General features: G+C 70.9%; 103 protein-coding genes and 1 tRNA gene (1 of these 104 cut by a window edge). 65 read left to right on the top strand and 39 right to left on the bottom strand.

Annotation, left to right across the window (positions count from 1 at the left end):
- Positions 1–552, top strand: partial view of an Lrp/AsnC family transcriptional regulator gene (locus tag AB0M83_RS05010; RefSeq protein ID WP_364512622.1) — the 3' portion only. Its footprint begins 414 nt before the window's first position; only the last 552 of its 966 coding nucleotides appear in the window; its start codon lies beyond the left edge, outside the window; it ends in the stop codon at positions 550–552.
- A 31-nt stretch (positions 553–583) separates the two neighbouring features.
- Complete coding sequence (locus AB0M83_RS05005; RefSeq protein WP_364512620.1) at positions 584–1,507, top strand: hypothetical protein; 924 nt, start codon at positions 584–586, stop codon at positions 1,505–1,507.
- On the opposite strand, the gene AB0M83_RS05000 is transcribed toward AB0M83_RS05005, so the two are convergent.
- The 4 genes from AB0M83_RS05000 to AB0M83_RS04985 form a co-directional block, all read right to left on the bottom strand.
- A complete protein-coding gene (locus tag AB0M83_RS05000) occupies positions 1,497–2,558 on the bottom strand; it encodes a DNA polymerase III subunit beta (protein ID WP_364512617.1) in 1,062 nt (353 codons plus the stop codon). The genes AB0M83_RS05005 and AB0M83_RS05000 overlap by 11 nt on opposite strands.
- Before the next feature lie 57 nt (positions 2,559–2,615).
- Positions 2,616–3,878 carry an MFS transporter gene (locus tag AB0M83_RS04995; protein WP_364512971.1) on the bottom strand — a complete coding sequence of 421 codons (1,263 nt, stop codon included), beginning with the start codon at positions 3,876–3,878 and terminating at the stop codon, positions 2,616–2,618.
- 397 nt (positions 3,879–4,275) lie between these two features.
- Entirely contained in the window at positions 4,276–4,950 is a 675-nt protein-coding gene (locus AB0M83_RS04990; protein WP_003081747.1) for a Crp/Fnr family transcriptional regulator, read from the bottom strand.
- Between the two features lie 148 nt (positions 4,951–5,098).
- Complete coding sequence (locus AB0M83_RS04985) at positions 5,099–5,350, bottom strand: hypothetical protein (RefSeq protein WP_013230551.1); 252 nt, start codon at positions 5,348–5,350, stop codon at positions 5,099–5,101.
- Between the two features lie 227 nt (positions 5,351–5,577).
- Here AB0M83_RS04985 and nth point away from each other — a divergent pair, with 227 nt between their 5' ends.
- The 4 genes from nth to AB0M83_RS04965 are packed head-to-tail and all read left to right on the top strand — an operon-like array spanning position 5,578 to position 8,750.
- Entirely contained in the window at positions 5,578–6,261 is a 684-nt protein-coding gene (gene nth, locus AB0M83_RS04980) for an endonuclease III (RefSeq protein ID WP_364512968.1), read from the top strand.
- Positions 6,258–6,866 (top strand): TlpA disulfide reductase family protein, encoded by a 609-nt coding sequence (locus tag AB0M83_RS04975; protein WP_364512614.1) that lies wholly within the window; start codon positions 6,258–6,260, stop codon positions 6,864–6,866. Before nth ends, AB0M83_RS04975 begins: the two co-directional genes overlap by 4 nt.
- Positions 6,863–7,561 (top strand): CoA pyrophosphatase, encoded by a 699-nt coding sequence (locus tag AB0M83_RS04970; protein WP_364512611.1) that lies wholly within the window; start codon positions 6,863–6,865, stop codon positions 7,559–7,561. The genes AB0M83_RS04975 and AB0M83_RS04970 overlap by 4 nt, the downstream gene beginning before the upstream one ends.
- Before the next feature lie 4 nt (positions 7,562–7,565).
- Entirely contained in the window at positions 7,566–8,750 is a 1,185-nt protein-coding gene (locus AB0M83_RS04965) for a MarP family serine protease (RefSeq protein ID WP_364512608.1), read from the top strand.
- Here AB0M83_RS04965 and AB0M83_RS04960 read toward each other — a convergent pair.
- Positions 8,747–9,628: a GntR family transcriptional regulator gene (locus tag AB0M83_RS04960; protein WP_364512605.1), complete on the bottom strand. Its 882-nt coding sequence runs from the start codon at positions 9,626–9,628 to the stop codon at positions 8,747–8,749. The two genes, AB0M83_RS04965 and AB0M83_RS04960, sit on opposite strands and share 4 nt — an antisense overlap.
- 110 nt (positions 9,629–9,738) lie before the next feature.
- Here AB0M83_RS04960 and AB0M83_RS04955 point away from each other — a divergent pair, with 110 nt between their 5' ends.
- Positions 9,739–10,827 carry an FAD-dependent monooxygenase gene (locus AB0M83_RS04955; protein WP_364512602.1) on the top strand — a complete coding sequence of 363 codons (1,089 nt, stop codon included), beginning with the start codon at positions 9,739–9,741 and terminating at the stop codon, positions 10,825–10,827.
- On the opposite strand, the gene AB0M83_RS04950 is transcribed toward AB0M83_RS04955, so the two are convergent.
- The 3 genes from AB0M83_RS04950 to nhaA are packed head-to-tail and all read right to left on the bottom strand — an operon-like array spanning position 10,820 to position 13,484.
- Positions 10,820–11,740, bottom strand: coding sequence for an alpha/beta hydrolase (locus tag AB0M83_RS04950; RefSeq protein WP_364512599.1), 921 nt, complete (start codon positions 11,738–11,740; stop codon positions 10,820–10,822). The genes AB0M83_RS04955 and AB0M83_RS04950 overlap by 8 nt on opposite strands.
- 4 nt (positions 11,741–11,744) lie before the next feature.
- A complete protein-coding gene (locus tag AB0M83_RS04945) occupies positions 11,745–12,245 on the bottom strand; it encodes a phage holin family protein (RefSeq protein WP_364512596.1) in 501 nt (166 codons plus the stop codon).
- Positions 12,246–12,305: 60 nt separating this feature from the next.
- Positions 12,306–13,484, bottom strand: coding sequence for a Na+/H+ antiporter NhaA (gene nhaA / locus AB0M83_RS04940; protein ID WP_364512593.1), 1,179 nt, complete (start codon positions 13,482–13,484; stop codon positions 12,306–12,308).
- A 188-nt stretch (positions 13,485–13,672) separates the two neighbouring features.
- Between nhaA and AB0M83_RS04935 the strand changes: the two genes are divergently transcribed.
- Positions 13,673–15,130, top strand: a complete 1,458-nt coding sequence (locus tag AB0M83_RS04935; RefSeq protein WP_364512590.1) for a peptide MFS transporter — start codon at positions 13,673–13,675, stop codon at positions 15,128–15,130.
- A 39-nt stretch (positions 15,131–15,169) separates the two neighbouring features.
- Here AB0M83_RS04935 and AB0M83_RS04930 read toward each other — a convergent pair whose 3' ends face one another.
- Positions 15,170–15,886 (bottom strand): VIT family protein, encoded by a 717-nt coding sequence (locus AB0M83_RS04930; protein WP_364512587.1) that lies wholly within the window; start codon positions 15,884–15,886, stop codon positions 15,170–15,172.
- Positions 15,887–16,017: 131 nt separating this feature from the next.
- Here AB0M83_RS04930 and AB0M83_RS04925 point away from each other — a divergent pair, with 131 nt between their 5' ends.
- Together AB0M83_RS04925 and AB0M83_RS04920 are read left to right on the top strand one after the other, a co-directional pair.
- Entirely contained in the window at positions 16,018–16,359 is a 342-nt protein-coding gene (locus AB0M83_RS04925; RefSeq protein WP_364512584.1) for a cupin domain-containing protein, read from the top strand.
- 21 nt (positions 16,360–16,380) lie between these two features.
- Positions 16,381–16,644 (top strand): hypothetical protein, encoded by a 264-nt coding sequence (locus tag AB0M83_RS04920; protein WP_364512581.1) that lies wholly within the window; start codon positions 16,381–16,383, stop codon positions 16,642–16,644.
- 147 nt (positions 16,645–16,791) lie between these two features.
- Here AB0M83_RS04920 and AB0M83_RS04915 read toward each other — a convergent pair whose 3' ends face one another.
- The 3 genes from AB0M83_RS04915 to AB0M83_RS04905 form a co-directional block, all read right to left on the bottom strand.
- Entirely contained in the window at positions 16,792–17,295 is a 504-nt protein-coding gene (locus AB0M83_RS04915; RefSeq protein ID WP_364512578.1) for a DUF6319 family protein, read from the bottom strand.
- A 143-nt stretch (positions 17,296–17,438) separates the two neighbouring features.
- Positions 17,439–19,421, bottom strand: a complete 1,983-nt coding sequence (gene acs, locus AB0M83_RS04910) for an acetate--CoA ligase (RefSeq protein ID WP_364512575.1) — start codon at positions 19,419–19,421, stop codon at positions 17,439–17,441.
- A gap of 100 nt (positions 19,422–19,521) precedes the next feature.
- A complete protein-coding gene (locus AB0M83_RS04905; RefSeq protein ID WP_364512573.1) occupies positions 19,522–20,124 on the bottom strand; it encodes a GNAT family protein in 603 nt (200 codons plus the stop codon).
- A 112-nt stretch (positions 20,125–20,236) separates the two neighbouring features.
- Here AB0M83_RS04905 and AB0M83_RS04900 point away from each other — a divergent pair, with 112 nt between their 5' ends.
- Both AB0M83_RS04900 and AB0M83_RS04895 read left to right on the top strand, forming a co-directional pair.
- A complete protein-coding gene (locus AB0M83_RS04900; RefSeq protein ID WP_364512570.1) occupies positions 20,237–20,734 on the top strand; it encodes a phosphoribosyltransferase in 498 nt (165 codons plus the stop codon).
- Positions 20,727–21,449 carry an oxidoreductase gene (locus AB0M83_RS04895; protein WP_364512567.1) on the top strand — a complete coding sequence of 241 codons (723 nt, stop codon included), beginning with the start codon at positions 20,727–20,729 and terminating at the stop codon, positions 21,447–21,449. Before AB0M83_RS04900 ends, AB0M83_RS04895 begins: the two co-directional genes overlap by 8 nt.
- On the opposite strand, the gene AB0M83_RS04890 is transcribed toward AB0M83_RS04895, so the two are convergent.
- From AB0M83_RS04890 to AB0M83_RS04860, 7 genes are all read right to left on the bottom strand, one after another.
- Positions 21,446–22,534: a HoxN/HupN/NixA family nickel/cobalt transporter gene (locus AB0M83_RS04890; RefSeq protein WP_364512564.1), complete on the bottom strand. Its 1,089-nt coding sequence runs from the start codon at positions 22,532–22,534 to the stop codon at positions 21,446–21,448. The genes AB0M83_RS04895 and AB0M83_RS04890 overlap by 4 nt on opposite strands.
- 53 nt (positions 22,535–22,587) lie before the next feature.
- Positions 22,588–23,517 carry an N-acetylmuramic acid 6-phosphate etherase gene (locus AB0M83_RS04885; protein WP_364512561.1) on the bottom strand — a complete coding sequence of 310 codons (930 nt, stop codon included), beginning with the start codon at positions 23,515–23,517 and terminating at the stop codon, positions 22,588–22,590.
- A gap of 20 nt (positions 23,518–23,537) precedes the next feature.
- Positions 23,538–24,539, bottom strand: coding sequence for a MurR/RpiR family transcriptional regulator (locus AB0M83_RS04880; protein WP_364512559.1), 1,002 nt, complete (start codon positions 24,537–24,539; stop codon positions 23,538–23,540).
- Positions 24,540–24,750: 211 nt separating this feature from the next.
- Entirely contained in the window at positions 24,751–26,481 is a 1,731-nt protein-coding gene (locus AB0M83_RS04875) for a serine hydrolase (protein WP_364512965.1), read from the bottom strand.
- A gap of 46 nt (positions 26,482–26,527) precedes the next feature.
- Positions 26,528–27,811: a DUF1343 domain-containing protein gene (locus tag AB0M83_RS04870; protein ID WP_364512556.1), complete on the bottom strand. Its 1,284-nt coding sequence runs from the start codon at positions 27,809–27,811 to the stop codon at positions 26,528–26,530.
- Positions 27,808–29,547: a glycoside hydrolase family 3 protein gene (locus AB0M83_RS04865; protein ID WP_364512963.1), complete on the bottom strand. Its 1,740-nt coding sequence runs from the start codon at positions 29,545–29,547 to the stop codon at positions 27,808–27,810. The genes AB0M83_RS04870 and AB0M83_RS04865 overlap by 4 nt, the downstream gene beginning before the upstream one ends.
- An 825-nt stretch (positions 29,548–30,372) precedes the next feature.
- A complete protein-coding gene (locus AB0M83_RS04860; RefSeq protein ID WP_364512553.1) occupies positions 30,373–31,203 on the bottom strand; it encodes an HAD family hydrolase in 831 nt (276 codons plus the stop codon).
- A 612-nt stretch (positions 31,204–31,815) separates the two neighbouring features.
- Between AB0M83_RS04860 and ssd the strand changes: the two genes are divergently transcribed.
- From ssd to AB0M83_RS04815, 9 genes are all read left to right on the top strand, one after another.
- Positions 31,816–32,889, top strand: a complete 1,074-nt coding sequence (gene ssd, locus AB0M83_RS04855) for a septum site-determining protein Ssd (RefSeq protein ID WP_364512550.1) — start codon at positions 31,816–31,818, stop codon at positions 32,887–32,889.
- Positions 32,886–33,059, top strand: a complete 174-nt coding sequence (locus tag AB0M83_RS04850) for a hypothetical protein (protein ID WP_364512547.1) — start codon at positions 32,886–32,888, stop codon at positions 33,057–33,059. Before ssd ends, AB0M83_RS04850 begins: the two co-directional genes overlap by 4 nt.
- Positions 33,056–34,207 (top strand): TadA family conjugal transfer-associated ATPase, encoded by a 1,152-nt coding sequence (locus AB0M83_RS04845; protein WP_364512544.1) that lies wholly within the window; start codon positions 33,056–33,058, stop codon positions 34,205–34,207. The genes AB0M83_RS04850 and AB0M83_RS04845 overlap by 4 nt, the downstream gene beginning before the upstream one ends.
- A gap of 64 nt (positions 34,208–34,271) precedes the next feature.
- Entirely contained in the window at positions 34,272–35,030 is a 759-nt protein-coding gene (locus AB0M83_RS04840) for a type II secretion system protein (RefSeq protein ID WP_364512541.1), read from the top strand.
- Between the two features lie 261 nt (positions 35,031–35,291).
- On the top strand, positions 35,292–36,014 hold the full coding sequence (locus tag AB0M83_RS04835; protein WP_364512538.1) for a type II secretion system F family protein: 723 nt from the start codon (positions 35,292–35,294) through the stop codon (positions 36,012–36,014).
- Between the two features lie 27 nt (positions 36,015–36,041).
- Positions 36,042–36,218 (top strand): DUF4244 domain-containing protein, encoded by a 177-nt coding sequence (locus AB0M83_RS04830; protein ID WP_364512535.1) that lies wholly within the window; start codon positions 36,042–36,044, stop codon positions 36,216–36,218.
- Between the two features lie 20 nt (positions 36,219–36,238).
- Complete coding sequence (locus AB0M83_RS04825; protein ID WP_364512960.1) at positions 36,239–36,574, top strand: TadE family type IV pilus minor pilin; 336 nt, start codon at positions 36,239–36,241, stop codon at positions 36,572–36,574.
- Positions 36,561–36,938 (top strand): Rv3654c family TadE-like protein, encoded by a 378-nt coding sequence (locus tag AB0M83_RS04820; RefSeq protein ID WP_364512532.1) that lies wholly within the window; start codon positions 36,561–36,563, stop codon positions 36,936–36,938. Before AB0M83_RS04825 ends, AB0M83_RS04820 begins: the two co-directional genes overlap by 14 nt.
- A 679-nt stretch (positions 36,939–37,617) precedes the next feature.
- On the top strand, positions 37,618–38,235 hold the full coding sequence (locus AB0M83_RS04815; RefSeq protein WP_364512529.1) for a bifunctional DNA primase/polymerase: 618 nt from the start codon (positions 37,618–37,620) through the stop codon (positions 38,233–38,235).
- Positions 38,236–38,316: 81 nt separating this feature from the next.
- Here the strand turns inward: AB0M83_RS04815 and AB0M83_RS04810 are convergent, their stop codons facing one another.
- Complete coding sequence (locus AB0M83_RS04810; RefSeq protein ID WP_364512957.1) at positions 38,317–40,770, bottom strand: DEAD/DEAH box helicase; 2,454 nt, start codon at positions 40,768–40,770, stop codon at positions 38,317–38,319.
- Positions 40,771–41,119: 349 nt separating this feature from the next.
- On the opposite strand from AB0M83_RS04810, the gene AB0M83_RS04805 reads away from it, so the two are divergent.
- The 3 genes from AB0M83_RS04805 to AB0M83_RS04795 all read left to right on the top strand — a co-directional run bounded on the left by AB0M83_RS04805 (position 41,120) and on the right by AB0M83_RS04795 (position 44,850).
- Positions 41,120–43,414 carry a sodium-translocating pyrophosphatase gene (locus AB0M83_RS04805; RefSeq protein ID WP_364512526.1) on the top strand — a complete coding sequence of 765 codons (2,295 nt, stop codon included), beginning with the start codon at positions 41,120–41,122 and terminating at the stop codon, positions 43,412–43,414.
- Positions 43,415–43,563: 149 nt separating this feature from the next.
- Positions 43,564–44,148: a hypothetical protein gene (locus AB0M83_RS04800; protein ID WP_364512523.1), complete on the top strand. Its 585-nt coding sequence runs from the start codon at positions 43,564–43,566 to the stop codon at positions 44,146–44,148.
- Between the two features lie 51 nt (positions 44,149–44,199).
- Positions 44,200–44,850 (top strand): hypothetical protein, encoded by a 651-nt coding sequence (locus tag AB0M83_RS04795; protein ID WP_364512521.1) that lies wholly within the window; start codon positions 44,200–44,202, stop codon positions 44,848–44,850.
- Between the two features lie 18 nt (positions 44,851–44,868).
- On the opposite strand, the gene AB0M83_RS04790 is transcribed toward AB0M83_RS04795, so the two are convergent.
- Positions 44,869–45,675: a serine protease gene (locus tag AB0M83_RS04790; protein WP_364512519.1), complete on the bottom strand. Its 807-nt coding sequence runs from the start codon at positions 45,673–45,675 to the stop codon at positions 44,869–44,871.
- A gap of 308 nt (positions 45,676–45,983) precedes the next feature.
- Here AB0M83_RS04790 and topA point away from each other — a divergent pair, with 308 nt between their 5' ends.
- From topA to AB0M83_RS04750, 8 genes are all read left to right on the top strand, one after another.
- On the top strand, positions 45,984–48,863 hold the full coding sequence (gene topA / locus AB0M83_RS04785; protein ID WP_364512516.1) for a type I DNA topoisomerase: 2,880 nt from the start codon (positions 45,984–45,986) through the stop codon (positions 48,861–48,863).
- 140 nt (positions 48,864–49,003) lie between these two features.
- Positions 49,004–49,612: a hypothetical protein gene (locus AB0M83_RS04780; protein ID WP_364512513.1), complete on the top strand. Its 609-nt coding sequence runs from the start codon at positions 49,004–49,006 to the stop codon at positions 49,610–49,612.
- 86 nt (positions 49,613–49,698) lie between these two features.
- Entirely contained in the window at positions 49,699–50,490 is a 792-nt protein-coding gene (locus AB0M83_RS04775; RefSeq protein WP_364512511.1) for an ESX secretion-associated protein EspG, read from the top strand.
- Positions 50,483–50,674, top strand: a complete 192-nt coding sequence (locus AB0M83_RS04770) for a hypothetical protein (protein WP_364512508.1) — start codon at positions 50,483–50,485, stop codon at positions 50,672–50,674. Before AB0M83_RS04775 ends, AB0M83_RS04770 begins: the two co-directional genes overlap by 8 nt.
- A complete protein-coding gene (locus tag AB0M83_RS04765) occupies positions 50,667–51,458 on the top strand; it encodes a hypothetical protein (protein ID WP_364512505.1) in 792 nt (263 codons plus the stop codon). Before AB0M83_RS04770 ends, AB0M83_RS04765 begins: the two co-directional genes overlap by 8 nt.
- 711 nt (positions 51,459–52,169) lie before the next feature.
- Entirely contained in the window at positions 52,170–52,778 is a 609-nt protein-coding gene (locus tag AB0M83_RS04760; RefSeq protein WP_364512503.1) for a hypothetical protein, read from the top strand.
- A gap of 148 nt (positions 52,779–52,926) precedes the next feature.
- Positions 52,927–55,095 carry a dTMP kinase gene (locus AB0M83_RS04755; protein WP_364512500.1) on the top strand — a complete coding sequence of 723 codons (2,169 nt, stop codon included), beginning with the start codon at positions 52,927–52,929 and terminating at the stop codon, positions 55,093–55,095.
- Positions 55,092–56,297, top strand: coding sequence for a DNA polymerase III subunit delta' (locus AB0M83_RS04750; protein WP_364512497.1), 1,206 nt, complete (start codon positions 55,092–55,094; stop codon positions 56,295–56,297). Before AB0M83_RS04755 ends, AB0M83_RS04750 begins: the two co-directional genes overlap by 4 nt.
- 69 nt (positions 56,298–56,366) lie before the next feature.
- On the opposite strand, the gene AB0M83_RS04745 is transcribed toward AB0M83_RS04750, so the two are convergent.
- Positions 56,367–58,025, bottom strand: coding sequence for a hypothetical protein (locus AB0M83_RS04745; RefSeq protein WP_364512495.1), 1,659 nt, complete (start codon positions 58,023–58,025; stop codon positions 56,367–56,369).
- Positions 58,026–58,158: 133 nt separating this feature from the next.
- Between AB0M83_RS04745 and AB0M83_RS04740 the strand changes: the two genes are divergently transcribed.
- Positions 58,159–58,232 (top strand) — tRNA-Thr (locus AB0M83_RS04740).
- A 423-nt stretch (positions 58,233–58,655) separates the two neighbouring features.
- Positions 58,656–58,865 carry a hypothetical protein gene (locus AB0M83_RS04735; RefSeq protein WP_360777549.1) on the top strand — a complete coding sequence of 70 codons (210 nt, stop codon included), beginning with the start codon at positions 58,656–58,658 and terminating at the stop codon, positions 58,863–58,865.
- Positions 58,866–58,954: 89 nt separating this feature from the next.
- On the opposite strand, the gene AB0M83_RS04730 is transcribed toward AB0M83_RS04735, so the two are convergent.
- The 5 genes from AB0M83_RS04730 to AB0M83_RS04710 form a co-directional block, all read right to left on the bottom strand.
- Positions 58,955–59,362: a tyrosine-type recombinase/integrase gene (locus tag AB0M83_RS04730; RefSeq protein ID WP_364512492.1), complete on the bottom strand. Its 408-nt coding sequence runs from the start codon at positions 59,360–59,362 to the stop codon at positions 58,955–58,957.
- A gap of 177 nt (positions 59,363–59,539) precedes the next feature.
- On the bottom strand, positions 59,540–60,160 hold the full coding sequence (locus AB0M83_RS04725) for a hypothetical protein (protein WP_364512490.1): 621 nt from the start codon (positions 60,158–60,160) through the stop codon (positions 59,540–59,542).
- The gene (locus tag AB0M83_RS04720) at positions 60,144–60,377 is read right to left on the bottom strand and encodes a helix-turn-helix domain-containing protein (protein ID WP_364512487.1); all 234 of its coding nucleotides are present in this window, start codon (positions 60,375–60,377) and stop codon (positions 60,144–60,146) included. The genes AB0M83_RS04725 and AB0M83_RS04720 overlap by 17 nt, the downstream gene beginning before the upstream one ends.
- 85 nt (positions 60,378–60,462) lie before the next feature.
- Positions 60,463–61,455: an AAA family ATPase gene (locus AB0M83_RS04715; protein WP_364512484.1), complete on the bottom strand. Its 993-nt coding sequence runs from the start codon at positions 61,453–61,455 to the stop codon at positions 60,463–60,465.
- A 33-nt stretch (positions 61,456–61,488) separates the two neighbouring features.
- Positions 61,489–61,632 carry a hypothetical protein gene (locus tag AB0M83_RS04710; RefSeq protein WP_364512481.1) on the bottom strand — a complete coding sequence of 48 codons (144 nt, stop codon included), beginning with the start codon at positions 61,630–61,632 and terminating at the stop codon, positions 61,489–61,491.
- A gap of 1,358 nt (positions 61,633–62,990) precedes the next feature.
- Here AB0M83_RS04710 and AB0M83_RS04705 point away from each other — a divergent pair.
- The gene (locus AB0M83_RS04705; protein ID WP_364512479.1) at positions 62,991–63,539 is read left to right on the top strand and encodes a hypothetical protein; all 549 of its coding nucleotides are present in this window, start codon (positions 62,991–62,993) and stop codon (positions 63,537–63,539) included.
- A gap of 729 nt (positions 63,540–64,268) precedes the next feature.
- On the opposite strand, the gene AB0M83_RS04700 is transcribed toward AB0M83_RS04705, so the two are convergent.
- The gene (locus AB0M83_RS04700) at positions 64,269–64,724 is read right to left on the bottom strand and encodes a GreA/GreB family elongation factor (protein ID WP_364512476.1); all 456 of its coding nucleotides are present in this window, start codon (positions 64,722–64,724) and stop codon (positions 64,269–64,271) included.
- Positions 64,725–64,846: 122 nt separating this feature from the next.
- On the opposite strand from AB0M83_RS04700, the gene AB0M83_RS04695 reads away from it, so the two are divergent.
- The 6 genes from AB0M83_RS04695 to AB0M83_RS04670 all read left to right on the top strand — a co-directional run bounded on the left by AB0M83_RS04695 (position 64,847) and on the right by AB0M83_RS04670 (position 71,070).
- Positions 64,847–65,434, top strand: a complete 588-nt coding sequence (locus AB0M83_RS04695) for a TetR family transcriptional regulator (protein ID WP_364512473.1) — start codon at positions 64,847–64,849, stop codon at positions 65,432–65,434.
- A gap of 106 nt (positions 65,435–65,540) precedes the next feature.
- Entirely contained in the window at positions 65,541–66,743 is a 1,203-nt protein-coding gene (locus AB0M83_RS04690; RefSeq protein ID WP_364512954.1) for a M14 family metallopeptidase, read from the top strand.
- 88 nt (positions 66,744–66,831) lie between these two features.
- Complete coding sequence (locus tag AB0M83_RS04685) at positions 66,832–67,356, top strand: gamma carbonic anhydrase family protein (RefSeq protein ID WP_364512471.1); 525 nt, start codon at positions 66,832–66,834, stop codon at positions 67,354–67,356.
- A gap of 39 nt (positions 67,357–67,395) precedes the next feature.
- Positions 67,396–67,818 (top strand): 50S ribosomal protein L11, encoded by a 423-nt coding sequence (gene rplK / locus AB0M83_RS04680; protein WP_364512468.1) that lies wholly within the window; start codon positions 67,396–67,398, stop codon positions 67,816–67,818.
- Positions 67,819–67,953: 135 nt separating this feature from the next.
- A complete protein-coding gene (glyA, locus tag AB0M83_RS04675) occupies positions 67,954–69,222 on the top strand; it encodes a serine hydroxymethyltransferase (protein ID WP_364512466.1) in 1,269 nt (422 codons plus the stop codon).
- 192 nt (positions 69,223–69,414) lie between these two features.
- Positions 69,415–71,070, top strand: a complete 1,656-nt coding sequence (locus AB0M83_RS04670) for an MDR family MFS transporter (RefSeq protein WP_364512464.1) — start codon at positions 69,415–69,417, stop codon at positions 71,068–71,070.
- A 54-nt stretch (positions 71,071–71,124) separates the two neighbouring features.
- Here the strand turns inward: AB0M83_RS04670 and AB0M83_RS04665 are convergent, their stop codons facing one another.
- Positions 71,125–71,643: an inorganic diphosphatase gene (locus AB0M83_RS04665; RefSeq protein WP_364512462.1), complete on the bottom strand. Its 519-nt coding sequence runs from the start codon at positions 71,641–71,643 to the stop codon at positions 71,125–71,127.
- 178 nt (positions 71,644–71,821) lie between these two features.
- Between AB0M83_RS04665 and dacB the strand changes: the two genes are divergently transcribed.
- The 13 genes from dacB (at position 71,822) to folK (ending at position 85,437) form a co-directional block, all read left to right on the top strand.
- On the top strand, positions 71,822–74,152 hold the full coding sequence (gene dacB, locus AB0M83_RS04660) for a D-alanyl-D-alanine carboxypeptidase/D-alanyl-D-alanine-endopeptidase (protein ID WP_364512459.1): 2,331 nt from the start codon (positions 71,822–71,824) through the stop codon (positions 74,150–74,152).
- Positions 74,153–74,246: 94 nt separating this feature from the next.
- Complete coding sequence (locus tag AB0M83_RS04655) at positions 74,247–75,257, top strand: zinc-dependent metalloprotease (RefSeq protein ID WP_364512951.1); 1,011 nt, start codon at positions 74,247–74,249, stop codon at positions 75,255–75,257.
- Positions 75,254–76,213, top strand: coding sequence for a tRNA lysidine(34) synthetase TilS (tilS, locus tag AB0M83_RS04650; RefSeq protein ID WP_364512456.1), 960 nt, complete (start codon positions 75,254–75,256; stop codon positions 76,211–76,213). The genes AB0M83_RS04655 and tilS overlap by 4 nt, the downstream gene beginning before the upstream one ends.
- Before the next feature lie 3 nt (positions 76,214–76,216).
- Positions 76,217–76,768 (top strand): hypoxanthine phosphoribosyltransferase, encoded by a 552-nt coding sequence (gene hpt, locus AB0M83_RS04645; RefSeq protein WP_155547788.1) that lies wholly within the window; start codon positions 76,217–76,219, stop codon positions 76,766–76,768.
- Positions 76,769–76,925: 157 nt separating this feature from the next.
- Positions 76,926–77,291, top strand: a complete 366-nt coding sequence (locus AB0M83_RS04640; protein WP_086671412.1) for a hypothetical protein — start codon at positions 76,926–76,928, stop codon at positions 77,289–77,291.
- A 22-nt stretch (positions 77,292–77,313) separates the two neighbouring features.
- Positions 77,314–78,717, top strand: a complete 1,404-nt coding sequence (locus AB0M83_RS04635) for a hypothetical protein (protein ID WP_364512452.1) — start codon at positions 77,314–77,316, stop codon at positions 78,715–78,717.
- Positions 78,718–78,775: 58 nt separating this feature from the next.
- A complete protein-coding gene (locus AB0M83_RS04630; protein ID WP_364512450.1) occupies positions 78,776–79,561 on the top strand; it encodes an ESX secretion-associated protein EspG in 786 nt (261 codons plus the stop codon).
- Positions 79,562–79,733: 172 nt separating this feature from the next.
- Positions 79,734–80,549 carry an ESX secretion-associated protein EspG gene (locus AB0M83_RS04625; protein ID WP_364512448.1) on the top strand — a complete coding sequence of 272 codons (816 nt, stop codon included), beginning with the start codon at positions 79,734–79,736 and terminating at the stop codon, positions 80,547–80,549.
- Between the two features lie 202 nt (positions 80,550–80,751).
- Positions 80,752–83,172 (top strand): ATP-dependent zinc metalloprotease FtsH, encoded by a 2,421-nt coding sequence (gene ftsH / locus AB0M83_RS04620; RefSeq protein WP_364512445.1) that lies wholly within the window; start codon positions 80,752–80,754, stop codon positions 83,170–83,172.
- Positions 83,150–83,755, top strand: a complete 606-nt coding sequence (gene folE, locus AB0M83_RS04615; protein ID WP_364512442.1) for a GTP cyclohydrolase I FolE — start codon at positions 83,150–83,152, stop codon at positions 83,753–83,755. The genes ftsH and folE overlap by 23 nt, the downstream gene beginning before the upstream one ends.
- Positions 83,756–83,790: 35 nt before the next feature.
- Entirely contained in the window at positions 83,791–84,597 is an 807-nt protein-coding gene (folP, locus tag AB0M83_RS04610; RefSeq protein WP_364512949.1) for a dihydropteroate synthase, read from the top strand.
- Positions 84,590–84,949, top strand: coding sequence for a dihydroneopterin aldolase (gene folB / locus AB0M83_RS04605; RefSeq protein ID WP_364512440.1), 360 nt, complete (start codon positions 84,590–84,592; stop codon positions 84,947–84,949). The genes folP and folB overlap by 8 nt, the downstream gene beginning before the upstream one ends.
- On the top strand, positions 84,946–85,437 hold the full coding sequence (folK, locus tag AB0M83_RS04600) for a 2-amino-4-hydroxy-6-hydroxymethyldihydropteridine diphosphokinase (protein WP_364512437.1): 492 nt from the start codon (positions 84,946–84,948) through the stop codon (positions 85,435–85,437). Before folB ends, folK begins: the two co-directional genes overlap by 4 nt.
- Positions 85,438–85,616: 179 nt before the next feature.
- On the opposite strand, the gene AB0M83_RS04595 is transcribed toward folK, so the two are convergent.
- Positions 85,617–86,552 carry a MerR family transcriptional regulator gene (locus tag AB0M83_RS04595; protein WP_364512435.1) on the bottom strand — a complete coding sequence of 312 codons (936 nt, stop codon included), beginning with the start codon at positions 86,550–86,552 and terminating at the stop codon, positions 85,617–85,619.
- 95 nt (positions 86,553–86,647) lie between these two features.
- On the opposite strand from AB0M83_RS04595, the gene AB0M83_RS04590 reads away from it, so the two are divergent.
- The 5 genes from AB0M83_RS04590 (at position 86,648) to AB0M83_RS04570 (ending at position 96,361) form a co-directional block, all read left to right on the top strand.
- Positions 86,648–87,109: a DUF3180 domain-containing protein gene (locus AB0M83_RS04590; protein WP_364512433.1), complete on the top strand. Its 462-nt coding sequence runs from the start codon at positions 86,648–86,650 to the stop codon at positions 87,107–87,109.
- 69 nt (positions 87,110–87,178) lie between these two features.
- Positions 87,179–89,464, top strand: coding sequence for a DUF6779 domain-containing protein (locus AB0M83_RS04585; protein WP_364512430.1), 2,286 nt, complete (start codon positions 87,179–87,181; stop codon positions 89,462–89,464).
- A 206-nt stretch (positions 89,465–89,670) separates the two neighbouring features.
- Complete coding sequence (locus AB0M83_RS04580) at positions 89,671–94,344, top strand: SDR family NAD(P)-dependent oxidoreductase (RefSeq protein WP_364512428.1); 4,674 nt, start codon at positions 89,671–89,673, stop codon at positions 94,342–94,344.
- Positions 94,337–95,095 carry an alpha/beta fold hydrolase gene (locus AB0M83_RS04575; protein ID WP_364512425.1) on the top strand — a complete coding sequence of 253 codons (759 nt, stop codon included), beginning with the start codon at positions 94,337–94,339 and terminating at the stop codon, positions 95,093–95,095. Before AB0M83_RS04580 ends, AB0M83_RS04575 begins: the two co-directional genes overlap by 8 nt.
- Before the next feature lie 12 nt (positions 95,096–95,107).
- Complete coding sequence (locus tag AB0M83_RS04570) at positions 95,108–96,361, top strand: activator-dependent family glycosyltransferase (RefSeq protein WP_364512422.1); 1,254 nt, start codon at positions 95,108–95,110, stop codon at positions 96,359–96,361.
- 60 nt (positions 96,362–96,421) lie between these two features.
- Here AB0M83_RS04570 and AB0M83_RS04565 read toward each other — a convergent pair whose 3' ends face one another.
- Positions 96,422–97,609 carry an aminotransferase class I/II-fold pyridoxal phosphate-dependent enzyme gene (locus AB0M83_RS04565; RefSeq protein ID WP_364512419.1) on the bottom strand — a complete coding sequence of 396 codons (1,188 nt, stop codon included), beginning with the start codon at positions 97,607–97,609 and terminating at the stop codon, positions 96,422–96,424.
- Between the two features lie 266 nt (positions 97,610–97,875).
- Here AB0M83_RS04565 and AB0M83_RS04560 point away from each other — a divergent pair, with 266 nt between their 5' ends.
- Positions 97,876–99,090 carry a macrolide family glycosyltransferase gene (locus AB0M83_RS04560; RefSeq protein WP_364512417.1) on the top strand — a complete coding sequence of 405 codons (1,215 nt, stop codon included), beginning with the start codon at positions 97,876–97,878 and terminating at the stop codon, positions 99,088–99,090.
- On the top strand, positions 99,087–100,145 hold the full coding sequence (locus AB0M83_RS04555; protein WP_364512414.1) for a ketoacyl-ACP synthase III family protein: 1,059 nt from the start codon (positions 99,087–99,089) through the stop codon (positions 100,143–100,145). The genes AB0M83_RS04560 and AB0M83_RS04555 overlap by 4 nt, the downstream gene beginning before the upstream one ends.
- A 708-nt stretch (positions 100,146–100,853) precedes the next feature.
- On the opposite strand, the gene AB0M83_RS04550 is transcribed toward AB0M83_RS04555, so the two are convergent.
- From AB0M83_RS04550 to AB0M83_RS04535, 4 genes are all read right to left on the bottom strand, one after another.
- Positions 100,854–101,000: a hypothetical protein gene (locus AB0M83_RS04550; RefSeq protein WP_364512412.1), complete on the bottom strand. Its 147-nt coding sequence runs from the start codon at positions 100,998–101,000 to the stop codon at positions 100,854–100,856.
- Between the two features lie 224 nt (positions 101,001–101,224).
- Entirely contained in the window at positions 101,225–101,917 is a 693-nt protein-coding gene (locus AB0M83_RS04545) for a PAS domain-containing protein (protein WP_364512410.1), read from the bottom strand.
- Between the two features lie 382 nt (positions 101,918–102,299).
- Positions 102,300–103,484: a cytochrome P450 gene (locus tag AB0M83_RS04540; protein ID WP_364512407.1), complete on the bottom strand. Its 1,185-nt coding sequence runs from the start codon at positions 103,482–103,484 to the stop codon at positions 102,300–102,302.
- Positions 103,485–103,510: 26 nt separating this feature from the next.
- On the bottom strand, positions 103,511–104,722 hold the full coding sequence (locus AB0M83_RS04535; protein ID WP_364512404.1) for a macrolide family glycosyltransferase: 1,212 nt from the start codon (positions 104,720–104,722) through the stop codon (positions 103,511–103,513).
- A gap of 108 nt (positions 104,723–104,830) precedes the next feature.
- Between AB0M83_RS04535 and AB0M83_RS04530 the strand changes: the two genes are divergently transcribed.
- The gene (locus AB0M83_RS04530; RefSeq protein WP_364512402.1) at positions 104,831–105,835 is read left to right on the top strand and encodes an ATP-binding cassette domain-containing protein; all 1,005 of its coding nucleotides are present in this window, start codon (positions 104,831–104,833) and stop codon (positions 105,833–105,835) included.
- A gap of 3 nt (positions 105,836–105,838) precedes the next feature.
- Positions 105,839–106,687: an ABC transporter permease gene (locus AB0M83_RS04525; RefSeq protein ID WP_364512399.1), complete on the top strand. Its 849-nt coding sequence runs from the start codon at positions 105,839–105,841 to the stop codon at positions 106,685–106,687.
- Between the two features lie 129 nt (positions 106,688–106,816).
- Here the strand turns inward: AB0M83_RS04525 and AB0M83_RS04520 are convergent, their stop codons facing one another.
- Positions 106,817–108,043, bottom strand: a complete 1,227-nt coding sequence (locus tag AB0M83_RS04520) for a macrolide family glycosyltransferase (RefSeq protein WP_364512396.1) — start codon at positions 108,041–108,043, stop codon at positions 106,817–106,819.
- A 216-nt stretch (positions 108,044–108,259) separates the two neighbouring features.
- Between AB0M83_RS04520 and AB0M83_RS04515 the strand changes: the two genes are divergently transcribed.
- On the top strand, positions 108,260–109,753 hold the full coding sequence (locus tag AB0M83_RS04515; protein WP_364512394.1) for a glycosyltransferase family 39 protein: 1,494 nt from the start codon (positions 108,260–108,262) through the stop codon (positions 109,751–109,753).
- A 1-nt stretch (position 109,754) separates the two neighbouring features.
- Here AB0M83_RS04515 and rfbB read toward each other — a convergent pair whose 3' ends face one another.
- The 3 genes from rfbB to AB0M83_RS04500 form a co-directional block, all read right to left on the bottom strand.
- On the bottom strand, positions 109,755–110,726 hold the full coding sequence (gene rfbB, locus AB0M83_RS04510) for a dTDP-glucose 4,6-dehydratase (protein WP_364512391.1): 972 nt from the start codon (positions 110,724–110,726) through the stop codon (positions 109,755–109,757).
- Between the two features lie 19 nt (positions 110,727–110,745).
- Positions 110,746–111,633 (bottom strand): glucose-1-phosphate thymidylyltransferase RfbA, encoded by an 888-nt coding sequence (gene rfbA / locus AB0M83_RS04505; protein ID WP_364512388.1) that lies wholly within the window; start codon positions 111,631–111,633, stop codon positions 110,746–110,748.
- A gap of 211 nt (positions 111,634–111,844) precedes the next feature.
- Positions 111,845–113,137 carry a histidine kinase gene (locus tag AB0M83_RS04500; protein WP_364512385.1) on the bottom strand — a complete coding sequence of 431 codons (1,293 nt, stop codon included), beginning with the start codon at positions 113,135–113,137 and terminating at the stop codon, positions 111,845–111,847.
- A gap of 418 nt (positions 113,138–113,555) precedes the next feature.
- Between AB0M83_RS04500 and AB0M83_RS04495 the strand changes: the two genes are divergently transcribed.
- Positions 113,556–114,589 (top strand): ATP-binding protein (locus tag AB0M83_RS04495; RefSeq protein ID WP_364512383.1); only part of this gene is annotated, 1,034 nt, incomplete at its 3' end.

Genomic DNA, 114,589 nt, shown 5'->3' with positions numbered 1-114,589 from the left:
TTGCGCCGGTTCGCGGGCGGCCCGGCCGGCTGGTCCGGCCGGTCCAGCGCTCTGTCGGCTTCGCAGGTTTCTGCGTTGCGCCGTTCTCCTTCCGGGGCTCCCTACCGTCCGGAGCCCGGCGATTCGGGTCTCTTCACGGCCTTGGCCAACGACGGTCGAGCCGACATGTCGACATTGGCGGCGGCCTCGGGCCGCTCGGAGTCGACGGTCCGCCGGCGCCTTTCGGTGCTGTGCGCATCGGGAGCGCTGTACTTCGACGTGGAGGTGGACGCGGCCCTGCTGGGCTACCCCTTGACGGCAACGCTCTGGCTGACGGTGGCACCCTCGGCGTTGGAGTCGACGGGCCGAGCGTTGGCAACACACCCCCAGGTGGCCTTCGCGGCGGCGACAACAGGCCCGGCGAACCTGGTGGCGAACGTGGGCTGCCGCGACGACGCGGCGCTGTACTCGTATTTGGCCGACGACCTGGGCGGGTTGGCGGGAGTCCAGCAGGTGGAGACGGCCCCGATGATCCGCACGCTGAAACGCTTCGGCACCGTGGCGCCGGTGTAGCAGGATCACGCCGGCCGGCGACTCACCGCCTGTGGACGACGAGCGCGCGATCGACTTCGTAACGAACGGCGAGCAGCACCGGCTGAGCCGCGCACAGGTGCTGAGCGCGGCGGCGCGAGGCGGGCCGGAGCCGATTCGCACGCACTGGGTCGCGATCGGGGACGAGCGGTGGCCGGTGAGGCAGATCTTCGAGCGCGCTCTGGGGGTGTCGCGCACCGAGTTCATTTCGCACACTGCGATCCGGCATCTCCGCCGGCTCGGGTTCCCGACCAGTCCGCTCCCACAAGAATCCGATGCTCAGCATTGGTCCTCGGATACCGCATCGGGGGCAGCCTTCGCGTCCCTCGTCGATTTTCTGACAGTCGAAGACTTGACCACTCGCATCCGCCGCATGGAACAGCGGCTGGAGGGAGCCCAGCTCGGGAATGTCGATGGCTTGAACGGCGGCATGACCCACGAGCTGCTTCAGGCCGCGCTGCTGGTTCGGCAGCACGCTGGCCGCGTCAACGACCTCATCCACGCGGCGACGATCGTCCGGGCACTGCCGAAGATCCTCGAACCAGGCGAGTGCATCGTCCGGCGCCCATCGCTGGCTTCGGGGAACGACCCGGACCGCCCGTTCGACCTCGAGACCGACCGCCGGGTGGCCGAGTTCAAAACGGCCCGGTGGAAGGGCGCCGACACGATGCGCAAACGCTTGCTCGTCGCCGACCTGGCCGGTCTGGTCCTCAAGCGCGGTGACCGTCGCGCGGAGCTGTACGTGTTCGGCCGCCTGCCCATCGACTTCCTGCGGACCAGCACCTCGACAGTCGAGTGGATGCTCGGCCGCTCGGCGCCGAACCTCCGGTACGCCTACGAACAGCGCTTCGGGAGTGCCGCGCTGACCGTCAGCCAGTTCACCCACGGACCTGCCTCGGAAGTCGCGCTCAAGGACCTGAACGAGGTCATCGGCTGAGCATCGGCATCAGGTAGTACGTCAGCTCCACCTCCCCGGGCTCCGCGGCCCGCAGGATGCACGCCCGCATCCCCGGCTGGATCGCCAGGGTGATCCGCGAACCGGTGAACGCCTGCAGTGCGTCCAGCAGGTACCTCGCCTGGAACGACGGGGAGGTCCGGCCGCCGCTGACGTCCGCCTTCAATGTCTCCTCTGCTTCGCCCGTGTCCTGGCGTGCGCTCGCCAGGCGGACCTGCGCGTCGCCGACCTCCAGGGTCAACACGCGCCTGTCTTCGGCGTACACCCCGACGCGGCGGACCGCGGCGGCCAGTGCGTCCGCGTTCAGGGTCACCGTCGTGTCGACCGCGGCCGACGGGATCGAGTCCTCCGACAGGAACCCGGCGTCGAGGACCGCCGTGCCGACCAGGCCGCCCGGCCAGCTCAGGCCGAACCGGCCCGGGCCCGCGTGCAGGCCCACCACGCCCTTTGCCTGGCGAGCCGCCTCGGTCAGCAGGGTCGCCGGGACCAGTACGTCCAGCGAGCCCGGCGTGCGCAGCGGCAGCCGGGCCACCGCCATCCGGTAGCGGTCGGACGCCGTCAGCGTCAGGCGGTCGGCTGCCTGGACGCGGACGCCGGTGAACAGCGGCAGCGGGTCGTCCCTGGACGCCGTTCCCGCGACGATCCGCAGCGCCGACGCGAACGCCGCACCGTCCACTTCGGACACCTGCGGTGGCTCGGGCGCCGGCAGGCCGGCTTCCGCCGAAAGCAGGGGGAGTGCGAAGCGGGCGTTGTCGAGCCGCAGGGCCAGCCGGCTGCCCTCGACGACCAGGCGCACCAGGTCGGTGTCGAGCATCTTCAGCGTCTCGGCGAGGGGCGCCGCGGGGACGGCGACCGCGCCGTCGGTGTGGGTGGTCGCCGGGCAGTCGAACCGGACGGCGAGATCCGGGTCGCTCCCCGCGACCGTCAGCCCGGCCGCGTCCGCCCGCAACCGCAGGCCGGCGCGGGCGGGCAGCAGCCGTGAAGCAGCGGAGACGGCCGCCGAAAGGCGGTGGGCAGGCGCGGTGACGTCCATGCCTCGCAAGCTAGCGGCGACCACCGACAAAAACCGCGGGCACCGGCCGCGGCAGACCTACCGGCCCGCGCCGACCAGCTCTGCCTCCGCCGAAACAGGCTGCGGCTCCCGAACCGTCCCCCGCAGCAGCCACACGACCACCGCGAGCACCAACCCGGCCACACTCGCCGCCAAGAACGCCGCGCTCGGGCCGACGTGCTCGACCACGTACCCGCTGATCGACTGACCCGCGGCGAGCCCCAGCGTCACCGCCGTCAGCACCCAGCCGAACGCCTCCGCGGCGGTCCCGGAAGGTGCCACCAGCTCGATCGCCGACGAGTGCGCCGTCGACTGCGGGGTGATCAACGCGCCCGCCAGCAGCATCATCAACGCCAGGCCCCACAGCGACGACGGCCACGCGAGCAGCGCCACCAGCGCCCCGAAGGCGCCGAGCAGCGCCGGCAACCGCAGGCCCATGCGGCGCGGCCACGGGCGCAGGCTGTACGCCACACCGAACGCCACCGAGCTCAGGGACCACGCCGAAAGCAGCAGCCCGCCGAACGACGGAGAGCCGGCCTCGGTCGCCGACGCCGGGACCGCGACCTCGACGAACCCGATCACCACGCCGAAGCCGAGCGCGGCCAGCGCCAGCGTCCGCATGCCCGGGCTCGTCAACGCGCCCAGCAGCGAACCGCCGGAACCCGGAGCGGCCCGCCAAGCCCGCACCGCCGGGCTCAACGCGAACAGCACCGCGCCGGTGAACTGCAGCGCGACACCCAGCACCAGGCCCGTGCCCGCCCACGGCGCCAGCACCAGCAGCCCGGCCACGCCGGGACCGAGGATGAAGAACACCTCCATGCTGATCGCCTCGTACGAGAACGCCGCGTTGCGCGCGCCCCCCGGAGGCAGCAAGCGGGCCCACAGCGCGCGGGACGCCGAGCCGACCATCGGTTCCGACAGGCCGGTCAGAAAACCGAACGCCACGAGCACGGCCGTGGACGCGTGCGACTCGATCGCGGTCACCAGCGCGGTCATCGACAGCGCCAGGAGCAGCGCGACGACGAGCAGCGGCCGCGTCGGGCCGAACCGGTCGATCAGCCGGCCCTGGATCACCGCGCCCACCGACACCCCGACGAGTGAACCGGCCGAGACCAGCCCGGCGGCGGCGAAGGAACCCGTCTCGCGCTGGACGTAGAGCAGCGCCGAGATGCCGATCATGGCGATCGGCAGGCGGGCGAGCACGGACGCGAAGGCAGGCCGCCGGGCCGCGCGGGTCGTCAGCGCGCTGCGGTAGTCGGCCAGAGACGTACGACCTTCAGAGTGGGACACGCGTACCAGTATGCCGCAGAGTGGTACGTGAGTACCAGTTATTTTGCGGTCAGGTGCGTCACCGGGAGATGGGAGGTTGGCACGTGAGGTCTCGATCAGGTAACACTCAAGATATTCTCCGTGGGCTCGTGCAACAAAACCGCCGGCACGGCGTCCTTGAGAGTGAATGGCCTTGAATTCGTGGGTATGGGCCGTGATGGTTGAACAACAGCAGAGAACCCAGCTCCCTCCGGCGTATGGGTCGGGGCCTGACCCGGAGGGCGGGGAGCGCGGATCGTCGGGGGATGGTCCGCGCGACAAACGAAGAGCCGGTGCGCCACGTCGGGGGTGGCGCCCGGCTCTTTGTTTTGGGCAACGAACGTCGAAGGCCCCCTCACCCAGGGTGAGGGGGCCTTCGACGTGAGAAGACTCAGCGAGCCCGGCGGGCGAGCCGCTCCGGGTCCAGGATCAGCACGCTCTTGCCCTCGAGCCGCAGCCAGCCGCGGTGCGCGAAGTCGGCGAGCGCCTTGTTGACGGTCTCGCGCGAAGCGCCGACGTACTGGGCGATCTCTTCCTGAGTCAGGTCGTGCGTGACCCGCAGCAGGCCCGCCTCCTGGCTGCCGAACCGCTGGGCGAGCTGCAGCAGCGCCCGCGCCACGCGGCCGGGGACGTCGGTGAAGATCAGCTCCGCGACCATGTTGTTCGTCCGGCGCAGGCGGCGCGCGACCACGCGCAGCAGCTGCTCGGCGATCTCCGGGCGGGTCGAGATCCACTGCCGCAGCGCCGGGCGGTCCATGGTGACCGCGCGGACCTCGGTGACGGTGGTCGCGCTCGACGTCCGGGGTCCGGGGTCGAAGATGGACAGCTCGCCGAACATGTCGGACGGGCCGAAGATGCCCAGCAGGTTCTCGCGGCCGTCCGGGGACTTGCGGCCGATCTTCACCTTGCCGGACTGGATGATGTACAGCTTGTCGCCGGGTTCACCCTCGTTGAAGATGACATGGCCGCGGGGGAACTCCACGGATTCCAAGGTCTGGGCCAGCGCCTCCGCCGCTGCCGGCTCCACACCCTGGAAAATGCCCGCACGGGCCAGGGTTTCATCCACCTCGGGTGCCTCCTCGTCGAGAAACGTTCACGCTCGGCGTCGGTCGCAGAGCGTGACGCCAATCACTTGCGCGTCAGTCTAGGGCGTACGAGCGAGATCGCCTGTCGGACGCGCGCGCCGGCCAGATGATCTCGTTCGAACGTGGAGCCTAACTCCGCACGCGTCGCGCGCGTAGCCTGGCTGCCCGTCCGCCCAGCCTACGCAGCCGGAACAGCTCCAGCGCGCGGCCGATGCCGTGCCCGTAGAGCGCCCTGACCTCGTTGGGCTGCGCCTGCTCGAGGAACTCTTCGACCTCGTTCTCCTGCACCGCGACGTGCTTGAGCCTGCTTTCCACGCGCTCCATGAAGAGCGCGAAGAACATGATCACCAGGGGGACCAGGATGACGAACCAGACAGTCATGACCGGACCCCAAAAGTTTCAGTGGGAAGCATCTACTCCAGATCCTCGCTCATGGCGGCCGGGAAACTGCGCCGAGGTGGTGCTCTGGCGTGTCGGTCGTCCACCGGTGCACTGACCGGCTCGTCCGACGGCGCCCGTAGGCTATCGGGGTGCCACCTGCCACCACGAACGCCCCCCGTGAGGGCGCTGGTGAAAGCCGGTTAGCTCTGGTGAGACGCGCCAGGCGGATGAAGCGTTGCCTCGACGACGTGTATCCGGACGCCCACTGCGAGCTCGACTTCACCACTCCGCTGGAACTCCTCGTCGCGGTCGTCCTGTCCGCGCAGACCACCGACGTCCGGGTGAACCTCGTCACGCCCGCGCTGTTCAAGCGCTACCGGACCGCCGCCGACTACGCGGGTGCCGACCGCACCGAGCTGGAGGAATACCTCCGCAGCACCGGCTTCTACCGCGCCAAGGCGAACTCCGTGATGGGCCTCGGCGCGGCGCTCGTCGAGCGGTTCGGCGGCGAGGTCCCCGCCAAGCTCGACGACCTCGTCACGCTGCCCGGCGTCGGCCGCAAGACCGCCAACGTCGTGCTCGGCAACGCCTTCGACGTCCCGGGCATCACCGTCGACACCCACTTCGGCCGGCTGGTCCGGCGCTGGGGCTGGACGGCGGAGGAGGACCCGGTCAAGGTCGAGCACGCGGTCGGCGAGCTGATCCCCCGCAAGGAGTGGACGATGCTCTCGCACCGCGTGATCTTCCACGGCCGGCGCGTCTGCCACGCCAAGAAGCCCGCCTGCGGTGCCTGCCCGCTGGCCAGGGACTGTCCCTCCTACGGCACCGGCCCGACCGGGTTCGAAGAAGCCGCGAAGCTGGTCAAAGGCGTCGAAAAGGACCACATCCTGGCGCTCGCGGCACCCCGGTGACGACCGTCACCAAATGGGCGTTGGCCGCCGCCGTGCTGGCGGTGGCGCTCATCGTCGCGCTGCTGCCTCGCGGAGGTGGGGACAGCGCCGCGAAGCCGTCCGATGACGGCGCAGCTCTGGCCCCGGCCCGGTCCGCGGCGGCGCTCCAGCCGTGCCCCGCGGCCGGTCCCGCGCAGCCGGTGAAACAGCTCGACGGCGTCCGGGCCGACTGTCTCGGCGACGGCTCGAGCGTCGACGTCGGCAAGGCTCTCGCCGGTGCTCCGGTGCTGGTCAACGTGTGGGCGTCGTGGTGCGAGCCGTGCCGGACCGAGCTGCCCGTGCTCCAGGAGTACGCGAAGCAGCCGGGTGCCGTGCGCGTGCTCGGCGTCCAGGTCCAGAGCCCGGCGAAGGACGGCTTGAACCTGCTGGCCAAGCTGGGCGTGCACCTACCGTCGGTGTTCGACGGCGACGGGTCGAGCGGGCCCGTCCGGGCGGCGTTGAAGGTGCCGTCGTCGCTGCCGGCGTCCTATCTGGTCACCGCCGCGGGCGAGGTGCGGTTCATCGCGAATCCACGCACCTTCGGGAACACTGACCAGGTGCGCGCGGCAGTCGAGGGAGCATCGTGATCGGACCACTGGTCGAGCCGGAGTCGGTGCCCGAGTGGCTCCGGCCGCTGGTCAAGGTGAGTGCCGAAGTCGATTCGAAGACGTTCACGCGGTTCAGCCCACCCGAGGACGCCTACACGCGGCCTGCGGCCGTGCTCATCCTCTTCGGCGAGCGTGAGGCCGACGGCGAGCCCGACGTCCTGCTGCAACGGCGGGCCGACACGCTGGGCTCGCACGCCGGGCAGGTCGCGTTCCCCGGCGGCGGCGCCGAGGACGGCGACGACGGCCCGGTCGGCACCGCGCTGCGCGAGGCCGAGGAGGAGACCGGGGTGGTCCCCTCCGGCGTCCGCCCGGTCGCGGTGCTGCCGGAGCTGTTCGTGCCGGTGTCGAAGTTCGCGGTGACGCCGGTGCTGGCGCACTGGGCCGAGCCGTCGCCGGTGCACGCGGTGGACCCGGGCGAGACGGCGTCCGTCGCCCGCGTCCCCATCGCCGACCTGGTCGACCCGGCCAACCGGTTCATGGTCAAGAAGGCCGGCATGCCCTGGAAGGGCCCGGCGTTCGAGGTCGGCGGCCTGTTCGTCTGGGGGTTCACGGCCGGGTTGCTGTCCGTCCTGCTCGGCCTGGGAGGCTGGGAGCGCGAATGGGACACCGGCGACGTCCGGGACCTCGACGAAGCGCTGGCCGCGTTCCAGGCGCGACTGCAAAGCGGGGAGTGAAGCGGTGAACTGGGTCGATGTGCTGGTGTTGCTGCTGGCCGTGCTGGCGGCGGTGTCCGGCGCATACCAGGGCGTGATCGTCGCGTTGCCGTCGCTGGTCGGCGTCGTGCTCGGCGCGCTCGCCGGGATCAAGCTCGCGCCGGTCGTCGTCTCCTTCTTCGACGACCCCGTGTGGAAGGTCGCCTTCGCGGTCGCGACCGTGGTGTTCCTGGTCGCCTTCGGCGAGGCGCTCGGGGTCTACGTGGGGCGCCGGCTGCGCCAGAAGATCAACCCGGACAAGCTGTCCGGCGTCGACAAGACGCTCGGCGCGGTCGTGCAGGCCCTCGTCGTCTTCGTCGTGGCGTGGCTGATCGCGACGCCGCTGACGACCGTGTCCGCCGTGCCCTGGCTGGCCAAGGGGATCAACGGCTCGGTGGTGCTCGGCAAGGTCAACGACGCCATGCCGGAAGCCGCGCAGGGCTTCCCGAACCAGCTGCGCAAGCTGCTCGACGCGTCCGGCTTCCCGTCCATCGTCGACCCCTTCCAGAAGGCCCCGACGGCCGACACCTCGCCGCCGGACCCGGCGCTGCAGAGCAGCGGAACCGTCCAGCAGCTGCACGGCAGCGTCGTCAAGATCCGCGGCAGCGCCAGCTCGTGCTCGCGGTCCCTGGAAGGCAGCGGGTTCGTGATCGCGCCCCAGCGGGTGATGACGAACGCGCACGTCGTGGCCGGCACCGACACCGTCGGCATCGAGACGACGCAGGGCGACTACCCGGCGCGCGTCGTCTACTTCAACCCGGAGGTCGACATCGCGGTGCTCGCCGTGCCCCGGCTGCGGGCCCCGGCCCTGCAGTTCGCGGCCGAGACCGCGCGGGCGAGCGACAGCGCGATCGTGCTCGGCTACCCGCTGGACGGCCCGTACCGGGCGACGCCGGCGCGCGTGCGCGGCCGGATCAACCTGCGCGGCCCGGACATCTACGACGCCAACACCGTGCAGCGGGACGTCTTCACGGTCCGCGCGGAGATCCGCAGCGGCAACTCGGGCGGCCCGATGGTGACCCCGGACGGCCAGGTCATCGGCGTCGTCTTCGGCGCGGCGGTCGAGGACCCGGAGACGGGCTTCACGCTCACGGCCGAGCAGGTGCGGGCGGAGGTCGACGCGGCGCCGTCGCAGACGACGAACGTGTCCACCGGCTCCTGCGCCGCCTAACGCCCGTAGCGCAGCGCGAGGCCGTCCAGCAGGGCCCGCATGCCCGACTCGAAGATGTCGTCCAGGACGAGGTCGTAGCCGGTCTCGGCCAGCTCGGCGAGCATCTTGGTGAACGTCGGGTGCCCGGCCGCCATCGCCGCCACGGCCGGGCCCTGGTGGTCCATCCAGTCGTCTTCGGTCAGCCCGGACGCCGCCAGCGCGCTCTGCTCGCGCTCCAGGTGGACCGCCATCCCCTGGACGTGGCTGAAGAAGAGGACGTGCAGGTCGCACAGCGTCGCCGCGTCGACGTCGAGCTCGGCCAGCGCGGACAGTGCCCACTCGCCGTGCATCGCGAGGGCGCGCAGCGGTAGCGGCCGCGTGATCGGCCCGAGCTGGGCCAGCCACGGGTGGCGCCGGAAGAGCGACCAGAGCGTGCGGCCGCCGAGCGTCAGCCGGGCACGCCAGTCGCCGGCGGGCTTCGCCGGGTAGCCGCGTTCGCCGAACGCGGCCTCGGCCATGAGCAGGACCAGTTCGTCCTTGCCCCGCACGTACCGGTACGGCGCCATCGCCGCGACGCGGAGACGAGCGGCGACTCCGCGCATGGACAGCGCGCCGAGCCCCTCGGTGTCGGCGATGGCGATGGCCGTCCGCACGATCCGCTCGCGGGTCAGCCCCCGCTGGGTGCCCCGGCGTTCCCGGCCGCTGACGACCGTGCCGGACCGCGGTTCCGCGTGGACCAGCCCTTCCTGGTTCAGCAGGGCCAGCGCCTTCGCCGCGGTCGCCATCGCGACGCCGTGATCGGTCGCGAGCCGCCGGGTGGAAGGCACTCGCGCGCCCGGCGAGAGTTCGCCGCGCGTGATCCGGCCCCGCAGTTCTTCGGCGATGGCCAGGTACTTCACGGCTGCCTCCTGTGCTAGTACAGATACCCAGCTGTACTAGCACAGATTTTGGCTTTTAGCTGGCGCAACTCCAGGTTGGTCGCAGGAAGTGTACGACTCTGGAGGCAACAATGCGGAACGTCCTGATCTCGGGGGCCGGCGTCGCCGGCGGGACCCTCGCCTGGTTCCTGGCACGCCAGGGCTTCGCCGTCACGGTGGTGGAGCGCGCGCCGGGCCCGCGCCTCGGCGGCCAGGCGATCGACGTGCGCGGAGCCGCGCTCGACGTCGTCGACCGGATGGGCCTGGGCGAGCGGATGCGCGCGCTGCGCACCCGGATGCGCGGGATGTCGATGGTGGATGGTGCCGGGCAGGAGCTGTTCCGGTCCGAGGAGTTCACCTACAGCAGCGGCCGGCTCGACAGCGACGACTTCGAGATCCTGCGCGACGACGTCGTCGCGATCCTGCACGAGGCGACCGACGTCGAGTACGTCTTCGGCGACTCGGTGACGGCGCTGACCGAGGAAGCGCACGGCGTGCGCGTCGACTTCGAGCACGGCGGCTTCCGGACGTTCGATCTGGTCGTGGGCGCGGACGGCCTGCACTCGGCGTTGCGGCGGCTGGCCTTCGGGCCGGAGGAGCGGTTCGTCCGCCACCTCGGCCAGTACCTGGCGATCTTCCCGGCACCCAACTTCCTGGGCCTCGAAGACTGGCAGGTCTGGTTCCGGCACGAGGAGACCGGCGGCGCGATCTACCCGGTCCGGGACAACACCGAGCTGCGCGTGACGCTCGGCTTCGGTTCGGAGCCCCTGCCGCGGATGGCCGTCCCGGAGCAGAAGCGGCTGATCGCCGAGCGGCTCGGCGGCGTCGGCTGGGAGGTGCCGAAGCTGCTGGAGGCGATGGCGGACGCGGACGTCTTCTACTTCGACGCGATGGCCCAGATCCACCTGGACCGCTGGTCGGCCGGCCGCGTGGTGCTCGTCGGGGACGCCGGCTACTGCGCGTCCGCGTTGTCCGGCCAGGGAACGAGCCTCGCGCTCGTCGGCGCGTACGTCCTCGCTCAGGAGCTGGGCCGCGCGGAGCACGAAGCCGCTTTCGCCGCTTACGAGAGCCGGATGCGGCCCTTCGTCGAGCTCAACCAGGCGCTGGCCACGGAGAACCCGACCGGCGGTCCGGCGGAGGAGTCCACCGAGCGGGCGAAGAACGCCATCGACCTCACTTGAGGAAGTCCACCAGGGCGGCCGAAGTGCGGTCGGGCGCCTCGAGGTGGGGGAAGTGCCCGACGCCGGGCCAGAGCTCCGGCTCGGCGTGCGGGCCCGCCCAGCGCACGGACGACGTCGCCGTCTCGGGGAGGATGCAGGTGTCGTCGGCGCCGTGCAGCTGCAGCGTCGGGGCGGTGATCCGGCCGCCGACGGCGTCGGTGAACCGGCGGCCTTCGCCGCGGAACTGCGCGCGGAACGCCCAGCGGTAGTACTCGAGCGCGCTGTGCGCGACGCCGGGCACCAGCATGGCGTGCCGGAACTCCTCGACGCTGTCGGAGAAGTCCGAAGTGGACCGCCACCGGCTGCCGGCCCAGCCGCCGAAGAGATCCGCGACGGCTTGGGCGTCGTCCTTCAGGAGCCACTTCTCCGGCGCCATCGGCACCTGGAACCGGAAGAGGTGCCCGGTCGCCCGTCCCTGGCCGCGCCACGGGCGGGCGGCCCCGGACCGCAGCGCGAGCGGGTGGGCCGCGCCGATCGCCGTCACCGACGACACGAGCCGGGGGTGCAGGGACGCGACCGTCCAGGCGAGCATGCCGCCCCACGCGTGGCCGACGAGGTGCGCCCGGCGCGCCCCGAGCGACTTGATCAGGCCGCCGACGTCTCCGGCGAGCGTCCACGCGTCGTAGCCGCGCGGCGGCTTGTCCGAGTCGCCGTAGCCGCGCAGGTCGACGGCGACCGCGCGGAATCCCGCGTCGGCCAGCGCGCACAGCTGGTGGTGCCAGGTCCACCAGAACTCGGCGAACCCGTGCAGCAGCACCACGACGGGCCCCTCACCCAGCTCGGCGACGTGCAGCCGGATGCCGTTCGCGGACACGTCGCGATGAGCCCACGGGCCGTCGAGCCGGACGCTCGACGGGTCGGGGGACGCGGGCACCGCCTCAGTCGCGCGTGGTGGTCAGGTCGGCGTCGGGCGCCTTCTGCGGCTTCAGCGCGGCGGCGGTCTCCTTGACGCTGGCGATCGTCCGCTCGGGTGCCTTGAACTTCTTCACCTTGCGGTAGCCGAGGAACCCGGCCCCGCCCGCGACGAGCAGCATCACGGCGAACACGATGCCGAACGCGCCCCAGCGGTGGAGGGAGCGGAACCAGTCCGCGAACCCTTCGGCCAGGAAGAAAAAGAAGAAGAACGAGCTGTACAGGAGGACGGTCAGCGCGATCAGGAAGTAGACGGCCCCCTTGAGGCCCTTCTTCACCTCGCCGACCAGCTCGGACTTCGCGAGCTCCATCTCGGCCCGGACCAGGGTCGAGATGTGCTGGGTCGCGTCGCCGACGAGCCTGCCGAGCGACTGGTCGCCGGGGACGTCGGTGTCGGAGGACAGCGGGAGGTAAGGCACGGCCCCCACGCCGTCGGGGCCGGTGCGTTCGTGCTTGGGGCTGCTCACCGGGTCATCGTGCCATGTGTCCCGAAACCAGGCGCGGCGGCGTAGCCGAGTGTCGCGAGATCACTCCGCTTGGGCGTGTACTCGGCTTCGCCGGAGAAGCAGCGCGGCTGCGAGCAGCGACGCCACCGCCGAGGCGATCAGCACCGCCGCCTTGGCCAGTTCGCTCGCCTCCGGCGGCAGTGCCAGGTCGGCGATCAGCAGGCTGACGGTGAACCCCACCCCGCCGAGCACCGACAGCGCGCCCATGTCCCGCCAGCCCATCCCGCGCGGCTTCTCGGCGAGCTTCAGCTTGACCGCCAGGAAGCTCGCCCCGAAGATCCCGACGACCTTGCCGCCGAGCAGCCCGGCGAGCACCGCGAGGGGCAACGCCGTCGTGAACACCTTGCCCAGCGAGTCGCCGCTGACCGAGATCCCGGCCGCGAACAGCGCGAACACCGGCACGGCCACGGCCGCCGACCAGGGCTGGAGCCGGTGCTCGAGGCGCAGCGCGGGAGCTTCCGCCTCACCTTCGTCGGCGCGGACGCGGGTGAGCAGGCCGAGCGCGACGCCGGCGATCGTCGCGTGGACACCCGCCGAATGCACCGCGACCCAGGTGATCAGCGCGAGCGGCACGTACAGCCACGGCGTCCGGACGCGGCGGTGCTGCAGGAACGCGTACAGCGCGAGAGCGACGACGGCGACGGCCACCGCGACCAGGTCGAAGCCGGTCGCGAACACCACGGCGATGACGATGATCGCCCCGAGGTCGTCGACGACGGCCAGCGACAGCAGGAACACCCGTGCGCTCGAGGGCAGGTTCGACGCGGTCAGCGCCAGCACGCCGAGCGCGAACGCGATGTCCGTCGCCACCGGGATCGCCCACGCGCGGTCGATTCCCGGCGTCCCCCAGCCGACGCCCAGCGCGACGACCGCGGGGACGACCATGCCGCCGACGGCGGCGACGACCGGCAGGATCGCCTGCTTGAACCGGGACAGCTCGCCGATGACGAGCTCGCGCTTGAGTTCGAGCCCGGCGACGAAGAAGAACAGGGCGAGCAGGCCGTCCTTCGCCCAGTCGCCGATCGTCAGGTTCAGGTGCAGGAACTCCGGGCCGAGCCGGAAGTCGCGCAGCGCGTGGTAGCTGTCGCGCAGCGGGGAGTTGGCCCAGAGCAGGGCGATCGCGGTCGCGCCGAGCAGGATGAGCCCGCCGGTGGTTTCGGTGCGCAGGTAGCGCGCGAACTCGGTCAGGGGGCGGGACACGGGCGGCTCCTGGGGTCGCTGATCACTGTTGCCGACCAGGCTTCCCGGCGCACCTCGGTGTCACTTTAGTCCCTCTTTGTCACGGATCGTCATGACTGCCGTCACAAGGGGTGTCGGTGGTAGGTCACCGGATGTGCTCATAGCATGCCAAGCGACAACGAAGTCCGAGACGAAGGAAGACGACAGTTGTGAGCACCTCAACCGAGGTCCAGCAGGACACGAGGTTCTTCGGGCACCCACGAGGGCTGGCGAACCTCTTCGGCGTGGAGATGTGGGAGCGCTTCTCCTACTACGGGATGCTCGGCATCCTGCCGATCTACCTCTACTACCGGGTCGAGCAGGGCGGGCTGGGCCTGGCGCAGGAGTCCGCGCTCGGCATCGTCGGCGCGTACGGCGGCCTGGTGTACCTCTCGGCCGTGATCGGCGCCTGGGTCGCCGACCGGCTGCTCGGCTCGGAACGCACGCTGTTCTACAGCGCCGTGCTGATCATGATCGGCCACGTCAGCCTGGCGCTGCTGCCGGGCCTGACCGGGATCGGCATCGGTCTCGTGTGCGTCGCGGTCGGCAGTGGCGGGCTGAAGTCCAACGCCACGGCGATCGTCGGCACCCTCTACGCCGAAGGCGACGAGCGGCGCGACGCCGGCTTCACGATCTTCTACATGGGCGTCAACCTCGGCGGGTTCGTCGGGCCGCTGCTGACCGGGCTCGCGCAGACGGAGGTCGGTTTCCACCTCGGCTTCGGCCTCGCCGCGATCGGCATGGCGCTCGGCCTGATCCAGTACACGTTCGGCCGCAAGAACCTCGGCGAGAAGGCCCGGGAGATCCCGAACCCGCTGCCGTCGTCGCAGCGCGCGCTGGCGATCGGCGCCGCCCTGCTGCTGGTCGCCGCGATCGTGGTGCTGGTGCTGACCGGCGTCGTCAACCCGGGCAACCTGGCCGACGTCGTCGTCGTGGTGGTCGGCGTGATCTCGGTGATCTACTTCCTCGTCATCCTGACCAGCCGCAAGATCACCGGCGACGAGCGCAGCCGGGTGTTCTCGTTCATCCCGATGTTCATCGCCAGCGCGGTGTTCTTCTCGCTCTACCAGCAGCAGTTCACGGTCGTCGCGGCCTACACCGACCAGCGGCTGAACCGGAACCTGTTCGGCTGGGAGCTGCCGGTGTCCTGGGTCAACTCGATCAACCCGGTGTTCATCATCGTGTTCGCCCCGGTGCTGGCGGCGCTGTGGACGAAGCTCGGCGAACGCCAGCCGTCGACGCCGATGAAGTTCGTCCTCGGCACGGTGCTGATGGGCGCGGCGTTCCTGCTGTTCCTGCCGATGGTGGGCAGCGGCAAGAACGCGAGCCCGATGCTCGCGATGGTCGGCATCCTGTTCGTCTTCACCATCGCCGAGCTGTGCCTCTCCCCGGTCGGGCTGTCGCTGTCGACGAAGCTCGCGCCGGAGGCGTTCCGGACGCAGATGGTCGCGCTGAACTTCCTGTCGATCTCGTTCGGCACCGCGATGTCCGGCAAGCTCGCCGAGTACTACTCGGTCGACGACGAGACGCCGTACTTCAGCACGGTCGGCGGGGTCGCCATCGGTGTCGGCGTGCTGCTGTTCCTCGGCATCCCCTTCATCCGCAAGCTGATGAAGGGCGTGCACTGAGCCGATGCGCCCTCGGCGGGAAAGAGTGCCTCGAGCGGGCTAGCCCACGGTGACGCCGAAGATCACCCCGACGAAGTAGGTCACCACCATCGTGAGGGCGCCGACGCCGACGTTGCGGAGGATCGCGCGCCCCACGTTCGCGTCGCCGAGCCTCGCGCTGACCCACCCGGTCAGCGTGAGGCCGACGACGACCGCGGCCGCGCACGCCCACACCCGCAGGGAGACGCCGGCCCAGGCGATGGACAGGATCGGCAGCAGCGCGCCGACCGAGAACGCGAGCAGGGACGCCCACGCCGCCTGCCACGGGCTGGTCAGGTTGTCCGGGTCGATGCCGAGTTCGGCCTCGGCGTGCGCCTGCAGGGCGTCCTTTTCGGTCAGCTCGCGAGCGACCCGGCTCGCCAATTCGGGCGAAAGCCCCTTTTCCTCGTAGATCTCGGCGAGCTCGCGCTCCTCGGCCTCCGGCATGGTCTTGAGCTCCTGCTTTTCCAGCCGGAGCAAGGCCTGTTCGGTGTCGCGCTGGGTGCTCACGGACACGTATTCCCCGCCGGCCATGGAAAAGGCGCCGGCGACGAGCCCGGCGATTCCGGCGGTCAGGATCGTGGTGGTTTCCGTGGTCGCGCCGGCGACGCCGACGACGATCCCGGCGACGGACACGATCCCGTCGTTCGCCCCGAGAACCCCGGCCCGCAGCCAATTCAGCTTCCCGCCCACTCCCTGGTGCGGTTCGTGGGCGTGCTGCACGGCGGTTTCGGTCACGGGACAAGTGAAACACGAACCGGGAACCATGGCGAGATGCGAATTTCCGGTCAGGTTCGCCTAATTGAAGACTGCCTTGCCTAAGCCGGTCCTGTGTGGACTCTCAGCGATCCTGGGCCATCATGGGCGGCATGGACGAGCAAGTGTGGCAGCCGCTGGTGACGGTCGAGGGCCTGTCGCTCCAGGGCGGTGAAGGCCGGTTCCGCCTGCTGGAGACGGCCGAGAGCGGCTTGGCGTACCTGATCCACTACCCGGCGGGCGTGTCATCACCGACGCACGCGCACGACCACGACAGCATCGTCTACGTCCTGTCGGGCAAGCTCCGCGGCGCGGTCGACGGCGTCGAGGCGGTGCTGGAACCGGGGGACTCGGTGCTGCACCCGCGCGGGGTGGCCCACCACGTCGAGGCGCTGACGGACGCCATGTGGGTGGAGTTCAAGTCACCCCTGCCGTCCCGCCCACCCCTGGCCTGACCCGCTCATCAGGAGCCGCAAATGCGACCCGAGCCGACGCGCGACGAGGTGCGGAAGGTGCTCGAAGACCTCGCCGCGGGAACGCTGACTCCCGCCGAAGCCGACGATTGGGCACGCCCGTGGATCACCGAAGAAGCGGGAGATGTCCAGGACGAGCTGGTCTGGGACACGATCGGCTGGCTGTTCGGTGCGGATTCGATGGTCGGTCCCGATGAGTACCTCTACGGGCCACTCGACTTCCAAGCCTGGCTGGACGCCTTCGACGCCCGCTCGAAGGGCGGCTGACCCTTCAACGGCCGTGTCGACCCCGCAATCACGCGAGCCGACTGTCCAGGTACGCGAACCGACCCTCCAGGTACGCGAACCGACCCTGAAGAGCGGAAACGCCCGGCCCCGCTCGAAGCGGAACCGGGCGCTTCCCGGAGTGAAGCCTCAGGCGTCCAGCTCGGCGAGGGCCTGCTTGGCCTTCTCGAGCTCGGCCTCCAGCGCGGCGACCTTCGCGGCCTGCGCCTCGCGGGCCTGGTTGATCACCTCGTCGATCGGGCCGGACAGGTCGGAGTGCAGCTCCTTCGCCGCGCGCGACACCGCGGCGGCGGGGATCTCCAGGCCCTTCGCGACCCACTTGGAGCCGTTCTTCAGCTCGGCCTGCCACTCGCCGTCGGCCGTGCCGGTGACGGTCAGGATCAGCTCGACCGTGCGGGTCTTCTTCGCCGTTGACGCGGTCGCCGCACCCTTCGGGCGGCCGCGCTTGGGCTTGGGGGCCTCTTCGGCGGCGGGCTCGGCCGGAGCCGGGTCCTCCGAAGCGGCCGGGGACGCGGACTCGGTGACGGCCGCCTCGTCGGTGGAAACCTCCGGAGTCGAAGCCGGAGCCGAAACCGGGGCCTCGGTCGAAGCCGAAGCCGTTTCCTCGTCGTGCGTCAGGACATCCACGGTCATCGTCGTGTCGTCTCCTTGCCCGGGAAGGGGGTGTGGTTCGCGGCACAGTGTAGAACATGCGTTCGAAGTGTGCCGCTCGGGGGGTTCATGAAAGAACCCTCCCGGCGCGAAGCCGGAAGGGCTCTGACAAGAGGAACGCTAGCTCACTCCTCGGTCTTGCCCGACTTCAGGCCCGACGAGATCAGGTCCATCACCGACGAGTCGGCCAGCGTGGTGACGTCGCCGACCTGCCGGTTCTCCGCGACGTCGCGCAGCAGGCGGCGCATGATCTTGCCCGAACGCGTCTTCGGCAGCTCCGGCACGACCATGATCTGCCGCGGCTTCGCGATCGGCCCGATCTCCTTCGCGACGTGGTTGCGCAGCGCCTGGATGGCCTCTTCGCCGCCGTCGACCGCGTTGCCGCGGAGGATGACGAACGCGACGATGCCCTGGCCGGTCGTCGGGTCGGTCGCGCCGACGACCGCGGCCTCGGCCACCGTCGGGTGCGAAACCAATGCCGACTCGACCTCGGTCGTCGAGATGCGGTGGCCGGACACGTTCATCACGTCGTCGACGCGGCCCAGCAGCCAGACGTCACCGTCGTTGTCGTACTTCGCGCCGTCGCCGGCGAAGTAGAAGCCCTGGTCCTTGAACCGCGACCAGTAGGTGTCCCGGAAGCGCTCCTCGTCGCCCCAGACGCCGCGCAGCATCGACGGCCACGGCTTGTCCAGCACCAGGTACCCGCCGCCGCCCGGGCCGACCTCGGTGCCGGTGTCGTCGACGACCTTCGCGGAGATGCCCGGCAGCGCCTTCTGCGCGGAACCCGGCTTGGTCGAGGTGACGCCCGGCAGCGGCGAGATCATGATCGCGCCGGTCTCGGTCTGCCACCACGTGTCGACGATCGGCGTCTTGCCCGCGCCGATGTTCTCGCGGTACCAGATCCACGCCTCGGGGTTGATCGGCTCGCCGACCGAACCCAGCACCCGCAGCGACGACAGGTCGTACTTCTCCGGGATCTCCGCGCCCCACTTCATGAACGTGCGGATCAGCGTCGGCGCGGTGTAGTAGAGGGAGACCTTGTACTTCTGGATGATCTCCCAGTGCCGGCCCTCGTGCGGGGTGTTCGGCGTGCCTTCGTAGACGACCTGCGTGACGCGGTTCGCGAGCGGGCCGTAGACGATGTAGCTGTGGCCGGTGATCCAGCCGATGTCGGCGGTGCACCAGTAGACGTCTTCGCCGGCCTTGTGGTCGAAGACGTTGTGGTGCGTGTACGCCGTCTGCGTCAGGTAGCCGCCGGAGGTGTGCAGGATGCCCTTCGGCTTCCCGGTCGTCCCGGACGTGTAGAGGATGAACAGCGGGTGCTCGCTGTCGAACGCCTCGGGAGTGTGCTCTTCGGACTGTCCGTCGACGAGCTCGTGCCACCACAGGTCGCGGGAGTCGGTCCACGGGACGTCGCCCTCGAGCTGGTCGCCCGTGCGCTTCACGACGATGACCTTCTCGACGGTCTCGGCGCCTTCGAGCGCTTCGTCGACATTGGCCTTCATCGGCGCGGCCTTGCCGCGGCGGAACTGGCCGTCGGAGGTGATCACGATCTTCGCGGCGGCGTCGTCGACGCGGGCCCGCAGCGCCGTCGGCGAGAAGCCGCCGAAGACCACGTTGTGCAGCGCGCCGATCCGCGCGCACGCGAGCATCGCGAAGATGGCCTCGGGGACCATCTGCAGCTGGATCGCCACGACGTCGCCGGCGGTGACGCCCAGCGACGCGAGTGCGTTGGCGGCCTTGGAAACCTCGGTCTTCAGCTCGGCGTAGGTGATGTCCCGCGTGTCACCCGGCTCGCCGACCCAGTGGATCGCGACCTGCTCGCCGTGCCCGGACTCGACGTGCCGGTCGACGCAGTTGTACGCGACGTTCAGCTTGCCGCCGACGAACCACTTCGCGAAGGGCGCATTGGTCCAGTCCAGTACCGTGGTCCACTTCGTGTCCCACGTCAGCCGCTCCGCCTGCTTCGCCCAGAACGCTTCGCGATCGGCGTCCGCCTCGGCGTAGAGATCGGCCTTCGCGTTGGCCTGGCCAGCGAATTCGTCGCTGGGCGGGAAGGTGCGGCTCTCGGTGAGCAGGTTGTCCAGGGCTGGGGACTGCTCGGTCATGGTTGCAAGGCCTCCTGTAGTGCGCCGACATGACGGCTAGCGGCACGCTAGCGACGTTAGTCCGCCTTGTAAAAGGTTGCACCCACGTTGCCCGGTCGTTTCACCGAGGCAGGCGAGCCGCGGTGACTAAGCGTTCGTTCAGCCGCGCCTTCGCCGCCGGCCACTCCGGGGCCAGCATCGAATAGGTGACGGTGTCGCGCGACGACCCGTCCGGCCGGATCCGGTGCGCGCGCAGCACGCCTTCGCGAAGCGCGCCAAGCCGTTCGATGGCGCGTTGCGAGCGCAGGTTGCGGATGTCGGTCTCCCAGCAGACCCGTTGCGCGTCAAGGGTTTCGAACGCGTACGTGAGGAGAAGCAGCTTCGATTCGGTGTTCAGCCCGGTGCGCTGCCAGTCCGCGCCGATCCACGTGTGCCCGATCGAGAGGATCCGGTGCTTCTCGACGACCTGGTAGTACGACGTCGTCCCCGCGACGCGGCCGGACGTCACGTCGATCTGCGCGAAGGGCCGCCGGTCGGGGTCGGCGAGCGCCTCTCCGACCATCCGCTCGGCCGCCGGAAGATCCCCCGGCTGCCGGATGCTCAGCCACGCCCAGATGCCCGGGTCGGCACCGGCCTCGAACAGGCCCTTGGCGTGCTCGGGCGTCAGCGGTTCCAGGCGGACGTGCTCGCCGGACAGGGTCGGTCGGGTGCTCCAGTCGCTCACGTGATCACCGTAATCGGCGCATTGGCTTCCTCTGATAGCCAATTTCCGAGCATTTCCGAAGTCCACTTCGGCGTTGCCTATGCTCGGCTGACCACGACGAAGGGCGAGATCGATGGCCGAAGAGCGGGAAGAGCTGAGCTGGGAGCTGTTCGGCACGGCGGGCCGTGAACTGGCTCACACCATCGCCGAAGACGGCTTCGCGCCGGACCTCATCCTGTCCATCGCGCGTGGCGGGCTGTTCGTCGCCGGCGCGCTCGGCTACGCGCTCGACGTGAAGAACCTGCACGTGATGAACGTCGAGTTCTACACCGGCGTCGACCAGCGCCTCGACCTGCCGGTGATGCTGCCGCCGGTGCCCAACGTCGTCGACCTGACGAGCAAGAAGGTGCTGATCGCCGACGACGTCGCCGACACCGGTGCCACGCTCAAGCTGGTGCGCGACTTCTGCGTGGCGCACGTCGCCGAGGTGCGCTCGGCCGTCGTCTACGAGAAGCCGCATTCGACGGTCAAGTGCGAGTACGTCTGGCGGCACACCGACCGCTGGATCAACTTCCCGTGGTCGGTGCTGCCGCCCGTGGTCTCCCGCGAAGGCCAGGTGCTCGATGCCTGATCCGCTCAAGCCCCTCCTCGACCTCGAAGGCGTCGCGGCGGCCGCGAAGTCCGCGCAAGACGCCGTGTTCGCGGTGCACCGCCTCCCCGCCAACCTCCGCGGCGGCGCGGCGACGGCGGCCGAAGCGTCGGTGCGGGCGGCCCGGGCGTCCGCCGGCATCGAAGGCGCCAACCCGGAACTGCCCGCCGACGGCGCGGTCGACGACCCGATCCTCGCCGGCTCGCTGCGCGTCGCGGAGACGCTGGAGACGCTGCTCCCGACGTGGCGCCGGGCCCCGATGCAGGCGCTGGCCCGGCTGCACGTCCTGGCCGCGGCGGACCTCGTCGACGACCCGGATGCGTTGGGGCGCCCGCATTCCGGCGGCGGTCGCCTGGAGATGCTCGCTCAGCTCGTGACGGGCGCGACGTCCGTGCCGGGCCCGGTCCTGACCGCGGTCGTGCACGGGGAACTGTTGGCGCTCAAGCCTTTCGGCAGCGCGAACGGCGTGGTCGCGCGGGCCGCGGCGCGGCTGACGATGGTGGCGACGGGCCTGGACCCGAAAGCCTTGAGCATCCCCGAAGTCGCGTTCTTCCGCCGCGTGCCGCGTTATCTCGAAGCGGCCGAAGGCTTCGCGAGCGGGGAGCCCGAGGGCGTACGCGCGTGGCTGCTCTTCTGCTGCGAAGCGTTCGAAGCGGGCGCGCGCGAAGCGAAGAGCATCTCCGACGCGGCCTCCTAACCGGACAGTTTCGAGGACCACTTCTCTTCGATCCGCCCGAACCGCCACACCGCCAGCGCGACGACCCACGTCAGCACGAACAACCCGACGATCCCGAAGCCGACGTAGTCCAGGTTCACCGAGGCGATCGCGGCCAGCGGTCCCGAGGTGATGGCCAGCTTCTCGGCGAGGATCGACACCAGCTCGATCGTGCCGATGACGAACGCGACGGCGACCGACAACGTCGTCACCGTGATGTTGTAGAAGATCTTGCGCACCGGCTTCGCGAACGCCCAGCCGTAGGCGAAGTTCATGAAACAGCCGTCCACGGTGTCGAACAGGCTCATCCCGGCGGCGAACAGGATCGGCAGCACGAGGATCGCGTACCAGGGCAGGGCGAACGTGGCGGCGCCGGCGGCGAGCACCAGCAGGCCGATCTCGGTCGCGGTGTCGAAGCCGAGGCCGAACAGCAGGCCGACGGGGTAGATGTGCCACGGCTTGCGCACGGACTTCGTCGCGCCGCGCAGCAGGCGGTTCAGCACCCCGCGGTTGTTCAGCTGGTGCTCCAGCGCGGCCTCGTCGAACTCGCCGTGGCGCATCCGCCGGAACACCCGCAGGATGCCGATCAGCACGACGAGGTTGAGGATCGCGATCACGTACAGGAACACACCGGACACCGACGTCCCGATGACGCCCGTCGCGTCGTGCAACGCCGATGAGCCGTCCTCGACCTGGCCGGCCAGTGCGCGGACGCCGAGGGAGAGCAGCAGGCACAGCGCGAAGACGATCGTCGAGTGCCCGAGCGAGAACCAGAAGCCGACCGACAGCGGCCGCTGGCCGTCGGCCATCAGCTTGCGCGTGGTGTTGTCGATCGCGGCGATGTGGTCAGCGTCGAACGCGTGCCGCATGCCGAGCGTGAACGCCGTGACGCCGAGACCGATCCCGAAGACCCCGGACGCGCCCAGCGCGTAGTGGCGGGGTGCGACGAAGACCGCCAGCACCACCCAGCCCACGACGTTGAGCAGCAGGATGAACCCCGCCATCCCGCCGATCGACACCCACTCGCGGCGCGAAAGCCCGCGCCGCGAGTCCTCTGTGCCCGCCATCGCCCACCCGCCTTCCCTCATCTGAGAGGTTAGACAGGTGAACAGATGAATATCTAGCTGGCGCGCGCCCGCACCAGGTCCAACGCCTTCCGGACGTGTCCACCGGAAGCGTGCAAAGCCTTCGCCGCACTCTTCACGTCTTCCCCGGACAGCAGGTGCACCAGCGCCACCTTGAGGTCGCCCCCGGCCTCGGTGAGCGCGTCCGAGCAGTCCGCCATCGTCATGCCGGTGGCTTCCTGCAGGATGCGGATGGTCCGGCCGCGCAGCTTCGCGTTGGTGGCCCGCATGCTGACCATCAGGTTGGAGTAGGTCCGGCCGAGCTTGATCATCGTCGCCGTGGAGAACGACGTGAGGATCATCTTCTGCGCCGTGCCCGCCTTCATCCGGGTCGACCCGGCGATCGCCTCCGGGCCGGTGTCGACGGCGATGAGCACGTCGACACCCGCCGGCTTGGCGGCCTTCGGGTTGCCCGACACCAGGCCGGTGCGGGCGCCCTGGCGCGACGCGGCCAGCAGCGCGCCCAAGACGTACGGCGTCCTGCCCGACGCCGTCAGCCCCAGCACGAAGTCGCCCGGCTGGACCATGGCGGCCATCTCGGCCGCGCCGGCCCCGTCGTCGTCCTCCGCGTTTTCGACGGCTTGGCGCAGCGCGCGCTCGCCGCCGGCGTGGTGCGCGATGAACCAGTCCGCCGGCACGTTGAACGTCGGCACGAGCTCGGCCGCGTCCAGCGTGGCCAGGCGCCCGGACGTCCCCGCGCCGACGTAGTGCACCCGGCCGCCGGACCGCAGGGCGTCCACCGCGTAGTCCACCGCGCGGGCCACCTGCGGCAGCACCTCGGCCACGGCGCCGGCGACCGTGCGGTCCTCGGCGTTGATCGCGCCCAGGATCCCCGCGGTGGACATCAGGTCGATGTCCGTGGTGCGGGGATTGCGGGTCTCGGTCGGCGAATCGACGTGCACCGCCTGTGTCGGGACGGTCATCATGCGCCTCACTTTTTCCGTCATTACTTGCCGGTTTCCCGCGGACGGCGACGGCCGTCCGGCCTGACCCCCAGGCGATGCGAGCCGACGGCGTCCCGGGTGGCGTCCAGGGCGTTGACCGACGCGTCCATGTGCCGCTGCGCGACGCCGATGAACAGGCAGTCGATGACGGTGAGCTGGGCGATCCGGCTCGCCGTGGCCCCCGAACGGAACGTGGTTTCCCGCGCTGCCGTGGTCAAAACGTAGTCGGCGACCTCGGTGATGGGGGACCGCGGGAAGTTCGTCACGGCGATGGTGACCGCGCCGTGCTCCCGGGCCACCCGCAGCGCCTCGACGGTGTCGGTGGTCGCGCCGGTGTGCGAGACGCCGATCGCGACGTCTCCCGGGCTCAGCACCGCGGCCGAGGTCAGCATGATGTGCGTGTCCGACCACGCGAAGCACACGCGGCCGATGCGGTGCAGCTTCTGCTGCAGGTCCGCGGCGACGAAGGCGCTGGCGCCCACGCCGTAGACGTCCGCGCGGCCGGCGCTCGCGACGACCTCGATCACGCGCTCCAGCGTGGCGACGTCGAGCTGGTCGGCCGTCTCTTCGACGGCACGCGCGTCGGCGAAGCTGACCTTCCCGATGACGGCCGCCAGGTCGTCGTCCGGGCCGATCTCGCCGCCGAGGTTGCGCGTGCTGCGCGCCTCGGTCCGCGCGGTGTCCGCGGCCAGCGCGATCCGCAGCTGCGGATACCCGCCGACCCCGACGGCCTTGCAGAACCGCGTCACCGTCGTCTCGCTTGTGTTGGCGGCCAGCGCCACTTCGGTGATGCTGCGTCTCGCGACGTGCGCGGGATCCTCCAGCACCACCTTCGCCACGCGCTGCTCGGCGCGGGCCAGGCCGGGGAGCAAGGACCGGATCCGGACCAGCGGGCTGGAGTCCGCGTCCCGCACGGTCGTCTGGACCGATACGGGCTCGGACGGTGCCGTGCCGACTACGGATTCGGTATCACTCACCGTCGGAAAGTTACTAACCGTTGGCATCTGCGACAAGGCTACCCACACCCTTCAGTCTCATCGCAACCCATCCGTGTCTGCGGATCTGGATTTGCGATTAATCACTGACCAGAAAGTCGCCAACCAGGTCGGTCTTGTTAACGAGGTCAAGCTAACGACTTGGCAACTTAGTGTCGCGGTGCAAACGGCAAGCAGACGGTTAACTGGGCCGGAAGTTGGACAGTGAGCGACAGAGCCGTCACCTTGAGCTCAACTGCCAACCCTCTGCAACGAAAACGGCGGGGTTCCGTTCACCGTCGAGGAGTGATCGGCCGCTCTCGGTGACTTTCACACCGTCGACCGAAACCCCTCGGCCCGTGTAGTTCGGGTCGGTGCTGTAACGCCAGCGGAGACTGACGGACGCGCCTCGGGGCAACGCCCCGCTCGCCTTCCACCAGGCACGGTGCCCGTGTCCGGAGAGCGACGTCACATCTCCGGAGGGTGCGCCCGGCCCGGAAACCGCCAGCGGGACTGGTTGCCAGTTCACCCCGTCGGTCGTGGCCTGCAGCTGTAATGGATCAGTACTTCCCTCGGTGTCCACGAAGGCGTAGAAGGACACCCGCGCTTGATCACTTTGCGTAGTAAAGGGCCGGGTACTCAGCGTCGCGACGCTCGCGTTACCCAGCGTGCTCGTCCACGCGTCCTTCCCGACCTGCGGCTTCACGGCCATGGCCCGCGCCAGCGACGTCGCCCAGACCTGGCGCGCGGTGTTGATCGAGCCCCAGCTCCGGCTCGGGTGCACGCGGTTGGTCAGCAGGATCGCGAAGGAACGCGACTCGGGGTCGATGACGAGCGTCGTCCCGGTGAAGCCGGTGTGCCCGGCGGTGACCGGGGAGGCCAGCGCGCCCATGTACCAGGGCTGGTCGAGCTCGAAGCCCAGGCCGTGCGCGTCGTCGGGGAACTGCTGGTTGTAGTTGGTCAGCATCATCTGCCGCACGGTGTCCTCGCCGAGGATCCGGTGCCCGCGGTAGCTGCCGCCGTTGAGCATCGTCTGGGCGAGGACCGCCATGTCGTTCGCCGTGCTGAACACCCCGGCGTGCCCGGCGACGCCGCCGAGTGACCACGCGTTCTCGTCGTGCACGCTGCCGCGGACCATCCCGCGCGGCGGGTTCGCCTCGTACTCGGTCGCGGCGATCCGGTTCAGCTTCGACGCGGGCGGGTTGTAGCCGGTGTCGACCATGCCCAGTGGCGCGGTGATCCGGTCGTGGACCACCTCGTCCAGCGGCTTCCCGGTCAGCTTCTCGACGATGAAGCCGAGGGTGAGGAGGTTGATGTCGGAGTAGAGGTAGGTCGTGCCCGGCTTGTTCTTCAGCGGGCTGTCGAGCACCGCCTGCCGGCGCGACGGGATGTCGGGGTAGCCCGCCCACAGCGACGGGATCGGGTCGGCGTCGAACCCGGAGACGTGCGTGAGCAGCATCTTGATCGTGATGGCGGCCTTGTCGCCGGTGGCGAACTCCGGGAAGAACCGGCTCACCGGGGTGTCGATGGTGAGCTGACCGCGTTCGACGAGCTGCAGCACGGCGATCGAGGTGAACAGCTTCGAGATCGACGCCATGTCGAAGATGGTGTCGTTGCGCATCGGGACCTGCTGCTCGGCGGGCAGTTCGGTGCCCGCGGCGTCGGCGTACCGCAGCGCGCCGCCGACGGCGTACCGGTCGACGACGACGCCGTCGTGGGCCAGCAGGCCGACCGCGCCGGAGAAGTGCGGGTGCCCGGTGGCGTCCGGCTTCGTCCAGCTCGCGAGGAAGTCCTCGGCGGCCTTGATCGGCGCCGGGTCGAGCCCGGCTTCCTTCGGTTTGCCGTCGCGCAGGGTCGTCCACGGCGAGGCGAACCCCTGGTGCGGCCGGTCGAAGCGGCCCGCGTCGTCGTGGCGTCCGATGGCGCTGGCTCCCGAATCCGACACAGTCAAGGTGGTCAGCGCGACCAGCACTCCGGTGGCCGCGGCGAGGACCTTCCTAGCACGCACGAGTTCTCCCTCAGCGGTAGAGCAGGTAGCGACGACGTTTCCGGTCGAACTCGGCCAGCTCGGCCCGCCAGGCGCCGGTGACCTCGTCGACGCCCGCGCCGGCGTCGACCATGGTCCGCAGGCGATCGGACCCGGAAAGCTTGTCGATGTAGTTGTCGGGGCGCCACGCGAAGACGTCCGGGTGCAGCGCCTTCGCCGTGACCAGCATGGCGACCGCGGTGCGGATCGCGTCGAAGGCCCGCGGGTCCCCGACGCCGACCTGCACGCCTCCGCAGGCCTGGTTGACGAACTTGCCGAACGTCGGCATGAAGTAGATCTCGCGGAACTTCGCCCCGGGGAGCTGCAGGTCTTCGAGCTTCTCGCGCCAGCGCCAGTCGAGTCCGGGCGCGCCGATGATTTCGAACGGCCTGGTCGTGCCGCGGCCTTCGGAGAACACCGTGCCCTCGAACATGCCGGTGCCCGGGTAGACGAGCGCCGTGTCCGGCGTCGGCATGTTCGGGCTCGGCAGCACCCAGTTCAGCCCGGTCTGCGCGAAGAGCGTGTCGCGCTGCCAGCCGCGTACCTGGACGACGTCGAGGCGCTCCAGCTTCACGCCTTCGCCCGGCAGGAACTCTTCGGCGAAGAAGCGGGCCAGCTCGCCGACGGTCATGCCGTGCTGCTGGACGATCGGCTTCTTCCCGATGCCCGAGGCGAACTTCGGGTCGAGCAGTGGGCCGGCTGCCCGGCCGCCGATCGGGTTCGGCCGGTCGAGCACGACGAAGGCGGCTTTGACCTGCGCCGCGGCCACCATCGCCGTGTAGAGCGACCAGATGTAGGTGTAGAAGCGCACCCCGACGTCGGCGATGTCGAAGACGACCGTGTCGACGCCTGCCTTGGTGAACAGCGAAGCGAGCTTCGTCGCGTCGGCGCCGTACGCGTCGTACACCGGCACGCCGGTGCGCGGGTCGGTGTAGTCGCCTTCGGAGCCGCCGGCCTGCGCGCTGCCGCGGAAGCCGTGTTCGGGCCCGAAGGCCGCGACCGGCCGCACGCCGGCCGCGACCATCGAGTCGACGATGTGGTCGCCGTTCAGCAGCACGCCGGTCGGGTTCGACAGGACGCCGAGCTTGCGGCCCGCGAAGGACCGCCAGCCCTGCGCGGCCAGCTGTTCGGCGCCGGTGAGGACGCGGCCGGGATGGGCTTGGGCCTGTTCCTGGAACTGGGGCTCGGGCTGGGCCCCGGCGACGGCCGAGCCGCCCGCCAGGGCCGGGACCGCCAGCGCACCCGCGCCGAGGAAGTGGCGCCGGTTCAGGTTCACCAGGTCAGCCCGTGGCCGAAGGGGTACTTCACGGTGTGCACGTCGGCCCCCGCCGGGATGTCGACCGGCAGCTTCCCGATCGGCTTAGTCTCGCCGAGGATCACCTTGGCCAGCGCTTCCAGCGTCGGCCCGATGTAGCCGTAGGTCGCCAGCCAGGTCTTCACCGTGGACGCGTAACCGGCGTCGTAGGGGATCTGCGCGGCGACGGCGACGACCGGCTTGCCGGTGGTCTGCAGGGCGTCGAGGAGCTTGGTCTGCAGGGGGAAGCCGCCGATGTTGTTGGTCAGCACGACGACGAGGTCGACGTTCTTCGCGTTGGCGACAGCTTGGGCGATCTGGGCGTCCGTCGGGGCCTGACCGGTCTGGTACGCCGTCGCGGCCGTGCCGTGGGCGGTCAGCTTCTGCGCGAGCGTCACCGTCGTGGAGGCGCCCCAGCCGGTCACGAGCGTCGTGGCGGGCTTCTGCTTCAGCGGCAGGAGACCGGCGTCGTTCGCGACGGCCGTGATGCCGCGGTCGGCGATGTCCTGCGCGGTCGCGAGGCTCGACGGCGTCCCGACGGTCTTCATCACCCGGTTCGCGTCGACGAACGGCGAGAACAGGATGCCGCTCTTGAACTTCAGCTTCAGCACGCGCAGCACGCTCTGGTCGATCCGCTGCATCGGGATCTCTCCGGACTTCACGGCAGCCAGCACGGAGTTGATGGCGACGTCGAGGTGCACCGGCATGAGCAGCTGGTCGACGCCGGCCTTGAGCGCCAGGACCGGGATCTCGGCGTCGCTGTGCAGCTCGCGCACGCCCTGCATCTCGAGGGAGTCGGTGATGACGACGCCGTTGTAGTGCAGCTCGTTGCGCAGCTTGCCGGTGACGATCGGCTTCGACAGCGTCGCGGGCTCCAGCGACGGGTCGAGGCTCGGGAACTGGATGTGCGCGGTCATGATCGAGTCGACGCCGGCCTTGACCGCGGCCTTGAACGGCGGCACGTCGGTGGCCCGCCACTGGTCCTCGGTGCTGTCGATGCGCGGCAGCCCGGTGTGGCTGTCGGTCGGGGCGGCGCCGTGGCCGGGGAAGTGCTTCGAGGTCGCCGCGACGGACTTCTGGAAGCCCTTGATCTCGGCGGTGACGAAGTCGCTGGCCAGGCCGGGTTGCCCGGCGAAGGACCGGACGCCGATGACCGGGTTGACGGGGTTGGAGTTGACATCCGAATCGGGCGCGAAGTCCTGGTTGATGCCGACGGCCCGCAGCTCCTGGCCGAGGATCGTGGCGGCCTTCGTCGCGCGGCCGGTGTCGCGCCCGGCCGAGATGGCCATCGCGTTGGGGAACTCGGTGGCCGGCGCGCCCATCCGGGTCACCGTGCCGCCCTCCTGGTCGGCGGCGATCTGCAGCGGGATGTGCGCCCCGCTCGTGATGGCCGCCTTCTGGAGGCCGTTCGACAGCTTCGCGACCTGCGTGGGGTCGTCGAAGTTGTCGCGGGTGTCGTTGTTGAAGTAGATGACGCCGCCGAGGTGGTACTTCCGGACCACCTGCGCCGGGGTGTCCACGCCGAAGTCCGCCTGGTTCTTCGGGTTCACCTCGTCGGCCGACTTGCCGTTCACCCAGGTGACAAACAGCTGCCCGACCTTCTGCTCGAGCGTCAGCCCGCGCAGCGCCTGCGTCGCCGCGGCCTCCGCCTGCGCGTCCATGCTCACCCGCGGCGCACTCGCCGCGGTCGCGACACCCACACCGGTGAGGGCGAGCACCCCCGCGACGGGCAGGGCGAGCGCATGGAACCTCCGATTTCGGGTCGTCACGACCAGCCTCCCAGAAAGTTGCGGGCGCCCGGCGGACGTCAGAAGTCCACTCGGAAGCGCCAGTATCGGGAAGCTACTCACCGAATCCGTCGATGTCCATCGACCGACCGCACCAACGGAGGAGTTCGTACCCGGATCGGTAAGAAAGTCGCCGTTCGCAAGGTGCAGGACCCCGACCCCCGGCCCGCCGGTTCCGTCTCCAATCACGCGAGATCCGTCTTCAGTCACGCGAGATCCGTCCCGGCTCACACGTGATGCCCCTCCAGACACGCGTGAGGCCCCGCTGATCACGGGTGATGCGCCGATTCCGCGTTCCCCGGTGAAAGTTCCGCGCCCGTACCGGCGCCTCCGGCCCTCGGCATGAAACGAGGCGGCGCCCGTGGCCCTGGGGCCAACGGGCGCCGCCTGCAAGCGCGAACTTCTCGGGCGACCAAGCGTGCAACTCTGGTCGTACCTACATGGACTCGGCGTGTGGCGTCCCACTACGCAGTCCCTAGACGACGAGCCTCCCGCGGCGCGCTGCGCGTGGGTACCCGGAGTCCGCGCACGGAGATTTGCCGGGGTGGAACAGGCTTCTCTTCTACCTGCTCCCTGGCCGACCAAACGTCCGCACCTACTTTCTACGCCGTGAGCCCGGTCACTTCAAGTGCGCGGACGGGTGCACCGGTACAGAGGCTGGATCGGGTGACACGGGCACCCTCCGCGACGGACAATTCGGGGCTGGGCCAAGCAAAAGCGGAGGCCGTACGGCCGTGTGGGTGGCGGCCCGGGCGGCTACCGAGACCGACGGCGACGATTGAGGCCGTACCAGGTCGCTCCGGCCGCCATCGCGCCGACGCCGAGAGCCACCATTCCCGCCGATCGGGTCGGGATCCGGCTGCGCAGCGACATGGGCCGGTCGAAGGCCAGGATCGGCCAGCCGCGGTCGAGGGCCTCGCGCCGCAGGAGCTTGTCCGGGTTGACCACGTGCGGGTGCCCGACGACCTCGAGCAGCGGGATGTCGGTGCTCGAGTCGGTGTAGGCGAAGCACTCCGCGAGGTCGTAGCCGTGGGTCGCGGCGAGCTGCTTCGCGGCGACGGCCTTGTTGGCGCCGTAGCAGTAGAAGTCGACTTCGCCGGAGTAGCGCCCGTCCACGATCTGCATCCGCGTGGCCACGCTCCGCGTCGCGCCGAGCATTTCCGCCACCGGTGCGACGACCTCCTCGCCGGTCGCCGACAGCACGATGACGTCGTGCCCGTCCTCCCGGTGCCGCGCGATCAGCTCCGCCGCCTCCACGTACACGAGCGGGTCGACGACGTCGTGCAGGGTTTCGCGGACGATCGACGAAACCTGAGCGACGTCCCAGCCGGCGCACAGCGCGGAAACCTCGGCCCGGAGCCGTTCGGTCTTGTTCTCGTCGGCGCCGGCGAGTGAGAACACCAGCTGCGCGTAGGCACTGCGCAACGCGGCGCGACGGTTGATCAATCCTTCTTTCAGCAATGGTTTGCTGAACGCCAGCGCGCTCGAAGAGGCGATGATCGTCTTGTCCAGGTCGAAGAACGCGGCCACCGCGTGCTCCGGGCCCGGCTTCCGGATGCGCGGCAGCGCGCTGCTCGGTTCGGCCACCTGCCCAGGATAGGAGCTTGATCGCGGCGCGTCCCGTTGATCCACCACCCGCGTGCCGTGTCGGGCGGAAAATCCATGACAGGAAGGCACTTCCGGGGCGCTGTGCCGTTATCGAACTGTGTGCCTCGCCCGGCGCGCGAACCGGCCACCGGCGGAGTTACAGTGAGGGAGCCCGGTGTCCAACCGGGCCGGTTCAGTCCGACCCCCCGGGGCTGAACCCACGGCGGCCCCCGTCCCTCCCCCCTGGCGGGGGCCGCCCTCTTAACCTTCCTCTTGCCTTTCGGTTCGCGCGCTCGGCGCGGGGCGTCTTGCCTTCCGCTTACCTTTCTCGATTCCGTTTTTCCCAGGCCGGATCATCGTTTCTTCGGCGCGGGAAATCTTCGGACGCGGGCATTCCCCGCGTTTTCGCGCCGCGCGTGCGTCGCGGGCGGGCGCGATCCTGCCACAGCCCACCGACAGAACCGGCCCGCGAGCCGTCCGCGGGACGGCAGTTGTCCACAACACCCCGGTTGTCCACAGCCGCCCGCCCGCCCCGTTGCGCCCCCGAGCCCCCCACCGCGACGGTGGAACCCGGGCCACCCACGGCCCGCACCGACGACGGGGGAGAAACGCATGACGGGGGAACGACCGATCGTGGTCGCCGCGGACGAAACCGTGCTCGACGAAATCCTGCGCGTGGCCGCGGTCGCGGGCTGCGAGTTCGACCGGGCACCGGACCTGACGGCGGCCCGGGCGCACTGGGCCAGGGCTCCACTGGTGGTCCTCGACGAGGAAGCGGCGCGGCTTTCGCCCATCCTGCCCCGGCGGGGCGGGATCCTGCTGGTCTGCAAGGGCAGCCCGGGGACACGGACGTGGGAGCACGCGTTCCGCGTCGGCGTCGAGCGCGTGATCTCGTTGCCCGACGAGGAGACGGAGCTCGCGAGCGCCTTCGCCGACGTCGTCGAGACCCCGGCGGAAGAAGCCGGCCTGGTGCTCGCCGTGGTCGGCGGCCGGGGCGGCGCGGGTGCGTCCGTCTTCGCCGCGACACTGGCGCTGGCGGCCGACCGGGAGCCGGGTGGCGCCCTGCTGGTGGACTGCGATCCTCTGGGCGGCGGTCTGGACCTGTTGCTGGGCTTGGAAAAGACGCCCGGGCCACGCTGGTCGGAAGTGCGGCTGAGCGGCCGCATGTCGGTGCCGGCGCTGGCGGCGGCGCTCCCGCAACGGCGACATCGCGGCGGCAGCCTGCCGGTGCTGGCGTGCGGCCGGGAGGGCGAAGGCCCGGCGGTCGAGTCCCTGTCGGCGGTCCTCGCGGCCGGTCGCCGTGCGGGCCGCACGGTGATCTGCGACCTCCCGCGCACCCTGGGCGACGCGGCCGCGGAAGCGGTCACCGTGGCCGACCTGGTGGTGCTGGTGGTGCCCGTGGAGTTCCGCGCCTGCATGGCGGCGAAGCAGGTGCTGCGGCCCCTGTCGCAACTGACGGCCCGCCTGGGTGTGGTCGCGTGTGGACGGTCCCGGGCCGGCGTCTCGCCCGTCCGGACGGCTGGTCTTCTCGGCCCGCCCCTGCTGGCGTCGATGGCTCCGGAGCGGGGTCTGCCGGTGGCGATCGAACGCGGCGAGTTCCCGGCCAAGCCGTCCGGTCCGCTGGCGACGGCGGCCGCGGACGTCTTGGCGGTGGCCCGCCGCGAGGCCCGGGCGGCGGCCCGATGAGCGCCCGGCTTCGCCCGCCGGGCGCCCCGATCAGGGTGGCCGAGCTCCTGCTGCCCACGGTCCTGACCCTCGCCGGCCGCGGCCCGGTGAGCGCGGCGAACTTCCTGGCCGTGCTCACCGGCACCCGCGTGACAGCCGGCCACACCAAGGCCGAGGCGGCGAACCGATGACCACCGACTTCGTGGACCGCGTCCGCAACCGGCTCGCCGGCGACCGCCGGCAAGCCGATCCGGTCGCCGTCGCAACGGCGGTCCGCGCCGAAGCCGGTGGCGCGCTCGGCCACGACGCGGTGCTCGACGCGGCCCGCCGAGCCCGCGACGAGTTCGTCGGCGCCGGCCCGTTGGCCCCGCTCCTCGAGAACCCGGCGACGACCGACGTGCTCGTCACCGGGCCGGACGAGGTCTGGACGGACGGCCCGGACGGCCTGGTCCGCACCGGCATCGCGTTCGACGGCGAAGAAGCCGTCCGCCGGCTGGCCCAGCGCCTCGCGCTCGCGGCCGGCCGCCGGCTCGACGACGCACAGCCCTATGTGGACGGCTGGCTGCCCGGCAACGGTCCCCACGGCCGCATCCGGGTCCACGCCGTCCTTCCCCCGGTCGCGGCCGGCGGCACGTGCCTGTCCCTGCGCGTGCTCCGCCCGGCTACGCACGATCTCGCGGCGCTGCAAGAGCTGGGGGCGTTCGACGCGAAGGGCGCGGATCTGCTGAAGACGGTCGTGTCGCGGCGGATGGCGTTCCTCGTCACCGGCGGCACCGGCGCGGGCAAGACGACGCTCCTCGCCGCGCTGCTCGGCGCGGTCGACCCGGCCGAGCGGATCGTCTGCGTCGAGGACGCGGGCGAGCTGCAGCCCGCGCACCCGCAGTTCGTCAGCCTCGTCGCCCGTCCGGCCAATGTGGAGGGTGCGGGCGCGGTGGGCCTGCCGGAGCTGGTCCGCCAGGCGCTGCGCATGCGTCCCGACCGGCTGGTGGTCGGCGAGGTCCGCGGCGCCGAGGTCGGCGCCCTGCTCACGGCGTTGAACACGGGCCACGACGGCGGCGCGTGCACGGTCCACGCGAACTCACCGGCCGAGGTACCGGCCCGCATCGAGGCACTGGCGGCACTCGGCGGCCTCGGTCGCGAAGCGGTGCACAGCCAGCTCGTCGCGGCGATCAGGGTGGTCCTCCACATGCGCCGCGAGCCCGGCGGCCGACGCCGGCTCGCGGAGGTCGGCGTACTCCGCGCGGAACACGGCCGGGCACGAGTGGTGCCGGTGTGGCGCGCGGGCCGCTGGACGGTCGACCGCCACCTCTTCGTCACGACGGGAGCGATCGCGTGCTGATCCTGCTGCTGGTGCGCATCTCCTTGCTGCTGAACATCTTCCCGCGCCGCAGAAGGAGCCCGCGATGATCACGGCGTGGTTCCCGCTCTGCGTGGGAGCGGCCCTGGCGTGCTGGCCGGCGGCACCGACCCGGCTCCAAGCGGCGGTCGAGCAACCTGCGACGGTCCGCGTCCCGGACGTGTGGGCCGTGGTCCGCTGGCTGCTCCCGGCGGCCCTCGCGGGCTTGCTCGCGGGACCCGGGGGCGCGATCGCCGCGGGCGTGCTGACCCTGGCGTGGCGCCAGGAGCGCCAAGCCCACCGCCGGGCGACCGCGAACCTCGAGATGGCGGCCCACACGGCAACGGCGTTGCGCACGATGGTGTCCGAGCTGCGCTCCGGCGCCCACCCGGTGACCGCGGCGGAGGCGGCGGCAGAGGTCGTCCCGGCGGTAGCGGACGACCTCCGCGCGCTGGCGACGTCGGCCCGCCTCGACGGCGAGCTGCGGGCTCCGGCCCTCCCGGAACTGGCCGCGGCCTGGACCCTGGGCAGGCGCTACGGCCTGCCGATGGCCGACGTCCTCGACGCGGCCCGCCGCGACGCCGAAGCAAGCCTGACGTTCGCCCGCCGAACGCGCGCGAAGCTGGCCGGCCCCCGGGCGAGCGCGGCGGTGCTCACCGGCCTGCCCGCCTTGTGCGTACTGCTCGGCCAGGCGATGGGCGCCTCTCCGTTGTCCGTCCTGACGGGGAGCTCGCCAGGCCAGGTGTTGCTGGTGGCCGGCAGTCTCCTGCTCTGGGCGGGAACGGCGTGGTGCCGCGCCTTGATGGGCCGGGTGCGGATCCGATGAACGCCACCGCGCTCCTTTTCCCTGCCGGCGGCCTTGTCATGTGCCTGTGGGAGTCCACGCGACGCGCTCTCACTGACGAGGAGCGGTTCCGATTCTCCACCGGCGGCCTTGTTACGTGGCAGTGGGAGTCCACGCGTCGCGTCCTCGCCGGAGAAGGGCGGTCCCGGTGAACGTCACCGCAGTCTGTTTCCCTGCCGGCGGCCTTGCCACGTGGCTGTGGGAGTCCACGCGTCGGGCTCCCGCCGGAGAAGGGCGGTTCCGATGAACGCAACGGCGCTCCTTCTCTTTGCCGGAGCCCTCCTCACCTGGCCGAGCGACTCCGCCGCAGCACGGCGCTTCACCTGGCTGGCCGGCAGCGCGAGCTCGGAGCCCCGCGAATGGCCCCGGGCAGTCGCGCCCGCCGCGACCACCCTGGGCGGCGTATCGACGGCAGTCCTCATCGGCGGGCTGCCGGGAATGGTCGTAGGCGGTCTGATGGCTGCTGGCGGCTGGTGGGCGATCCGCCGCACCCGGCGGCCGCGAGCACCCACCGTCGACCTGGCGGCCAAGCTCCGGCTCGCCCACACGCTCGATCTCCTCGCGGCGTGCCTCCGCGCGGGGCTACCGGTCGCCTCGGCGCTCGATGCGGCGGCCGTCACCGCGCCGGCCGCGGCAAGTGCGGCATTGCGCTCGACCGCAGGCCTCCTCGCGCTCGGCTCCGGCTCGGAAGAGGCGTGGGCGCCGGTGCGGGCCGTCCCGGGCCTCGGGGAACTGGTGGCCGCCGCGATCCGGACGTCTCGCTCGGGCGCGGCCTTCGCCGCGGCCGCCGCCGACCTCGCCGAACGGTTCCGCGAGGAGCTGACCACCGAGGCGGAAGAGCGTGCGGAACGAGCCGGGGTGGCACTGGCGCTGCCGGTCGGCCTCCTCTTCCTGCCGGCCTTCTTCTGCCTGGGCGTGCTACCGGTCGTCCTCGGCCTGGCCGCCCGTCTCGGCCCGCTCTTCTGACCACTGACAAGTACTGAAGGGAATCCCATGCGCGCGTCCCACCGCCGGCCCGGCTCCGACGACGGATCCACAACGGTCGAGTACGCGATCGTGACGGTCGCCGTCGCGGCTTTCGCGGCTGTCCTGTACGGCCTCCTCACCGGCGACTCGGTGGTCTCGTGGCTGACGAGCCTGGTCATGAAGGCCCTGACGGTGCCGTCGTGAGCCGCGAAGACGAAGGCAGCGTGACGGTCGAAGCGGCACTCGGCCTGGCCGGCCTGACCGTGGTGACGGTCCTGCTGGTCGCGGGCCTCACGCTGCTGACGAGCCAGCTGCGCTGCACGGACGCGGCCCGCGAGGCCGCCCGGCTCCTGGCCAGAGGCCAGCCCCACGAAGCGGCGGCCGCGGTCCACGAGATAGCCCCGGCGGGCGCGAGCCTCGATATCCGTCGGACAGCCGACGCGATAACGGTCCGGGTGAGCGCCCGCCCGGCAGGCGGTCTGCTCCCGGCGATCGACCTGAACGCGACGGCCTACGCGGTGGCCGAGCCGGGCACGGAGACCACCGATGCGGCCGGCTGACCCGCGCCCGGAGGACCGCCGTGACAGCGGCGTGGCCACGATCTGGACGGCGATGGCGGTGGCCGCGCTGACGGGGGTGGCGGTCTTCGGCTGCTGGCTCGGCGTGGCGGTCCTGGCCCGCCACCGAGCAGAAAGCGCCGCGGACCTGGGCGCGCTCGCGGCAGCGTCGCACGCGGCGGAGGGCCCAGCCCGTGCCTGTGAGCGCGCCAGGTGGATCGCGGACCGGATGGCGGTGACGCTTTTGACCTGCCGATGGCAGCGCCTGGACGCCTTCGTCGAGGTCCAGGCACCCAGCCTCGGCTTCGCCGGACTGCCAGGCCCCTCGGCTCGAGCCCGAGCCGGACCCACGGGTCAGCCACCGTGAGCCGCGGAAACAGGCGCGCTGCCGTGGGCAGTAGGGCGTCGGCGCTCCGGGGTTGCGATCGGCCCGGCCCGGCCTCGGTCGGTCCGCGCACCGGCCCTTCCTGTCTAGCCCCGGACCATCCCCATCCCCGACTCCGGCTGCGGGCCCGTGCGTCCGTGGCCCAACCCCAGTCCACCTAAAGCCGACCCAAGTCCTGACCGCGACTACGCCCACGACAACCGGCCACCACCCGTTGCCCGTTCACCGGGACACCTCCCGCCACCGCCGCTCAGCGGACGCCGACTGGTCGGTATGCCGCGATGACCGGCTGATCCGTCCGGGCGGACGATGAGCGGCCGATGGTCACGGGCAGCGGTCGGTAGTGCACGGTGAGCGGTCGAATCCGCCGCCTACCTGGGCCGATAGGACGCGCCTCGGCGACCGCACGCCCCGCGGAAGAGCGCTCGATCCTGGGGTTTCGCGCGACGAACGGTCCGTGGGCGGCTGCCGTTCACCGTCGACGGACGCCGCCGGGTTCGGTCGGGCCGTAGGGATCACTGGGCGTTCATCGCGGCGTAACCACCGGTTGTCGCGCGGGGGTTCCGGGCAATGTGCAACTTGCCGTTAAGTGAGATGTGCGACACCACGACAGCGTTTAGCTCCGGGGTCGCGGAGAACCGGAACCTAAGGCAGGAAGACAATGTTGGACGCGAATTGGCCGGATAGCTGGCGCGGCGCCTTCCGCATCGAACTGCGGGCGGAGGCGATCGGCCTCGCTTGGCGCGGGTGGCCGGTGCTCCCGGGCGTCAACCCCGCTCCGCTCACCGGCGGCGACGACCTCACCTGGCGTCGTCCGGTCCCGGCCAGTGACAACTGGCGCGAGCAGATCGGCACCCACGCCCACGGGGTCGCCACCTGGTTCTCCGACCGGACCCACAGCCTGCTCGTCGCCACCGGCACCGTGCTCGACGCCATCGAGGTCGACGACGAACTCGGCAAGCGCGCCTGCCGCCTGCTCCGCACCCTCGGTCACCCGGCGCCGATCATCGCGCTGCCGAACGGCCGCTGGCTCTTCCTCACCACCGTCGCCGAGCACGTCCCGGCCGAGCTGGCGACCTGCGCCTCGATCCAGTGGCACGGCAAGGACAGCTACATCCCGCTGCCCCCGTCGCCCTTCCAGCACGGTGTCGTGCACTGGCGCGTCAAGCCCGAGGTCTGCGGCTGGCAGCTGCCGGACGCCGCCGAGGTGCACGACGTCCTCGTCCGCGCCCTGGCCGGTGCCGACGCCGCGCAGCTGGTTCAGACCACCGCGGCCTGACCCCCGAACCACCGCCGGCGGCCGGTCCCAGCCCGGCCGAGGCGGAGCAGGACACAACTCCATGAACCACGAAGTGGCCGTCTAGGCGCCGTGTTGACGCAACGCCCCGAGCACGGTGCTCAAGACAGCCACTGCCCCCGCCTTGTCCAGCGGATCGTTGCCGTTCCCGCACTTCGGCGACTGGACGCAGGACGGGCATCCCGTCGGGCACTCGCAGGAGACGATCGCCTCCCGCGTTGCGACCAGCCACGGGACAATCGCGGCATAACCGCGTTCGGCGAATCCCGCACCCCCGGGATGGCCGTCATGCACGAACACCGTCGCCTCCCCGGTGTCTTCGTGCCACGCGGTACTCACCCCGCCGATGTCCCATCGGTCGCACGTAGCAAAAAGCGGTAGCAGGCCGATCGCCGCGTGCTCGGCGGCATGCAGGGCACCGGGGACCCGTGCCGGAACCAATCCGGCACCCCCCGGTGCCCTGCCACCCTCGTGAACGGGCCCCCGACCGTTCGCCAGGGGTTCCTCCCCGGTCCCCACCGGCCCCGCAGATTCGGTCCCCACCCGATGGCCCCCGGTCCCCGCCTCGCCATCGGCCCCGGAAACGCGGACGCCGCGGCCGCCCGTGCGCCGCGGCTCCGCCGGTCCGAGCAGTTCGGACGAGACCGTGTACCAAACCGCCCGCGTGCGCAGGCTTTGCTCCGGTAGGTCGAGCGGCGTGTGGTCCAGCACCTCACCCGACGGACGTCGCCGCAGGTAGCCCACCACCTGGGACGTCACCGCGACCTCGCCGAGGCACACGCTCACCCCGCCGAAGTCCTGCTTCTCCTGCGTGCTCAGCACCGCGATGTCCACGACCTCGCGCGGGGTCGTCGTCCAGTCGGGGTTCTCCGCGTGCACCATCGCCAGCCCCTGCTCCAGGTCCAGCTCGTCGACCACGTACGACGACCCCTGGTGCAGGTACACCGCGCCGGGGTGGACCGCGTAGCACGCCGACCCCGGATCGACCGTGCCCAGCATCCGCCCGGAATCCGACTCGACCACGGCGACCTGTTCGCCGCCCGTCCCGCGGATCCCGACCTCGGCGTGCGGCCGGTCCCGGGACGTCCAGTACCAGCCGCTCGACCTGCGCCGGAGCAGCTTCTGCTCCGCCAGCTCGGTCAGCACTTCCTGGGCGGCCGCGCCGCCGAACATCTCCAGCTCGGGGACGGTCAGCGGCAGTTCGGCCACGGCGCAGGCGAGCTGCGGCCCCAGTACGTACGGGTTCGCCGGATCGAGCACCGCCGTCTCGACCGGACGCTCGAGCAGCGCCGCCGGGTGGTGCACCAGGTACGTGTCGAGCGGATCGTCCCGCGCCACGAACACCACCAGCGCCGAATCACCGGAGCGCCCCGCCCGCCCGGCCTGCTGCCAGAACGACGCGAGCGTGCCCGGATAGCCGGCCAGCACCACCGCGTCCAGGCCCGCGATGTCGACGCCGAGCTCCAGCGCGTTGGTCGTCGCGACACCCAGCAGGCGCCCCGACAGCAACGCCGCCTCCAGTGCCCGCCGTTCCTCCGGAAGATAACCGGACCTATATGCCGCAACGGTTTCCGACAATGCGGGGTCCACTTCGGACAGTATGCGACGCGCGCCCAGCGCGGCCAGCTCCGCGCCCCGCCGCGACCGGATGAACGCCAGTGACCGCGCGCCTTCGACGACCAGGTCGGCCAGGATCCGCGACGTCTCCGCGCCCGCCGAACGCCGGACCGGCGCGCCGTTCTCCCCGGTCAGTTCCTCCAGCAGCGGCGGCTCCCACAACACGACCGTTCGAGCGCCGCGCGGCGACGCGTCTTCCGTGACCGCCTCGCACGGAACACCGGTGAGCCGCGAAGCGAACGAAGCGGGCGAAGCCGTCGTCGCCGAAGCGAGCACGAACACCGGCGAAGCACCGTAATGCTCGGCGACGCGCCGAAGCCGGCGAAGCAGCAGCGCGACATGAGAGCCGAAGACGCCGCGATAGCTGTGGCACTCGTCGACCACCACGCAGCTGAGCCGCCGGAAGAACCGCGCCCACCGCCCGTGCTGCGAGAGGATCCCGCGGTGCAGCATGTCCGGGTTGGTGAACACCCAGTTCGCGTGCGCGCGCACCCAGTCGCGCTCCACCATCGGCGTGTCCCCGTCGAACGACGCCGCCCGGACACCGGGGACGTCCAAAGAGGACACGGACCGCAGCTGGTCCGCCCCCAGCGCCTTGGTCGGCGACAGGTACAGCGCGTTCGCCTTCTCGCCCGCGGCCAGCCGGGACAGCACCGGCAGCTGGTAGGCGAGCGACTTGCCCGACGCCGTGCCGGTCGAAATCACGACATGACGACCCTCGTACGCGTGCGAAGCCGCCTCCGCCTGATGCGCCCAGGGGGCCTCGACTCCACAGTCACGCAGCGCAGTCACCACCGCCGGATCGGCCCATGACGGCCACTCTGCGTAGCGCGCGTTCCGGCCCGGAAGGTCCGCGACGTGCGTGACCGGATCTTCGCGCGACGGGATGCCGGCGGTCACCCGCCCCAGCAGCCGCCGCCCCCGTGAGTCGTCCACCAGCCGAGCTTCGCACAGGGGTACGACAGTTCCCGCATCCCCAACCGCCCCAACGGATCGGCGGAGGAGTGATCGATCAAGTGAGGAGCCTCACAAGGTAACGGAATGTACCGTCACCGGGACGGCGTGAAGACGCTGGTTGCGATACCAATACACTCCCGCAATCCACACCCTCTGTGGTGAGCGTCATGTGAGACGTGCGTTGCTGCCCGGCTAGCGTGTCGCTCCGTACAGGGTCCATGCCAGCGCCGGCCGTGTCGAACCCTCGGCTTGCCGTCGACGCTGGCGATCGGCGACGTCTCCTGGAGGACGAATGTCACGGCAGTTCCTCGCGGAGGGCGGGTCCATCACGCTCTCCGGAGGTGGCTACACGATTGTCGGTGTAGTCGCCGTGGTCGCGCTTGCCGCACTCGTCATCGGCTACGTCCTGCTCAAGGAGGTGCTGGCCGCAGGCCAGGGCACCGCCAAGATGCAGGACATCGCCAAGGCGGTGCAGGAAGGCGCGGCCGCTTACCTCAAGCGGCAGCGGAACACCCTCGCGATCTTCGGCGTGATCGTGTTCCTCCTGCTCTTCGCACTTCCCGCCGACGACTGGAACGAGAAGATCGGCCGTTCGATCTTCTTCCTGGTCGGCGCGGCGTTCTCGTTCGCGATCGGCTACCTCGGCATGTGGCTGGCCACGCAGGCGAACCTGCGCGTGGCCGCCGCGTCGCGTGAGGAAGGCGGGCGCGAGATCGCGATGCGCGTCGCGTTCCGCACCGGTGGCGTGGTCGGCATGATCACCGTCGGCCTCGGCCTCTTCGGCGCCGCGGTCGTCGTGCTGGTCTACACCGGCCAGGCGCCCAAGGTGCTCGAGGGTTTCGGCTTCGGCGCCGCGCTGATCGCGATGTTCATGCGTGTCGGCGGCGGTATCTTCACCAAGGCCGCCGACGTCGGCGCCGACCTGGTCGGCAAGGTCGAGCAGGGCATCCCGGAGGACGACCCGCGCAACGCCGCGACCATCGCGGACAACGTGGGCGACAACGTCGGTGACTGCGCCGGCATGGCCGCGGACCTCTTCGAGTCCTACGCCGTCATGCTGGTCGCCGCGCTGATCCTGGGCAGCACCGCCTTCGGCGTGCACGGCCTGATCTTCCCGCTTATCGTGCCGGCCATCGGTGTCATCACCGCGGTCATCGGTGTCTACATCACCAAGGCGCGCGCCGGCGAAAGCGGCCTGGTCACGATCAACCGCTCCTTCTACATCTCCGCGGTCATCTCCGCGGTCCTGTCGGCCATCGCGGCGTTCGTGTACCTGCCGAGCAGCTTCTCCGACTTCGGCGCGGGCTACGAGAACGCGGGCAACCCGGCGGTCATCGCGACCATCGCGGTGATCATCGGCATCGTGCTCGCCGCGGTCATCCTGAAGCTGACCGGCTACTACACCGGCACCGAGTACAAGCCGGTCAAGGACGTCGCGCAGACGTCGGAGACCGGCGGCGCGACCGTCATCCTCTCCGGCATCTCGGTCGGTTTCGAGTCCGCCGTCTACACCGCGCTGGTGATCGGCGCGGCCGTGTTCGGGGCCTACCTGCTCGGCGGCGGCGTCGCGCTGTTCGCCGTGGCGCTGGCCGGCACCGGCCTGCTGACCACCGTCGGCGTCATCGTCGCGATGGACACCTTCGGCCCGGTTTCGGACAACGCGCAGGGCATCGCCGAGATGTCGGGCGACGTCGACGAGAAGGCCGCGCAGATCCTCACCGAGCTGGACGCGGTCGGCAACACCACCAAGGCCATCACCAAGGGCATCGCGATCGCCACGGCTGTTCTCGCGGCGACGGCGCTGTTCGGGTCCTACTCCGACGCGATCGCGAAGACGCTGTCGGGCATGGGCTCCGGGATCGCCCAGGGCATCTCCGGGGCGAACTCGTTCGTCAACGAGATCGTCAGCCCGAACACGCTGGTCGGCGTGATCATCGGTGCGGCCGTGGTGTTCATGTTCTCCGGCCTCGCCGTCAACGCGGTCTCCCGCGCGGCCGGCGCGGTGGTCTACGAGGTCCGTCGCCAGTTCCGCGACATCCCGGGGATCATGGAGGGCACCACCCGCCCCGAGTACGGCAAGGTCGTCGACATCGTCACGCGCGACTCGCTGCGTGAGCTGACGACGCCGGGTCTGCTGGCGGTCTTCGCCCCGATCGCGGTCGGCTTCGGCCTGGGCACCGGCGCGCTCGCCGGCTACCTGGCCGGCGCGATCGCGTGCGGCACCCTGATGGCGATCTTCCTCGCCAACTCCGGTGGCGCGTGGGACAACGCGAAGAAGCTGGTGGAGGACGGCAACCACGGTGGCAAGGGCTCGTCCGCGCACGAGGCCACCATCATCGGTGACACCGTGGGCGACCCGTTCAAGGACACCGCCGGCCCGGCGATCAACCCGCTGATCAAGGTCATGAACCTGGTCTCGGTGCTGATCGCGCCCGCCGTCGTCCAGTTCTCGATCGGCCCGGACGAAAACGCCGCGGTCCGCATCATCATCTCGCTGGTCGCGCTCGCCATCATCGTGGCGGCGATCGTGGTCTCGAAGCGCCGGGGGACGGTCCTCACCGACACCCCGACGGAGATCAAGGCCTGACGCAGTAACCGTTCCGGGCCCGGCACGCAGCGTCGCGTGCCGGGCCCGGGGCGTGTCAGCTCATCCCACCCAGGCTCGGCGACTTGCGAAGCGGCACCGAGTCGGTACCGTCGGCCCTTCCGGGACGTCGTCGAGCAGGAGGTGTTCAGGTGCGGCCGCGGTCAACCGTCTTCGCCGCCCTAACCACGACGATCAGCATCGGCCTCGCCGGCTGCGGGCAGCAAGGTCCCGCGCCGGCGCAGGACCAGGGTCTGTCGGTGACGACCGTGGTGCCGCAGGCCGATCCCGCGGCGAGATGGGCGGACGCCTACTGCGGCGCGGTGACGCACCTGGTCCGCAGCCTGGCTTCGCTGCCGGCCGTCGACCCCAGCACGCCGCAGCAGGCCTCCCGGACGTCCAGTGATCTCCTGACGTCCGTGGTCGGCGGGCTCGACCAGAGCCTCGCCGGGCTGAACGCGCTCGGCGCGCCGCCGGTGCCCTCGGCGGACGGCGGGCGCAAGGACGTCATCGGGCAGTTCGCCGAGATCCGTGAGCAGGCCGAAAACGCGCGTCAGCGCATCGAAGCCGTCCGCGGCGACGCGGCGGCGACCAAGGAGGCCCTCGGCGAGGCCAGGGCCACGCTCGACCGCATCGACGCGCTCGACTACCTCAAGGGCCTCAAAGAGGTTCCGGCCCTCTCGGCGGCCGAACAGCGCGCACCGAGCTGCCACCAGCTCGATCAACCACCTCGGTGAAGATCCGCGTGACTATCGCCATCTATCGAACTTATGTTCTAGTATGGCGCGGTGGATCGGACGATCTCCCTCTTCTCCGCCGAGGCCAGCGGGCCGGGGCTGGGCGACCTGGCCGGGCTGTTGTGCTGCCACGGCCAGATCACCGGCTTCGGGCGCACGGCCGCCCGGTTGTCGGTGGTCGTCGAGGAACCGTGGCGGGCACACATCCTGGCGCGCGAGTTCCGCTGCCGCGGCGCGGACGCCCAGGTCTCGAAGGCCGACTGCGGCAACCCGCAGGTCCGGACGTCGTTCCGGGTCGACCTGCTCCCGCTGGCGCTGCGGTGGCTGCGTGAGGGCTGCGCGGGGCCGGTCGAGGACGATTCGGGCAAGGCGGTGCCGGACGGTTTCCGGCTGAGCGGGGCGATGCTGCGGATGTGGGCGCTGGCCGGCGGCCGGCCCGGCACGCAGGGCTACCTGCTGGGCGTCGACCCGCTCGCGCCCGGCATGCACGAGCGGCTGGTCGAGGCGCTGACGCCGTTGGGGGTCGCGGCGAAGCTGACCGGCCCGAAGGTCGAGGTCCCGGCCGTCAAGGTCACCGGGAAACGCCGGTTGGAGGCGCTGCTGGAACTGATCGGCGAACCACCGCCGGGCGCCGAAGCGGCGTGGCCCGGCGCGGAGCCGCGGCCGGTCCCGCACCCGGAGGCCGTGACGAGCACGGCCTGACCGGGCGCGGGCGGCGCGTCAGGGCCGGGGCAGGGTGCAGCCGGCCTGGGTGAGGGCGATTTCGTTGGCCGCGGTGAGGCAGGCGGGAATGCCGTAGGTCTCCTGGCCGTAGTTCGTCTTGTAGTGGACGGTGACGTTGCCGGCCTGGTCGACCTCGCACGGGTTGTTCTCCGTGCAGCGCGCGCCGTCCTCGTTGCCGGTGTTGTTCACGCCGACGACCTTGCCGCCGGAGACGATCGGCGAGCCCGACGTGCCGCCGATGGTCTGGCAGGCGGACGTGTAGCGGATCGAGTCCTTCCAGGTCCAGCTGCCCTCCTTCAGCCGGTAGACGAAGCCGTCGACGGTGCAGGAGTAGATCCGCTTCCAGTAGCCCGAGACGACGTCGATCGGGGAACCGGCCGTCGGGTGCGCGTTGGACAGCTCCAGCGGCGAGATCCCGTAGCTCGACTTGATCTGCGCGTAGGTGGTGGTGAGCTGGTAGAGCGACACGTCGGTGTCGGTCATCGTCCCGTAGACGATCTTCTTGGCCCGCAGCGTGCCCGCATTGCCGCCGCTCGCGTTGAGCAGCGTGAACGTCCGGCTGGACGTGCGGTTGGTGATGACCTGGCCGGGGGCGGGGAAACCGGTCTCGAGGCAGTGCCCGTTGGACATGACGAGCGCGGGTGCGGTGTCGGGTGTCGCGGCGGGCTTGACCACCGAACCCGAGCAGTTGGACAGGGCTACCGTGCCGGCGAAGTTCGCCGCGGCTGCACTCGCCGGGGTCGTCCCCAGTAATACTGTGGCGGTCGCGGCGGTGAGCAGGGCGCCGAGGAGGCGTCGGGTCATGGCGGATCCTTTCGGCTGAACGGGGAATTCAGTGAACCGGTCACGTCCCCGCGCCCACCACCGTCGAACGGAGGGTATCCACCCGGTCACGCGCTAGGCTGCGCGAGACGTGGCCGAAATCACGTGGCAGGTACGTTGGGGAAACATCGTCGAGGTCAGCGGCGATGCGCAGGGCACAGGACCGGCGGCGTGTTGGGCCACCTCCGCGCCGTCCGGGCCGGACCAGCGTGCACACTGGCAGGTCGAGACACGGGCCCGGACCCCTCGGGGGGACGGGGCGCAGTGCAGTCCCGCGGCGGTGGGACGAGATGAGCGGAGAGCAGGACAGCGTGGCAGGAGCAGGGACCAAGAAGAACGGAGCCGGGGCGGACAACGGCGCCGGGCACCGGCGGCTCGTGATCGTCGAGTCACCGACCAAGGCCCGCAAGATCGCCCCCTACCTCGGCGGCGGCTACGTCGTCGAGTCCTCCGTCGGGCACATCCGCGACCTGCCGCGCGGTGCCGCCGACGTCCCCGCCCAGTACAAGGGCGAGCCGTGGGCCCGGCTCGGTGTCGACGTCGACAACGACTTCAAGGCCCTCTACGTGGTCACCCCGGACAAGAAGTCCAAGGTCACCGAGCTCAAGGGGCTGCTGAAGGACGTCGACGAGCTCTACCTCGCGACGGACCCCGACCGCGAGGGCGAAGCCATCGCGTGGCACCTGCTCGAGACGCTGAAGCCGAAGGTCCCGGTCCGCCGGATGGTCTTCCACGAGGTCACCGAGCAGGCGATCCTCGCGGCCGCCGACTCGACTCGCGAGCTGGACGCCGACCTCGTCGACGCGCAGGAGACCCGCCGCATCCTCGACCGCCTGTACGGTTACGAGGTCTCGCCGGTGCTGTGGAAGAAGGTCATGCCGAAGCTTTCGGCGGGCCGTGTGCAGTCGGTGGCGACCCGGATCGTGGTCGAGCGCGAACGCGAGCGGATGCGCTTCACGTCGGCGTCGTACTGGGACATCTCCGCGACGATGGACGCCGGCGAAGAGGCGTCGCCGCGCAGCTTCCCGGCTCGCCTGGTCGCCGTCGACGGCGCGCGCCTGGCCACCGGCCGCGACTTCGGCTCGGACGGTCAGCTCAAGTCCTCGAACAACGAGATCCGCGTGCTGGCCGAGGCCGACGCGCGGCGCCTGGCCGACGCGCTCAAGCAGCGTGACTTCAAGGTCTCGAGCGTCGAGGAAAAGCCGTACACGCGGAAGCCGTACGCGCCGTTCATGACCTCGACGCTGCAGCAGGAGGCGGGCCGCAAGATGCGGTTCACCTCGGAGCGCACGATGCGGATCGCGCAGAAGCTGTACGAGAACGGTTACATCACTTATATGCGTACCGACTCGACGACGCTGTCGGAGTCGGCGATCTCGGCGGCGCGCAGCCAGGCCACGCAGCTGTACGGCAAGGAGTACGTCTCGCCGTCGCCGCGCCAGTACACGCGCAAGGTCAAGAACGCGCAGGAGGCGCACGAGGCGATCCGGCCGTCGGGCGAGGTCTTCCGCACGCCGGGCCAGGTCGCGGGCGAGCTGGACACCGACGAGTACCGCCTCTACGAGATGATCTGGCAGCGCACGATCGCGTCGCAGATGGCGGACGCCAAGGGCACCACGATGTCCGTGCGCATCGTCGGCAACGCGACTTCGGGCGAAGAGTGCACCTTCGCGGCTTCGGGCCGCACGATCACCTTCGCGGGCTTCCTGAAGGCGTATGTCGAGGCCGTCGACACCGAGACCGGTGGCGAAGCCGACGACAAGCAGAGCCGCCTGCCGGTGCTCGAGAAGGACCAGGACCTCACCGCGACCGAGCTGAGCCCGGACGGGCACACGACGTCGCCGCCGGCGCGCTACTCGGAGCCGAGCCTGGTCAGCAAGCTGGAAGAGCTGGGCATCGGCCGCCCGTCGACGTACGCGTCGATCATCAAGACCATCCAGGACCGCGGGTACGTCTGGAAGAAGGGCTCCGCGCTCGTTCCGTCGTGGGTCGCGTTCGCCGTGATCGGGCTGATGGAACGGCACTTCGAGCGGCTCGTCGACTACGACTTCACCGCCGGCATGGAGGACGAGCTCGACCGCATCGCCAACGGCGACGAGCAGCGCGGCCAGTGGCTGTCGAAGTTCTACTTCGGCGGCGACATGGGCGTCGACGGTTCGATCGGCCGTCTGGGCGGGCTGAAGAAGCTCGTCGAAGGCAGTGTCGAGGACATCGACGCGCGGGAGATCAACTCGATCCCGCTGTTCAGCGACGCCGACGGGCACACCGTCGTGGTCCGCGTCGGCCGCTACGGGCCCTACCTCGAGCGTGAGGTCGACGGCGAGTCGCAGCGCGCGAACCTGCCCGAGGACCTGCCGCCGGACGAGCTCACGCAGGAGATCGCGGAGAAGCTGTTCGCGACCCCGCAGGAGGGCCGCACGCTGGGCACCGACCCGGTGAGCGGGAACCCGATCGTCGCGAAGGAAGGCCGCTTCGGGCCGTACGTCACCGAGCTGCTGCCCGAGATCGAGATTCCCGAGGACGCCACGGCGGCGCAGAAGAAGGCTGCGAAGGCGAAGGCGCCGAAGCCGCGTACGGGGTCGCTGTTCAAGTCGATGGACATCGAGACCATCACGCTCGAAGACGCGCTGAAGCTGCTTTCGCTGCCGCGCGTGGTCGGCAAGGACCCGGAGTCCGGTGACGAGATCACGGCGCAGAACGGGCGCTACGGGCCGTACCTGAAGAAGGGCACGGACTCGCGTTCGCTCGCGACCGAGGACCAGCTCTTCTCGATCACGGTCGAAGAGGCGCTGAAGATCTACGCCGAGCCGAAGCAGCGTGGACGGTCGGCCACGGCGAAGCCGCCGCTCAAGGAGCTCGGCGAGGACCCGGTGTCGAAGAAGCCGATGGTGGTGAAGGACGGGCGGTTCGGCCCGTACGTGACCGACGGCGAGTACAACGCGACGCTGCGGAAGGGCGACGAAATCGAGTCGCTGACCGTCGAACGGGCGTCCGAGCTGCTCGCGGAGAAGCGGGCGAAGGGCCCGGCGCCGAAGCGGAAGGCGCCGGCGCGGAAGCCGGCTTCGACGACGGCGAAGACGGTCAAGGCGGGCACGAGCAAGACCGCCAAGACCGCGGCGGCGAAGTCCACCACGACGAAGCGCAGCTCCACCGCGACGAAGGCCAAATAGCACGGTCCGATGTCCGTGAAGGCCTCCTTACCGGCTCTTATGGCCGGTAAGGAGGCCTTCACGGCGTTTGCCCACACTTTCGGGTGACGCCTCGAACGGATGTTCGGGAAATTGTCGGTGGTCCCGGGTTTCATGGACGTGTGACCAAGACACCACGCACCGTGCACGCGGTGACCACCAAGATCCTCAGGCCGGTCCGGCAGGCGGCCCTCGGCAGTGCCACCGCCCTGGAGCTGATGGAAACGCTCCCCGGCTTCATCGGGACCGGCGGCGTCTGCGGCGTAGCCGTGGCGATGTCCGACGAGCCGTGGACGGCGGCGTTCTTCGACGACGGCGAGAAGTTCGGCGTCGCCGGGGACGGCCTCAGCCTGTCCGGGCCTTCGCCGGGCTCGGTCGGGGAGTTGCTCCGTCTAGCGCTCACCCGCCTGCCTCCTCTGCCGCCGGCGCCGGGCGAGGGCGTGTGCCTCGACGCCGACGAGCGCGGAGTGCTCGAGCCCGAGCAAGAGTGTCTCGTCCTCGGCGTGCTGGATGATCTGCGGCGGACCCGGCTCGGCACCGTCCAGATCGACTTCGCCCGTGACGGCGGCGGGCGGCCGTGGGAGATGCTGGCGTTCGTCGACGACGACCGCGGCCGGCACCTGGCGGCGCTGGGCGGACGCCGGGGTGGCCACCGCCGGTTCTGGTGGCTGCCCGGGAGCGTGGAGGGGCTCGCGGACTTCGTCGAAGGGCGGGTGCCGGAGCATGTCTGAGCCGCTCGCCGACCGCTCACCGAACGATGTCACCCGGTCGAACATATGTGCGAGAAATTGTCGGTGCCAGGGTGTTCAATCTAGGGGTGAACACTTCAGTCGCCGTCTTCGACGTCATCGACGAGGTCATCGCTCCGCTGTCGGCCGAGGTGCCGGAGCGGCCCTCGGTGATGGAGTTCTACGACCCCGAGTTCGAGATCCCGCCGGTACTGGCGGACACCGAACCGCTGCCGGGCCGTCGCTCCTCGCCCGCGCGGAGCCTTGCCGACGAGGTGGAGCAGTACACCCGGTTCGTCGCCGGCATGGCCGCGATCGGCCTCGCGCCGGGTGGCGAGGTCACGCCGGAAGCCGTCGGGCTGTACCGGGCGCTGCGGGGCGGCTTCATCCGCGGCGTGGTCACCGGCGTCTTCCCGGCCCGGCGGGAGCCGTGGGAGGTGCGGTTCTTCGGCGACGAGGACTACACCACGGTGCTGCACAAGCTGGGCAACCGCGCGCGCCTGCGGTCCGGCTTCCTGAGCGAGCTGCCGGGCTGGGTGTTCGACGGCTTGCCCGACCGGCCGCCCGGCCCCGGGCAGCACTTGCGCATCGAGACCGACGAGGGCGGGCTGATCCCGCGCCGGTGCGAGCAGGCGGTCGAGCTGATCCGCGAGTGCGCGGCCCGGCCGCGGCTGGGCACGGTGCTGGTCGACCTCGCGGTGCGCGACGCGATCCTGGCCGAGTACCCGCACGGCGCGTTCGGGCTGGTGGACAACGACCTGGGCCGGTACCAGTTCAGCGCCGCGGTCGGCCGGACCGGGCGCTGGACGGTCACGTGGGGTCCGGCGTCGCGGAGCACGGCCGAGCAGTGGATCGTCGAGGCGGTGCAGAGCCATGCCTGAGGACGCGGTGGTGCGGACGACGGCTGGGGAGGGAGTGGATCGCGTGGTCGAGGCGGCCCCGAGGGACCTGACGGTTCGCGAGGCGATCCTCGCGGCGGCCGAGCTGAACGGCGGCGTACCGGAGCCGCGGGCGGACGCGGCCGGTTCGGAGGCCGAGGCGGGTGAGAGGAGGCGCCATGGCTGACCGCACGGCGGCCCGGGAGCTGCTCGAACTGGCCGCCGGTCCGGTGCTGGCGGCGATGCCGGACCGCGAGCCGGTCGACCGGCTCTACAACCCGGAGGTCAGCGACCACGAAATCCTCGTGCACGGACCGGTCTCCGACGATCCCGCCGACCTGGTGGCCGAGGTCGAGCGGCACACGGCGTGGGCGGCCTGGATCGACGGCACACCGTTCGGCGTGGACGGCGAGCTCAACGAGGTCGGCTTCGAGGTGGTGTCGCTGATGCTGCGCGGGTCGGTCCGGGCGGCGCTGTGCGGCGTGTTCGACGAAGGCCCGGAGACGGCGGACATCCGCTGCTACGCGGACGGTGAACGGGCCTTCATGATGGGCTCGCTGCCCGGCCGCACGGCGATCCACCTCGCCGACTTCGAGGAGCTGCCGGAGATGCTGGTGGCGGAGCTGCCGGAGGCCCCGTTCGGCGCTTCGCCCCGCGCGATCTGGGTGTCGGTGGACGCCGACGGCCTGGTCCACGACGGCCAGGACGCCGACGTGGGTGCCATGCGCGAGCTGCTGGGCCGCCCGCGCTCGGGCACGGCGGTGCTGGACATGCTGGCGTTCGGCGGTCTGTGCGCGGAGTTCCCGGACCACGGGTTCGTCCTGGTGGACACGGACCTGGGCCGGTTCGCCCTGGCCGCCCTCGACCGCGGCGACGGCCGCCGCCAGCTGGTCCTGAGCCCCTTCAGCCGCGGCATGCTCCGCGACTGGTGCCGGAAGATGGTCGACCTGGGACAGGAGGAGATTCCCTGAGACGAGGAAGGCGGCGGACCGGCCGCCGGTGACACGTCGACCCGACCGTCGGCTGGCCGCGCAGTCTCGGGAGGGCTGATGCCAACCCGCGCGCTCGTGCGGAGGGACGGCGCCGGTCCGGCGCGGTCGTGGGAGAGACGGTGCCGACCCGTTCGCGCTTGTGCGGAGGGTTGGGCGTCGGTTCGGCGCGGTCGCGGGATGGACGGCGCGGTCGCGGGCGGGTGGTGCTGGGCCGGCGCGGTCGCGGGAGGGCCGCGTCGGGCCCGCGCGGTAGCGGAGGTAGGCCGCCGGCGGTCCGAGCGGCTCGGCGACCACGTCGCCGGCTCGGCGCGCCATCGAAACGGTCAGTGACCGCGCCCGCTCGGGCCGATGCTCCGACCGGTCGCACCCGACCCGCCACCCGGCGCACTCCGCCTGCCCGGCGCCTCCAGGCAAACCCGTCCCCGACCCGAGCGCGAACCGGCAAACTGGTCACCGGAGGCCCGTCCCTGGCCAGCCCCGCCCAACGCCCCCTGTGACCCGACTCACTACGATCCGTCACCATTGGCGGTCGACCGGACCACCGGCGGACTGGACACTGCAGGGGGTTCGGGCACGGGCTTGCGCTGTGTGACCGACCCTCCATTACAGACAGAGCCATTGGGCGGATGCGTTATCCGCCATCGTCGCTACCCTGGAAAGGCGAGGACATTCAGTAGTGAGGTGGTCACCATGAGCGCGAACGGTGAGGCTCCCTTCTTCAATGCCCCCGAGCTCACTCAGCGCGACGGCACGTTGTCCGAAGCCCCCGGCGAAACGTTCGCCGACCCCGTCTCGGGACTGGTCACGGCGGCGCCCGAGCCACGCACCGCGGTCGCCAATGGCCACGAGCCCGCCGCCTTCCCGGTGGCCGGGCCCGTGCAGCACGACGAGGAAGCCGTGCGCCGGATGGTCGAGGAGACCCTCCGGGAGGAGGAATCCGGGGCCCCGAGGCCGATTCCCCCGGCCGGCACCACGAGCAACATCGGCGAAGAACCGTCGCCGCCGATGGGGCTCCTGCCGCGCCAGCGGAACCGGCGGCGCACCTGGCCGAGCCGGCCGCCGATGCTGCAGCGGCCCGTGCGGCAGAAGGCACCGGCCGAGGACGGCTTCGACGAAGACCTCGAGGTGGTTCCCGTCAAGCGGCGGCGGCTGCCGTCGATGTCGATGCCCGCCTTCAACCGGCCGTCGTCGAGTGCCGCGGGGGTCATGCTCGCCGTGACGTTGCTGATCGTGTTCGGTTTCGTCGCCATCGAGCTGGTGTCGACCCTGGTCAGCAGCGTGACAAGCCTGTTCGACTAGCGTTCGCTCGCTGTTCCCCGCCCCACCGGCACCTCGGGGCCGTCCGCGAGGCAAGGGCCGATCGGGCTACCCTGGCTTCACGGTCGGGCGACCTCACGAGGGCGTCCGGCGCCGCGGTGACTAGTGGGGTGGGCGTATCAGCGAGGGCTTGCGATCGGTACCCGGGGCCGGCCCGGGCGGATCGTCGGGCGCCGAAGCGTCCACGATCAACCGGGTCCGGCGGGTACTGGCGATCAAACCGTTCCGGCGCCTCTGGGGCGTCACGTACCTGTGCAGCGTGGCCGACTGGCTGAACATCCTCGCCCTGACCGGCCTGGCCACGAAGCTGACCGACAACTACTTCGCCCAGAACTTCGCGTTCGTCGGCGTGGTGCTCACCGGCCTCGCGCCGGGGCTGTTGTTCGCGCCCGTCGGCGGGCTGCTCGCGGACCGGTTCGACCGCCGCAAGGTCATGATCGTCGCGGACCTGCTGCGCTGCGGCTTCCTGCTGTCCATCGCCTTCGTCAGCGCGCCGTGGTGGCTGCTGGTCGGCAACTTCCTCGTCGGCAGCGCCGCGAGCATGTGGATCCCCTCGAAAGAGGCCGCGGTCCCGAACCTGCTCCGCCGCCCGGACCAGGTGGAGACGGCCAACCAGCTCGGCATGGTGATGACCTACGGCCTCGCCGTCGTCACCGCGGCCGGCGCGAACGCGATCATCACCGGCGTCAACACGACTTTCCACCTGTTCGGCGACAACGCCAGCCTCAGCATCGCGAAGCTGGTCGTCGTCATCACCGGCCTGCTCTACCTGTCCAGCGCGATCCTCATCGCCACGCGCATCCCCGAGCTGTCGCTGCGCAACGTCCACGCGCTGCCGGAACAGAAGGTCAAGCAGGCCGACGAGGAGAAGCTCGGCATCGGCACGATGATCGCCGACGGCTTCCGCTTCGTCCGCAGCACGCCGCTCGTGCGCGGGCTGCTGGTGGGCGCGTTCGGCGCGTTCGCCGCCGGCGGCGCGGTGATCGGTTCGGCGAAGCCGTACTCCTCCAGCCTGCTGGCCGGCGACTCGGCGTTCAGCCTCCTGGTGCTGGCCGTCTTCGTCGGCCTGGCCTCCGGGATGGCGTTCGCGCCCAAGCTCGCCCGGCGGCTCCCGCACGACCGGCTGTTCGGCGTCTCCATCATCGCGGCCGGGCTTTCGCTCGCGCTGGTCGCGTTGTCGCCGCACCTGTCGGTCTCGCTGATCACCGTGGTGCTGGTCGGCTTCTGGGCCGGGACGGCGTTCCTCACCGGTGTCACGATCATCGGCTCGCGCGTCGAAGACGCCATCCGCGGCCGGATCAACGCGATCTACCAGCTGATGATGAAGCTCGTGCTGTTCGGCACCACGGTCACCGTCCCGGTGCTGGTCGGTGTCATGGGGACGAGCACCTTCAGCGTCTGGGGCGGCAAGGTCTCGGTCGACGGCACCCGGCCGATCATGCTCGCCGGCGCCGCGATCGCGCTGATCGCCGGGTTCTTCGCCTACCGGCAGATGGACGACAAGCGCACCGAACCGATCCTGTCGGATCTGCGCAACGCGCTGCGCCGCACACCGCGGCGAGTCAACGGGTTCCTCATCGCCGTCGAGGGCACCACCGCGATCAACACGGCGATCCAGGCCGTCAACCTCGCCGACTGGATGCGTGGGGGCACCAGGCCCGTCGTCGTCGCCGCGGATCCGGCGCTCGACGACAAGCGCCTCACCGCCCTCGTCTCCGGCGCTTCGCTGACCGGCGCGCGTGCCCAGGCGCTGGCCGCCGCCGCGGTGCGGGCCGACATCGTCGAGCGGCACGTGCAGCCGGCGCTCGACGCCGGTTCGGTCGTGGTGATGGAACGGTTCGTCGACTCGCCGCTGGCACACCTGTCGGCCGTCGCCGGGCTGGACAGCGACGAGCTCGAAGGCCTCGCCGACTGGGCGACCGGACGGCTGCGGCCGGACCTGACCGTCCTGCTGGACTCGGCCCCGAACGGCGCGCCGCGCGACCGGTCGACCACGATGAACGACCAGTGGCGCGTCCAGCACCTGCTCACCGAAATGGCCGCGGCCGACCCGGAGCGGTACGTCGTGGTCGACGCCGACGGCACCGACACCGAGGTCGCCGAGCGCATCCGCACCGCCCTGCGCGCGGTGTTCGTCGGCCGGCTGTCGGCGCTGGCCCCGCTGGCCGACGCGCCGGTCACCGGAGACCCGGCGACCACCGACGGGCCGACGACGGACCGGCCCACCGTCCGCCCGCTGGACATCGACGACCCCCTGCCCGTCGAGACCTCGGAAGAGCCTCGCGTGGAGGCGAAGTGACGACGACCGAACGCATCGGCGTCTGGAACCAGCTGGTCGGGCAGGAGCCCGCGGTCGAAACGCTGGCCACGGCGGCGTCGGCCGCCGCGAAGATCGTCGCCGGCGAGCCGGCCCCGTCCGGCGCGATGACGCACGCGTGGCTGCTCACCGGCCCGCCCGGGTCCGGCCGCTCGGTCGCCGCGCGGACGTTCGCCGCGGCCCTGCAGTGCAGCACCGGCACCGGCTGCGACGCCTGCCCGGGCTGCCACACGACGATGGCGGGCACCCACGCCGACGTCCGGCTCGTGGTGCCGGAAGGCCTGTCCATCTCGGTCGCCGAGATGCGCGCCCTGGTGCAGGCGGCCGCGCGCCGTCCGACCACCGGCAAGTGGCAGGTCGTGATCATCGAAGACGCCGACAGGCTCACCGAAGGCGCGTCGAACGCGCTGCTGAAGGCCGTCGAGGAGCCGCCGGAGCGCACGGTCTTCCTGCTCTGCGCGCCGTCGGACCACCCCGACGACGTCTCGGTGACGATCCGTTCGCGCTGCCGCCTGGTGACGCTGCGGACGCCGCCGCCCGAGGCGATCGCGGACGTCCTGGTGCGCCGCGACCACGTCGACCCGGAGCGTGCGCAGTGGGCGGCTTCGGTGTGCGGTGGCCACGTCGGCCGCGCGCGCCGGCTCGCCACCGACGAAGCCGCACGGCAGCGGCGGGCCACCGTGCTGCGGATCCCCACCGGCCTGCGTCGGCCCAGTGACGTCTTCACCTGCGCCGACCAGCTGATCAGCGCGGCGGAGGCCGACGCGGGCGAAGCGAGCAAGGGCCGCGACGAGGACGAGCGCAACGAACTGCGCACGGCGATGGGCGGCGACGGCATCGGCAAGGGCGTCGCCGGAGCGAAGCGAGCCGCCGAAGCGGCGGTGAAGCAGCTCGAGAAGAAGCAGAAGTCCCGCGCGACGCGCACCCAGCGCGACACGCTCGACCTCTCGTTGATCGATCTGGCGGGCTTCTACCGCGACGTCCTGGTGACGACGACCCGCTCCGGCGCGACGCTGAACCACCCCGACCACGCCGACCAGATCGCCGAAGCGGCGTCGGCGTGGACACCGGAATCGACGCTTCGCCGCCTGGAAGCGGTGCTGGAATGCCGCGAGGCGATCGACTTGAACGTCAAGCCGCGCATTGCCGTCGAGGCGATGGTCACGACGCTTCGCCAGGGCTGAGCACAAAGAAACCCGCCGAGAGCCGGAGCTCTCGGCGGGTTCCTTCACTGCCCCCGGGGCTGCCTCAGGTCACTCGCGCGGACGCGGTGACGGCTTGAACGGCTTCTCCTCGGCCGCCACGGCCAGCGGGCGACGTCGCGCGCCCGGCATCGCGGCCACCATGACCACGCCGAGCAGCAGCATCGCGGTGCCCGTCCAGAAGAGCGGCACCGTGTCGTACGCGCCGCCGGTGTAGGCGAGGTTCTTCACCGGTCCCTTCGGTGCCTGACCACCCGCGGGCGGGGCCGACGTCGTCCCGCAGACCACCCCGCCGGTCGGCGCGTAGGCCCGCGCGACCTGCTCGCCGAGCGACAGCTGCGCCAGCGACGACGGCAGGTTCTTCGCCTGGTCGGCGGGCAGCAGGCTCTTGAGCTTGGTCGTGGGCAGCAGCTGCAGGTCGAACAGCCGCGCCGACGCACCCAGCTGGAAGCCCTTGAACGGCGTCGTCATCTGCGCCGACTTCTGGTCCAGCCCGGCGATGCTCAACCGCAGGACCCCGAGGTCCAGCACGGTCCCCGCGGTGTTGCCGACCTGCTGGATGCCCTTGGTGAGCGTCGAGACCAGGCCGCCGACCACCGGGATGTCGTTGAGCTGCCCGAACTGGTCGCTCAGCCCGGCCAGCGGCAGCCCGATCGGGATGTCCTTCGTCGGGTGCGCCGCGTCCAGCGTGTACAGCGTCTTGCCGGCCGCCTCGATGGTCAGCACCGGCGCGGTGTAGTCCACCTTGGACGTCTTCGCGTCGCCGGTGGAGGTCACCTTCAGCGTCGGCTGGCTGGCCACCTTGATGCTCAGCGCCAGTGGCGTCCCCTTGAGGATCTCGATGTCCGCGGCCTGCAGCGTCGACGTCGACTGCACGGCCTTGTTCTTCGAGCCCGGGACGTCGACCAGCTTCACCTGCGAACGCGACGACAGCGTGTTCGGCAGGCTCAGCAGCGAGCCGGTGCCGTTCGCCGCGGTCTGGCCACCGCCCTGCAGCAGCCCGCCGAGGCTCTGCAAGCCCTTGGACAGGTCGAAGCCCTTCGCGAGCGTGCTCGGGTCCAGAGCGAGCTTGTCGAGGCCCAGGTTCGGCATCGACGGGATGACGTTCAGCAGCGACAGGCTCGCGACCGACGTGCTCGCGTCCGCGATGGTGTCGACGCACGGACCGAGCGTCGGGCTCCACCGCGCGTGCGCGCTCCCGTTGAGCAGCCCCACGTTCAGCAGCGGATTCGGCGGCGCGTTCAGCCCACCGCTGATCGGCTGCGGGTTGTCCGGCAACGCGGTCTGCACGACACTGCCCGGCGTCTGCGGCGCGTTCCCGCCCACCGACAGCCCGAACGGCGACGCCTGCGCGATCGCCTTCTCGTAGCTCAGGTAGGCGTCGGAGTTCGCCGACGCGCTCGAGAGGCCCATCCCGGCCTCGAGCGCCGACTGCTTCGGCAAGGTGTCGCCGAACCCGGGCAGGATCGTCTTCGTCGGCACGGCATTCGGCAGCAACCGGATGATGCCGAGCGCGGTCCCCGCATCCCCGACGGCCTGCCCCAGCGGCTGCGGCCCGATCGGCGCCGAGATCGGCGCCTGCCCCGGGTTCGCCGGCTGCGGAATCGGCGTAGTCGGATAAGTCGGATCGGCATTCGCCGGCGCCGCGCTGAGCAGGAGCAACGCCGCAGCCGCCGGCAGGGCCACCGAACGGGGCAGTCTTCGCCGCATGTGCCAGAGCCTCCAGATAGGTCGGTCGGCGGATGAGACCGACGTCATAGGGCCCTAACGACAGTCCCCCCGGAAAGTGACGCAGACAGCCTCCGCTACACTTGTCGTCGTCGCCAGCGCGAGCCGGAGACATGCCGCCTTAGCTCAGTCGGCCAGAGCGATTCACTCGTAATGAATAGGTCGGGGGTTCGATTCCCCCAGGCGGCTCCGCAGGTCAGGCCCCATCCGAGAGTCTTCGGATGGGGCCTGAGTTGTCTGGTGGGTGACTAAGTGGGTGACTAAGACGCCTGGTCGGTGGGAGAAGAAAGTTCCGCAAGATCACCCGGCGAGGGGAAGCTGACGCTTAGGCCCCGGCTCTCTTAGACAGCAGCGGGGCCTAAGTACTTGTAAGGGCAGCGCGAGCAAGGTTGGCGACGCTACGGGGTCTGTACCGAGCAACTGACAGGCATTTCGAGGGCCACCCCCGGCGCCTGGCGGCTACCGTTGTCGACACCGCCGCTCCGACCCTGGCCAGTTCGGAGGACGGCGCGCCGCGGTCGGCTCCTGCCTGACGTCGCGGCTTCCCACCCCAATACCTGAAGACGTGAGTGCTGCGCGCTCGCGTGCCAGTCAGGATGCAAGGAGACGGCCGTGGAAGTGGTCGGAATCGTCGCTGCGAGTGCGCTGCTCGTGCTGTTCTGCGCGTGCGTGGTGGTCGCGCTCGTGAGGAAAAAGCACACATTGGCCGTGCTCGCGCTCGTCGGCGCGTTCATGTTCGGTGTGCTCGCCCTGGAGCAGAAGGACCCCGAGATGGTTCGGGCCGCGGCTGAGTTCGTGGCGAAGGTCTTCGAGAAGCGGTAGGCCGGTGGTCACCTTCTAGCCGAGCGCGTCCGGCGAGGCCGGCCCCCACCCGCCGACTCGGATGGGGGCTGACCTCGGCTGTTAGGTGGTTAAGGCGCATGGTCCGCGGACTGAGAAGGCTCCACATGTTCTCTCGTCGCGGGGAATAGCCGGTCCATCGCCCTCGCACCCGACTCGACCACCGGCCTGATCTGCTTCCGGTAGACCAGCTCCGTCACAGCGGTGCTGCTGTGCCCGACCAACCGCGAGATCTCCTCGATCGGCATCCCGCCGTCCGAGAGGATCGAGACGAAGCTGTGTCGCAGCTCCCGGGGCGTCCACTGCGTCGGCTTGAGCCCGGCCGCCTTGATCACTCGGCGGAAGTCCCGCCGGACGTTGTTGACGTCCCGCTCGGTGCCGACGTTGGTCGCGAAGACCAGGCCCTGTTCACGCCAGTCGTCGCCCGCGACAGACCTGACGGCGTTCTGAGCCAGCCGGTGGTCCTCCAGTGCCCTCACTGGCCCGCTCAGGCAGCGCCAGCGTGCGCCGGGACTTCCGCGTCTTCGTCTCGCCTTTGGCGCGGACCGAACGCCACACCTTGACGTTCGGCGGGATCGCCGGCGATGCGCCCGGCTTGCCGACCAGGTCCACGTGATCCCACGTCAGCGGGCGCATCTCCTCGGTCCGCGCGCCGGTCAGCAGCGACACCACGATGTAGGCGCGCATCGGCGACGACTCCGCCGCGGTGAGCACCGCTTCGGCCTGTGCGAGCGTGAGCGCCTTCGACGGCCTGCCGGTCCCCTTGCCAGCCGGCAGCTCTTCGCACAACAGCACCACGTTGTGCCGAACCGCTTGCGCACCTGAGCGCGATTGATCGCCCTCCGGAGGATGGAGCGGAGATTGCGCAGGGTCGAGGTGACCAGCACTTCCGCCTTCGCCGCTAGCCACTCCTCGACGTCGTCCACGTCGAGCTTCACCAGCGGTCGAGCGCCGATCGCCGGGATGATGTGGTTGTTCGCCAGCGACCGGACGGCCTTGACCGTGTTCGGGTCCCACTCACCCCGTTCGTAGCCGTCCAGCCAGTCGTTCACCGCCTGCGCGACCGTGTAGCCGGCCGACGCGTTGGCCGCGTCCTCTTCGATGTCGCTGAGCAGTTCCTTGAGCTTGTTCTTGGCTTCCGTCTTCGTCTTGCCGTGTGCTTTCCGCACGTCGCACTTACCGTTCGGCCCGAACCCGACGGTGACCTCTGCCGTCCAGCGTTGGCGCGACTCGTCCCAGTAGAGTCCGCCGTCCCCACGACTACGCCGCGTGGCCATAGCCGGTCACCTCCGCTTCGCTGATGAGAAGATCCACGTACTGCTGAATGGCTTTCGCTGGAATGAGCCGTGCCCGGCCCTGCTTCACGGACCCGAGGCGGCCGGCGCGCAATTGCTCGTAGATCACCGAACGGCTCATGGAAAGCAGGCGCTTGGCTTCTTCGACCGTGTACAGGTGCCGCGCGGGTACCGCGGTCGGCGTGATGGTGGCGTCCATCGGGTGTGTGTCCCCTCGGGTCGTGCTGCAGGTGGGTGGAGGCGATGAACACAGGCGCTCCTTTCGGTAGGTGTCACTCGGGGTGTCACTCGGGTTTGGGCTGGTCAGCGGCCTGGAGTGACACCGGTGACAGCTGTGACAGGCTGGGCGCGGCACCGCTGTCACTCGCGCCCGGCGCGCTGTAGATGCCGTCCACGGTGCGGGCGAGCTGGCCGGCATCGCCCATGCGCTTGCAGGTCTGGCGGATGCTGCCCGGGTTGGCGTCGAGCGCTTCGGCGATCGCCTTCGGGGTGAGCGGCCCGTGGTCGCGGAGCAGGCGGAGGATCTGTGCGCGGGTGTCGCCCACCAGGTGATCGGCGGCCGGCCCGTCGAGCTTGGTCCACCTACCGGCGGTGGCGTCGAACGTCATCGCGTAGTCGGCCTCTTCGACGTCGCGGCCGGTCACGTGCAGCACCCCGTCCGCCTGCCCACGGCCACGCTCGAGTACGAGCGTGGCGTCAACGGCACCGGTGAGCCCGTTGGTGCCGGAGACGAGGTTCTGCCAGTCCTCCGCGCCCTGCTTGCGGACGTGGTGGATGAGCAGGAACGGGACGCTGTAGTGGCCGGCGAGCTGCTTGAACCGGCCAGCCGCGGCGTAGTCGCCGGCGTAGGCGGAGAGGCCCGTTGCGTCGGAGCCGCGCATCTTCTCGTAGGTGTCGATGATGACCAGCCGGGCGTGTGGGTTCTCCTCCAGCCACTCGACCAGCACGGCGTCTCCGCCGTTGGTCATGGTGGGGCAGGCGGTTTCGAGGGTGAGCATTGGCGCGGCCTCGCCGCCGGAGGCGAGCATCTGCCGCCGGCGGCGCTGCAACCGCCGACCCGTGTCCTCCAGGGCGCAGTACATGACCGGGCCGCGCTCTACCTCGATCGAGCCCAGCACCGGCACGCCGTTGGCGATGCCGGCGCCCATGCCGAGCGACAGCCACGACTTGCCCAGCTTCGGCGCGCCGGCCGGCAGGTGGTTGGCGGGAGTGGGTCTCTCGCCTCCCTGGTCAGCTTCGATACTGGTCAGGTGAGGGAGGCGAGTCCGGGGAGGCAATGAGGGAGAACTCCCCGGACTTTGCGGCCTCCCTTACTCGGCTCCCTCGGTCTCGTCGCCGTCGAACTCGCCGTCTTCGTCACGCTCCGCGATGGCATCGCGGACGCGGGCGACGGAGACCTGCATGTGCCCGCCGGTCTTGTACGGCTTCGCGGACTCCGGCAGCGGGTGCGACATGGCGTGAACGCAGCAGTGATGGGCGGCGCATCGCCCTTCAGCGGATCGAGGCAGTCCGAGCGGTGGGGCTTGTCCCGACCGGGGACCTTTCCCGGCTCGTGCCGGCGAAAACGGTGCACGTAGAGCCTGCCGCAAAGGATGTTATCGGCGGCGCCTGGTGGAAATCAGGTGCGGAGCGAAACGAGTAACAGGTGTGAGAGTGAACCGCGTACGAGCGCTTCAGGTCGCGGAATGCGCCGAATTCGGCGGTGTGAGGGCGCCGTACGCGACCTAACGCGGCAGCGCGGTTGTGGTTGGTTGAGCAGTTGCCCAACGTTGGCGAGCCGGCGTCAGAGGGAGCCTCTCAACTGGCTGGGACGCCTTCTTGCCTGCACTTCGAGGGCTGGGTGTCACGCAAGAACCGGAGGCGGTTCGATAAGTTCGATGCGTTGCAGAAGAGCGACGGCGCGTTGCTCCGGGCGTGTCTGGCGCCCGCCTGGCGGTGTTAGAGGTTGCAAAGTTCCTTCGAGAATTGCGGAAAATCTACGAATCTTCGGTTTCTGGGCGAGCATCACGACGAAAAGCTCTGTCCTTTCGTTGAATCGTTTCCTGGGTTATTGAGGTGATCTAGTCACTCAATCGGCGGTGTCCTGGTGAGAGAATCTTGTGCTTGCCTTGAAGTCGTCGACGGTTGGTTGACTCTTGAAAGAGGGGAAATAGGGAAGTGAGAAGGATTCGAAGAAGCCTGCCATTTTCGATGATGAGAGTAGTACTTGCAAGCTTGCTTCTGCTGCTGTCCTCGGTGGGACTTGCCGGAGTGGCGCATGCAAGCGAGGATTCTCAGCCTGTGAGTGTCGAGAAGAAATCGGTCACGACTGCGCACTTCAAGGCTGGTATCAAGAAGGCTGGCGCGAGTACGAATTCTTTGGAGACCGACCCTCCTGGCGGCGGCTGCGAGGGGAGAATTCAGTTCACTACTACCGCGCATTATTTGAATGGATTGCTCACGGAGTGCGGCGTCGTCGCTTTTCATTGACGGGCGCACGCTCACGGATGCCGAACCAGACGTCTGCGTGAATAGCAACAACTGTACTTCTTCGACTGTAGGATACTGTATCCAGCCTGAGCAAGTTTGTTCGGGAACCTACTATGCGACGAATGTTATTACAATGTTTCTGCCCGGCGGCTGGTATTGGACAGGACCGCCGTGGGAGCAATGTACAGTGATTGGCGATGTTGAGGCATACTGCCCCTTGAGGTCGACCGACGCGTATTTCCCCCCGTTCATCTAGTAGTAAGGTCGGTGTCGGGCGACGGATACACTTGCTGTTCGTCGCCCGGCATCGTTCGGGTCAGCGTGTCGTTCGAAAGGTTGTGCCATGGCTACCAGCTTCTTCGAAGTGGTCGGAACCCGAATGCCGCAGCTTTGGACTCCGCCTGCGGGGGACTTCCTGCCGGCCGTCGTGCCGATCGAAGACCGTCTGGTCCGAAGTGATCATGCCTGTGTCGCGATCGAGAGCGCGGCAGTGTGGCCGGCCGGAATCACTCTGACCGTCGTGGTGCTGCTGCGAGAGGACCTGGCTGTGGGTGAGTCATTGCCGCAGGTGATGCGCCACCCGGCCCACCAGGAAGAGGTGGGTGAAACCGGCCTGCTGTTCGGCGTGGCTTTTTCTGACGGCACGGCCGCTACCAACGTCGACCGACTTGAGCACGATCGTCGGCTGACTAGCGGGCCGACGCTGGATCCGGGAGTCACTCAGGCGGGAAAGCGATCACTGCGTCAGCAGGTTCACCTACGGCCGTTGCCGCCCGAGGGGCCGCTGACGTTCGTCGTTCGCTGGCTCGACCGCGGCATCGAGGAGGCCACGTTGCAGGTGGATAGCGGCCCGCTCCTTTCTGCGGCGGAACGAGCCCGCCGGGTCTGGTAGTCGCTACTCTGGTAGCTGTCGTGGCATGAGCCCCGGGCCGGCTGGCCCAGGCGGCGGAACGCGCCAAATTCGGCGGCCTGAGAGGCCGTACGCGAGCGAACGCGAGTGCGTTTGGTGGGGGTTGTGACCGCGATGGCCAGTCGGCGCTCGTAGGGCCGATTTTCGGCGGCGACTCGCGCGCATCGTCAAGCATGGCCGAGTGACACTCGTGAGGTGTCGAGGCTGTCACACCTGTCACCCTGTCACTCCACTCTGTCTGACCTGCGGTTTTAGGTGTGAGTAAGTGGACAGGCACTCCACTTAGCGCTGTTCCAGCCTCTTTTGGTCTGGGGTGGGTGTCTAACTGGGTGACTAGCCCCGGATGTGCGCGGACGTTCATGGACGATGGACGTGCAGGTCAGAGCTCTGCGGACAAGGGAACAAGTGACGAATTCCGCTTGTAATGAATAGGTCGGGGGGTCGATTCCCCTAGGCGGCTCAGCAAGTGGTTGGCCCCTGCCCCTGGAGGGCAGGGGCCTTTTCTTGCTTCGCGTATCTTGCGGGGCTCCGCCCCGCGCCCCGCCCGGCGGGCTCCGCCCCGCGCCCCGCCCGGCGGGCTCCGCCCCCGGCCCCCCGCCGTGGTTGCCTTCTCGTGTCGGCCGCCGGATTTGTTTGGCAGAACCACCCTTATGGGTCAAAAGACGACGAAGGCCGCCTCCGGGGAGGCGGCCTTGTCGAGGGGTCGGACTCTTACTTCGGGGGTGTTACCTTCAGGACCGTGGCCTTTGCGTCGCCTCGGGGGGTTCGGTAGGTGATCTCGTCGCCCGCCTTGCGGCCCACCAAGGCCAGGCCCAGGGGGCTGTCGGAGGTGATCGCGTCCGCGTCTTCGCCCGGGACCGTCACCACCTGGAACGTCTCTTCGTCGCCGTCCGAGAAGCGGAGGGTCACCGTTGTTCCGTCGGGGAGCTGGGCGTTGCCGTAGCCGCCGTGTTCCATCTTCGCGGCCAGATCCGCGATCTGGCGGTCGAGCCGGGCCGCCGCCTCCGCGCGGTCGATCACGTCTGCCTGGTCCGCCGCGTCGCCCGTGCGCTCCTGCTCGCCGGGTTGCGGCGCCAGCGCTTCGCGTTGAGCGCGCAGGTTCGCGATTTCCTTCTCCAGCTGGCTGCGCGCAGCCGGGCTGAGCCCCTTGTCCCCTGAGATCACCATGCGCGCATTGTCCGCCGACAAGACCGGGGTGGCCAATCCGGTTTTTCACCCCGAGGCCACCCGCAGGACGTCTGCCCTAGGATTCGGGGCTGCCGTCCAGGAAGAAGGTAACGAGAATCACCGTGAGCGCAGTCCCCGGTCGCAGCGAGCGGCTCTCTCCCAACCAGCTGGCCAAGCAGGAACAGATCGTCGAAGCCGCCCGCGTCGTCCTCGCGCGCGACGGGCTCGCCGGGTGCACCGTGCGGGCCATCGCCGACGCCGGACCGCTCACCAAGAGCGCGATCCACTACTACTTCGCCGACATCGACGTCCTCATCGACCGCGCCATGGCCGCGCACATCACCGCCTTCGCCGCGGCGCTGCGCGAGGTCGCCGCGAAGCACGACGAGCCCCGCAAGCGCCTCTTCGCCGTCCTCGAGGAGTACCTGAGCGTCTTCGCCGCCAACCCGAACGCGGCGTTCCTCTGGTTCGAGTACTGGATCGCGGCCGGCCGCGCGCAGCACCCGCAAGCCATCGACGTCATGCTCACATCGCTCACCGAGCTGCTGGCCGAGCTGCTCGCCCCGCTCGACGTCGACGACCCGCGCGCCCGGGCCCGCGCGCTGCTGTCGTACCTGCTGGGCACGGTCGTCCAGCAGCGGGTGCGCCCGCGGCCGTTCGCCACACTGCGTGCCGACATCGAGGCGCTCTGCTTCGCCAACTACGGCTAGCAACGCCCCATAGATCCGTAGACGTACGGATTGCGCGGTACGTCCGGCTCCCGCCAAGGTCGAAGCACCCCCGAGGGCAGGAGACGTGATGCGCCCACGAACGTGCATGGCGGCGGCCGCGGCCGTCCTTCTGATGCTCGCCACCGGCGGCCAGGCCGTCGCCCAGCCGGCCGGACCGCAGGTGTACGAGGTGACCGGCACCGGCACGGCCCAGCAGCGCACCGAGGTCGCGAAGACCGGTGCCGACATCCTCGACAGCACGAACGGCACGACGACGGTCATCGCCAACCCGGGCGAAGCGGCCCAGCTGCGCGCGCTCGGCTTCGGCGTCAAGGCGCTCGGCGCGGTCGACCGGCCGCAGGGCAGCGCGACCGTCGAGGACTTCCCGGCCGGCTACACCGGCTACCACACCTACGCCGAGACGCAGACGGAGCTGCAGAAGGCCGTCGCGAACTACCCGTCGCTCACGAAGCTCGGCAGCGCCGGCACCTCGTACGAAGGCCGCGCGCTTTCGCTGCTCAAGATCTCCGACAACGCCGCGACCGACGAGAACGAGCCCGAGGTGCTGTTCACCTGCAACCAGCACGCGCGCGAGCACCTCACCACCGAGATGTGCCTGCGCATCGTGCAGCGGCTGACCAGCGGGTACGCCACCGACAGCGCGATCAAGCGGCTCGTCGACAGCACCGAGATCTGGGTCGTCCCGAGCGTCAACCCGGACGGCTCCGAGTACGACATCTCCGGCGGCACGTTCCACAGCTGGCGCAAGAACCGCCAGGGCAGCGGCACCGACACGAACCGCAACTGGGGCTACAAGTGGGGCTGCTGCGGCGGCTCGTCGGGCTCGACGTCCAGCGAGACCTACCGCGGCACGGCGGCGTTCTCCGCCCCCGAGGCCCGGGCTGTCTCGAACTGGGTGAGTTCCCGCGTGGTCGGCGGCGCCCAGCAGATCAAGACGCACATCGACTTCCACACCTACTCCGAGCTGGTGCTGTGGCCGTTCGGCTACACCTACGACCGGACCGCGCCCGGGCTCACGGCGGCCGAGGCGACGAAGTTCGAGACGCTCGGCAAGCAGATGGCGGCGACCAACGGCTACACGCCGCAGCAGTCCAGCGACCTCTACATCACCGACGGCAGCGTCAACGACTGGATGTGGGCGACGCACAAGATCTGGAGCTTCACCTTCGAGATGTACCCGAAGGGCAGCAACCCGGGCTTCTACCCGCGCGACACCCAGATCGTCCCGCAGACCACGCGCAACGACAAAGCCGTCGACCTCCTGATCAACGCGGCGATCACGGGCTGACCCACGGTGCTTTCCGGGGGTTCCGGGTGGCGTAGCCCCCGGCCCGAGGCGGAGCCTCGGATGTCACAGCGCGGTCTAGGGTGCGGGCATGCCTCTGTTCTCGTTCGAAGGGCTCCGCCCGCAGGTCCACCCGGACGCCTGGATCGCGCCCACCGCCACCCTCATCGGCGACGTCGTCGTCGAGAAGGGCGCCTCGGTCTGGTACGGCGCCGTGCTGCGCGCCGACTTCGGCAAGATCATCGTCCGCGAAGGCGCCAACATCCAGGACAACTCCGTCGTGCACGTCAACGTCGGCAAGGTGTGCGAGATCGGCAAGAACGCCACCGTCGGCCACCAGTGCCTGGTGCACGACTGCACGGTCGGCGAGCAGGCCTTGATCGGGAACGGCTCCACGATCCTGGACGACGCGAAGATCGGCGAGCGGACGCTGGTCGCGGCCGGCGCCACCGTGACGCCGGGGACCGAGGTGCCGTCCGAGGTCGTCGCGATGGGCAGCCCGGCCAAGAAGTTCGTGCCGCTCACCGACTCCGCACGGCTCTGGGTGGAGCACAACGCGCCCGTCTACCAAGACCTGGCGAAGCGCCACAAGGCCGGCGTCGAGGCGCTGGATTGAGATTGACTCTCCAGTAGCTGGAGACTCTAGCTTCGGGGCATGGCTCCGAAGAAACTCACCCACCAGGTCACCCTCGAACTCAGTGCGGGCAACGCCCCGGTCGTCGACCTCGGCAAGATGCTGGGGCAGACCGGGGTCAACCTCGTCGAGATCAAGAAGGCCTACGACGCGGCGACGGCGGCCCAGCGCGGCGACATCGTGCCGGTGGTCGTCTCGGTGTTCGAGGATCGTTCGTTCGCGCTGCGGCTCAAGACGCCGCCGACGTCGTTCCTCATCAAGAAGGCGCTGGGGGACAAGGGTTCCTCGCGGCCGGGGCACGAAGTCGCGGGCAAGATCACGACGGAGCAGCTGCGGGAGATCGCCGAGCGCAAGCTGCCGGACCTGAACACGCCCGACGTCGAGAGGGCGATGCGCACGATCGCGGGCACGGCCCGGTCCATGGGCGTCGCGGTCGTGGACTGAGGCACGCGGTCGTGCTGGACTAGGCTCTTACGTGCAGCAGCGACTGGCGCCATCGAGGTGGAGCACCACCGGGAAGCGACGACGAGGCCGGCACCGCGCGCCTGGGTGAAGGCCACTCCAGAGCCGGAGTACGCCATGACACACCAGCCGAAACTGAACGCGCTCGCCGCCGCCGACCCCGCGATCGCCGGGCTCGTCGAGGACGAAGCCCAGCGCCAGCACGACAAGATCCGCCTGATCGCGTCGGAGAACTACGTCTCGCAGGCCGTGCTCGAAGCGACCGGCACCGTGCTCACCAACAAGTACTCCGAGGGCTACGCGGGCAAGCGCTACTACGAGGGCCAGCAGTTCATCGACCAGGTCGAGCTGCTCGCCATCGAGCGCGCGAAGGCCGTCTTCGGTGCCGACCACGCGAACGTCCAGCCGTACTCCGGGTCTCCGGCGAACCTGGCCGTGTACCTCGCGTTCGCGCAGCCGGGCGACACGGTGCTCGGCATGGCGCTGCCGGACGGCGGCCACCTCACGCACGGCTGGAGCGTCTCCGCGACCGGCAAGTGGTTCACCCCGGTGCGGTACGGCGTCGCGAAGGAAACCGGCCGCGTCGACCTCGACCAGGTGCGCGACCTGGCGCGCCAGCACCGGCCGAAGCTGATCTTCGCCGGCGGCACGGCCATCCCGCGCACGATCGACTTCCCGGCGTTCGCCGAGATCGCGCGCGAGGTGGACGCGGTGCTCGTCGCCGACATCGCGCACATCGCCGGGCTGGTCGCGGGCGGCGCGCACCCGTCGCCGGTCGGCCACGCGCAGGTGATCACGACGACGACGCACAAGACCCTCCGCGGTCCGCGCGGCGCGATGATCCTGTCGGACGCCGACCACGCGAAGGCCGTCGACAAGGCGGTGTTCCCGGGCCTGCAGGGCGGCCCGCACAACCACACGACGGCCGCGATCGCCGTCGCCCTCGGCGAAGCGCAACGCCCGGACTTCTCCGAGTACGCGCACACGATCGTCGCGAACGCCAAGGCGCTGGCCGACGCCCTGCTGGCGCGCGGGTACGACCTCGTGTCCGGCGGCACGGACAACCACCTGCTGCTGATCGACCTGACGAACAAGGCGGTCGCGGGCAAGCCGGCCGCGCAGGCCCTGGACCGCGCGGGCATCGAGCTGAACTACAACACGGTGCCGTTCGACCCGCGCAAGCCGTTCGACCCGTCGGGCATCCGCCTCGGCACGTCCGCGATCACCACCCGCGGTCTGCGGCCGGAGCACCAGGTCCAGGTGGCGGAGTGGATCGACCGCACGGTGACGGCGGCCGCGGCGGCCGACGAATCCTCGCTGGACTCGATCGCCGCGGAGATCCGCGAATTCCTGGCGCCGTTCCCGATCCCGGGTTACTCCGTCTGACGCGAAGCTTCTGAAGGCCACCATGAGGGACCTGGATGCCCTCATGGTGGCCTTCAGGGCGTTCGGGGGGCTGGGAGACGTGGGTCACAGTAAAGTTGGTTGCATCATACAAGCTTTGGGGGAATACTTGGTTGAGGCAAGTAGTTGGCAGGTACAAGCAACTACGGTGAAGGCTTACCAAGGGAGACCACCATGAGCGACACCACCACGGCGGAAGGAGCAGCCGCGACGAACGGCAAACTGTCCCACCGCCAGATCCTGACCGTCCTGTCCGGGCTGATGCTCGGCATGTTCCTCGCCGCGCTCGACCAGACGATCGTCTCGTCGTCGATGCGCACCATCGCCGACGAGCTCCACGGCCTGTCACTGCAGGCCTGGGCCACCACGGCGTACCTCATCACCGCGACGCTCTCGACGCCGCTGTACGGCAAGCTGTCCGACCTCTACGGCCGCAAGCCCATGTACCTGACGGCGATCTCGCTGTTCCTGGTCGGCTCGCTGGCCAGCGGCATGGCCACGTCGATGTACGAGCTCGCCGCGTTCCGCGCGTTCCAGGGCCTCGGTGCCGGTGGCCTGATGTCATTGGCGCTCGCGATCATCACCGACATCACCGCGCCGCGTGAGCGCAGCCGCTACCAGGGCTACTTCATGGCGGTGTTCGGCATCTCGAGCGTCGCCGGCCCCGTCGTCGGCGGCTTCTTCGCCGGCATCGACACCTTCGCGGGCATCACCGGCTGGCGCTGGGTCTTCCTGGTCAACGTCCCGATCGCGCTCGCCGCGCTGGCCGTCGTCACCAAGGTGCTGAACCTCCCGCACACCCGCGTCGACCAGAAGGTCGACTACTGGGGCGCCGTGGCGCTGGCCGTGGGCCTGGTGCCGCTGCTGGTCGTGGCCGAGCAGGGCCGGGAGTGGGGCTGGGGCTCCGCCGCCTCGATCGCGATGTACGCCGTCGGCGCGCTGGGCGTGACCGCCTTCGTGTGGATCGAACGCCGGATGGGCGACGCCGCCCTGCTGCCGCTGCGCCTGTTCAAGGCCCCCGTGTTCCGGATGTCCACGCTCGTCACGGTCGTGCAGGGCGCCGGGATGTTCGGCGCGATGATGTCGCTGCCGCTGTACCTGCAGATCGTCAAGGGCGCGACGCCGACCCAGGCCGGCCTGCAGATGCTCCCGCTGACGCTCGGCATCATGCTCGCGAGCCTCGGCAGCGGCGTGGTGATCTCCCGCACCGGCCGGTACAAGATGTTCGCGGTGGCCGGGATCGGCCTGATGGCGGCGGCGCTGTTCGCGCTGGCGACGATCACCGTCGACACCTCGCTGAGCCTGGTCATGGTGATCGCCTTCGTGATCGGCCTCGGCCTCGGCGCCTCGATGCAGACGCTGGTGCTGGCCGCGACCAACGACGTCCGCCCGCAGGACATCGGCGTCGCCACCTCGGCGGCGACGTTCTTCCGGCAGATCGGCGGCACGGCGGGCACCGCGGTGTTCCTGTCGATCCTGTTCGGCACGGTCGGCGACAAGATCGCCAACGCCGTCCGCTCGGCGATGACCACGCCGGCCTACACCTCGGCGCTGGCCCAGCACCCGGAGTTCGCGCAGCAGATGAAGAGCGGCCTGGACGTCAACGACACGTCGTTCCTGTCCACGCTCGACCCGACGCTGGCGCGGCCGATCCTGCAGGGCTTCGCCGAGTCGATGAGCACGGTGTTCCTGGTTGGCGGGATCGTGCTGACCGTCGGCTTCGCGCTGGTGTGGTTCCTCAAGGAGAAGCCGCTGTCGGACAAGTCGGCGATGGAGCAGCGCGCGGACGCTGAGGCGGACGCCGCCCCGGCTCTCGCCCTGGCGCACTGACCCGCTGAAACACGAAGAGGCCCCTCGGAACCGAGGGGCCTCTTTCGCGTGACGTCAGTGGGCCGCGCCGCCGTTGGCCTTCTCCTTGGCCAGGCGGTCGGTCTCGCGCTCGTACGACCGGGCGATCTCCGACTCGGCCTCCGTGCGGCCGACCCAGGACGAGCCTTCGACGCTCTTGCCTGGCTCCAGGTCCTTGTAGACCTCGAAGAAGTGCTGGATCTCCAGGCGGTGGAACTCGTTCATGTGGTGGATGTCGCGCAGGTGCTCGAGGCGCGGGTCGTTCGACGGAACGGCGATGACCTTGTCGTCGGGGCCCTTCTCGTCGGTCATCCGGAACATGCCGATCGCGCGGCAGCGGATCAGGCACCCGGGGAAGGTGGGCTCCTGGACGAGCACCATCACGTCCAGCGGGTCGCCGTCCTGGCCGAGGGTGTCGTCGATGAAGCCGTAGTCGGCCGGGTACTGCGTGGCCGTGAACAGGGTCCGGTCCAGCTTGATGCGGCCGGTCTTGTGGTCGACCTCGTACTTGTTGCGCTCCCCTTTGGGGATTTCGATCGTGACGTCGAACTCCACGGCGTCCTCACTGCTTCTTTTCGATGGATCCGGCGTGCCCACGCGTCGCGGGCGGCAACCTTAGTGACTGTCTTGACGTCTCCTAGTGTGGACTACGCCCTGTCTCGCGGTCGCATCGATGTCGGCCTCGCGGCATGTGAGCTTGGCCCCTTCCGGGGCAGGTGAGAAGGAGTGGTGGGTGCCGGAAAACGACCAGCCGATGTGGCCTTCGTCGGACGAAGATCGCTCGTCGTCCGGCGCGCGGAAGACCACGCCGATGTCGCTGCCCGACCCGCCCGCGAGCGCTTCGGGCGAGTCCGGCGTGCCCAAGGTCACAGGCAGTGAGGCGCCGAAGGGGTCGTGGTTCGCGCCGAACGTCGAGCCCGAGCCGATCCCGGGCCTGAACGCGCCCGCCGAGGAGCCGCCGCCCCCGCCGACGCCGGCCAAGCAGGACCTGGCCGACCGGCTCGGCTCGCGCAAGCCGGAGCAGAAGCCGGCCGAGCCGGAGCCGGAGTCACCGCCCGAGCCCGCCCCGGTCGCGGAGTCCACCCAGTACATCGAGGTGAAGCAGAAGCTCGAGGAACCGGCCGCGGAGAGCACCCAGTACCTGGAGGCGGAGCCGCAGTCGGATGCCCAGAGCACGCAGCACATGGCGCCGCAGCAGCCCCAGAAGGCGCCGTGGGTGCCCGTCGAGCGCAACGTCTGGCCCGGTGAGCAGCCGGATCGCCCCGCCGAGCCGCAGCCGGACAAGCCCGAAGCGCAGCCGTGGCGGGAAGAGCTGCAGCTGTGGCGCGAAGAGCAGCAGCGCCGCGAAGAGCAGCTGAAGCGCCCGGAACCCCAGCAACGCCCCGACGCACCCTGGGCACAGCGCCTCGACGTGCCGGACGACCGCCGTCCCGTGCTGCCGCCGGAGCCTCCGCGCGGGGTCGTCCCGCCGGCGTCCGCGGGGTCCCTGGCCCGGCCGATGCGGATCGAACCGGACGGGCAGCGGTTCGACGCCGAGGCGACCGTCGGGATCGAGCGGCCCACCCAGTTCCCCGGGGCCTTCCAGCAGCAGCCGCAACCACGCACCGACGCGCCCGCGGAGCCCCCGCCGCCGGCCGAGCCGGCGGCCGCCTCCGCGGAAGAGCCGCCGAAGAAGAAGCGCAAGGGCAAGATCATCGCGCTCGTCGTGGTCGTCCTGCTGGTGCTGGCCGGCGGCGGGGTCGCCGCCGCGACGCCGAAGGTGGCGAACCGCCTCGGCCTGCCGTGGGCGCCGAACGCGCCGAAGGGTGACAGCCCGGACCCGGCCGCCGCCACGCGCCAGCTGCAGGGGCCGGCCGCGGCCGGGCAGGCGCCGACCGCGAACGGCGTCAAGTCCGTGCTGGCCGGCCCGGCCGGGAACGGCGCGCTCGGCCAGCTCAACGGCAGCGTCGTCGACCCGGTCAGCGGCACCACGCTCTGGGACCACAACGCGTCGGCGGCGGTGACCCCCGCGTCGACGACGAAGGTGCTGACCACCGCGGCCGCGCTGCTCGCGATGGACCCGAACACGCGCCTGTCGACGAAGATCGTCCAAGGTGCCGACCCGGGCACGGTGATCCTGGTCGGCGGCGGCGACGTCACCCTCACCGCGCTGCCGCTGGGCACCGAGTCGCCGCTCTACCCGGGCGCCGCGCACGTCGACGACCTCGTCGCGCAGGTGAAGAAGGCCAACCCGAACGTGAAGAAGGTGCAGGTCGACCTGAGCCTCTTCAAGGGCGCGACGACGGCGCCGGGCTGGGCCGCGGGCGACGCGCCCTCGACGTTCGCGACGCAGATCGGCTCGGTGATGGCCGACGCCGGGCGTCAGGACCCGAAGAACAACAACTCGCAGCGCGTGCCCAACGCGGGCAGCGCGCTGGCGTCGACGATCGCGTCGAAGCTCAGCGCCTCGGGCGGCGGCCAAGCGACTGCCCCGAAGGACGCGAAGGTCCTCGCCGAGGTGAAGTCGGCACCGCTGACCGAGCTGGTCTCCGACACGATGGAGCTGTCCGACGACGTCCTCGCCGAGGCCCTCGCCCGGCAGGTGGCGCTGGCCACCGGCCAGGAGGCGACCTTCGCCGGCGGGGCCGCGGCGACGATCAAGGTGCTCAAGGACCACGGCTTCGACACCACCGGCGTCAAGCTCTCCGACGGCAGCGGCATCTCGACGGACAACAAGATCCCGGCGAAGCTGCTGACCCAGCTGATGGCGGCCGCGGCGGCGCCGGAGGGCAAGAACCCGAACACCGCGGAGCTGCGCGCGATGCTGGCCGGCCTCCCGGTGGCCGGCGGGTCCGGCACCCTCGCGGACAAGCGGTTCGAGACGCCGGCGTCGCAGGCCGGCCGCGGCTGGGTGCGGGCGAAGACGGGCACGCTCACCGGCGTCAACACGCTCGCGGGCCTGGTCCTCGACCAGGACGGCCGGGTGCTGGTGTTCGCGTTCATGTCCAACGGCTCCGACCAGCAGCCGGGCCGGGACGCCATCGACGCCCTCGCCACGAGCTTGCGCAAGTGCGGGTGTTCGTAGCCGGGGGTCACCGAACCGTACGAAGATCGTGGCCGGAAACCCGTCCGGGCCAGGTAGCGTCGGAAGGGTGAGTCAGGAAACCGAGACCCGGCCCATGGTCGACTGGGCGCTCGCCGCGCAGACCGGCGCGCTGCTCGTGCGCGGCGGCCCGCAGGTTCCGCGCGAAGAGGCCGAGGCGGCCGTCACCGACCTGCGCGAGCTGACCATGGAGGCCGAAGGGCACGTCCGGCAGCTGACGAGCCTGGGTCTCGACCTGCCGCTGCTGCCCGGCGAGGTCGTCGACCGACCCGGCTGGGTGCGTTCGGCCGCGGCCGGCCTCGACGCGCTCACCGGGCGGGCGCTGCCGCAGCAGGGCGGGCCGTTCGGGCCGATCCTGGCCGGTGGCGCCGGCGTGCAGACCGGGCTGGTGCTCGCCTTCCTGGCCAGCCGCGTGCTCGGCCAATACGACCCCTTCGGCGGCCCCGACCGGGAAGGCCGGCTGCTGCTGGTCGCGCCCAACGTCGTCGCCGCCGAACGCGCGATGGACGTGCCGGGTCACGACTTCCGGCTCTGGGTCTGCCTGCACGAGTGCACCCACCGGCTCCAGTTCACCGCGGTCAGCTGGCTGCGCGACTACTTCGCCGACGAGGTCGAGCGGCTCGTCTCCGGGCTCGCCGGCGGCGGCAGCGACAGCCTCGCCGACCTGGTCGGCCGGCTGCCCGAGGCGATCAAGCAGGGGCCGAAGCTGAACCTCGCGGAGCTGCTCCAGTCGCCGAAGGAGCGCGCGGTCTTCGATCGGCTGCTGGCGCTCTCGACGCTCCTGGAGGGTCACGCCGACTTCGTCATGGACGCCGTCGGCCCGCAGGTGGTGCCGAGCGTCGACACGATCCGCGCGCGCTTCACCGCCCGGCGCAAGGGTGGCGGCGTCTTCGACCGGCTGCTGCGCGCGCTGCTCGGCGTCGACGCGAAGATCCGTCAGTACGAAGAAGGCGCGAAGTTCACGAAGCACGTCGTGGACGCCGTCGGCATGGACGGGTTCAACGCCGTCTGGCGGTCGCCGAACACCCTGCCCTCGCGCGCCGAGATCGCCGACCCGGCCGCGTGGGTCCGGCGCCTGCACGGATGACCGGGCCGGCGGTCGCGGCCGTCCGCCGGGCCGTCCGCGCCTTCCTGGACGCGGTCGAAGCGCCCCCCGAGCTGTGTGTCGCGGTCTCCGGCGGCGCCGACTCCCTCGCGCTCGCCGAGGCCACGGCGTACGTCGGGCGGCACCGCGGCCACCGCGTCCGCGCGCTGGTCGTCGACCACGGCCTGCAGGAGGGCTCGGCGAAGATCGCGCGCGACGCCGCCGCGGCCGCGAAGTCCCTCGGCGCCGACGAAGCCGAGGTGCGCCGCGTCGACGTGACCGGCCCCGGCGGCCCGGAAGCCGCCGCGCGCAAGGCCCGCTACGGCGCGCTGGCCGGCCACGACCTCGTCCTGCTCGGCCACACCCTCGACGACCAGGCCGAAACGGTCCTGCTCGGGCTCGGCCGCGGCTCGGGCCCCCGCAGCGTCGCCGGGATGCGCCCGCACGACCCACCGTGGGGCCGCCCGCTGCTGGCGGTGCCGCGCGCGACCACCCGGGCCGCCTGCGCCGAGCTCGGCGTCGAGCCCTGGTCCGACCCCCACAACGCCGAACCGCGCTTCACGCGGGTCCGGTTGCGCACCGAAGTCCTGCCGTTGCTCGAAGACGTCCTCAACGGCGGGGTCGCCGCCGCACTGGCCCGCACGGCCGCGCAACTGCGCGAGGACAGTGAGGCGCTGGACACAATGGCGGACATGATCTTCACCCGCGCGGGCGGCCCCGAAGGGCTGGACGCCGGCGTCCTCACGGCCGAGCCCGCGGCGATCCGCCGGAGGGTTATCCGCAGGTGGCTGCTGCAATCGGGTGTGCGCGAGCTCACCGACGCGCACCTGCGGGCGGTCGACGACCTCGTCGCCCGGTGGCGTGGTCAGGGCGGCGTCTGGTTGCCGGGCAACTTGGAGGCGCGGCGGTCGCGTGGCAGGCTCTGCGTCACCTCCCAACCCACCACCCGAGGGGAATGACCCGTGTACGAGGGCGAAATCGCCTCCGTGCTCGTCACCGAGCAGCAGATCCAGGACAAGATCGCGGAGCTGTCGGCGCAGATCGCCGCCGACTATCCGGCCAACGGGCAGGGTGAACTCCTGCTGGTGGGTGTCCTGAAGGGCGCGGTCATGTTCATGACCGACTTCGCCCGTGCGCTGCCGCTGCCGACGCAGCTGGAATTCATGGCCGTCTCCTCCTACGGCTCGGCGACGTCGTCGTCCGGCGTCGTGCGGATCCTCAAGGACCTCGACCGCGACATCGCGGGCCGGGACGTGCTGATCGTCGAGGACATCGTCGACTCCGGCCTGACGCTGTCGTGGCTGCTGAAGAACCTGGCCAGCCGCAACCCCGCGTCCCTCGAGGTCGTCTCGCTGTTGCGCAAGCCGGAGGCGGTCAAGGTGGACGTCCCGGTGAAGTACATCGGCTTCGACATCCCCAACGAGTTCGTCGTGGGCTACGGCCTGGACTACGCCGAGCGCTACCGGGACCTGCCCTACATCGGCACGCTGGACCCGAAGGTCTACACGGCGTAGCGCACCGGCGGAGTTCACCGACCGTTCACCGCAACTACCGGATCCGCGGAACCCCGGCTTCGCGGATTGCGTCATAGGCTCTGATCACGTGCGTTAACCTATGCGAAGACCATTCGTGCCCGCGGTGACCGGGTCGGGGGAACGGGAGAGAGCTCAGATGGGGAACAGCAGCGCTGCCGACGCGAACGCCTTCAAGGCCGCGGCCGCGGCGGGTCAGGTCGGAATCGACCCGGACGCCGCGCAGACCGTGCTGAACAAGATCCGCACCGGCAAGGACGCGGTCGAGGCCCTGCTCAGCGGAGCGGGCACCCTCGCGCAGCCGCCGAAGCTCGGGGACAACCCGGTCGGCAACGCGATGGCCGCCAAGTTCGTCCAGCGCGCCGACGGCGGGAACGACTCCTACGCCGCCGCGCTGCAGAACCTGCTCGACCAGTACACCGCCGCCGAGGAGGGCATCGTCACGGCGATGTCCCGGTACCACGAGATCGACCAGGCCGCGGCCGACCCGTTCCGCAACGCCTGAGCCCAGAGGGGGACTCGAAATCATGGCTCCGAACCACAGCGACCAGCCTTCGTCGACCGACCCGGGCTCACTGGTCCCGCTCGGCGACAACTCGTCGGCGCAGAACATCGTCGACAACGCCCGCGGCAGCGCCGGCGGCTTCGACATGGGCAGCGACCGCGCGATCGCCAACCCGCCGAACTGGAACGCGCAGGCCAGCCAGCAGCTGTACGAAGGCGCGGTCAACAACAACGACCCCGGCACGGCCGAGGCGACCGGGCACGCCTGGGCGCACCACGGCACCGAGCTGAAGCAGGTGTCCGACCACCTGTACAACGCGATCTCCGAGCTGGGCAACGCGTGGGTCGGCCGCGGTGCCGCCGGTGCGCAGGGCGCGCTGGTGGCCATCGCCAACTCGGGCTCGCAGGCCTCCGACGCCGCGCACACGATGTCCGACCGGCTCGCCCGGCAGGCCGCGGCGGCGGCCGAGGTCAAGAAGATGCCGGCCCCCAAGGACTACGACCCCAAGCAGGCCATGGCGGCCGCGCTGGCGGGCGGCCCGGCGGCGCTGATCGCCGACCAGAAGGCGCAGGCCGACGCGGCCAACGACGTCAAGGCGCAGCAGGTCGCGTTCTTCAACGCCTACACCAAGTCGATGAGCGAGGTCGACGGCTCGACCCCGAGCTTCGGCCCGGAGTCGCTCGGCATGAAGCCGACGGGTTCGCACAACTCCATCTCGTTCAGCGGCATCAGCAGCGTCGGCAGCACCGGCCCGGTCCAGGGCCTGTCCGGTGCGGGCGGCGCGGTGTTCGCTTCCAGCGGCTCGGGCTTCGGCGGCCACGGCGGTGCGTTCGACGCGCAGCACGCGGGCGTCGCCGGCCCGAACGGCGTCCACGGCGCCGGTGCCGGTGGCTTCGGCCAGGACGCGGCGGCGCTCGGCAGCGACGGCCCCGGTGGCCCCGGTGGGTCCGTCGCGGGCCCGGGTACGGCCACCGGCGCGGGCCACGCGGGCTCGGGCGCCGGGCAGCCGGGCGGCGGCAACCCGCTGAGCAAGATCGGCATGGGCCTCGGCCTCGGCGGTGCCGCCGGCGGCCTCGGCGCGCTGGCTTCCCGCGCGCTGGGCAAGGGCAACCGGTCCGGCGCGAAGGCCGAGAACGAGACGTCGCTCGCCTCGGCCGAAGGCCAGGGCCAGAGCGCCGCGTCGGCCCAGGCTCCGCAGCAGGGCCTCGTCTCGTCGGCGGGCACCATCGGCGGGCAGACCCCGCCGCCGATGAACCCGGGCGGCATGGGCGGCATGGCCCCGCACGGCGCTCAGGGCGAGCAGGACGAGGAGCACACGCACGCGTCGTTCCTCATCGAGGCGGACCCGGACGCGGCCTTCGGCGCGAACCAGGCGACCCCGCCGCCGGTCATCGGCGCGTGGTCCGAGGACGACGAAGACCGCTGATCCTTTCGGCCGGGCACGCCGACGGCGTGCCCGGCCGGTTTCTCATGGGGGTGGCTCGATGCCGAACGCGGAGCTGCTCACCCCGGCCGAGGTCGACTTCCTGTGGGAGTCCGCCGGGCTGGGCGAGCTGCCGTACCCGCTGCGCATCCGTTCGCACGGCGAAACCGTGGACGAGCGGTCGATCCTGCGTCAGCGCACGCTGGAGGGCTTGGTCGCCCGCGGGCTGGCCGACGGCCGCGGCCGGCCGGAACCCCACGTCGAGGACTACTTCGGCGTGCTGGCGCAGTCCGAGCTGAGCCTGGACGCGGTCCAGCTGATCGCCCCGGACGCCGAACCGCTGCTGGCGATCGCCGGCGTGCTGGGCGGCCAGGGGCTGCTGGCGGTGCAGGACACGCGCGGCCTCCACCTGCAGCCGTGCCCGGTGGACGGGCTGGCGAGCGCGATCGTCTCGCTGCTCCCGGGCGCCCCGCGCGGGTCGGAGAAGTCGGTCACGGTCCCGCTGGAGCAGCTGGTCGGCGCCCACGGCGTCGACTTCCTGTCCCGCCGCGGCAACGGCGACGAGCGCGCTTCGGCCGACGAGGACCGCAAGGCGCTGGCGAAGCTGCACGCCCAGCCACGGCTGCGTGGCGGCCAGATCGCGGCCAACGCGCGCTCCCGCATGGGCGGCCGCACCCGGACCCCGGTGCTGAGCTGGTTCGACACGGAGACGGGCCGCTACTTCACCCAGGCGACCCGCGGCCACGACGGCCGGGACTGGATCACGATCGCCCCGGCCGACGCGGCGACGCTGCGCCACCGGCTCGGCGAGATGCTCGCGGGAGCGGCGACGACCAGCACGGTCTGACGCCGTCTCTCCCGCACCGCCTGCGAGGACGCCTTTCCGCGCACCGCGGCCACCGGTGGGTCCGCGCTCTCTGCCAAGATCGGGCTCCGGCTTCTCCGAGCGTGCCCGGCCGACGAGCACTTCTTGTCGGTGGTGCGGGCTACGCTGAGCAAGAGTCCGATCCGGGAGAGTAGTGATGCAAGAGTTCTTCTCGCCACTGGCGTTCGACTTCCTCTGGGAGTCGGCGCAGGTCGGCGAGCTGCCGTACCCGTTGCTGGTCAGATCGCACGGCGCGACCGAAGACGAGCGGGTCTCGCTGCGCCACCGCGTCGACGTCGAGCTGAAGGCCCGGGGCGTCCGCGAACCGCGCGGCAGGCTCGCGCCGCCGATCGAAGACGCCCTGCACCTGCTGGCCTTCGCCCCGCTGACCATCGACGCCCTGCACATCCCGCAGTTCGAGGCGCCCACCGTCGGCGTCCTGGCGGCGGCCGACGACACCAAGGGCGTCCTCGCGGTCCAGGACGCCGCCGGCATCTGGCTGCGGGACGTCCCACCGGACGGCCTGGTCTCCGCCGTCGTCGGCGTGCTCCCGGCCGGGCCGCGCGGCAGCGAGGCGTCGGTCACACTTCCGCTGGACGACGCCCTGCGGACCGCGCCGATCCGGGTGCCCGTGTCCTTGCCGTCGAACCCGGCCGAAGAGCGGGGCAAGGCGCGCCGGACACCGCTCAGCGAACGCGTCACGGCCGACCCGCGGGAGGCGTACGGCCGCATCTCCGGGCAGCCGAGGCAGCGCGGCGGTCAGCTGGCAGCGAACAGCCGTTCGCAGGTCGGGGCCAAGCAGCGGTCCCGCGTGCTGGCCTGGTTCGACACCGCGACCGGGCGCTACCTCAGCCTCTCCCGCGCAGGTACGGACGGCCGCGAGTGGGTTACGGTCGCTCCCGCCGACCCGGCCACGCTGCGGACGCGGCTGGGCGAGATGGTGAGCAGTGTGTCGGACGGCACGCGCTAGCGTGACCGGTGTGGACGCCGGGCGGGAACCCGGGCGCGGTATCGCCCGTTGACCTGCGAGAGGCTCACAGGGGATGAACGCGGCAGCGGACGGTACCCTGATGGGACGGGTGTCCAGGCACCACGGGTTGTCAAGATCGTGATGGCGGGTATCACAGGAGCCGCCCAACCAGGGAGGGTCGAGGCCACCAGGGCCGAGTCGTATGAACCGGAAGAGCGTGCTCAGGAACCCACTGCTGTGGATCGTCGCGGGGTTGCTGGCGTTGTTCGCGTACAACACGATCTTCGACAGTGATCGTGGGTACACCCAGGCACCCATCTCGGTGGCGAACTCCCAGATCTCCTCGAACAACGTCAAGGAAGCCAGCCTCGAGGACAAGGAACAGCAGCTCAAACTGCTGCTGGCCAAGCCCATCGACGTGGACGGCCAGCAGGTCACCCAGATCATTTCGCAGTATCCGGCGGATGCCACCCGCCCGATCTACGACTCGCTGACCGCGGCGAAGGCCGGCAGTCAGCCGATCAAGTTCACCACCAAGGTGACCCAGCAGGGCGTGCTGACGCAGATCCTCATCTTCGCCATCCCGCTCGCCCTCGTGCTGGGCCTGCTGATGTGGATGATGAACAACGCCCAGGGCGGCGGCAACCGCGTCCTCAACTTCGGCAAGTCCAAGGCCAAGCAGCTGAACAAGGACATGCCCAAGACGACCTTCGGGGACGTCGCGGGTGCCGACGAGGCCGTCGAAGAGCTGTACGAGATCAAGGACTTCCTGCAGAACCCGGCGCGCTACCAGGCACTCGGGGCGAAGATCCCGAAGGGCGTGCTGCTCTACGGGCCGCCCGGTACGGGCAAGACGCTGCTCGCGCGAGCCGTCGCCGGCGAGGCGGGCGTGCCGTTCTACACGATCTCCGGCTCGGACTTCGTCGAGATGTTCGTCGGTGTCGGTGCCTCGCGTGTCCGTGACCTGTTCGAACAGGCCAAGCAGAACGCGCCGTGCATCATCTTCGTCGACGAGATCGACGCGGTCGGCCGCCAGCGCGGCGCCGGCCTCGGCGGCGGTCACGACGAACGCGAGCAGACGCTGAACCAGCTGCTCGTCGAGATGGACGGCTTCGACGCCCGCGGCGGGATCATCCTGATCGCGGCCACCAACCGGCCCGACATCCTCGACCCGGCGCTGCTGCGCCCGGGCCGCTTCGACCGGCAGATCCCGGTCTCGGCGCCCGACATGCGCGGCCGGCGCGCGATCCTCGAGGTGCACGCCAAGGGCAAGCCGATCGCGCAGGGCACCGACCTGGGCAGCCTGGCCAAGCGGACCGTCGGCATGTCCGGCGCCGACCTGGCGAACGTGCTGAACGAGGCCGCGCTGCTCACCGCCCGCAAGAACGGGCACGTCATCAGCGACGTCGAGCTCGAGGAGTCCGTCGACCGCGTCGTCGGCGGCCCCGCCCGCAAGAGCCGGATCATCTCCGAGAAGGAGAAGAAGATCACGGCCTACCACGAGGGCGGGCACGCGCTCGCCGCGTGGGCGATGCCGGACATCGAACCGGTCTACAAGCTGACGATCCTGCCGCGCGGCCGGACGGGCGGGCACGCGCTGCTCGTCCCGGAAGACGACAAGGACCTGATGACCCGCTCCGAGATGATCGGGCGGCTGGTCTTCGCGATGGGTGGCCGCACGGCGGAGGAGCTCGTCTTCCACGAGCCCACCACCGGCGCGTCCTCGGACATCGAGCAGGCGACGAAGATCGCCCGCGCGATGGTCACCGAGTACGGCATGAGCGCCCGGCTCGGCGCGGTCAAGTACGGCCAGGAGCAGGGCGACCCGTTCCTGGGCCGCTCGGCCGGCCGGCAGGCGGACTACTCGCTCGAGGTGGCGCACGAGATCGACGAGGAGGTGCGCAAGCTCATCGAGACGGCGCACACCGAGGCGTGGCACGTGCTCAACACCTACCGGGACGTGCTCGACGAGCTGGTCATCGAACTCCTGGAGAAGGAGACGCTGACCCGCAAGGACCTGGAGCGGATCTTCGCGACGGTCGAGAAGCGCCCGCACATCACCGTGTTCAACGAGTTCGGTGAGCGGACGCCGTCGGACAAGCCGCCGATCAAGACCCCGGGCGAGCTGGCGATGGAGCGCGGCGAGCCGTGGCCCCCGCCGGAGAAGGAGAAGCCGGTCCTGAAGCCGGAGCCGACCCCGGTCGGCACCGCCCAGGGCGCGGGCGACCTGCCCGGCGGCCCGCCGTACCCGGCGCCGGCCGACCCGAACGCCAACCCGTACGCCCCACCGCAGCCGGGTGCCTACCCGAACGGCGGCCGTCCCTACGGCGGCCCGAACGGTGGCGCCAACGGCACGGCGCACTGGCCGCAGAACCACGGCAACCAGCAGGCCGGCGGCTACCCGGGTGGCCCGGTGGGCCAGAGCGGCCCACCGAACTACGGTGCCCCTCCGGGCTGGACGCCCGCGACCTCGCCGGGCGGTCAGCCGGGCCAGTCGTGGCGGCCCGGTGGTGAAGAACGCGCTCGCGAGCATGGCTGGTTCGCCGACCAAGCCGGCGGCAACCAGCAGCAGAGCGAGGGGGAGCAGCGTCGTGACGCGGATGGACCAGACAAGTCCCAGTGACGCCGACCGCCCGGTCTTCGACCAGGACCGGGCGGAAAAGGCGATCCGCGAGCTCCTTCTGGCGTGCGGCGAAGACCCGGAGCGGGAGGGTCTCAAGGAGACCCCCGCCCGGGTCGCCCGCGCGTACCACGAGATGTTCGCCGGCCTGTACACCGAGCCCGACTCGGTGCTGGACCGCACCTTCGACGAGGCCCACGAAGAACTGGTGCTGGTCACGGACATCCCGATGTTCAGCCAATGTGAGCACCATTTGGTGCCATTCCACGGCGTCGCGCACGTCGGGTACATCCCGAACGCCGCCGGCAAAGTCACCGGGCTTTCCAAGCTCGCGCGGCTCGTCGACCTCTACGCCAAGCGCCCCCAGGTACAAGAGCGCCTCACCTCCCAGGTCGCCGACGCCATCGTGCGGAAGCTCGAACCGCGCGGGGTCATCGTCGTGATCGAGGCCGAACACCTCTGCATGGCCATGCGCGGCATCCGGAAGCCCGGCGCCCGCACGACCACCTCCGCCGTGCGCGGGCAGCTGAAGAACTCCGCCTCTTCCCGGGCGGAGGCGCTCGCTCTGATCAGGGCGCGCCGGTGAGCGTGGGGCTTCCCGCTCCCGGCCGGTGCGTCGTGATGGGCGTGCTGAACGTGACGCCCGATTCCTTTTCGGACGGTGGCCGGTACCTCGGGCTCGACCAGGCGCTGGAGCACGCCCGCGGGATGTGGGCGCGCGGAGCCGACCTGATCGACGTCGGTGGTGAGTCGACCCGGCCCGGCGCGGCCCGGGTGGATGCCGACACCGAGCTGCAGCGCATCATCCCGGTGATCCGCACCCTCGCCGGCGAGGGCATCCAGCTCTCGGTCGATACCACGCGCGCCTCCGTCGCCGCCGCGGCGCTCGGAGCCGGGGCGAAGGTGATCAACGACGTCTCGGGCGGGCTGGCCGATCCGGACATGGCGCGCGTCGCCGCGGAGTCCGGGGTGCCGTGGGTGCTGATGCACTGGCGGGGGCACAGCAGCGGCATGCAGGCCCTGGCCAAGTACGAGGACGTCGTCGCCGACGTCCGCGCCGAACTGCTGTCCAGAGTGGACGAAGCGCTCGCGGGCGGCGTCGCCGAAAGCGCGATCGTGCTGGACCCCGGGCTGGGCTTCGCGAAGGACGCCGAGCACGATTGGGCGTTGCTGCGCGGGCTGGATTCGCTGCTTTCCTTGGGTTTCCCGGTGCTCGTCGGCGCTTCGCGCAAACGGTTCCTCGGCCGGCTGCTGTCCGATGAGGACGGCACGCCGCGGCCGCCGGACGGCCGTGAGGACGCCACGGCCGCCATCTCCGCGCTCGCCGCGGCGGCGGGCGCGTGGGGCGTGCGGGTGCACGAGGTCGGGGCTTCGCTGGACGCGGTCACCGTGGCCGCCGCGTGGTGGAAGGGTTCGCCGGATGTCTGACCGGATCACGCTGACCGGCCTGCGGGTGTTCGGCCGCCACGGCGTGTTCGAGCACGAGAAGCGGGACGGGCAGGAGTTCGTCGTCGACATCACCGTGTGGCTGGACCTCGGGCCGGCCGCCGCGTCGGACGACCTGACCAAGACGCTGCACTACGGCGAGCTGGCCGAGCTGGCGGCGGGGATCGTCGCTGGCGAGCCGTACGACCTCATCGAGAGCGTCGCCGGGAAGATCGCCGACGAGGTCCTGCGCGACGAGCGGCTGGGCGCGGTCGAGGTGACGGTGCACAAGCCGTCCGCGCCGATCCCGCTGACCTTCGACGACGTCGCGGTGACGGTGCGGCGGAACCGATGAGCCGGGCCGTCCTATCGCTGGGCTCGAACCTCGGAGACCGGCTCGGCTTCCTGGAGCTGGCGCTGGACGCCGTGCGGCCCGCGCTGGTCGCGGTGTCGAGCGTGTACGAGACGAAGGCGTGGGGCGTCGAGGACCAGCCGGACTTCCTGAACGCGGTCTGCGTCGTCGACGACCCGGCGCGCGACCACTGGGCGTGGCTGCGCACGGGCCAGGCGGCCGAGCAGGCGGCGGGCCGGGTGCGCGAGCTGCGCTGGGGCCCGCGGACGCTGGACGTCGACGTGGTCACGGTGGACGGCGTCACGTCCGGCGACCCGGAGCTGCTGCTGCCGCACCCGGGGACGCCGGACCGCGCGAGCGTGCTGGTGCCGTGGGCGGAGATCGAGCCGGCCGCGGTGCTGCCGGGGCACGGCCCGATCGCCGCCCTGCTCGCCGCCCGCCCGGCGGACGAGGTCGCCACGGTCCGCCGGACGGACTTGCCGCTGCGCTGAGCCGGGTCGGGGCCTGTGGACAACTCGACTGCGTGGGCCCGGAATCGTCGGTCCAGCGAGTAACGTTGAAACCGGGGGTCCCCCAGCGGCCGGCAGTCGGAAAGACCGCCTATCGGTGAACCGGAGGTGGCCGTTACCGGTCACCCCCGGGTCGTCGCCGAGTTGCTGTTCCCGTGCGGTCAGCCGCGCAGCGCTTCGATCATGAACCGCACCGCGGGCTGGGCTGTCGGGACCGGCGGCCAGCCGTTGATGATCGCCAGCAGCTGCCAGTAGCGCTCGGCCCGCGGGTCGCCGCTCGTGGCGAACCGGTCCGCCATCTCCGTGCGGAACTCCGCCGACGCCGGGTCCTGGTCCGGCCGGGCCGTCGCGGCCGCGATCTCGGCCGCAAGCGCTTGCCCCGCCTCCGACGCGGGGGATTCCCCGGCCGCCAGCGCCGTCTCCGCGCGGGAAACCCAGCCGGGCCAGTTCTGCTGCCAGGCGTCCGCGGGCTGCTGGAATTCGCCTTCGCGGATCTGCCGGGCCTGGGTCTCGCTCATGCCGCGGATCAGTGCCCGGAACTCCGGGTCCTGCACCAGCTCGGCGAACTCGATCCAGGCCTCGAGCTGCTCGGGCGTCGGATCGTCGGGCAGTTCCGGCTTGCCCGCGCGCATGCGCTCGTAGAACTGCTCGTCGATCTCCAGTCCCGAGACCATCTCGTCCCAGAACTCGTCGACCAGCCGTTTGCGCTCCTCGTCGGACATCGACGCGAGACGGTTCATCAGGTTCACTTCCTCCAGCTCGGAATCACGTTTGGCTACCGCGCGCAGCACCGCCCGGCGCAGCCGGAGCCGCCGGATCTGCTCGTCCAGCGCCTCGACGTGCCGGGTCGCCAGCTCGCCGACGGTCGCCGACTGCGTCAGGGCCGCGGAGACGTCGGCGAGGCCCAGACCCAGCTCCCGCAGGGTGCGGACCAGCTCGAGCCGGGCCATCGCCGCCGCGTCGTAGAGCCGGTAGCCGGCGTCCGTTCGGTCGGTCGGGGGCAGCAGGCCCTCGTCCGAGTAGAACCGGATGGTCTTGACCGGCAGGCCGGTCCGCCGGGCCAGCTCGCCGATGGTGAAGGTCGCGGTGGTGCCCACAAGACGCATGATGAACTCTCCAGTAGGGGGAGAGTCAACCTTAGGCTCTCGGAGAGGCCAGGGCACCGGATGTCCCGGCTCGGTACGGTTGGGTCATGCACTTCACCCGGCCCCGTGACCTGGTGGTGGCCGGCCTGCTCGGCCTGGCCCTCGGCTACCTGCTCTTCGTGGTGGCGTACGGCTCACTGCCGCAGCTGCCGACGTTCGCCGGCGTCACCTTCGCCGTGCTGGCCGTGGTCGAAGCCGGGATCGCGCTCTCCATTCGTTCCCGGATCAAGCACGGCCGCGTCGTCGCCGCCATCGGGATCGCCCGATCGGTGGCCCTCGCCAAGGCTTCGTCACTCGCCGGAGCGTTCATGGGCGGCGCCTGGCTGGCCGCGCTGGCCTACGTCCTCCCGCGACGTGACGAATTCGTCGCGGCGGTGCTCGACACCCGCGCCGGCGTAGTCGGCGTGGCGTCCTCGGCGGCGCTGGTAGCAGCGGGTTTGTGGCTGGAGCACTGCTGCCGGACCCCCCGTGACCAAGACCGGGAGCACACTCGCGGGACGACCGGTTAGCGCTGGAATCCCACCGCTCGCGGGACCGAGTAGGTCTCGTTCGGATTACGAGCAGGTACGGTGTCAGGCATGACCGGCGTGGGTGACGACTCGCGCGGCCGCCTACTGGGCAGGCCGTGGCTCGTCGTCGGATTCGTCCTCGCCATCGGAGCCACCCTCGCACTGGTGCTCAGCGACGATCTCCGCTATCTCAGGCTCGGGATCGTCGCCGCCCTCTGGGCTGCCCTGATCGGCGCTTTTCTCGCCGTGAAGTACCGCAAGCACGCGGCACAGAGCGAGGACGCGGTTTCCGAGGCGCAGGCTGTGTACGAGCTGGAGCTGGAACGCGAGATCGCGGCCCGGCGCGAATTCGAGCTGGAGGTGGAGGCGGAGAACCGCAGCGAGGCCGACTCCCGCGGCCGCGAGGAACTGCAGGCGCTGCGCGCCGAGGTGTCCGCGCTCCGCGACAGTCTTCAGTCGCTGTTCGGCGGCGAGGTGCTGCTCGAACGCGTCGCGCTGACCGCGCAGGCGACCCGCATGCGCAAGGTCTCCGACGACAACCGGATGATCCCCGACGCCGCGCCGAAGAAGAAGCCGGCGCAGCTGATGGCCGGGAAGAAGCCCGCCGAAGCGGGCGAGCGGCCGACCGAGCTGATCGACCGGGTCCTCGACGAGCGCCGCCGCAAGGCGTCGAACGGCAAGCCCGCGAACGGCAAGGGGCTCGGCAAGGGCAAGGGCTTCGGCGGCAAGCCGGCCCCGAAGGCCCCGGCGAACGTCAACGCGCAGAGCACCCAGCAGATGGCCCGGCCGAAGCCGCTGAGCGAACGCCGTCCGCCGGTGCCGGCCGTGGACCCGGCCCTGAACGCCGCGCAGCGTGAGCTGAAGGCCGCCGAGCTGCGCGCCGAGGCGGCCCGCCGCCAGGCCGAGTCGCAGCCGATGCGGCTGCCGAACGCGGAAGAGGTCGCGAAGCAGCCTGAGCGCCGTCCCGAGGCCGCCGCCGAGCCGACGCGCCAGGTGCCGCGGCCCGAGCCCAAGACCGAGATCCGCCGCGCCCCGGAGCCGAAGACGGAGATCCGCCGTCCCGAGCCGCCGCCCGCCCGCCGGGCGGAGCTGTCGCGGCCGGCGATGCGGCCCGCCGAGATGTCGCGGCCGGACCTGCCGCGCGTCGACCCGTCGCGCTCGCCCGTGCGCCCGGGCGAGGTGTCGCGTTCGGACATCCCCCGCGTGGAGATGTCGCGGCCCGACATCCCGCGTGTCGAGCGGTCGATGCCGGATATCCCGCGGGTGGAGCGGTCGATGCCCGCCATTCCCCGGGTGGAGATGTCGCGTCCGGACATTCCGCGCGTCGAGATGTCGCGTCCCGACCTGCCGCGCGTCGAACGGTCCCGCACGGACCTGCCGCGCGTGGAAGGGTCTCGCACGGACTTGCCGCGTGTCGAACGGTCTCGCACGGACCTGCCTCGCGTCGGCGGCCAGCCGAACGGCGCGCGTCCCGAGCAGCGCAAGGCGCCCGAGCCGCCGCGGCCCGTGCCGCCCCGGCCGGCCCCGCCGGTGAAGCCGTCGGAGATGTCCCGGTCGGACTTGCGGCCGGTGACCGACCTGAGCGCGGCGTTCCAGAACCGCGACGACTTCGCCGAGCGGCAGCGGCCGAACCGGCCGAAGCCGCCCGAGCCGAAGGCCCCGCCGATGCCGAGGGACGCTTCGGCCTCGCGTCGAGACCTTCCCCCGGTCGTCCCGCCGACGACGCCGGTGCCGAACAACAGCCCGGCCGCGCGGCAGCCGTCGCGCACGAACCTGCCGCCGGTGGTGCCGCCGACCACGCCGGTCCCGGCGGCCGACGGCCGCCGCCCGTCGCGGCTGGAGCAGTTCTCGCGGGCGGACATGTCGCCGATCCTCGACGAGCCGGCGTCCCGCCACGGGGGCTCGCACCGCGCGCCCGCCGAGGCCGCGAACGCCGACGCGCCGATGGTGAACCCGACGCTCCCGGAGTCGGTCCGCAACTTCCAGGGCCGCTCGGGTGGCCGTCGCCGCAAGCCGGACGAGTCGCAGCAGATGCCGCCGGTGCCCGCTCCGGAGCCCACGGGCGGTGGCCGGCGCCGTCGTCCGGACGGCGAGCCCCCGGCGTGGGAAGGCATGGTCGCCGAGCGGGCGTCGATGTCGCGCCGCAACATGACCCCGGTCGACCCGGCGGACGTGCCGCAGAACGGCAACGGTCACAACGGCGCGAGCAACGGCCACGCCCACAACGGCCACCGGTCGCCCGAGGGCCCGCCGGGCAGCGGTTCGCACACGGCGGGCCGTTCGGTGAGCGAGCTCCTGGCGGCGAACGGCGGCACGGGCTCGACGCCCCGCCGCCGCCGTCGCGCGGAGGACTGAGCCAGCCGACCCCGAGCGCCCCAATGTGGCCTTGGGTGCGTTGGACGCACCGAAGGCCGCCTTGGGTGCGTTGGACGCACCGAAGGCCGCCTTGGGTGCGTTGCCAGCGCCCCAATGTGGCCTTCGGTGCGTCAGACGCACCCAAGGCGGCCTTCGGTGCGTCTGACGCAACCAAGGCCACATTGGGGCGCTGGGTGCCCTGGGCCGTGTCGGGGCACAGTCTGGAGGCTCTGCGTGGCCAGGCCGAGCGGTTGCTGAGCCACGTCGCGACCCACGGCGGCGAGCCCGCCAGGATCGGCGCCGCACTGGCGGGTCGCACGGTCTTCGGCCACCGCGCGGTCGTCGTCGGCGTCGACCGCGACGAGCTGGTCCGCGGGCTGGCCGCCGTGGCCGCCGACCGTCCCGCCCCCGGCGTCAGCACGGGCGTGCGCGCCGAGGGGGACACGGCGTTCCTCTTCACCGGTCAGGGGGCGCAGCGGCTCGGCATGGGCGCCGGGCTGCGCCGCGAGTTCCCGGTGTTCGCCGAAGCCTTCGCCGAGGTGTGCGCCGAGTTCGACGGCCACCTCGACCGGCCGCTCCTGGACGTCATCGACACCGAACCCGACCTGCTCGACCAGACCGGCTACACCCAGCCCGCGCTGTTCGCGGTCGAAGTGGCCCTGTTCCGGCTCCTGGAGTCCTGGGGCGTCCACCCCGACCGGCTCGCCGGGCACTCGATCGGCGAGCTGGCGGCCGCGCACGTCGCGGGCGTGTGGTCGCTGCCCGACGCCTGCGCCGTCGTCGCCGCGCGGGGCCGGCTGATGCAGGCGCTGCCCGCCGGGGGCGCGATGCTCGCGATCGAGGCCACCGAGGCCGAGGTCGTGCCGACGCTGCCCGCGGGCGTCGAACTCGCCGCGGTCAACGGCCCGGCGTCCGTCGTGGTCTCCGGCGCCGAGGACGGCGTCCTGGAGGTCGGACGGCAGTGGGCCGGACGCAAGACGCGGCGCCTGCGCGTCTCCCACGCCTTCCACTCGCCGCACATGGACGCGATGCTCGCGGAATTCGGCCGCGTCCTGGCCGACGTCACGTTCTCACCGCCCGCCATCCCGATCGTCTCGACGCTGACCGGCGCGCCGGCGACCGCCGGTGAACTCGCCTCGCCGGAGTACTGGCTGCGCCAGGCGCGGGGAACCGTGCGGTTCGCCGACGCCGTCGCCACCCTCGCCGGACTGGGCGTGACCCGGTTCGCGGAGCTGGGCCCGGACGGCGTCCTCACCGCGATGGCCGCCGCCTGCCTGGATGACGGGCAGCTGGTCACCGCGCTGGTGCGCAAGGACCGAGACGAGCCGCGGGAACTGCTGACCGCGCTGGCCAAACTGCACGTCGATGGCTCCACAGTGGACTGGCGGACCGTCCTCGGCGGACCCGGCGATCCGGCGGAGCTGCCGACGTACGCCTTCCAGCACGAGCGGTTCTGGCCGGAGTTCTCCCTCACCCCGGCGGGCGACGTCACGATGGCGGGCCTCGACCGCCCGGACCACCCGCTGCTCGGCGCGTCGGTCACGAACGCCGAGGACGGCGCCGTGGTGTGCACCGGCCGGATCTCGCCCCGCACCCACCCCTGGCTCGCCGACCACGTCGTCGCGGGCAGCACGCTGTTCCCCGGCACCGGGTTCGTCGAGCTGGTCCTGCGCGCGGGTGAACAGGTCGGCGCGGGCGGCATCGACGAGCTGGTCATCGAGACGCCGTTGCCCCTGCCCGCACGGGACGGCGTTCAGCTGCAGGTCGTTCTCGGCGCACCGGACGAGGCGGGCACCCGGCCGGTGACCGTCCATTCGCGACTCGACGACGAGCCGTGGACCCGGCACGCCGGTGGCCGGCTGGCCGCCGAACCCGGTCCCGTCCCGGAAGACCTGACGGAGTGGCCGCCGGCCGGGGCCGAGCCCCTGGACCTCGACGGCCTCTACACCGGCGGCCCGGAGGGCGGGTTCGGCTACGGCCCGGCCTTCCAGGGCCTGCGCGCGGCCTGGCGGCTCGGCGACGAGGTGCACGCCGAAGTGGCCCTGCGGCCCGAGGAGCACGCGGACGCGGCCCGGTCCGGCCTCCACCCGGCGCTGCTCGACGCGTCGCTGCACGTGCTGGGCACGGTCGCCGGGTGGGCGGGCCGGAACTACCTTCCGTTCTCCTGGAGCGGGGTGACGCTGCACGCGAGCGGCGCCACCGCGGTCCGGGTCACGGTCACCTCGAACGGCCACGACACCGTCAAGCTGACCCTGGCCGACCCGGCCGGCCGCCCGGTGGCGTCGGTCGACGCGCTGGTCCTGCGCCCCTTGGTGGCCGGGGCGGTGCGGCCGGCGCGGAAGGCGCCCGAGTCGTTGTTCCGGCTCGACTGGCGGCCGGTCGCGGCGACCCCGGTCGACGCCGTCGCGCGGCGGTGGGCCGTCGTGGGCGACGACCGCCTCGGGGTCGGGCCGGTGCTCGACGCGAGCGGCGTCACGTGCGAGTCCTATGTGGACCTCGATGCGCTCGGCGCCGCGGTCGGTCTCGGCATGGCTGTGCCGGAAGCGGTCCTGGTGGTCCGGACCCCGGCCGCCGGCGAGCTGCCGGACGTCGCCCGGGCGGCCGCGCACGACGTTCTCTCGCTGCTGCGGGACTGGCTGGCCGACGGCCGGTTCGCCCCCTCCCGCCTGGTCGTGGTGACCCGGGGCGCGGTGGCCGCCGCGGCCGGCGACGACGTCCCCGGCCTGGCGTGCGCGCCGCTCTGGGGCCTGGTCCGCTCGGCGCAGGCGGAGCACCCCGGCCGGGTCCGGCTGATCGACCTCGACGACCACGCCGCGTCCGCCGCGGCGCTGCCCGCCGCGGTCCTCTCCGACGAGCCCCAGCTCGCCGTTCGCGAAGGTGCCCTGCTCGCTGCCCGGCTGACCCGGGCGACCACCGAAGCCGCCACCGGGAAACGCCCGTTCGGCCCGGACGGCACGGTGCTGCTCACCGGCGCCACCGGCAGCCTCGGCCGCGTGCTGGCGCGGCACCTGGTCACCGCGCACGACGTCCGCCGGCTCGTGCTGACCAGCCGGACCGCGGCGGGCGCCACCGACCTGCGGGACGAGCTGACCGCGCTGGGTGCGGACGTCCGGCTCGCCGCCTGCGACACCGCGGACCGCGCCGCGCTCGCCGGACTGCTGGCGGACGTTCCCGACCTCGCCGCGGTCGTGCACGCGGCCGGCGTGCTCGACGACGGCGTCCTGTCCTCGCTCACCCCCGAGCGGATGGACGCCGTCCTGCGGCCCAAGGTCGACGCCGCCTGGCACCTGCACGAGCTGACCGCGGACCGGAACCTCTCGGCGTTCGTGCTCTTCTCCTCGGTGTCGGCGACCTTCGGCGCGCCCGGGCAGGCCAACTACGCCGCGGCGAACGCCTTCCTCGACGCGCTCGCCGCCCACCGGGCCGGCCGCGGCCTGCCCGCCCAGGCGCTGGCCTGGGGCCTGTGGGAGACCGGGATGAGCTCCGCGCTGGATTCGGCGGACCGGAAGCGGATGTCGCGCGGCGGCGTCCACGCGCTGCCCGTCGAGCAGGGGCTGGCGTTGTTCGACACCGCCACCGCGCTCGCCGAACCCGCGCTGGTCCCGGCGAAGCTCGAGCTCACCGGGCTGGGCGGCTCGGTCGCTTCCGTCCTCAAGGGACTCGTACGGCCGGCCCGGCGCGCCGCGACGGGTGCCGCCCCGGTGTCCGGCGAGGCCGCCCTGCGCGCCGCCCTGGCCGGGAAGCCGGAGCCGGACCAGCAAGCGATCCTGCTCGACCTGGTCCGGGCCACCGCGGCCACCGTGCTGGGCCACGCCGGCCCGGACGCCGTGCGCCCGGACGTCGGGTTCCTCGTCGCCGGCTTCGACTCGCTGACCGCGGTCGAGCTGCGCAACGCCCTCGGCGCGGCCACCGGCCTGCGGCTGCCGCCGACCCTGGTCTTCGACTTCCCGGCGCCGGCGGACCTCGCCGCGCACCTGCGCACCGAGCTGAACGTGACTTCGGCCGCGCCGACGGCGTCCACTGTGGACTCCGGCGAGACACTCGGCGCCTTGTTCCGGACGGCCTGCGAGCTCGGCAAGATGAAGGAGGGCTTCGAGCTGCTGCAGAACGCGGCGCTGCTGCGGCCCACCTTCGACACGGCCGCCGACCTGGCGCGGCAGCCGGGGTCGGTGCAGCTCGCGGCCGGGGAGCGGACGCCGAAGCTCATCTGCTTCAGCTCGTACGTGGCGCTGGCCGGGGTGCACCAGTACGCCCGGTTCGCCTCGCCGTTCCGCGGCGACCTCGACGTCCACGCGCTGCCGACGCCGGGCTTCGTCAAGGGCGAGGCGCTGCCGAACAGCGTCCGCGCGGTCGCCGAGGTCCAGGCGGACTCGGTACTGCGGGCCGCCGACGGCGCGCCGTTCGTGCTGCTCGGGTCGTCGTCGGGCGGGATGCTCGCGCACGCCGCCGCCGAGCTCCTCGAAGAGCGGGGCACGCCGCCCCTGGCCGTCGTGCTGCTCGACAGCTACCTGCCGCGCGAGGACTCGCCGCTGGACCGCTTCCGCGACGAGCTGTTCGGTGGCATGTTCGACCGGGAGGAGGTGTTCGCGCCGATGGACGTCGCCCGGCTTTCGGCGATGAGCTGGTACTTCCGGCTCATGGCCGGCTGGGAGCCCGCGAAGCTGTCGGTGCCGCTCCTGCTGGTCCGCTCGTCCGAGCCCCCGGCGGCCGACGAGCGGCTGGCCCCGGCGGACTGGCAGACGCACTGGGACACCGCCGACACCGTCGTCGACGTGCCCGGCAACCACTTCACCATGGTCGAGGACCACGCCGTCACCACCGCCGAGACCGTGCGCGGCTGGCTCGAGACCACCCTGAGGACGGAGTTCACGCATGACTGAGAACCCGGAGCTGTGGCTCCGCCGCTACCACGACGCGGACGCGGACGCCGTCCGGCTGTTCTGCCTGCCGCACGCGGGCGGTTCGGCCAGCTTCTACTTCCCGATGTCCGCCGGGCTCGGCCGCTCGGTCGAGGTCCTGTCCGTGCAGTACCCGGGCCGCCAGGACCGCCGGCTGGAGCCGGGGATCGACAACCTCCCCGAGCTCGCGGACCGGGTCGCCGAGGTGCTGGCGGAGCGGACCCGCGAGCCGTTCGCGCTGTTCGGCCACAGCATGGGCGCGACGCTCGGGTTCGAGGTCGCCACCCGGCTGGAGCGGAACGGCGTTTCCCCGCTGCACCTGTTCGCGTCCGGGCGGCGCGCGCCCTCCTGCCGCCGCGACGAGTCCGTGCACCAGCTCGACGACGACGGGGTCATCGCCGAGGTGCGCAAGCTCGGCGGCACCAACGCGGCCGTGCTCGGCGACGAGGAGATCCTGCGGATGGCGCTGCCGGCGATCCGCAACGACTACAAGGCCGCCGAAACCTACGTCCGGCAGCCGGGACCGAAGCTGAGCACCCCGATCACCGTGCTGACCGGCGACGCCGACCCGAAGACCACCCTCGACGAGGCGCGGGCCTGGCAGGAGCACACCGACGGCGAGTTCGAGCTGAAGGTGTTCGACGGCGGGCACTTCTTCCTCGCCGACCACCAGCCCGAGGTGCTGCGGCTCATCTCCACGCGGCTCGCGGGCACGTTGTCCCGCCACCACTGAAAGGCACCCGTCGTGCGCGTGTTGTTCGTGACGCTGGACGAGAAGTCCCACCTGTTCTGCATGGTCCCGACGGCCTGGGCGCTCGTCGCGGCCGGGCACGAGGTGCGGGTGGCCGCGTCGCCGGGGTTCACCGACGTCGTCACCGGCACCGGCCTGACCGCGGTGCCGGTCGGCGTGGACAACACGATGCACGAGGGCATGAAGCAGAACCGCGACGCCCAGGAAGCCGACATCGCGAACTGGAACGACACCGACCCGGCGTCGCACACGTGGGAGGCGCTGCACCAGCGCTACACGTTCACCGTGTGGGCCGGGTTCGCCATCTACAACGACGAGATGGTCGGGGACCTGGTCGCGCACGCGCGGGAGTGGCAGCCGGACCTGGTGGTCTGGGACGCGCTCACCTACGCGGGCGCGATCGCGGCGAAGGCCTGCGGCGCCGCGCACGTCCGGCAGCTGTGCTGGGCCGACGTCTGGTGCGCCATGCGCGCGACCTTCCTCAAGCTGATGGCCGAACAGCCGCCGGAGCAGCGGGAAGACCCGCTGTTCGACTGGCTCGACCTGACCGGCCGCCCGTTCGGTGTGGAGTTCGACGAAGAGCTCGTCACCGGCCAGGCGACCATCGACCCGCTGCCGGAGTCGCTCGGCGCGCGCTCCGGCGTCCGGCGGCTCCCGGTGCGGCACGTCCCCTACAACGGCCGGGCCGTGGTGTGGGACTGGCTGCGCGAACCGCCGACGCGGCCGCGGGTGTGCCTGACGCTGGGTTCGTCCAACACGGACGCCTTCGGCGGCGACTACGTCTCGATCCCCGAGATCCTGGCCGCATTGTCTGCTTTGGACATCGAAGTGATCGCCGCGCTGGTGCCCGAGCAGCGGAAAGCTCTCGGCGAAGTGCCGGCGAACGTCCGGGTCGTCGAGTCCGTCGCGCTGCACACGGTGCTGCCGAGCTGCGCGGCGATCGTGCACCACGGCGGTTTCGGCAGCTACGGCGCGGCGCTGGTGGCCGGCGTCCCGCAGCTGACGGTCACCACGCCGATCGCCGACCACCTCCTGCGTCCCCAGCGTCTGGTCGACGAAGGCGCGGGACTGTTGTTCACCCACAACGGCTTCACCGCCGAAGACCTGCGCTCCGCCGTGGCCCGGCTGGTCGGGGAACCGGAGTTCACGACCAACGCGCGCCGCCTGCGTGACCTCGCGCTGGCCCAGCCGACCCCGCACGAGCTGGTGGCCGACCTGGAGAAGCTGGTCGCGGCGCGAACGCAGTGAATGACTCATTCCTTGCGTCCGGCGCCAGGAATGAGTCATTCACTGCATCACTGTCCCGAGCTAGCGGGCCAGGCGGCGGCGGATCTCCGGCGCGTGCTCGAGCGCGAAGGTCACCAGGGCCGAGACTTCGCTGACCTGCTCACTCGTGACCGACGGTCCCGTCGGCAGCGTGAGCACGCGCCGGGAGAACGCGTCGGTGGCGGGCAGCGAGACCGGCCGCTCGGTCCGATACGGCTCGCACTCGTGCACGCACGGCGAGAAGTAGCGCTGCGCCAGCACGTTGTCCGCCCGCAGCAGCTCGAGGATCGTGTCGCGGGACAGCCCGCACTCGTCTTCGTCGACCTTCACGACGTTGTACTGGTAGCTGTTGCGGTTCTCCTCGTCGTAGCGGTGCATCTCCAGGCCGGGCAGCCCCGCCAGCTCGGCCGCGTACTGCTCGTAGTGGGAGCGGTTGGCGGCGATGGTGGCGGGCAGCGCGTCGAGCGAGGTCAGGCCCATGGCCGCGGACGCCTCGCTCATCTTGGCGTTGGTGCCGGCGAACTCGGTGACGTGCTCCTCACCCCAGCCGAAGTTGTGGGTGTAGCGGGCGCGCTGGGCGAAGTCGTCGTCGTTGGTGACGATCGCGCCGCCCTCGAAGGTGGTGACGACCTTCGCCGCGTGGAAGCTGAACATCTCGGCCTTGCCGAACCCGCCGAGGGGCTGGGAGCCGAAGCTGCAGCCGATGCCGTGCGCGGCGTCGAAGAAGAGGGTCAGGTTGTGCAGCTCGGCGATCTTCTCCAGCTCCTGGATGGCCGCCGGCTGGCCCCACAGGTGCACGCCGACCAGCCCGGTCGTGCGCTCGGTGATCAGGCGCTCGACCTGCTCGGGGTCGATGCACCCGGTCGCCGGGTCGAGATCGCAGAAGACCGGCGTCAGGCCGAGGTAGCGCATCGCGTGCGCGGTAGCGACGTAGGTCATGGACGGCATGATGACCTCGCCGGAGAGCCCGGCCGCCCGGGCCATCACCTCGAGTGCGATCGTGCCGTTGCAGGTGGCGACGCAGTGCTTCGCCCCGGCGTGGTCGGCGATCCGCGCCTCGAACTCCTTGACCAGCGGGCCGCCGCTGGTGAGGCGCCCGCTGTCGAGCGCCACTTCGAGCCGCTCGTAGAACTTCGCCCGGTCCCCGGTGCTCGGTTTTCCCACCACCAAGGTCTTTTCGAAGGCCATCGGGCCGCCGAACAGTGCCAGGTCGTCAACGCTGGTCTTCATGAAAAGGTCCTTCCCCAGGGGTCGCGGTCTGCCCTTTCCCGCGATGACGTGCATTTCGTTGCTTTGCAACAGCTGTTGAGATCCCCCTCGTGCGGTCGTCTGCAGGATAAGGACGCGGTGACCGCGTGACGGATCTCGCCGGGAAACTCTGTGGAACCCCCTAGTCGTCCCGGCGTAGAAACGTTCAAAGCGGTTTTGGGGGGAAATAGCCAGAACTTGCGTGGTAGCCGGTGCGTCCCGGGGTGACGGTGCCCGACGATGCAGCGGTGAGCAGGCACATCGCCGTCTTCAGTTTCCCCGCGTACGCCCACGTCGCGCCGGTCCTCCCGATCGTCGCCGAGCTGGTGCGCCGCGGCCATCGGGTCACCTTCGCGGTGGTCGACGAGTTCGCCGCGAAGGTGGCCGCGACCGGGGCCGAAGTACTGCCCTACACCTCGACGTTCCCGTGGGCGACCGGGCTGGGCGACACCGCGTCCGACGGGTACGCGCTGCGGGCCATGCTGGCGTTCATGGGCGAAGGTCTCGCGCCGCTTTCCGCGGCGATGGACCGGTTCGCCGACGACCCGCCGGACCTGGTCGTGCACGACCTGGCGGCGTCCGAGACCGCGCGGCTCATCGCGCGGAAGTGGTCGGTGCCCACGGTGCAGTCGTGCCCGGAGTTCGCCTCCAACGAGCACTTCCGCCTGAACGAGGCGCAGGCCGAGTCGGACTCCGCCGCGCCACCGGACCTCACCGACCCCGCACTGACCGCGTTCGTGGAGCACGCCGGGCAGCTGCTGGCCGACCACGGTCTGTCCGATGTGGACGCAGGTGGCGGCGACCCCGGTTATCACCTCGTCTACCTGCCGAAGGCGTTCCAGATCCACGGTGAGACCTTCGACGACCGCTTCGCGTTCATCGGGCCGTGCTTCGACCGGACGGCGCCGCCAGGGGAGTGGACCCCGCCCACCGACGGGCTGCCGCTCGTGCTGATTTCGCTGGGTACCTCGCGCAGCCGGGAGCAGGTGGGTTTCTTCCGCAAGTGCGTGCGCGCCTTCACCGGGCAGCCGTACCACGTCGTGCTGACGCTCGGGCGGTGGGTCGACCCGGCCGAGCTGGGCCCGCTGCCGGACAACATCGAGGCGCACCCGTTCGTCGCGCACGCGGCGCTGCTGCCGCACACGCGCGTGTTCGTCACCCACGGCGGGCTGGGCAGCGCCATGGAGGCACTGCACTACGGCGTGCCGATGGTGGTGACGCCGTCCCAGAGCGACCAGGTGGTGACCGCGGACCGCATCGCCGATCTCGGCCTGGGCCGGGTGGTGTCGCGCACCGAGGTCACCGAGGACGAACTGCTCGAAGCGGTCGCCGCGACCGCGTCCGACCCGGTGATCACCCAGCGCGTCCGGTGGATGAGCGGGCAGGTCGAGCTGGCCGGCGGGGAGATCCGCGCGGCCGACGCCGTCGAATCGTGGCTGGGAGCGAAAGTGGAGGCGAAGTGAAGCTGGCGGAGGTCTACCTCAGCGGGATCGGCACGTACGTGCCGGCGACCACCGGCGTCGAGGCGGCGATCGAGCAGGGGTGGATGACCGCCGAGGACGCCGAGGCGTCCGGGCTGACCGGCGCGGCCTGCGCCGGCGAGACCCCGGCCCCGGACATGGCGCTGTGGGCCGGGCAGGAGGCCGTGGCCCGCGCGGGTGTCGACCCGGAGGCGCTGGACGTCCTGCTGTACGCGGACAACTACCACTCGGGCCCGGACGGCTGGTTCCCGCAGTTCTGGCTGCAGCGGCACCTGGTGGGCGGCGACCTGCTGGCGGCGCAGCTGCGGCAGGGCTGCAACGGCATGTTCGGCGCGCTGGAGCTGGCCTCGACGTACCTGATCGCCCGCGGCGGCGGGACGGCGATGACGGTGGCCTCGGACAACTCGACGTCCCCGCTGGTGAACCGCTGGCGCTGCCTGCGTCCCGACTTCGTCATCGGCGACGGCGCGACGGCGGTGGTGCTGAACACGACATCCGGCTTCGCGCGGTTGAAGTCGGCGAGCTCGATCACGGTGCCCGAGCTGGAGGGCATGCACCGCGGCGACGAGCCGATGTTCCCCCCGGGCGCGACGATCGGCCGTTTCATGGACTTCGCCGAGCGCATCGACTTCTTCGGGTTCGAGAACCGCGACACGATGCTCCACAGTGGCCTGAACCTGCTGAAGACGCGGTCCGAGCTGATCGACCGGGTGCTGGCCGAGGCGGGCATCGGCCTCGACGGCGTCACCCGCATCGCGTACAACCACGGTTCGCGCAAGTACGTCGAGGACGGGCTGCTGGCGATGCTGGGCATCCCCCTGGAGAAGTCGAACTGGGACTTCGGGCGGGGGCTCGGGCACCTGGGGGCGAGTGACCAGGTGGCGTCGCTGGCGAACATGCTCGGGACGGGTCAGCTGGCGCCGGGGGACCACGTGCTGATGGTCGGGATCGCACCGGGGGTCAGTGTGGCCGGCGCGGTGGTGGAGATCCTCGAGGTGCCGGAATGGGCCGAGGCGGTCGTGCCCCGGGCCGGCTGAGGTAGAGCGGGTGGGAGGTCGCCTTCAGCGGACGCGGTCCGGGGGAGGCGGCCTTTTCGCGTGCTCGGGATCCCGCGCCCGCACTGCGCTCGCTCCGCACTGCGCCCGCACTACGCTCGCGCCTGCACCGCACGGCGCTCGCGCCTGGACCGCCCTGCGCTCGCACCGCCCGGACCGCCCGCATTGCGCCAGGACTCTCCGCGTGGCCCTCACTGCACCCGCTCTCCTGCACCGTGCCTGCCTGCCTGCCTGCCTGCCCGCGCCTGCACCGCACGCGCCTGGCACCGCGCGCCTGCACCGTGCCTGCACCGCGCGCGCCCGCACCGTGGCGCACTGCCCGCATTGCACCCGCACTGCCTGCACCGCACCGTGGTGCAGGCAGTGCGGCCGGAGTTCGAACGTCCTGAATGAGTCATTCAGGTCTTCGGAGGTCCTGAATGACTCATTCAAGACCTTTGCCCGGGCTCCACGGGGTACCCCGCACCGACCCCTACGGACCACGACGGACCACCCCCTGAACCGCCCACACCCACCCACAACGGTCACTCCCCGTGCGACCACGCTTGTCACACGGTAGCCGCACCGATCCGCAGGTGGAAACTGACCAACAGTACCGAAGTTCTCGCCGTCCGGACCCCGGAAACGAGAATCGGGTGGTCCGAGGTCACCCTCGTCCCACCCGATTCACTCGGTCAGCGGAGTACCGGCTCAGCCGCCGCTGCCGCCGCCGTACGCGCCGCCCAAAAGGCGGCTGCGGCGCTTGCGGTTCTTTTCGTCGTCGGCCTTGGCGTTGTCCGCCTTGGTGTCGGACGGCTTCTTCTTGGAATCGTCTTCCTTTTTCCCGAAAATACCCACTGCGTCTCACCTTTCCAGTGCCGCCGCCGTCGTGAAAATCGATCCCTGCCTTCGCAGGATAGCGCAGGGTACTGCCGCGCGCACCCGTCGCGACCCGCATTCGAGGGGATTTCCCGGCTTCCGGGAAAAGAGCCGGCCGGGCGCTCGGGCCGGGACCGATACCGGCGCGAACCGGACATCGAACCCCACCCGGGCGGCCCGGCCGGCCCTGGGAAGCGAAGCGCTCAGCGGATGTACTGCGGGGTCACCTTCGGCGGCCACTGGCCGATGCACAGGATGCCCTGCGAGTACGCCTTCGAGACCAGTGCCGAGCGGTTCGGCGACTTGAACTGCCGCAGCATCGCGCCGACGTGGTACTCGATCCCCTGCCTGCTCAGGTACAGCTTCGACGCGAGCTGCACGGTCGAAATGCCGGCGGCGACGCCCTCGAGGACCTTCGCGTCGAGCTCGCTGAGGAGCTTGGTCTTCTCGATCGCCGGCCGCGGGGCCTCCACGGCGCGGTCCGGCTTGATCAGCACGACGATCGTGGTGACCTGGCCGGACTGGCTGCGTACCGCGATGCCGGTCAGCCCGCCCGAGAGCACCGGCTGGGCCGGCCGCACGCCCACCAGGCGCGCGCTGAAGCGGTCCCGGCGGCCTTCGTTCAGGCGCGCCAGCTGCTGCAGGGTGAACTGTTTGGCGCTCGGGTGCACGAAGTCCACAAAGCTCTGTCCGAAAACCTCGGACGCGGTCCGGCCCAGCTGACGGAGAAAGTCGCCATTGGCCTCGATCACCCGGAGATCCGGCCCCAGATTCGCGATGCAGACATCGGACAGGTCGAAAGCGGCGACGTTCTGGTTCTGTCTTTCGGCGACGGCCGGCAGGCCGTGCGGTACCGCCGCCGGCCGCTCGGCCAAGGAATCGACACGCGTGTTCATCGAGTTCGAACCCCCAGATTCGTTCTACGTTTCGAGCATTGTCCACGGACAAAAGGCGTCGACGACCCCCGAGCTCCCCTCAAGAGGGTCGGCGGCAGCTGTCCGGGTGGGTTATTCACACCACCCCAGCGGAAACCTCGAGCCCTTCCCCAGAAGGCTCCTCGAGTCCACCCGGCCAGCTGCGCTTCGGTCCGTTTCGTTGGAAACAAACCAAACGACGTCTCGTACGCTAGCCAACGGGTTATGGCCCGTCAATGCCGGTCGGGGGGTTGGGGGCTAACACTGGGGTCCGCCCGGCCGGAGGTACGGCACCCCGGGACGCACCTTCGGTAGTGCGGCATCCGCGCGTTCACCTCCCGCTCGCCGGCGGTTCCCCGGCCGGTCAGCCCGCGGTGGTCGTGACCGGCAGCTGCTGCACGCCGAACACGCCGCCGGCGTGGAACGGCACCTCCGCGCCCGGGGCGATCCGCAGGTGCTCGAACCGCTCGAACAGCAGCTCCAGCGCGATCCGTCCTTCGAGCCGCGCCAGCGGCGCACCCAGGCAGAAGTGGATGCCGTGCCCGAACGCGGCGTGCGCACCTGCCTTGCGGGCCAGGTCGAACCGCGCGGGGTCGGCGAACTCGCGCTCGTCGTAGTTCGCGGACACCACCCAGGCCCAGACGATCGAGTCGGCGGGGATCACCGTGCCGGCCACCTCGACGTCGGCCGTGGTCACCCGGACCACGCGCGGGAACGGCGGCCGCAGCCGCAGCACCTCCTCGAGCAGCGGCTCGACCAGCGCCGGTTCGGCCCGGACCCGCTCGTAGGCGCCGGGGGCGTCCTCGAGGCAGAGCAGGACGTTGCCGAGCAGCATGGTGGTGGTGACGTGCCCGGCGAGCAGCAGCAACGCGGTGAAGTTGCCGACCTCCTCGTCGGTCAGGCGCTCACCGTCGATCGAGGACTCCACCAGCCGGGTCAGCAGGTCGTCGCGGGGCCGCGCGCGCCGGTCGGCGATCTGGGCGTTGAGGTACGTCTCCATCTCCTCGATCGCGATGGCCAGCTTCTCGCCGGTGCTGGGGTCGTCGACCTGCAGCGCCATCAGCGCCTCGGCCCAGCCCCGGAACAGCGCGCGATCCGTGGCCGGCACGCCCAGCAGCTCGGCGATGACGATCACCGGCAGCGGGTAGGCCAGCACGTCGACCAGGTCGAACTCCGTCGCGTCGGGCTCGACCGCGGCCAGCAGCTCCCGGGTGAGCTCGGTGATCCGCGGCTCGAGGTCGGCGACCACCTTCGGCGTGAACGCCTGGCTGACCAGGCGGCGCAGCTTGCGGTGCTCGGGCGGGTCGATGACCAGCAGGGTGCCCGGGGGCGCCTGGTCCCCGGGCGAGGTCAGGCGCGTCGTGTCCGAAGAGAACAGCTGCGCGTCGGTGCTGACCCGGCGGACGTCGGCGGACCGGAACACGTGCCAGGCCCCGGCATCGTCGCGCCACACGGGCGTGTCCGCCCGCATCTTCTCCAGCCAGGTCAGCAGCGAAGCGCCGCCGTCCGGGGCGATTTCCGGGGCAGCGGTCAGCTCGGTGGTGTCCACGTCGGATTCACTCCTGGGTCGGGCGGTCAGGCGGTCAGTCGGGCCTCGACGCGGTCCGCGGCCGCCGCGGCGCCCCCGGCGTCGGTGATGTGCTCGCGCATCCGGGCCACGCGTTCGTGCGCGTCGGCGTCCTCGGCCAGGCCGGTGACGGCCTTCAGCAGCGACGCCGCGTCGACGTCGCCCGGGTCGACCCGGACGCCGATGCCGAGCTCGGCGAGCCGGTCGGCGACGATCTCCTGCTCCAGCGTGCGGGGCACGACCACCGGCGGGACACCCAGCGCGAGCGACTCCATGGTGCTGCCCATCCCGGCGTGCGAGACGAACCCGCTCGCCCGGCTCAGCACGGCCGGCTGCGGCACCCACGGGTGCAGCTCGAAGTTCGGCGGCACCGGGCCCAGTTCCGCCGGCGAGACCAGGCGCCCGATCGTCATGACGACGTGCCACGGCGACCCGGCGAACGCCTCGAGGCACGAGGCGAAGAACTCGCGCTGGTGGTGGTAGCCGAAGCTGCCCATGGCGATCAGCAGGACCGGCCGGTCGTCCGGCGGGGTCCAGCCGCCCGCGCGGTCGCCCAGGCAGGGCCCGACGAAGGCGAACCCGTCGTCGAAGGTGTCGCCGCCGGGCTGGAACTCCCGCGGCAGGAACACGAGTTTGGTGTCCTCACGCGCTTGGGCGAGCTCGGCGGCGGACGTGCCGGGCAGGTGCTCGGCGAGCACGTCCCCGACCACCGACGCGGCCTTGGCGAGCGCGGGGTGGTCCGGGTCGGGCGCGGGGACCTTGCCCGCCATCGAGGCGTACGGCGAAAACCGTTCGTTGGCCACGAACGTCGAGCACGACAGGATGGCCGGGATCGCCCACTTGCGAGCGAGCAGACGTCCGGTGGCGTAACCGAAAGCGTCGTACACGAAGACGTCCGGCCGGTCGGTTTCGAAGGCGCCGAGCGCGGTCCGCAGCGGCGCGAAGCCTTCCAGCGCCTGGGCGAGGCCCGCCTCCGCGACGACGTCACCGGTGATCTTCTCGGGGATCGCCACGGTGTCCCAGGACTTCGGCACGTGGGATTCGTAGGGCAGCACGGTGGCGCCGGTGGCGCGCACGGCATCGGCGTACTGCCCGGCCACGACGTAGCTCACCCGGTGGCCGCGCCGCACGAGCTCGGCCGCGACGGGCAGCGTGGGGTTGAGGTGCCCGTGGGCGGGATAGGTGAGGAAGGCGACGTGGCTTCCCGGCGGGGGAGTCATGACTCGAAAGCTAGTCGCGCGCGGCAGGCAGTCAACCATGTCTAGGCGAACCCCTCGGGTCCCGCGGTGAGCAGGGAATAGGGCATTCCTCCTGTGTTAACTGTTGCCATGTCCGATTCGGCGCAGCGGAAGGAAGCGGCCGTGAGCCTGTTCGTCGAGGCCGAGGGAATCACCAAGACCTTCGGCAAGGTCCGCGCGCTGGACGACGTCAGCCTGCAGGTGCCGCGCGGCACCGTGTGCGGGCTGCTGGGCCACAACGGCGCCGGCAAGACCACTCTGGTCAACGTGCTGACCACCTTGGTGACGCCCACTTCGGGCCACGCCAGCGTCGCCGGGCTGGACGTGCAGCGCGACGCCGTCACCCTGCGCAGCCGCATCGGGCTCACCGGCCAGTTCGCGTCGGTCGACGAGCAGCTTTCCGGCTTCCGCAACCTGATCCTGATCGCCCGCCTGCTCGGCGCGTCCACCAAGGAGGCGAAGGAGCGGGCGGACGAGCTGCTGACCGCGTTCGGCCTGCGCGAAGCGGCCGCGCGCCCGGCGAAGACCTACTCCGGTGGCATGCGCCGGCGGCTCGACCTGGCCGCCAGCCTGGTCGGCCACCCCGACGTGATCTTCCTCGACGAGCCGACGACGGGCCTCGACCCGGCGGCCCGGATCGCCATGTGGGAGATCGTGGAACAGCTCGTGCGCGACGGCTCCACCGTGCTGCTCACCACGCAGATGCTCGACGAGGCCGACCGGCTCGCCGACAAGATCGTCGTGCTGGCCCAGGGAAAGGTGATCGCCGCGGGCACCTCGGCCTCGCTCAAGGCGCAGGTCGGCAAGCGCACGGTCACCCTGACGCTGGCCGACAAGCCCGACGCCGAGCGCGCCGCGGACGCGGTGCGCCGCGCCGGGATGGACCCGCGGGTGTCCGGAGTGGACGAACTCGCGGGGCTCGCGCTGACGGTGCCGGTGGAGAAGTCCACCGACCTCGTGCGCGTCGTCCGCGCGCTCGACGACGTCGCGGTCGAGCCGGTCGAGCTGGCGCTGGTCGACCCGCGGCTCGACGACGTGTACCTCGCGCTCTCCGGCGGGCCGGCCGATTCCCCCACCGACACCGAGAGGCACTGAGCCATGAGCGCACCGACCACCTTGTCCGCTTCGGACCATTCCACTGTGGCCGGACCGGGCGGCAGCGGTCCGTGGCGGGGCACCTCGGTGCCGATGCAGATCATCATCCTGACCGGCCGTTCGCTGCGGGCGGTCGTGGCGTCCCGGGCGCTCGTGCTGCTGGGCCTGCTGCAGCCGCTCATCATGCTGATCCTGTTCAGCCAGGTGTTCGCGAGCCTGGCCGGCACCAGCTCGTTCCCGGCCGGGGTGTCCTACATCGACTACCTGATGCCCGCGGTGCTGGTGATGGGGTCGCTGTCGGTGGCGTTGCAGTCGGGCGTCGGTCTGCTCGACGACATGCGCAACGGCGTCGTGGCCCGGTTCCGCACGCTGCCGATCGCGTCGGCGTCGGTGCTGGTGGCGCGCAGCCTCGCGGACGTCGTGCGGCACGCCCTGCAGCTGGCGATCATGCTGGTGCTGGCCGCGACCCTGTTCGGGTTCTCGCCCGGCGGCGGCTTCACCGGCGTGCTGCTGGCGTGGCTGATGTGCATCGCGGTGGGCTGGTCGCTCAGCTGGATGTTCATGGCCATCGGCGTCTGGATCTCCAACGTCGAGGTGATGCAGGGCGTCACGTCCATGGTGATGTTCCCGCTGATGTTCGCTTCTTCGGCGTACGTCCCGCTGTCTTCGCTGCCCGCGTGGCTGCGCGCGGTGGCGACGGTCAACCCCCTGACGTACTCGGTCGACGCGTCCCGGAACCTGGCGCTGGGCAACCCGGTGGGGGTGGGGGGTCTGGCGGCGCTGGGCGCGGCCGGCCTGATCGGCCTGACCGGCGCGATCGTCGCCACGCGGGGCTTCCGCCGCTCCGCCTGAGATTTCGGATGCGGTGAATGACTCATTCCTGGCGCCGGACGCCAGGAATGAGTCATTCACTGCATGGGGCCGGGCGCTCACCCGTCCGCCGCCGCCGACGAGCGGGCCGGGTTCAGACCCCTATTCTGCCTACGGGAGCAGGGCTTCCAGGGCGTCGGCGGCCGCGGGTGCGCCGCCCGCCTGCTCGATCTCCTTGGCCATCAGCGCGAGCCGGGCGGGCAGCGAGTCGTCGGCCGCCAGCGCCGTCACCGCGTCGAAGATGACCTGCCCGCTCGCCTCGGCGACCGGGACGTGCCGGCCGAGGCCCAGTTCCGCGATGCGGTGGGCGTTGGCCAGGGTCTCGCCGCTGTGGGACACCGCGACGATCGGGACCTCGTAGCGCAGCGCCTCCAGGACGCTCCCCATCCCCGCCTGGCACACCAGCGCCGACGCGTGCTTCAGCACCGACGGGTGCGGCATCCAGTTGTGCGCTTCGACGTTCGGCGGCAGCTCGCCGAGTGCGGCGAGGTCGGCGCCGCGGCCCAGCGTCAGCACCACGTGCCACGGCGTGCCGCGGAAGGCCTCGATGCAGCCGGTGAAGAACCCGAGGTCCTTGCTCATCGACGTGCCCAGCGAAATCAGCACCACCGGCCGGTCGTCACCCGGCGGGGTCCAGTGGCCTTCGAGGACGGAGCAGTCCGCGGTCGGGCCGACGAACAGGTACCGCTCGCCGAACGTCTCGCTCCCGTAGTGGAACGCCTTGGGGATGTAGACCAGGCGCGGCTCTTCGCCGGTCGGCGTCAGGCTTTCCATCGCCAGGTTCGGGTCCAGGCCGTGGCGCGTGAGCAGCGCCGAGACGCCCGCGCCGAACTCCTCGCCGAACCGCGCGAGACGCGGGTCCCGGTGGTCGAAGTCGGTGGCGGCGGGGTGGTCCTCGGGTGGCTGGGGCGAGCCGGGGATCTCGTCGTCGTCGTTCTCGATGAAGACGGGGCAGCTCTCGACGAGCGGGACGTCCCAGGCGCGGGCGAGCACGCGGGCGGCGTTGCCGCTGATGGTGTCGTGGACGATGAGGTCGGGCCGGTCGCCGGAAAGCCGGTCCAGCGCCGGTTCGAGCGCCGCGAAGCCTTCGCGCATGAGGTCGATGATCATCGTCACCGCGTCGTCGGCGCTGTCGACCTTGGTGACCGACGCGGGGAAGTCCGAGTGGTACGGCAGCACGTCGGCCGGGCTGTCGCGCAGCAGGCCCGTGAACTGCTCGGCGACGGCGAACGTGACCCGGTGGCCCCGCTCGGCGAGCGCCGCGACCGGGCCCAGCATCGGGTTGATGTGCCCGACGCCCGGAAAGCTGAAGAAGACGATGTGCCGGCCCTGGGTCATGGTCGCCAGTATCGCGAGAAAGCCCAGGCCGGACGCGGTTTCGCGGCGAAGTCTAGGAGATTCCCCCGACGTCGGTACCCTCACTATGAGTATCTAAACTGCACCGTAGAGTGACTACCAAAGTTGCGGGTTCGCGCGCTGAGATCGACTTTCGTTGCTCCGAATGGGGACTCCTGGCCGTCTCGCGCGCGGGGTCCGGCGGGGTCTACTCGAGGTATGACCCTTACCAGTGAGACCACCGACAGCCGGCCGGGCCGCACGCGCCCGGCGTTCGCGCGGACTCCGGTTCTCCTGATCGCGGGAGTCGCCGGAGCCCTGCTCCTCATCGCCAGCCGGAACTACGGGTTCTCCTTCGACGAGGCCTACTTCGTGGTGGCCGGCCGCGACCACCCCGCGTGGGGCTACTTCGACCAGCCGCCGCTGGTGCCGTTCCTGGCCGCGGGGCTGGACCACCTGTTCCCCGGCTCGCTCGTGGCCCTGCGGCTGCCCGCCACGCTGGCCGCCGTCGGCGGGATCGTGCTGAGCGCGCTGATCGCCCGCGAGCTGGGCGGCCGCCGGGTCGCGCAGACCATCGCCGCCGCGGCGTACGCGATGTCCGGCGCCACGCTGATCTGCCACTACCTCGCGACCTACTCGATCGACCCGTTCTTCTGGTCGCTCGTCGTCTGGCTGGTCGTGCGGTGGACCCGGCAGCGGCGCGACGGCGTGGCCGACGACCGGCTGCTGTTCGCCGCCGGGCTCGCCACGGCCGTGTCGCTGCAGACGAAGTTCCTGGTCCCGGCCTTGTGGGTGACGCTCGCCGCCGCGTCGCTGGTCTTCGGGCCGCGTGACCTCGTCCGCCGGCCGCTGCTCTGGGCGGGTGCGCTGGTCGCGACGCTGACCACCGTGCCGACGCTGGTCTGGCAGGCCCTCCACGGCTGGCCGTACGCCCGGATGTCCGAGGTCGTCGCCGCCGAGTTCCCCGGCACCGGCCCGTTCCTGCTCGAACTGCTGTCCGGGCCCGGCCTGGTGATCGGCGTGCCGCTCGCGCTCTTCGGCTTCGGGCGCCTGCTCGCCGCGCGCGACCTGAGGCCGTACCGCTTCCTCGGCGTCGCGTTCCTGCTGCTGATCGTGGCCTATCTGCTGACGTCGGGCCGGTCCTACTACGTCTACAGCCTGTACGCGCTGCTGTTCGCGGCCGGCGCGGTGGGCCTGCAGGACGTCAAGTGGCCCACGGCCGCGAAGGCACTCGGCTGGCTGCTGGCCGCGGCGTCGGTCCTGCAGGCGCTCGTGGCGCTGCCGATCTACCCGAAGTCCTGGGCCGAGCGCATTCCCGACGTGCCGCTGGTGCCGTTGACGGCGAAGGTCTTCGTGCAGTCCGACGGTCAGCTCGGCCAGCTCTCCGACGCCGTCGTCAAGGTCTACTCCTCGCTGCCGCCGGAACAGCGGGCCCGGACGGCGATCATGACCGACAGCTACGCCTTCGCCGCCGACCTGCAGCTCTTCGGCGGCGAACGCGGACTGCCGAACGTCTACAGCGCGCACCGCGGGTACTTCTACTTCGGGCACCCGGACGAGAGCGTCGACAGCGTCCTGTTCGTCGGTGACGCGAGCCCGCTGGTGGCCGGGGCCTTCGCCCACCGGCAGGAAGTGGTGCCGCAGCTGATGACCGTTTTCAGTGGACGGACCATCGCCTGGGACGAGCTGTGGCCGCGGCTGCGCACGCAGTAGCTCAGCCCTTGAGCGGCTCCCACCACCCGCGGTTGTTCTTGTACCAGTCGACGGTGTCGCGCAGGCCGGTGTCGATGCCGACCCGCGGGGAGTAGCCGAGCTCGGTGGAGATCTTCGTGATGTCCACCGAGTAGCGGCGGTCGTGGCCCTTGCGGTCCTCGACGGGCCGGATCGCGGTGTGGTCCCGGCCGGTGATGGCGAGCAGCCGCTCGGTGAGCTCCCGGTTGGTCAGCTCGGTGCCGCCGCCGATGTTGTAGACCTCGCCCGCCCGGCCGCGCTCGGCCACCAGCTGGATGCCGCGGCAGTGGTCGTCGGCGTGGAGCCAGTCGCGGACGTTGAGGCCGTCGCCGTAGAGCGGTACCTGGAGTCCGTCGACGAGGTTGGTGACGAACAGCGGGATGACCTTCTCGGGGTACTGGTAGGGCCCGTAGTTGTTGGAGCAGCGCGTGATCGAGGCATTGAGCCCGTGGGTGATGAAGAAGGAGCGGACCAGCAGGTCGGAGGCCGCCTTGGAGGCCGAATACGGCGAGTTGGGGGCGACCGGGTGGTCCTCGGGCCAGGAGCCTTCGTCGATGGAGCCGTAGACCTCGTCGGTGGAGACGTGCACGAACTTGCCGACCTCGCGTTCGAGCGCGGCCTGCAGCAGGGTCTGGGTGCCGAGCACGTTGGTGCGGACGAACTCCGCCGACCCGGCGATCGACCGGTCCACATGGGACTCGGCGGCGAAGTGCACGACCAGGTCGGTGCCGGTCAGCTCCCGCTCGACGACCTCGGGGTCGCAGATGTCGCCGGTGACGACCCGCAGGCGGTCGTCGGCGGCGACCGGCGCCAGGTTCGCCCGGTTGCCGGCGTAGGTGAACTTGTCGAGCACGACCAGCTCGTCCGGCTCGAAACCGGGGTAGTGGCCGGAAAGCACGTTGCGGACGTAGGCCGAGCCGATGAAACCGGCGCCGCCGGTGACCACCATGCGCATGGGAAGGATCCTCCGGGGTTCAGACCGCGGTGAGCGGCCGCGCGCGGCGCGCGAAGTCCATGACGTACTCGCCGTAGCCCGAGCTGCCGATCCGCTCGCCCAGCGCGTAGCACTGGTCGGCGTCGATGAAGCCCATGCGCAGCGCGATCTCTTCGAGGCAGGCGATCTGCACGCCCTGGCGGGCCTCCATCGTCTGCACGTACTGCCCGGCGTCCAGCAGCGACTTGTGCGTGCCGGTGTCCAGCCAGGCGAAGCCGCGGCCGAGGTCGACGCAGCCGGCGCGCCCCCGGTCGAGGTAGACGTTGTTGACGTCGGTGATCTCCAGCTCGCCGCGCGCGGACGGCTTGAGCCCCTTGGCGATCTCGACGACGTCATTGTCGTAGAAGTAGAGGCCGGTGAGGGCCAGGTTCGACTTCGGGTTGGCCGGCTTCTCCTCGATGGAGATCAGGGTGCCGTCGGCGTCGATCTCGCCGATGCCGTGGCGGTGCGGGTCCGAGACCTCGTAGCCGAACAGGACGCAGCCCTTGAGATCGTGGGTCGCGGCGCGCAGCACGTCCGAGAAACCCTGCCCGTGGAAGATGTTGTCGCCGAGGATGAGGGCGGACGTGTCGTCGCCGACGTGCTCCTCGCCGATGATGAAGGCCTCCGCGAGACCGTTCGGATGGGCCTGCTCGGCGTAGCTGAGCTGCAGGCCGAGCTCACCGCCGTCGCCGAGGAGCCGCTTGAACGCGGGCAGGTCGTGCGGGGTGGAGATGAGCAGGATCTCGGTGATGCCGGCGAGCATCAGCACCGAGAGCGGGTAGTAGATCATCGGCTTGTTGTAGACCGGGACGAGCTGCTTGGAGACGCCCAGCGTGACCGGATGCAGTCGGGAGCCACTGCCGCCGGCCAGGATGATGCCTTTCATGTGGGCCCCAGGTTCTTGGTCGGGAGGATCGCGGTCGGCCCGACCTTAAGCGGGGGAGTAGTAGGAGAATCTCCAGTCCTGCCGCCGGGCTCCGGTCGTGCGCCGGGCGACCGGTGCCGCGGAACGGGTCCCACTCGCTGGTCCGCTCGCCCGCGACCCGGCCCGGCAGCTGCTGCGTGCGGCCGCCGCCAGCAACGCAGGGGCGCGAGATTCAGCGGTGGCCGGACTTCTGGCGCGTCTCCGTCGTGGGCACGTAAGCCGGCAGGTCGGCGGCGATCCGGAACCCGCCGTCGGGTGTCGGGCCCGTCTGCAGCGTGCCGCCGACCAGCTCGACCCGGTGGCGCAGGCTCGACAGACCCAGCCCGGAGCCGCTGCCGGCCAGGACCTCGTCCGGCTGGCGCCGGGGCGGGGTGTTGACCACGCGGATGCCGACGCCGTCCGGCCGGTAGCGCAGCTCGACGCGGATTTCGGCGCCCGCCGCGTGCTTGCGGGCGTTGGTCAGCGCCTCCTGCACGATCCGGTGGACCGTGCGCGCGATCGTGGGGGACATCTGCGAGCGCTCCCCTTCGACGTCCAGCTCCACCGGGATGCCGGCCGCGACCGACTCGGCAACCAGCGTCGAAGGATCGGGCGGCTGCTCCGGCGTGCCCGCCGAACCGGTCCGCGGGCTCGGGTTCGCCATCCGTTCGGAGACGTCGGCCGAGGTCGTGTTCAGCACCCCGACCAGGTCGCGCAGCTCGTCGAGCGCCATCGCGCCGCGCGCGCGGATCTCCTCGGCGGCCTTGCGGACGTCGGGTTCCTTCGAGCTGATGCCGAGCGCTCCGGCGTGCAAGACCATCAGGCTGAGCCCGTGGGTGAGGACGTCGTGCATCTCCGCGGCCAGGCGGCGGCGCTCCTCGAACCGGGCCTGCTCGGCCAGCAGGTGCGTCTCGCGTTCCGCCCGCTCGGCGCGGTCACGCAGCTCCTGCAGCAGCTGCTTGCGCGCGTCGAGGTACAGCACGACCGCCGCGGGGCCGATCGTGCTGAGCAGGCCGACCGGGGTGATGGTCCAGCTGGGCGCCCACGGCTCGCTGCCGATGATCGCCAGCGCCCCGATAAGGGGGAACGCGACGCGCGGGCTCTGCGTCCGGACCAGGAAGATCACGATGACCGGCGTGATGCGGGGCAGGATCAGCGGGCTGGCCGGGTCCTCCGGGGAGAGCAGGCCCGGGGCGAGCGCGTCGGCCAGCACGGTCGCGAAGGTCACCGCCAGCGCGATGCCGGCGACCGTCTTCGGGAAGCGCCGCAGCCCCAGCACCGAGACGTCGACCACCAGCTGGAGGATCAGGTCGGCGCGCGGGCCGGCCCACCCGGTGGTGGGATGGCTGTTGATGCTGATCACCACGTCGAGCGCGCCGAAGATCACCGCCAGGCTGAGCAGGGTCGCCAGTTCGTGCTTGGGCCCCACGCGGGGCCCGAGCTGCTCACGCAGCGTGGTTCGAGTACCTGGAGTGACGTCCGACACGAGCCCCACGTTAGCTCTCGGATCCCCGGCCCGGAGGTGGACCGGCGGTTCCCGGACCGGACTAGCGACGAAAGTTGCCCCGCGGTGGACCGACCGACAACTTTCGTTGGTTGCCCGTCACCCCGTCGGCCCACGGCCACTGAAGGGGACCTCAAGTCTTGGTTAAATGTCCAGTTTCCGGTGCTCGGTAATGCTACAAGTATGTCACCCGTCCGGGTGGTGGCCTTCGCTGACAGCGAGCGTCGCGCCTGGTACGGTCACTCGTTAGTGGAGGAAGTGGCACAGATCGGACATCGCCGGTGGTTTTCTTCCCGGCGGCGGTGTCGATAGCGTTCGGACGGTCAGATCCTTCGGCGGCTCTGGGGGCTGCGGGAAAGGGCTCGGTTATGCCGGGCTTGCAGGAAAGGTCGATGGCGGCATGTCGGAACCCACTCCGAATCCGGTCTTCGCCGGTTGTTCGGGCGCATTGTCCCGGTGTGCGGTACTCGCGTGGACGGAGTCCGCGCAGGCCGTGCTGGTGGACGGGGCGCCCGACGGCGGCGTTCGTACCCTTCTGACGGACTTCGCGAGGTCGAAAAAAGGCCGGTCCGCGAACATTATTCGCATTTCCGGTACCGCGCTCGGAGAGGCTTCCGAGTTCCGGGCGCTCGCCGATCTGTTCGCCGGCCACGCCGATCCGGGCGGGGCCATTGCGCGCACCCTGGAACTGCCCGCGGAAGACGGTTCCGCGCTCCACCGGAAATTCCGCACCCTGCGATCATTGCTGCTTTCCGGGCCATTGCGGAAAAGGAATTCCGTGATCGTCGTCGAAGACGCTCAATGGTGCGACGAATCGTCGGTGCGGTTCTTCGACTTCCTGCTGCGGTGCGGCCGCGGAGAGCGGTTCCTGCTCGTCCTCTGCCGCCGCCCCGACGAGCCCGGCCCCGGCACCTGGGCGCTGGGGCAGATCGGGGCGCAGGACCGGTGCCACCGCTGGGAAGTGGCCGCGTCGCGGCCGGTCGACGCGCTGGCCGGGCTGTCCGCGCAGGCACGGACGGTGGCCACCGCCGTCGCCGTCCTCGACGAACAGAACGTGACGAGGGTGGCTGCTTTGTGCGGGCTGCCCGCGCGGCCGGTGCGGATCGCCATCGACGGAATTCGACGCGCGAATCTGTTCGCCGGAAGCGTGCTCGACCGGTCGGTCCGAGCCCGCCTGCTCGCGGAAACGCCCGCCGAAGAACTCGCTCACCTGCATTTGCGTGCGGCCCGGGTGCTCAACGACGACGCGCGGCCCGCCGCGGAGGTCGCCCCGCACCTCGGCGCGCTGCCGCGGCTCGACGAGCGCTGGATGATCGATCTCGCGCTCGAAGCCGCGGCCGCCGCGGAACACCGGGGCGACCCGGCGACCGCGGTCGCCCCCCAGAGATCGGAAGAGCGGCGGGTGGGGAAAGAGTGTGGACGCACACGTGTGAA

Origin of the sequence: Amycolatopsis sp. NPDC051106, assembly GCF_040682775.1 — a bacterium.
Lineage (GTDB): Bacteria > Actinomycetota > Actinomycetes > Mycobacteriales > Pseudonocardiaceae > Amycolatopsis.
This window is presented reverse-complemented; position numbering and strand designations above follow the sequence as displayed.

Excerpts from the sequence above, each read along its gene's own strand:
- AB0M83_RS04720 (WP_364512487.1), bottom strand. The coding sequence starts at position 60,377 with ATGGACGCCACCATCACGCCGACCGCGGTACCCGCGCGGCACCTGTAC.
- AB0M83_RS04925 (WP_364512584.1), top strand. The coding sequence starts at position 16,018 with ATGGACGAGCAAGTGTGGCAGCCGCTGGTGACGGTCGAGGGCCTGTCG.
- AB0M83_RS04585 (WP_364512430.1), top strand. The coding sequence starts at position 87,179 with ATGACCGGCGTGGGTGACGACTCGCGCGGCCGCCTACTGGGCAGGCCG.
- AB0M83_RS04705 (WP_364512479.1), top strand. The coding sequence starts at position 62,991 with ATGGCTACCAGCTTCTTCGAAGTGGTCGGAACCCGAATGCCGCAGCTT.
- AB0M83_RS04805 (WP_364512526.1), top strand. The coding sequence starts at position 41,120 with ATGTCACGGCAGTTCCTCGCGGAGGGCGGGTCCATCACGCTCTCCGGA.
- AB0M83_RS04685 (WP_364512471.1), top strand. The coding sequence starts at position 66,832 with ATGCCTCTGTTCTCGTTCGAAGGGCTCCGCCCGCAGGTCCACCCGGAC.
- AB0M83_RS04565 (WP_364512419.1), bottom strand. The coding sequence starts at position 97,609 with ATGAAGACCAGCGTTGACGACCTGGCACTGTTCGGCGGCCCGATGGCC.
- AB0M83_RS04885 (WP_364512561.1), bottom strand. The coding sequence starts at position 23,517 with ATGATGACCGTCCCGACACAGGCGGTGCACGTCGATTCGCCGACCGAG.
- folB (WP_364512440.1), top strand. The coding sequence starts at position 84,590 with ATGTCTGACCGGATCACGCTGACCGGCCTGCGGGTGTTCGGCCGCCAC.
- AB0M83_RS04520 (WP_364512396.1), bottom strand. The coding sequence starts at position 108,043 with ATGACCCAGGGCCGGCACATCGTCTTCTTCAGCTTTCCGGGCGTCGGG.
- AB0M83_RS04820 (WP_364512532.1), top strand. The coding sequence starts at position 36,561 with ATGCGGCCGGCTGACCCGCGCCCGGAGGACCGCCGTGACAGCGGCGTG.
- AB0M83_RS04760 (WP_364512503.1), top strand. The coding sequence starts at position 52,170 with ATGAGCGCGAACGGTGAGGCTCCCTTCTTCAATGCCCCCGAGCTCACT.
- AB0M83_RS04630 (WP_364512450.1), top strand. The coding sequence starts at position 78,776 with ATGCCGAACGCGGAGCTGCTCACCCCGGCCGAGGTCGACTTCCTGTGG.
- rfbA (WP_364512388.1), bottom strand. The coding sequence starts at position 111,633 with ATGAAAGGCATCATCCTGGCCGGCGGCAGTGGCTCCCGACTGCATCCG.
- topA (WP_364512516.1), top strand. The coding sequence starts at position 45,984 with ATGAGCGGAGAGCAGGACAGCGTGGCAGGAGCAGGGACCAAGAAGAAC.
- AB0M83_RS04895 (WP_364512567.1), top strand. The coding sequence starts at position 20,727 with ATGCCTGATCCGCTCAAGCCCCTCCTCGACCTCGAAGGCGTCGCGGCG.
- AB0M83_RS04525 (WP_364512399.1), top strand. The coding sequence starts at position 105,839 with ATGAGCGCACCGACCACCTTGTCCGCTTCGGACCATTCCACTGTGGCC.
- AB0M83_RS04655 (WP_364512951.1), top strand. The coding sequence starts at position 74,247 with ATGGTCGACTGGGCGCTCGCCGCGCAGACCGGCGCGCTGCTCGTGCGC.
- nth (WP_364512968.1), top strand. The coding sequence starts at position 5,578 with ATGAAGCGTTGCCTCGACGACGTGTATCCGGACGCCCACTGCGAGCTC.
- tilS (WP_364512456.1), top strand. The coding sequence starts at position 75,254 with ATGACCGGGCCGGCGGTCGCGGCCGTCCGCCGGGCCGTCCGCGCCTTC.
- AB0M83_RS04770 (WP_364512508.1), top strand. The coding sequence starts at position 50,483 with ATGCCTGAGGACGCGGTGGTGCGGACGACGGCTGGGGAGGGAGTGGAT.
- AB0M83_RS04545 (WP_364512410.1), bottom strand. The coding sequence starts at position 101,917 with ATGAACACGCGTGTCGATTCCTTGGCCGAGCGGCCGGCGGCGGTACCG.
- AB0M83_RS04575 (WP_364512425.1), top strand. The coding sequence starts at position 94,337 with ATGACTGAGAACCCGGAGCTGTGGCTCCGCCGCTACCACGACGCGGAC.
- AB0M83_RS04690 (WP_364512954.1), top strand. The coding sequence starts at position 65,541 with ATGGCGGCGGCCGCGGCCGTCCTTCTGATGCTCGCCACCGGCGGCCAG.
- AB0M83_RS04530 (WP_364512402.1), top strand. The coding sequence starts at position 104,831 with ATGTCCGATTCGGCGCAGCGGAAGGAAGCGGCCGTGAGCCTGTTCGTC.
- AB0M83_RS04725 (WP_364512490.1), bottom strand. The coding sequence starts at position 60,160 with ATGGCCACGCGGCGTAGTCGTGGGGACGGCGGACTCTACTGGGACGAG.
- glyA (WP_364512466.1), top strand. The coding sequence starts at position 67,954 with ATGACACACCAGCCGAAACTGAACGCGCTCGCCGCCGCCGACCCCGCG.
- AB0M83_RS05000 (WP_364512617.1), bottom strand. The coding sequence starts at position 2,558 with ATGGACGTCACCGCGCCTGCCCACCGCCTTTCGGCGGCCGTCTCCGCT.
- AB0M83_RS04920 (WP_364512581.1), top strand. The coding sequence starts at position 16,381 with ATGCGACCCGAGCCGACGCGCGACGAGGTGCGGAAGGTGCTCGAAGAC.
- AB0M83_RS04955 (WP_364512602.1), top strand. The coding sequence starts at position 9,739 with ATGCGGAACGTCCTGATCTCGGGGGCCGGCGTCGCCGGCGGGACCCTC.
- ftsH (WP_364512445.1), top strand. The coding sequence starts at position 80,752 with ATGAACCGGAAGAGCGTGCTCAGGAACCCACTGCTGTGGATCGTCGCG.
- AB0M83_RS04890 (WP_364512564.1), bottom strand. The coding sequence starts at position 22,534 with ATGGCGGGCACAGAGGACTCGCGGCGCGGGCTTTCGCGCCGCGAGTGG.
- AB0M83_RS04590 (WP_364512433.1), top strand. The coding sequence starts at position 86,648 with ATGCACTTCACCCGGCCCCGTGACCTGGTGGTGGCCGGCCTGCTCGGC.
- rfbB (WP_364512391.1), bottom strand. The coding sequence starts at position 110,726 with ATGCGCATGGTGGTCACCGGCGGCGCCGGTTTCATCGGCTCGGCCTAC.
- AB0M83_RS04900 (WP_364512570.1), top strand. The coding sequence starts at position 20,237 with ATGGCCGAAGAGCGGGAAGAGCTGAGCTGGGAGCTGTTCGGCACGGCG.
- folE (WP_364512442.1), top strand. The coding sequence starts at position 83,150 with ATGGACCAGACAAGTCCCAGTGACGCCGACCGCCCGGTCTTCGACCAG.
- AB0M83_RS04840 (WP_364512541.1), top strand. The coding sequence starts at position 34,272 with ATGATCACGGCGTGGTTCCCGCTCTGCGTGGGAGCGGCCCTGGCGTGC.
- AB0M83_RS04765 (WP_364512505.1), top strand. The coding sequence starts at position 50,667 with ATGGCTGACCGCACGGCGGCCCGGGAGCTGCTCGAACTGGCCGCCGGT.
- folP (WP_364512949.1), top strand. The coding sequence starts at position 83,791 with ATGGGCGTGCTGAACGTGACGCCCGATTCCTTTTCGGACGGTGGCCGG.
- AB0M83_RS04535 (WP_364512404.1), bottom strand. The coding sequence starts at position 104,722 with ATGACTCCCCCGCCGGGAAGCCACGTCGCCTTCCTCACCTATCCCGCC.
- AB0M83_RS04915 (WP_364512578.1), bottom strand. The coding sequence starts at position 17,295 with ATGACCGTGGATGTCCTGACGCACGACGAGGAAACGGCTTCGGCTTCG.
- AB0M83_RS04640 (WP_086671412.1), top strand. The coding sequence starts at position 76,926 with ATGGGGAACAGCAGCGCTGCCGACGCGAACGCCTTCAAGGCCGCGGCC.
- AB0M83_RS04635 (WP_364512452.1), top strand. The coding sequence starts at position 77,314 with ATGGCTCCGAACCACAGCGACCAGCCTTCGTCGACCGACCCGGGCTCA.
- AB0M83_RS04985 (WP_013230551.1), bottom strand. The coding sequence starts at position 5,350 with ATGACTGTCTGGTTCGTCATCCTGGTCCCCCTGGTGATCATGTTCTTC.
- AB0M83_RS04700 (WP_364512476.1), bottom strand. The coding sequence starts at position 64,724 with ATGGTGATCTCAGGGGACAAGGGGCTCAGCCCGGCTGCGCGCAGCCAG.
- rplK (WP_364512468.1), top strand. The coding sequence starts at position 67,396 with ATGGCTCCGAAGAAACTCACCCACCAGGTCACCCTCGAACTCAGTGCG.
- AB0M83_RS04880 (WP_364512559.1), bottom strand. The coding sequence starts at position 24,539 with ATGCCAACGGTTAGTAACTTTCCGACGGTGAGTGATACCGAATCCGTA.
- AB0M83_RS04515 (WP_364512394.1), top strand. The coding sequence starts at position 108,260 with ATGACCCTTACCAGTGAGACCACCGACAGCCGGCCGGGCCGCACGCGC.
- AB0M83_RS04850 (WP_364512547.1), top strand. The coding sequence starts at position 32,886 with ATGAGCGCCCGGCTTCGCCCGCCGGGCGCCCCGATCAGGGTGGCCGAG.
- folK (WP_364512437.1), top strand. The coding sequence starts at position 84,946 with ATGAGCCGGGCCGTCCTATCGCTGGGCTCGAACCTCGGAGACCGGCTC.
- AB0M83_RS04670 (WP_364512464.1), top strand. The coding sequence starts at position 69,415 with ATGAGCGACACCACCACGGCGGAAGGAGCAGCCGCGACGAACGGCAAA.
- AB0M83_RS04835 (WP_364512538.1), top strand. The coding sequence starts at position 35,292 with ATGAACGCAACGGCGCTCCTTCTCTTTGCCGGAGCCCTCCTCACCTGG.
- AB0M83_RS04845 (WP_364512544.1), top strand. The coding sequence starts at position 33,056 with ATGACCACCGACTTCGTGGACCGCGTCCGCAACCGGCTCGCCGGCGAC.
- ssd (WP_364512550.1), top strand. The coding sequence starts at position 31,816 with ATGACGGGGGAACGACCGATCGTGGTCGCCGCGGACGAAACCGTGCTC.
- AB0M83_RS04710 (WP_364512481.1), bottom strand. The coding sequence starts at position 61,632 with ATGTCGCACCCGCTGCCGGAGTCCGCGAAGCCGTACAAGACCGGCGGG.
- AB0M83_RS04815 (WP_364512529.1), top strand. The coding sequence starts at position 37,618 with ATGTTGGACGCGAATTGGCCGGATAGCTGGCGCGGCGCCTTCCGCATC.
- AB0M83_RS04830 (WP_364512535.1), top strand. The coding sequence starts at position 36,042 with ATGCGCGCGTCCCACCGCCGGCCCGGCTCCGACGACGGATCCACAACG.
- AB0M83_RS04745 (WP_364512495.1), bottom strand. The coding sequence starts at position 58,025 with ATGCGGCGAAGACTGCCCCGTTCGGTGGCCCTGCCGGCGGCTGCGGCG.
- acs (WP_364512575.1), bottom strand. The coding sequence starts at position 19,421 with ATGACCGAGCAGTCCCCAGCCCTGGACAACCTGCTCACCGAGAGCCGC.
- AB0M83_RS04790 (WP_364512519.1), bottom strand. The coding sequence starts at position 45,675 with ATGACCCGACGCCTCCTCGGCGCCCTGCTCACCGCCGCGACCGCCACA.